The sequence below is a fragment of the Desulfitobacterium dichloroeliminans LMG P-21439 genome, assembly GCF_000243135.2.
GTDB classification, from domain to species: domain Bacteria; phylum Bacillota; class Desulfitobacteriia; order Desulfitobacteriales; family Desulfitobacteriaceae; genus Desulfitobacterium; species Desulfitobacterium dichloroeliminans.
In genome coordinates this window covers 2,173,772-2,289,114 of the sequence record NC_019903.1, presented here as the reverse complement: position 1 = coordinate 2,289,114, position 115,343 = coordinate 2,173,772, and the positions used below count along the sequence as shown (strand labels likewise).

Below are 115,343 nucleotides of genomic sequence, written 5' to 3'. Positions count from 1 at the left end.
AATAATCAAAACCGCAAGATATGTAATCATGAAGTTGTCGGAAAACTATCCGTACAAGGGAGTGTATGAAAAATGTCTGGTATAATAAGAATATCATCAATAAAATTGAGTGTTGCTCTGTGGATAACTTGCAGAGTTTATTAAGTATCATTGCAGCAAAGATGAAATCAATGATTTATCAAAAATGATTGAAAGGTGGTTGTAAATAATGTTACAATGTGTGAGAAGCAGTCTAAATTCTTCGTGAAATAGTGATTTTTGAAGCTAATAAAAAACACACGTGGAATTTAGGTTTTCTTTATAAACATAGGGGGAATTGCATGAAACGTTGCCTCATCTGCCTAGAAGAATTGGATCTGTTTCGGGGTCTGGAAAAAGAACAGATTACAAACTTGTGTCAATGTACAAATAAAAAACGGCTGTCCAAAGGACACTATCTTTTTTATCAAGGGGATATTACAAGTACTATATTTCTTGTGAAATCAGGAAAACTTAAACTTGTGCAAAGTGCTGAAGATGGACATGAAACAATTCTGGATATCTGTGGTCCCGGTGAGGTACTAGGTGAGTTGTCGCTATATCAAGAACAAAAGGAATGTTCTAGCGCGTTAGCCATGGAAGAGGCTTGCATCTGTTGCTTTAGTAAAATGCAATTTGAAATGTTAATTAAGAAAGATCCTTCTTTTGCCTTAAGGATAATTGATTACCTTGGGCAAAAGCGTTATGCCAATATGAATTCAGATAAGGAAACTAGACGAACTGTAAAAGAAAGATTATTAGGTCTATTTTATAACCTTGCCAACCAATATGGGAAAAAGCTGCCAAACGCGACAATGATCGATTTAATAATTACGCAGCAGGAATTAGCTGATATGATTGGTTCTTCACGGGTAATGGTCATTCAGGCCCTTAATGAGTTAAAAGAAGCCAAAATAGTCGACCGCACTAACAGATATTACATATTAAAAGATGACCCTTGTCTTAGTACGCACATATTTAAATAATAGGGTCAAGCAGCTACTTCTCTGATTTTTAGGTATGGAAATTCAACTTTTCAAATTTTTTTATTAATTGTTAAATACTTAACAGTATTAGAAACATAAATCACCTTATAATAAATCATAATTATATTCTAGGAGGGATTTTCTTTGATAGCTTTAGGTCCTATAGAAATAATGAATCATACTCCCTGGCATTTTCTGGCTGCATGTGTGCTCCTGGTCTTATTTTTTATCGCTACTTTTAGTGATGACCAAAACCTAAAAACAAAACTCCGTAAAATCATGTATGTTGTCTTTGGCTTCGCAGTATTAACAGGATGCTATGTTTGGACACTTGTTGATTTTAGCCTTCCATTGTTAATCAAGAGCATTGGAGGTTTCGCACTCTTTTGGGTGATGATCCAACTCACAAAGAACCGATTCAATAAACTTTATTGGGGGTTATTTATTTTAATTGCCGCTGTAGGTTTGACATTGGCTTTCGTCTACATTTAATTGAATTAATTAACCTGTTATAAGACTAATTATCCGAAACAATATCAGGCCGCTTCTAACGGAGTAAAGGGTTGAACAAAGGGAAATACAAACGCTGTCAAGTAGTAAAATATACTATAGAAATTGATTAAAATGGGGGGCTGTAACGAAACTTAGCCCCAAGCGAAAGACGTCAATTATGGCGTCTATTCTTTTTGGGGTGTTGCAGGGTTGCATAGATTTTCCGTTATAGGAAAATTCGGAGGAAGTTTTGATTCATCTTACGGTTCTATTCTTCTTCCCCTGCTGCTAGCAAAGCAGCGCTTTCTTCAATAGGCAGGGTTTGGACATCCTTTAGCTTGCGACCGATGGACCGCGACTTACGAGTCGCGGTTTCTATTGTATTGCTGGCTTCTTGGAGTTTTTTCTGAGTTTTTTCAAGGATCTCGGTAAACTTACCGAACTCAGTTTTTACGGCACTGAGGAGGTTCCAGACTTCGCTGGAGCGTTTTTCGATGGCCAGAGTTCTAAAGCCCATTTGGAGACTGTTGAGTAGGGCGGCTAAAGTCGTCGGACCGGCAATCACGACTTTATAGTCTCTCTGCAGCATTTCACAGAGGCCGGGACGACGAAGAACTTCTGCATAGAGCCCCTCAATGGGGAGGAAGAGAATACCGAAATCCGTGGTGTTCGGCGGGTCGATATATTTCTCGTGTATGGATTTGGCTTCGGTTTTAATACGGTATTCTAAGGCCTTTTCAGCTTCGGCAATACGAGGAAGATCACATTGCTCTTGGGCATCAAGTAAACGGTCATAGTCTTCGATAGGGAATTTCGCATCGATAGGAAGATAGATAAGACGATTCTCACCATCCTTAGCCGGGATATTGATGGCAAACTCTACACGATCCTTGCTCCCGACCTTGGTAGCCACATTTGTGGAATATTGGTCGGCGGTGAGGATTTGTTCGAGTAATGTACCTAATTGAACTTCACCCCAGGTTCCCCGAGTTTTCACATTGGTTAAGACCTTTTTTAAATCCCCGACACCTGAAGCCAGTGTTTGCATTTCGCCGAGCCCTCTATGAACTTGTTCCAGACGATCGCTTACCATCTTAAAGGATTCGCCAAGCCGTTGTTCCAGAGTAGAGGTAAGCTTTTCGTCGACGGTGATCCGCATGAGCTCAAGCTTCTGGGCATTATCTTGCTGAATAAGGAGGAGTCGTTCTTCAAGGGTTTTACGCATCAGCTCAAGCTTCTGCTCAGTGGTCTGGGAGAGGGTATTCATTTGTTTGGCGAAGATATCCAGTTGGCTACGTTGAAGGGTAGCAATCTCTGACATCTGAGTCAACTGGGAGTCGTTGAAGCGTTTCAAGGATTGGCTCATTTCCTCTCTGCCTTGTCGGGAGAGGGAGCGGCTTTCCTCCCGGTTCCGCGCTAATTCTTCTTGGGAGAGACGCTCCTGACGTTCCAGGCCTTTTTCCAAGTGAGTCATTTGATTTTCTAAGTGCGTCAGCTTTGCTTCAATGCTTTGCGAAAACTGCTGAAAATTATTTTTTTGCAGTTTTGCTGTCTGAATTAAGAGTAGGATAAGTAAAAGGATGGCAAGTGCGGACAGAGCGCCATTCACGATAGGCAAAAAATCCATTGACTGATTCCCTCCAGATAATTAGGCCAGTAGGCCCTTCTTCGCTAAGACTATTTAATTTTACCATAATTAGCTGACGTTTTTATGAACGGCTTGCACCTCTGACCAAATTTGATTAAAATAGAGGTTGAATACTATTTAATTACGTGTTTTGGAGGGTTTGTGAGCAATGAGTCAGATTGAAACAAAAGAATTTCAAACAGAAATTAGGCAGCTACTTGATATTGTAATTAACTCCCTTTATACAGATCGTGAGATATTTCTGCGCGAGTTAGTATCCAATGCTGCCGATGCTTCCGAAAAGCTGAGGTATATTCAACTTACTGGGCAGGAGATTCAGGACAAGGATCTACCTTTGGAAATTCGGATTACTCCCGATGAGAATGCCTTTACCCTAACCATTGCTGATTCCGGCATGGGTATGACGAAAGACGATTTAATCGAAAACTTAGGGACGATTGCCCATTCGGGATCGAAAGCCTTCGTGCAGCGTTTAGCTGAAGCGGGGGATAACAAGGATGTAAACTTAATTGGTCAGTTCGGGGTCGGCTTTTATTCGGCCTTTATGGTTGCGGATAAAGTAGCTTTGACGACTCGATCCTATCAACCGGAGGCTCTGGGTTACCGCTGGGAATCGGATGGAAGAGGGGATTACAGCATTTCTGAGGAAGAGGACCTCCCTCGGGGAACTCATATTACCCTTTATCTCAAGGAAGATGCCCATGATTTTGCTAAGGCTGACACAGTGAAGCGCATCATTAAGCAGTATTCTAGCTTTGTGCCCTATCCCGTCTTTGTGAACGATGAAAAGATTAATACGGTCCAAGCTTTGTGGACCAAGAATAAAAATGAAGTCTCCGAAGAGGAGTATACGGAATTCTATAAATACGTTGCTAACGCCTTTGATGAGCCTTTGCTGAAAATGCATTTTTCCTCAGATGCTCCCATTAATATCAATACCTTGCTTTTCGTGCCCAGTTCAAATATGGAGAAATTCGGCTTTGGACGGATGGATACTGGTATTAATTTGTATTGCAAGAAGGTTCTCATTCAAGAAAAGGCTAAAGATATTCTCCCGGAATGGTTGCGTTTTGTGCGTGGGGTCATTGATAGCGAGGAGCTTCCCTTGAACATCTCCCGCGAAACGATGCAAGACAGCGCTTTAGTAGCCAAGCTAAATAAAGTAGTGACCAGCCGTTTTCTGAAATTCTTAGATGAACAGGCTAAGAACGAACCGGAGAAATTCAAGACATTCTGGAGTGAGTTCAGCATTTTCCTTAAGGAGGGTGCTGCCAATGATTTCACCCATCGCCAAGAGATTATGAAGCTCCTGCGTTATGAATCCTCAAAGACGGGGGAAGGCGAATTGATTTCTTTAGGGGATTACGTGAGTCGGATGAAGGAAGGTCAAGAGTTGATCTACTTTATCAATGGACCAACGCGCGAGATTATTGAGAAGGGTCCCTATTTGGAAGTATTTAAAGACAAGGATTATGAAGTCATTTATACCTATGAAGGCATTGATGACTATGTCTTTGATATGATTCGTGAATATGAAGGGAAACGCTTAATTTCTGCAGACCAAGAGGATTTGAAGCTGGTAGATACGGACAACGCGGAGGGAGATAAACTCATATCCGAAGAGGAACTGAACGAATTCAGTGTCTGGCTTAAAGAAGTACTCGGGGCCAAGGTCACAGAAGTTCGTGAGTCCAAACGGTTGGTGGATAGTCCGGCGATTATCCTCAGTCATTATGGAACCCATAGCATGCAGCGGATGATGCAGATGATGAATCGCGATCTTCACGACGTACCGGCTGGAATATTGGAGATTAACCCTAAACATGGCTTGATTCAACGTTTGAACGAATTGAGAAAGCAGGAAGATTCTTTTGCTCCACTAGCCGCGGAACAGCTTTTTGCTAATGCTCAGATTGCAGCGGGAATCATTGTCGATCCTAGGAGTATGGTTAATCGGCTGAATGAAATTTTGGAGAAAGCTTTGAATTAAGAGTAGTAAAGTACCATGGAAACCCTATACAGTACCATATAAACGAAAAATAGCCAGGGGGCAGATACTGAACTGCACCCTGGCTATTGTTATAGAATTTTATCTTCCTAAATCAATGATATTCTGAATCAAGCCCTTACACTTGCCACATTCCTCACCAGTGACCTCGTCTACTCCTGTACCCGCTCCAGTAACCTCGCTAACTTTTTCCACAGTATCGGCACCTGCTTTAACTGCCTCAATTACAGTTGCCAAGGAAACTTTTTTACATCCGCAAACAGAGCTAAGTATAGTTTCTAATTCGGATTGACAGCCCTCACATTCAGTACAAACACCTGCACTGGCCGCGATTTCTTCTTTTGTTCTTGCACCTGCCGTCATTGCCTTTCTGATTGACACGTAGTCCACATTATTCTTAGTGCAAATTATTCTATTAGCTGCCATTTTAATGTCCCCTTTTTGATTATTTCTGTTTTTTTTAATCATAGCATATCATGTTTTTATCAGCTTTAAAAGTTAGCCAACATCTATCCTTTTTAGATTATACTATTTAGATTATACATCTGCGAAAAATGGATTTTTTAAAGGATATTAAGGATAAAAAATAGAATGAGGTATGAAGCTAATACTTAAAAGGAATCTTCGCTCGAAAATTGGCTAAAACTAACCTATCAGATAAAGGAAGGACGTGAAGTAATGACTCATTGGAAAAGCGGGACCCAGCCTATAAATTACGATTTGAACCCCAACGACCCCCGTAACCTAAAGCAGAAAGAAGAAGATCTGAAAGGGCTTCCTCAAGAATACCAGAATTTTTATCGTGAGGTTTCCCAATTCATACCCTATCAACGGATTTTTATTGATCCCTTTTATACCTTGGGTTATGGTATTGATGCCAGCTTTTACCGACTCATCCCGAAAATCGTCATTCGTGTGCAGAATGATGCCGAGATGGGAGAAATCCTTCGTCTTTCCCAGAGAACAAAGATTCCCGTGACTTTTCGTACGGCTGGAACTAGTCTATCCGGTCAGGCTTTGACAGATTCTGTTCTCCTGGTGCTCCAAGGCTCTTGGCGGCATTATCAAGTCCACGAGGGAGGGAAGAAGATTAGCTTAGAGCCGGGTATACTTGGGGTAGAAGCAAATCGTTATCTTCGCTCCTTTAAACGTAAAATTGGCCCCGACCCCGCTTCCATCGATCACTGTATGATTGGGGGGATTGCGGCCAATAATGCCAGCGGTATGTGCTGTGGAACTGCAGATAACAGCTATAAGACTGTGGACGAAATGCGGATTATTTTTGATGATGGAACGATTTTGGATACTGCGGACAATGCTTCACGTCAACATTTCATGGAGCGTAAAGCTGATCTCATCCGCCAGATCGAAGGAATACGCGATGAGATTAATGCTGACCCAGACCTCGTAGCTATGATTCAGAAAAAATATAAAATCAAAAATACAACAGGATATAGCATCAATGCTTTCGTTGATTTCCATGATCCGATTGAGATTATTAAGCATATCATTATCGGCTCAGAGGGGACCTTAGGCTTTATATCCCAAATTACATATAAAACAGTCATTGACTTTGACCATAAAGCCTCTGCCTTAATCATATACCCTGATATGGACCATGCTTGTCATGCAGTGATGAGACTCACTCGAGATTTAGTAGCAGCTGCGGAAATGATGGACCGTGCTTCCTTGAGGTCTGTTGAAGATGCACCGGGAATGCCTGATTATTTAAAGACCCTTTCCGATACTGCAACCGCCCTCTTAGTTGAAGTGCGTTCAGCGAACCCGGAGGAGCTCAATCAATACATAGCAAAGGCGACCTCTGTCTTAGAAGATATACCCACGGTATTCCCCATTCAATTTACTGCAGTCAAATCAGAATATGAAACATTCTGGAAAATACGTAAGGATATTTTTCCTGCAGTCGGTGGTGTTCGTCCTCAAGGGACAGCAGTGCTGATCGAAGATGTGGCTTTTCCTTTGGATCGTTTAGCCGAGGCCACAGCGGACCTGCGCAATAGTCTTAACAAATTTGGCTACACCGATGCCATTATTTACGGACATGCCTTAGATGGCAATTGGCACTTTATCTTTACCCCAAAGTTTGATACAGATGAAGAAATTGCTCGTTATGAGGGCTTGATGAACGAAGTCAATGAGTTCGTGGTCAAGAAATATAATGGTTCTCTGAAGGCAGAGCATGGGACAGGCCGGAATATGGCGCCCTTCGTAGAATTAGAGTGGGGAAGCAAAGCTTATCAGCTTATGCAGAAGCTTAAAGCTGCTTTTGATCCTTACAATCTTTTGAACCCCGGGGTCATCATCAATGATAATAAAAACGTTCATCTTGAGAATTTAAAAGTCATGCCACAGTCTCATGAAACCATTGATAGCTGTACTAACTGTGGTTTCTGCCAGGATATATGCCCATCCAAGCACTTAACAACCACACCGCGGATGCGAATTATTCTCCAACGAGAGATTTCTCACCTGAAACGAACAGGAAAAGACCCTGAGCGGTTGATGCGTTTGCTTATGGATTATGACTATGCGGGTAATGCTACCTGCGCTACCGATGGCCTTTGTGCCACCTCCTGTCCTCTCAACATCAATACCGGGGACAACTCTAAATATCTACGGTCACGGGCCATAACACCGGCCACACGCAAGATTGCTACAGCTCTAGCGAAGAATATGAATGGTGTCACAGGTGTCATGCGTGTCGGACTAGGTGTTGTTGATGGGACCCACTCCTTGCTAGGAAGTCGCGTTATGGGTACTTTAGCTAAGACCGCCCGTGGGGTCTCTCAAAGCAAGATACCTTTGTGGAATGCTTGGATGCCTAGCAAAGGCAAGGGCAAAGTGAAGCCTCTGCAACCAATTTACACTGCCAAGAATGGGGAAGTGTTAAAGGTCGTGTATTTCCCGAGCTGTATCAGTCGTTCCATGGGTCCAGCTCGTAAAGATAAGGATCAAAGGCCTTTGAACGAAGTGATGTGTTCCATCCTGGCCAAGGCGGGCTATGAAGTTATAATTCCGGCGGGTCTGGATAAACTCTGCTGTGGGATGCCTTGGGAGAGCAAGGGTTTCTTTGATATTGCCGATGAGAAAAGTGCAGAATTAGAAAAAGTTCTGCTTAAAGCCAGTGAAAATGGCAAATATCCAATTGTATGCGATACCAGCCCTTGCCTGTATCGGATGAAGCGAGCTTTCAAATCGGGTATTGAGCTCCATGAGTCCGTAGAATTTACCCATGATTTTTTGCTGCACCGCTTGAAATTCAAACCGGTTTCGGAGACTATCGCTATCCATGTCACCTGTAGCTCCATCAAAATGCGCTTAAGTGAAAAATTCAAGGCAGTCGCCGAGAAGTGTGCCGAAAAGGTAATTATTCCGGATGATGTGCATTGTTGCGGCTTTGCCGGTGATAAGGGCTTCACTTATCCTGAATTAAATCAAGCAGCTTTAGCTGGGTTGAGTCAAGCCATTACCGATGATTGTACCGGTGGATACTCCAACAGCCGGACCTGTGAAATTGGTCTTTCTGCTCACAGTGGCATAAGCTATCAATCCTTGATCTACCTAGTGGATCGGTGCTCGAGTCCGCTACGCTAAAATGACGGGAGTGTATCATGAAAAAAGAGTTCATTCGTCCCATGATCATCTTGATTCTCGTCCAGTTTTTAGTGATGGTGGGATTCGGGATTGTCATACCTATTCTTCCCTTTTTGATTGAAGAGCTGGGAGGAGGAGCATTCTCTCTAGGGTTATTCATGTCCGCGTATTCCATCATGCAGTTTTTCTTTGCTCCTTTCTGGGGACGTTTATCGGATCGAATCGGCAGACGACCCGTCCTCCTCATTGGTCTCAGTGGCTATGGAATAACGTTCTTTCTATTCGGTCTCGCCGGGAATCTTCCGCTTCTCATCGCCTTTCGAGCTCTATCCGGGATGGTCTCCTCGGCAACGCTGCCTACAGCGATGGCCTATATGGCCGATATAACTGAGGGAGCTGATCGGTCAAAGAGCATGGGAATGCTCGGTGCAGCGATGGGATTAGGAATGGTCTTTGGCCCTGCCCTGGGTGGATGGCTAGGAGATTATAGCTTCACCTTGCCCTTCTATTTTGCGGGAACCTTAGCGCTCCTTGTTCTGCCCTTTGCCTGGAAGTTCCTCCCTGAGACCCTGAAAGAACCCAATAAAGAGCCTAAGAAAAAGGTGCGGTTAAATTTCAGTGTGATTCGCGATCCGTTATTCCCATTATTTGTCTTTAGCTTCGTGCTCAGTTTTACCATGGCCATGTTTGAAACCACCTTTACCTTGTTTGCTGCCGAGCGGGTGGGCTTCGGCCCCAAAGAAATGGGTATGGTATTCATGATTATCGGAATTGTTGGCGTGATTGTTCAGGGAATGCTGATCGGGAAGGTGGTCAAGCGGTTTGGTGATGCCAAACCCGCCAAGTTCGGAGCACTTCTCTGTGCCTTCGCTTTTCTTTGGATGCTCTGGGCTCCCAATGCAGTGCTTCTGGTTTTAGGAACGATGGTGTTCATGACAGGCAATTCTTTAATGACACCAACCAGTTCCAGCTTAGTAACAAAGAATAACCATAATCACCAGGGTGCATCACTGGGAGTTTTTCAATCCTTCGGCAGCTTAGGACGAATCATTGGTCCACTGATCGGAGGGGGTATCTATGAATTATCCATGAATACACCTTATATTATTGGTATAGTAACCTTGGTCCTGTGTGTAATCATCTTTGGCGCAAGAATTCAAGATAAAAAAGCAGAGGAGTCAGGTTTTTCAGTATAAAAATTGCATCAGATATACATAGTAAAAGCACCCTCAGGGGTGCTTTTACTATATCAAAAAGGAGGTGATGCCATGGTAACGGTCTGCTCAGGTATTAATACTAATTCTAATCAGTTTCAATAGGTATACTTTGAGGTGCTCTGGATAGCAAAAGACAAACCGCTAAATCCGCCGTTTCCAAGCTCAGGTGCTAAAAAAGGATAACAAGTCATATGAATTTATGGAGACAAGCTTGTTTTCTTAACCTGTTGGGAATGAGGTGGAGCAGTGGGGGAGCATATCAGTGAAGAAGTGTATCCAATCATGCAGGGTCAGGATTTATATCTGGTGAAGGGCAAAGCAATTTCCTATAATTCAAAAGCCTTTAATAGACTGAAATTAGATTTGAGAGAGTATGAGCGCCATTTTAACGAAAAACGCTGTGAAAATTTAGATATAGTGGGGACCTATCGACCTTGTCATTATAATAGAGACAATTTTGGTTTATATATTTATGCCGAGATGTTCGGAATGTATCTCTTCAGTATCCTCAGGCAGACCCAGATGACATTGCGGGAGGCTCATACCCTGGCGCTGGATTCACTCTTGACCCATGGATCCTTTCATTATCTCGTGGAACGTTACTGCATATTAATCGATGATGTGGGAAATGAAAACAATGGTCTCTACCCAACCTATAAAAAGAAGGTGTATAGTCAAACCTGGGGGACCCAGGATTGTCTTGAAGAAACACTGGCCAATGCTTTTGTTTTTAAGGCTTATCCACAGTGGGACGAGGCCAAGAAGAATTATATTCAATCACTGTATGCACGGCAAAGGGATGGGTATTGTCAAGCTCACGACTTGAAATCAGAGCATTATCAAGAACTCTTTGAGACCTTAGAGGGACAGATCAAAGCACAAGGGAAGGGGAGGGGCTACGATACTGAGGGTAACCTAAAAGTGAGTGATAAACCAACTCTCTACGATTTTGTCCATAGAAATAGGCCTTTTCGCTTTATCGGGCTGCCGGTGTATTTGGTCAATGATTGCTGCAATCTTGAAGATTTCATCCATATTGTTGAACTTTTATTTCCTCAGATATGAGTTTCTAACATGCTAAACCAACCAACTAAAGATGGTTCCCTAGTTTTCAACAAATCAATGAAACTATCTTCAATTTTTAGCCATGGAATTTGTTCAGACTTAGACGAAAAAACAGATACTCTCCATGTGATATAAAGGCCTGTCCCAAATACGAATGCGCAGTCGTATTTGGGACAGGCCTACTTTGGCAGGACATTTCACACGGTTTTACTATCTTAGTGGAGATCCTCTTTAGCATACAGCTCAATAATCTTCAGGATGACCTCAACAGACTTTTCCATGGCGAAGGTGGGGATGAATTCATAGCGACCATGATAATTATGACCACCGGTGAAGAGATTGGGGGTGGGAAGCCCCATAAACGATAGACGCGCTCCGTCTGTTCCTCCACGTATAGGCTGGATTAGGGGTTTGACGCCTACGGCCTCCATGGCAGCTTGGGCTTTTTCCACGATATGCATGAAGGGGATGATTTTTTCCTTCATATTTTGGTATTGATCTGTGATCTCAAGGGAGAAAGCATCAGATCCATAGATTTGGTTCAACTCTTCTGCTAAGTTCAACATCGTCGCTTTGCGCTTGGTGAAAGAATCTTGATCAAAATCCCGGATAATATAGTAAAGGGTAGTTTCTTCCACATCCCCCTTGATATCATTGATATGATAAAAACCTTCATAGCCTTCCGTAGTTGCCGGTGTTTCTTGAGCAGGAAGCTTGGCGATGTACTCATTGGCTAAGAGGATCGAATTAATCATTTTGTTCTTGGCACTACCGGGATGAACATTTCTCCCTTTGATCTTCACAATCGCCTTGGCCGCGTTAAAATTCTCATACTCTAATTCGCCGAGGGGGCCGCCATCCAAAGTGTAGGCGAAATCTGCACCAAAGCCTGCCACATCAAAATGATCGGCTCCACGACCTATTTCTTCATCAGGGGTGAAGGCGACACAGATTTTCCCATGCTCCACTTCGGGGTGTGTTGCTAGGTAGTCCAGTGCAGTCATAATCTCGGCAATACCTGCTTTATCATCTGCCCCTAAAAGAGTTGTTCCATCGGTCGTGATGAGTGATTTGCCTATGTAATCCAGCAATTCCGGAAAATCTCGAGGAGAAAGAATAAGATTGTGCTCCGAATTTAAGACGATCTCCTGACCATCATAGCTCTCAATGACTTTGGGCTTGACATTTTCGCCGGAAAAGTCAGGGCTAGTATCCATATGGGCGATTAAACCTAGGGCTGGGATAGCCTTTGCCGAATTAGCTGGCAAGGTTCCATAAACATAGCCTTCTTTTATTCTAGCATCCGACAATCCAAGATCCGTTAATTCTTTTTGCAGAAGCTGTGCTAAGTCGAGCTGCTTGCCCGTGCTGGGTGTGTTTTGAGAGTCTTCGCTGGATTGGGTATCCATTTGAACATACTTTAGGAAACGGTTGATAACTTGTGACATGGTCAACCTCCTTATTCTGCTTAGAATTTGATACTAACACTATAAGCTATTTTTAATCTTCATTCAAATGGAGTAAGAAGCGCATAAGACCATGAACATCATGAAGCCCAATGAACAACAAAAACCTTATGAATTTGCGGTTCACGAAATCTCTCAGAAGTGATATACTCAAGAGATGACGCATTCAAGTTCGGATAGTTAAGGGGAATCGAAATGAATCTGTTAACAGCTGAATCGCTTACTAAAAGCTATGGTATAAAGTTTTTATTTAGAGATATTTCACTAGGGGTAGAAGAAGGCCAAAAAATCGGTATTATCGGGGTGAATGGAACAGGGAAGTCTACCTTGCTGAGGATACTTGCGGGTATGGAGCAACCGGATCAAGGGCGGATTGTCACCAACAATGCCCTGCAGTTAGAATATCTTCCCCAAGAGCCGGATTTTGATGACGAGGCTACCGTATTGCAACAGGTTTTTAAAGGGAATTCCCCACTGATGCAGCTACTTAGGGACTATGAAACCGCGTTAGAACGAATGAATCAAGATTCTAGTAAGGTTGATTATCAAAATACCCTCCTCCAACTGGGGCAGAAGATGGACAGCCTTAACGGGTGGCAAATCGAAAGCGAAGCAAAAGCTATTCTGACCAAGTTAGGGATAACTCAATTTGATATTGCCGTGGGGACCTTGTCCGGTGGGCAGCGGAAGCGAGTAGCACTGGCGAGTGCCCTGATTCAGCCTTCGAATCTCTTGATTCTTGATGAACCAACCAACCATATCGATAATGAAATGGTGGATTGGCTTGAACATTATTTAAATAAACGCAAAGGTGCCCTTTTAATGGTGACTCATGATCGTTATTTTCTTGACCGAGTAGTGAATCGAATGTTTGAACTAGATCGGGGAAAACTCTATTCATACCCTGGAAATTATAGTCGCTACCTAGAATTAAAAGCGGAACGGGATGAGCAAGAAGAAGCTTCCGAAAGAAAACGTCAAAATACCTTGCGCAATGAGCTAGCCTGGATTCGTCGGGGAGCTAAAGCTCGCACCACGAAGCAAAAAGCGAGAATTGATCGTTTCGATCAGCTTCAAGGGGATAAGCCAGAGGAAAAGACAGGGAAGGTAGACATCTCAGCAGGAGCAGCTCGCTTAGGAAAGAAAGTCATCGAATGTTCCCATCTTCATAAGACCTACCCTAATCGGGGGACGGTTATTGATGATTTTAGCATTATTCTTTCTAAATTTGATCGGATTGGGATTATTGGTCCCAACGGTAGCGGTAAGTCCACGTTGTTAAATATTTTAGCCGGACGGATTCAAGCTGATCAAGGGAAAATTGAGTGGGGATCCACAGTTAAGATAGGGTACTTCGCTCAAGAATGCCGAGAGTTTGAGCCGCAGATCAAGGTAATCGATGTGATTAAGCAGGTGGCGGAAGTGATTACCACTGCAGATGGTGGGGTAATAACAGCCTCGCAAATGCTGGAGAGGTTTCTTTTTAGCCCAGCTCAACAGTGGACTCCGGTAGAAAAGCTTTCTGGAGGCGAAAAACGGAGGCTTTACCTCTTACAGATCTTGATGGATTCACCCAATGTATTGCTTTTGGACGAACCAACCAATGATTTGGATATTCAAACACTTGGTATTCTTGAAGAGTATCTTGAGGATTTTCCGGGGGTTGTCATTACAGTATCCCATGATCGCTTTTTTTTGGATCGCGTCGTCGAGCAGATTCTGGCTTTCGAAGGACAGGGAAGAATTCGTTCGGCCATCGGCAATTACACAGAGTATCGGGAGCAGATGGAAACGCGAGCGCAGGAGGAACTGTCATTAGAAGAAAGCCTGATTCAAGGCCGAAAAAACTCTGGTCAAGTCTCTAATCAGGAGGGGGCAGCGGATACGGCTCAATTGAGTAAGCCTAAAGAACGCCCTTTAAAAATGAGTTACAAAGAGCAACGGGAATATGAACAGATAGAAGATGTCATTGCAGAAATCGAGAGTCAATTGGAGCGAGTGGAGCAAGACATGATGGAAGCTGGGGACAATTACGGCAAACTTAACGACCTCGTGAAGGTCAAGGACGAATCGGAGAAAAAGCTGGAAGAAGCGATGGAGCGATGGACCTATCTAAGTGAGCTGGCTGAAGAGATTGCACGGAACAAGACATAAATGTGTCTGTGATTTTCAATAGTCCAAGCTTGAGATGTTATGTGTATTAAAAAATGGAGGTAATTATGGATAAGAATATTGAATTAATGAAAAAGCTCATCGAGGAAAAAAAGAAGAAAAGTGCCCAACAAGGTGGGCCCAATAAAGCAACTGCAAAAATTGGGCAAGCTCGCAGTGGGATAAAGAGTTATAAAAAAGGCGGATTATTTGATAAGTAGATCTATCCTGCCATAGAAATGGAGGAGTATTCATGTGGATTGTTTTGGCCTATTTAGCTGCCAATGTGGCGGCCAATTTATCGGTCGCGCATTTCGGCCCGATTTCAACGCCGATTAATGCATTTTTGCTTATTGCCTTTGACTTAGTTGCCCGGGATAAACTTCATGAGCAATGGAGTCGCAAGCATCTCTGGCCGAAGATGTTAATGTTAGTTGGGGCAGGGGCCTTATTGTCATGGTTTATTAACCGCAATGCAGGGTCCATCGCTACGGCTTCCTTTATCGCCTTCTTGCTGACGGGAATAACGGATACTGCGGTCTATCAAGGGTTGAAAAAACACCCGCGCTTTGTGAAAATTAACAGCTCCAACATTGTATCGGCAGCTGTGGATTCAATCGCTTTTCCTACTTTAGCCTTTGGCGCCTTTATACCCTACGCTGTATTTGGTCAATTCTTTGCTAAAGTCTTCGGCGGTTATATTTGGTCCCTGATCCTTTTCAGGAAGGATCGATCGAAATTCCATGATGGCTTAAAGACTACCTAGTTAAGGAGCTTGTTATGAAGAAATCTGTTGTTTTACTCTCTGGCGGCTTGGACAGTACTACGTGCATGAGTGTTGCTGCCAAGGCGGGCTACGAAATATACCCGCTATCCTTTGATTATGGTCAGAGGCATCAGCGGGAATTAGAGGCGGCTAAAGCGGTTGCCCAATTCTATCAGGTCAAGGAACATCGAATCATCACACTTGATAATGTGGGGGGAAGTGCCTTAACGGATCCCTCAATCCAAGTTCCGGATTATGCAGAGGATGATCAGATACCCGTGACTTATGTTCCGGCACGCAATCTTCTCTTCCTGAGCTATGCTTTGGGTTATGGTGAGGTCATCGGTGCAGAGGCGATCTTTATCGGGATTAGCTCTGTGGATTACAGCGGCTATCCGGATTGCCGACCTGAGTTTTTGGAGGCTTTTCAAAAGGTTGCTGAAGTGGGTACTAAGGCAGGTGCGAATGGTCAAAGGATAGAGATTAAAGCGCCGTTACTTCACCTTTCCAAAGCGGATACGATCCGCCTGGCAGGGTCGAACGGGGCCCCTTTGCATTTAACCACGAGCTGTTACCGTGGTGGGGAAAGGGCCTGTGGAACTTGCGATAGTTGCATTCTGCGTCTGAAAGGATTTGCCGAAGCTGGGGTAGCTGACCCTGTACCCTATATTGAAAACTAACCTCTGTAAGGAGGTTTTTTCATATAATTTCTTCTGGTAGAGTACCTAAGGTCAATATTTCGGTACATATTATGGGAAAGATTTCAACTAGTTTCAGAAGGAGATGGAGTCAAAATGATTAGCGAAAGAATGGAAAAACAAATCCAATTTATTGTGACGATTGATGAACTCAAGAATATTACCCGCCAAAGTGTAACTATTAGAGATAGACGCCATGAAAATGATGCCGAGCACTCTTGGCATTTAGCTATGATGGCGATGATTCTCTCGGAATATGCTGAGGATAAGAATGTTGATATATTTAGAGTAATCAAAATGGTGCTGATTCACGACTTAGTGGAGATCTATGCTGGGGATACCTACTGCTATGATGAAAAAGGCTATGAAGATAAAGATGAGAGAGAACAAGAAGCAGCGAATCGTTTATTCAATATGCTCCCAGAGGATCAAGCACAAAAGATGATGGCCCTTTGGCGTGAATTCGAAGAGATGGAAACCGAGGAAGCGGCCTATGCTGCAACACTGGATCGTTTTCAGCCTCTTCTATTGAATTACAATACGGATGGACACACCTGGCAAAGACCTGGAATCACCAGTGCCAAGGTCTTGAAGCGCACTGCTGTGGCGAAGGCAAGAGTTCCCCAACTCTATGAGTATATCGAAAGATTAATCCAAAGTTCGATTGAGAGAGGGTTTCTTAAACCATGAAGATTCTCATCGATGCGGATGCCTGCCCCAAAGTCGTTCTCCAAATCTGCTTGAACACGGGTCGTCAAAAGGATATACCTGTCTGGACGGTAGCTAGCTTTAATCACGAGATTAACTCGGACCACCACATCATTGTGGGAAATTCCTCTCAAGAGACCGATTTAAAAGTGATGAATCTTTGCGAAGCAGGAGATATTATTGTGACGCAGGATATTGGCTTAGCCGCCATGGTCGTTGGCAAGGGAGCGAAAGCTCTAGGTCCTTCTGGAAAAGAATACCGTCCCGAGACCATGAGTATCATGCTTGAGGAAAGAGAACTCAAGGCCAAATACCGCAGAGCAGGGGGAAGAACAAAGGGCCCTAGTAAACGCACCCCAATGGAAGATCGACTCTTTGAGCAGACCTTGATGAGCTTGTTGAGTGAAGGGTAGGGCTGGCAGTCGGATAATCAGGTAGTAGCAGCATTTATATTTTTAAGAATACTTGTCTTTATCCGGGTGATAATGATAAGATTAAAGATAAAAGTTTTAGAAAGTAGGAGTGATTGAAATGGCCTTTTATTTTGACGAACCTTCACGGACTTTTGGGGAATACCTTCTGGTCCCGGGATATTCTTCTACAGAATGTATGTCGGCTAATGTGAGTTTAAGAACACCGGTAGTGAAGTTTAAAAAAGGGGAACAATCCTCCTTGACCATGAATATACCCTTGGTGTCAGCCATCATGCAATCCGTTTCGGATGACCGCATGGGTATCGCCTTAGCGAAAGAGGGGGGTATTGCTTTTATCTATGGCTCCCAGACCATAGAAAATCAGGCTCAAATGGTATCCCGAGTGAAGAATCACAAGGCAGGCTTTGTCGTCAGTGATTCAAACATTAAGCCTGAAGATACCTTAGCCGATATTTTAGCTTTGAAAGAAATTACCGGGCACTCGACCATGGCTGTCACCGAGGATGGCACAGCTAACGGGAAATTGTTGGGGATTGTTACGAGCCGGGATTATCGTGTCAGCCGTATGTCAACCGATACTAAAGTGACGGAGTTTATGACGAAATTCCAAGACCTTATCTGTGCGGATGATAAAACAACCCTCAAGGAAGCCAATGATATTATTTGGGAGCATAAGCTCAATGCCTTGCCCTTAATTGATAAAGACCAACGCTTAAAAGCGATGGTTTTCCGCAAGGATTATGATTCGAATAAGGAAAATGAAAATGAGCTTTTAGATAACTCAAAGCGTTACGTTGTAGGAGCCGGAATCAATACCCGAGATTATGCGAAACGAATTCCTGCTTTAGTCAATGCCGAGGCGGATGTCCTATGCATTGATTCGTCAGAAGGCTTCACCGAATGGCAGAAAATAACGATCGACTGGGTTCGGGAACATTACGGCGATGATGTCAAGGTGGGTGCTGGTAATGTGGTCGATCGCGAGGGCTTCTTATACCTAGCTAAAGCCGGAGCTGACTTTGTTAAAGTAGGAATTGGCGGAGGCTCCATCTGTATTACCCGGGAACAAAAGGGTATTGGGCGCGGGCAAGCTACGGCTGTCGCTGAAGTAGCCAAGGCACGCGATGAATATTTTGAAGAAACGGGAGTCTATGTGCCAATCTGTTCTGATGGTGGAATCGTCTATGACTATCATATGACCTTGGCTCTCGCTATGGGTGCAGACTTTATCATGTTAGGGCGGTATTTTGCACGCTTTGATGAAAGCCCTACCAATAAAGTCAATATCAACGGTAGCTATATGAAAGAGTACTGGGGTGAAGGCTCCAACCGAGCAAGGAACTGGGAGCGCTATGACATGGGCGGAGATAAGAAGCTTTCCTTTGAGGAGGGTGTGGATTCTTATGTTCCCTATGCTGGTAGCTTAAAGGATAACGTAACCCTTTCCTTAAACAAGGTCCGCTCAACTATGTGCAACTGTGGTGTCTTAACCATCCCTGACTTGCAGGATAATGCAAGGATTACCCTGGTTTCGGCAACGAGCATTGTTGAGGGCGGTTCCCATGATGTGGTTCTCAAAGATAGTAATATGGTGGAATTTATGAAATAAAGATGGTATAATTAATGATATATAAGGTGTAATAATTTTTAACAATCCATGCACTAGATTTAGGAAATAGGGTAGGTAGCATAAAGTCCTACGAGTACCTAGATTAAAAGAAGGAGATGTGAAGTATGATTAATATATCAGAACTCGCGGCAGAGAAAATCAAGGAAGTTCAAAAGTCCCAAAATAAAGAAGGGTCATATCTTCGCCTCTATCTGGCTGGATTTGGTTGCGGTGGTCCAAGCTTTGGGATGACTTTAGAGGACGCTAAAACCGATGTCGATGTTCTGGATGAAGAATTCGGTGTGTCCGTCATTACCGCCAGCACCCTCTCTGAGTATTTAGAAGGCGCCTTTATCGACTTCTTGGAAAATGAAGAAGCTAGTGGCTTTGAAATACGCTTGGCTAAAGATTTTGGCGGTGAAGGTTGCGGTAGCAGCTGTGGGAGCTGTGGTGGAAGTTGTTAATTAGTTCTTAAATTGCCTAAGAAGAGAGCTCATATGAGCTCTCTTTTGTATTATGGAGGAAAAGTAAGCATGAGTTGTTCTATAGGCAAGAGGGAAGGATACAGTCAGCATTTTATCTTATAGTGAGATATAAAGGGTTGCGTTAATATGTTATAATAGTAGCTGCTCAAGGAGCAAGTAATCAACAGTTAAGGTGATTGAATGTCTGTCCTTCAATATCAAACGATAAAAAGAAATCTACGTTTCATTGGTGAAATCTTACCTGATCCTTATTGGCTGGGATCTTTTCTCTTGGGCTATATCAAAGTTAAAGTCTTCATGGGATTAACGACTTCCTGGAATAGCGCTTGGGATTTTTATTTCGAGCACGACTATGAATTGTCTAGCAGTATAGCCTTTTGCTTTACCCTGCTATTTTTCTCGGTGGCACTCTTATTTAAAGGGCGAAGACGTCTATGGGCAACTTGGCTGCTTGGTGCAGCGCTTTCCTTCATATTGATTGCTGATCTGGTGTACTTTCGTGGCTTCGGTGACTACATTAATTTGTATCTTGTTAAACAAGTAGGGAATTTAGAGGACCTAGGGAGTACAATTTTTTCTTTGTTTTTCATCCAAGATATCTTTTTTGTTCTCGATTGCGTCTTAGGCCTGTTCTTGCTGCTTATGAAGAAGGGGATGGGGAAAGGAATTTCTCGCCAGATCCCTTGGTTTATGATGTTTTGTGCCCTAGCTGTAGGATTTATTTATTCTGCTCATTATCGTTATGATCTTACCGAAAATGGGGAGAATCAGATGGTTTTCCGAATCTGTTGGGCTCCTACGGATACCATGAGAAATTTATCTCCTCTAGGCTACCATTTTTATGATAATTATGTCTATTTCAAAGAAAATCAGACCATAGAATTAACCCTAGAGCAAAAGGAGGACATTCAAACATGGTTTGCGCAAAACCACGAGGATGCGCCTTCTAATGAGTTGAAGGGAATCTTTGCAGGGCAAAATCTAATACTTCTCCAGGTTGAATCTCTGGAGAACTTCGTCGTACAGCAAAGCCTTGAGAACCAAGAAATAACCCCTACCCTAAATAGGTTATTGAAGAACAGCATCTACTTCCCCAATTTTTATGAACAGGTGTGGAATGGTACCACATCTGATGCTGAGCTTTTGGCTAACGCTTCGGTATACCCCGTGCGCAGAGGGAGTACCTTCTTCCGCTATCCTCTTAATGAGTATTATTCCTTACCCGTTCTTCTTACTGAAGAAGGGTATACAACTCGGGCCAGCCACCCAGATAATGCGGGTTATTGGAATTGGGTTGAAGCTTTGACTGGTATGGGCTTTGCCAACACCTTGGATATAACGGATTTCGTTATGGATGAGAAAATTGGTTTGGGTTTAAGTGATGGGAGTTTTCTACGCCAAATGCAACCTATGGTTGGAGGGGAACAACAGCCATTTTATGATTTTATCATTACGATGTCCAGCCACGGTCCCTTTGATCTTCCCACGCAGTACCGAGAGCTGGATATGAATCCGCAGATCGACCAGACAAAGCTGGGTGGATATTTCCAAAGTATCCATTACACAGATCAGCAAATTGGAGCATTTCTCGACAACTTAGATCAACAGGGAGTATTAGATAACACAGTAGTCGTTATTTACGGAGATCATGGCGGAATTCATAAATATTATAATAGCGAACTAGCTGACATCCAACCGCAAGAAGAGTGGTGGAGTATTGATGATCATAAAGTGCCCTTTATTATTTATAAAAAAGGAATGGAGGCACAGGTCATTGATACTACCGGGGGACAAATTGATATTCTGCCGACAGTTGCCTATCTGATGGGAATTGATGAAAAAGCCTATGCTGATAAGGTCCAAGGCCGAAATTTGCTTACTACTGAAAGGGATTATGTGGTTTTGGCGGATGGAACATTTGTTGGAGAAAGCGAAGGATATAAGGACCATGCCCTTCAGGGCTTAACTATTGCTGATTTGCTCATCCAAAGCAATTATTATGCGCAAGGCCCTCATCAGAAATAAGGAACTATGGATTAAAGATTTATATAAACAAGAAGAAACCAGCGCCTCAATGGTGCTGGTTTCTTCTTGTCTATAGCTTTGACGGGCTATCCTAATAATTCTTGCTTTTCATTTTCTTCTTTAGCGCGACTGATAACTTCCTGAAGCATCTCGACAGCTTCTTCCATCTCAATACCTTTGGCTTGAACAATCTCGCTGGTAATAATCTGGCAGGCACTATTCAGCATATTGTTATCTTCCATGCCGAGCTTGTGGAGCTTACTTTTTCGCGTTAAATCTCGAATAATCTCACACTCTTGAAAGATATCCCCGCTTTTCATTTTCTTTTTATTGATATCTCGGTAGAAGCGGTTGTTGCTTTCGAAAATTACAGGGTCAGTATCTCCTTGAAATAAAAAACTCAACACTTGATCAATGATTTCGCAGTTGACCACTTGCCGAATGCCTAAATCCTCAGCTTTTCCGACAGGAATCATAATTTCCATATGGACATGAGGAATGTTCAAGAGGTAATACTGTCCTTTAACACCTAAGACCTCTTTTTCTTCGATGGAATCGATAATTCCCGCCCCATACATGGGATAGAGAACCTTATCACCCACTTGAAACATCGAGTCACCCCCCAAATGATTTGCTCTAACTAGTATAGCATAAAAATGATGGATTGTAAAATTCTATATAATATCATAGGTGCTATAGCTGTGTCAACACATTTTAACACCGGGATAACACGTGTCTGTTCCCGATTCAATAAGGGTTTGGTGGTGCCGGATGGTTTAGTCCAATATGGACTGGACTAACGTTTAGAGGGAATTGACCCACAACTCAATTGCTCGTTCTAAAGTAGAGCGGAGAGTCATAGAATCTAGTAATTACAGACAAGCATTATATTATCCGAGTCGCAAAAGCAAAAGAAGAAAAGAGTATCTTATCAATTCCATACGGCGGATTGGAAATCTAGTATCGGAAGGGGGCAGTGACTATAGAACTTCATAAGAAAGATCCCCTACTCACCTCAAAAGAGATGTATCTTTTTAATCGCGGTGAGTTTTATCATAGCTTCCTTAAATTTGGAGCACATCGTATAAAAAATCAGGAGCGATGGGGCACATTCTTCGCCTTATGGGCTCCCTATGCAACTAAAGTCTCAGTCGTAGGGGATTTTAATGGTTGGTGCGGAGTAAGTCATCCTATGGAAAAATGTGGGGTCCATGGCATATGGACTTTATTTATCCCGGGCTTAGAAGAAGGAGAGATTTACAAATATGAGATTTTGACTGACGCTGAAGAAAGAGTGCTGAAAGCGGATCCGTTTGCCTTCTTCTCCGAAGTGAGGCCCGATACAGCTTCAGTTGTATATTCCCTAGAGGGTTATCCTTGGCACGACCAGACTTGGCTTAACAAACGCAAAACTATTGACTATAAAATCATGCCCTTAGCCATTTATGAAATACACCTAGGCTCCTGGAAAAGTAAGGAGGGAGGTGGATTTTATAGTTACCGGGAAATTGCGCCTGAGCTCATCAGTTACTTAAAAAAAATGGGCTATACCCATGTGGAAATTTTGCCCTTGCAGGAGCATCCCTATGACGGGTCATGGGGTTACCAGGGAACAGGATACTATTCCAGTACCAGCCGTTATGGTACTCCCCATGATCTGATGGCGTTGATTGACCAATGTCATCAAGCGGATATCGGGGTGATTATGGATTGGGTTCCGGGGCATTTTTGCAAGGATGCCCATGGCTTGGGGAACTTTGATGGAAGTGCTCTCTTTGAGAAAGAAGTCCATGAGCATTGGGGTACCTATAAATTTGATTATACCCGGTCGGAAATATGGAGCTTCTTAATTTCTAATGCAATCTTCTGGCTGGAGATTTATCATGTGGATGGCCTACGAGTGGATGGGGTAAGTAGTATGCTCTACTTGGATTATGGCAAAGAGGATAAAACCTGGGAGCCTAACATTTTGGGGGGGAGAGAAGATTTGGCGGCCGTCCAATTTATACAGCGGCTTAACCAAGCGGTTGATGCTCTTTTTCCTGATGTTCTGATGATTGCCGAAGAGGCAACGGATTGGCAGGGGGTAACTAGGCCACTGGCAAACCAAGGGTTAGGATTCTCATTTAAATGGAATATGGGCTGGATGAATGATACTCTGCGCTACATTGTCTTGGATTTTGAGCAGAGAAAAAAGTATCATCAGCTCTTAACCTTTCCCATGATGTACGCCTATTCTGAAAGTTATATTCTACCCTTATCCCATGATGAGGTAGTCCATGGCAAAAAGTCCTTATTAAATAAGATGCCTGGCAATTACGAGCAAAAGTTTGCAGGATTAAGATCCTTAATGATCTATTGGATCTGTTACCCCGGGAAGAAGCTGCTCTTTATGGGGGGTGAGCTTGCGCAGTTTATCGAGTGGCGTGAGGATCGGGAGCTGGATTGGTTTCTCCTTAAATTTGATATTCATCGGCAGTATCACCTATTTGTTCAACAGCTTAATGCTATCTATCGGGAAGAAAGGGCTTTATGGGAAAACGACCTGAACTGGTCAGGATTTGAGTGGATCGATGTCCATAACCATGAGCAAGGAATCCTTGTGTTTTGTCGTAAAGGTGAAGAACATCAGGATCGTTTAGTGGTGATTATCAACTTCCAGCCCCATAGTTACTCTGGATTTCGGATCGGAGTGGAGGACGCCAAAGGGTATAGGGAAATCATTAGTACGGATACAGCAGACTACGGTGGTGCGGGTGTAAATAATTCAGGACTCATCATGGTGGAAAGCATTCCCTGGCATGGACGAGAGTATTCATTGGAACTTCAGATTCCTTCGCTGGGAGCAATCCTCTTAAAACCGGTACTTGCATAAATAGTTGGGCAAGGAATAGACATTGTAATACGTCGGTTTTAGAAGGAGAGAAGAATAAAGATGTTTTCAGACAAAAATAGCTTTAAGGATGCTTATCTAGAGAAATATGCCGAGATTAAGGGGAAGTCCATTGAAGAAGGGACCCTATGGGATAAATATCACACCTTGGTGGTACTTCTCAAGGAAGAGATAAGCCTCTGCCGAGCCTTTACTAACTATACAGCAGATCAAAAACAACCTGCCAAGCAGGTCTACTATTTTTCCATGGAGTTTCTAATTGGTAAGCTGCTGAATAATTATCTGATTAACATCGGGATACAAACCATTGTGCACGAGGGCTTAGCAGAGCTCAATATTGATTTGCAAGAGCTGATAGCTCAAGAAAGCGATGCCGGCTTAGGTAATGGAGGCCTGGGCCGCTTAGCAGCCTGTTTCTTAGATTCAATGGCCTTTTTAGGGGTCGTTGGACATGGTAATGGCATTCGTTATAAGTACGGTCTGTTTGAACAGAAAATTGTTAACGGTCATCAAACGGAAATTGCCGATCATTGGCTGAAGAACGGTTATCCTTGGGAAACAAGAAAACCGGATAAGGCTATCGTGGTGAAGTTCAAGGGCAACATTAGGGTTGAAAGAGTGCAGGGAAGACTGATTTTCCATCATGAAAACTATGAACCGGTATTAGCAGTGCCATATGATATCCCAATCTTCAGTTACGAAAATCCCTTTCTCATCAATAATTTAAGGCTGTGGAGTGCAGAGCCTTTGTCATCAGAATTGGATTTAGCTTTATTTAACCAGGGAAATTTTACTCAAGCATTAAGCTATAAGTCAGAAGTAGAAGCTATTTCTTATATCCTTTATCCGGAAGATAGTAACCATGCCGGAAGAGAGCTGCGACTCAAGCAAGAATACTTTTTCGTGGCAGCGGGACTAGGAGCTATTGTGCGTAGCTATAAAAAACGCAATGGGACCTTGAAGGATTTTTCTCAGGGGGTAGCTATTCATATTAACGATACCCATCCTGCTCTCTGTATCCCTGAACTAATGAGAATTTTCATTGATGAAGAGGGAATGGATTGGGAGGAGAGTTGGAATATCACTGTGGATGCTATTTCCTATACGAACCATACGATTATGCCGGAGGCTCTAGAAAAATGGCCGGTGAGCCTACTTAAGAATCTCCTGCCCAGAATTTATATGATTATTGAAGAGATCGATCGGCGGTTCAAGGAGAAGCTTCTCAGGCGGTTCTTCAATTGTGAGGAATTGTTAAGAAGTACCCCCGTCATGAGAGAGGGTCAGATTTGCATGGCAAATCTGGCTATTATCGGCAGTCATTCTATCAATGGCGTCGCTAGACTGCACACGGAGATTTTAAAGCAGCATGTTTTTAAGGATTTTCACCGCATTTTCGGTTACAAATTCACCAACTTAACCAATGGCGTTAATCATCGGCGCTTCCTCTTAACGGCTAATCCTGCTCTCTCTGAGCTCGTCACTGAAGCTATTGGTCCGGGGTGGAAGACCAATGCGAATGAGCTAAAAAAGCTTCACAACTATCAAGAGGATGCTAGTTTTTTAGAGCAATTAGGCAAAGTGAAATACCAAAACAAACAAAGATTAGCGTTAATGATTCAAGAAAAGCAGGGAATATACCTAGATCCCCATTCTCTTTATGATGTTCATGTCAAGCGGATTCATGCCTACAAGCGACAGCTTCTCAATGTCTTTAAGGTCATGGACCTCTATAATCGTCTGCAAAGGGACCCCGAGGCCGTTCAAGGCTCGTATTCCTTTATTTTCGGTGGAAAGGCTGCGCCTGGTTATCACTATGCTAAAAGCATAATAAAGCTGATCCATGACCTTGCTCAAAAAATTAACAAGGACCAACGTATGAAGGAAAAATTAAGAGTTGTTTTTCTGGAAAATTTCAATGTCTCGCTAGCAGAGAGAATCTACCCGGCGGCGGATCTCAGTGAGCAGATCTCTACTGCCAGCAAAGAAGCATCTGGCACGGGGAATATGAAGTTCATGATGAACGGGGCTCTTACCTTGGGAACCCTAGATGGGGCTAATGTCGAGATTAAAGAAGCCGTAGGAGATGAGCACATCTTCATCTTTGGCCTTACGGCAGGTGAAGTGATAGAGTACAACAGAAACCGCAGCTATAAGTCTTGGGATGAGTACCATACTAACCCGCGTCTAAAGAAGATCCTTGAGCAATTGAATTCAAACTACTTATTAGAAAATGCACAAGAATTTCGAGCGATCTATGATAGCTTGCTCCTCTATAATGATGAATTCTACGTTCTCAAGGATTTTGAATCCTACATGAGGACCTTCGAGGAAGCGTCAAAAATTTATCTTAATCAAGATATGTGGCTTAAATCCTCTCTACACAATATTGCGGAGTCGGGAGTATTCTCCAGTGATCGAACCATACGGGAATATGCCCATCAGGTTTGGCGAGCGCGTTGTCGGAGAATTGAGGAGAAAGAGGAGTAGCTATGCGAAAAAAAGAGTGTATAGCCATGTTATTGGCGGGGGGACAAGGAAGCAGGTTAGGCTGTTTAACCCGTAATATTGCCAAGCCTGCTGTATCCTTTGCGGGTAAATATCGAATTATCGATTTCAGTCTTAGTAATTGTACACACTCAAATATTGATACGGTGGGTGTCTTGACCCAGTATAAGCCCTTTGTGCTTAATTCCTATATCGGAATGGGCTCAGCTTGGGACTTGAATTGCTTGAATGGTGGGGTTCATATCTTACCGCCATTTTTGGGCGAGGATCAAGGGAGCTGGTATAAAGGGACAGCTAATGCTATATATCAAAATATGGACTTCATCAATTTCTATAATCCGGAGTACATCTTGATTCTCTCCGGAGACCATATTTATCAGATGAATTATTACGATATGTTAAGCTTCCATAAACAGGCTAAAGCTGAAGTCACCTTATCGACCATTGCAGTTCCCTGGGAAGAAGCCTCCCGTTTCGGGGTCATGACTGCGGATGAGAGTGGGAGAATCAGCGAATTTGCCGAGAAACCAGTTCATCCTCAGAGCAACCTAGCTTCGATGGGCGTATATATCTTTAATTGGGAGGTCCTTAAAGAAGCTCTCTGGGAGGATGAAGCCGATGAAGAGTCTGTAAAGGATTTTGGCAAGAATGTAATTCCTCGTCTTTTGCGACAAGGAAAAAGAATCTATTCCTATTTATTTCATGGCTATTGGCGTGATGTGGGCACCATCGAGAGCTATTATAATGCCAATATGGAGGTTTTGCGCGAAGAAAAGATTGATAAATTCTTTGAACTCAAGAAGAGGATATTTTCCAATGAGGAAATTCTGGCCCCTCATTATATTGGCGCTGAGGCAAAGATCCACGACAGTCTGATTGGTAATGGCTGTACCATCCTTGGGGATGTTCATCATTCCATTATCTCTGCAGGAGTTTATGTGGGAAAAGGGAGCCTTATTGAGGATTCTATAGTGCTACCCAATGCTGAAGTGCGTGAGAATGTTAGGCTGTGGAAAACCATCCTGGGGGAGAATGCTGTCGTACAGGATGATTGCTACATTGGAGCAAAGAGTGAAGATACGCCCGCTCAGGAAGGAATTACGGTGATCGGGGACCATCTAAAAATACCGAGGGGGTCGGTCATCGGTGAAGGAAAGAATGTCACTAAGGATGATGTATAGAGGGGAGTGGGCACTGTGAGTAGTGCTATCGGTATTATATCGGCAAATATGAACTCAAGTGTCTTACAGGGTTTGGCGCAAGAACGTCCTATTGCAGCTGTTCCCTTTGGCGGACGCTATCGTCTTCTGGATTTTGCCCTTTCCAGTATGGTGAACTCGGGAATCCGCACAGTCGGATTAGTCACTCCTCAGCAATATCGTCCCATGTTAGACCATTTAGGCGCCGGAAAGGATTGGTCCTTAGACCGCAAATCGGGAGGACTTTTTATTCTGCCCGGTGCTATCCATAGCTTGGGGCAATATGACATTCGGTTTAGCTTGAAAGATATCGCCTTAAACATTGAGTTTCTGGAAAAGGATTGTGCCAGAAATGTTATTATCAGTAGTTCGGATCAGGTTTTCAATATGGATTTTCGTCCGATCATCGATCATCATGATCAGGTAGAGGCTGATGTTACCTTAGTCTATAATCAATCCAATCGTCCTGTAAAAGGGCAGGATATTATCTATATTAGGGAAAACGAGAAGGGGAGGATAAACGGACTAAGTAAAAATAACGAAATGTCCGGACTAGATACTCCTCGGAAGTATTTTATTGATCTCTTCATTATTCGCCGTGAACTTCTGCTGAAGATGATTGAAGGTTATCGTAGCGTCGAAAATATTGAGTTGATTGAAGTCATTGCCCAACATCTTGGCGAGCTTAAGATTCAGGGGCATTACTTTGGTGGATATGTGGGTCGAATCCATTCCGTTGGTGATTATTTTCAAAGCAATCTTGCTTTGTTGAGGGAAGAAATTCGTAAGGATCTTTTTATCAGCACCCAACCCATCCGCACAAAGATAAGAGACAATCCCCCCGCGAAATTTGGGAAGAAGGCACAAGTGAAGAATTCCTTAATATCTAGTGGCTGCACCATAGAGGGTGCGGTAGAAAATACCATCCTCTCCCGAGGGGTAGTGATTGAAGAAGGGTGCGAGATTCAAAATTGCATTATCATGTCCAAATGCGTGATCGGTAAAGGTTCGAAATTACAAAATGTTATTCTCGATAAATTCGTGGCAGTGAATGAAGGCAATGTCCTGCAAGGAAAGGAAGATCAGCCTTTGGTGATCTCCAAGAAAGCAATTGTCTAAGGAGGTGTGCCAATGAAAGTGCTTTTTGCCTTAACCGAAGCGGATCCCTTTATCAAGACGGGCGGTCTCGGCGAAGTAGGTGGTTCTCTTCCACTAGCGCTGCGAGAGCAGGGGGTTGAGATTCGGGTTATTCTTCCCAAATACAGCAGCATAGCCAGTAGCTATCGCCAAGCTATGAACCCCCTTGGTAGTTTTACAGTGCCCTTGGCCTGGAGAAACCAGTATTGCGGCTTAGAGGAGTTAGAGTACCAAGGCATTCATTATTACTTTTTAGATAACGAATACTATTTTCGGCGTTCAAAATGCTATGGCGATGAAGATGAAGGTGAGCAATATGCCTTCTTCAGCCGAGCTGTTTTAGAAAGCATTCGTTATCTTTCGGGATTCAAACCGGATATCATTCATTGTCATGATTGGCATACGGCATTGATTCCCCTCTTCCTCAAGGTCTTTTATGCCCAAGATACCCTTTATTATAAAATAAGAACCCTATTCACTATTCATAATCTAAAGTATCAAGGAAGCTTCTCCAAAGAGACATTGGCCGATGTGCTTGGATTGAGTTGGGACTATTTCACCCCGGATGGACTTGAATTTAACGGGGGTATCAACTTTATGAAGGCTGGCATTCGGTATAGTGATCGTGTGACGACTGTGAGTCCAACCTATGCTGAGGAAATCCAGCATCCTCACTGGGGTGAAGGGCTCCATGAGGTGATCCGTACGCGCCAGGATTCCCTTAAGGGCATTCTTAATGGTGTTCCGGAGGCGAAGGGTGCGCAGGATCTGGCTGCAAAAAGAGCAAATAGAAAGAAGTTGCAGACTCAACTGGGTTTGTTGGAATCGGAAGATATGCCGATTCTTTGTATGGTCTCACGGCTAGTTGAACAGAAGGGGGTGGACTTGCTTCTTCATGTCATGGAGGAGATTCTTGCCTTAGATATCCAATTCATCATTCTAGGCAGTGGCGACCCACACTATGAAGAGAGAATAAAAGAATTTGGGCATCGTTTCCCGGATAAATTCAGGCCTTTGCTTTGCTATCAAGACGATCTTGCCCAGTGCATCTATGCTGGGGCGGATATTTTCCTCATGCCTTCGCGTTATGAACCTTGCGGTATTGCCCAGATGATTGCCATGAGCTATGGGAATATCCCTGTAGTTAGAGAGACAGGAGGTTTAAAGGATACGGTCATACCCTATTCTATTACTACAGGAGAAGGGAATGGTTTTACTTTCACCCACTACAACGCCCATGAGTTTCTCTACGCTATTCAAGGAGCGGTAAAGATGTTTCGAGAGAATAAGGAGGCTTGGCTGAGGCTATGGGAAAACGCTCTGAACTCAGAATTTAGCTGGAGCCGATCGGCGGCAAAATATTATGAAGTCTATGAAGACCTGTATTATTTAAAATAACAACGGGAGAGATGCCTGTGGAAGTTCAAGCTTACCATCATTCGCACTCTGAATTTTTTCGCAACCCCTTTGGGGCCGCTCCACGTGGAAGCAGAATTCAGCTGAGAATTCATCTTAAGGGGACAGAGTGGATTGAAGAATGCCTTTTGCGCCTTTGGGAGGGAGGCAAGGAGGTTTTGCTTCCTATGGTCCCTTCTGTGGAAACCCCAAGCAGTTTCCCAGAGGAAGGAGTAACTTTCCAAGTTGATTATCGGGTACCGGATGAACCTGGGCTTGTCTGGTACTTTTTTATGTTTAAGGTAAGAGAAGAAGTCTATTACTACGGGAACAACGAGAACCAACTGGGTGGTGAGGGTCAAATCTATGATCAAGAGCCCCCAGGATATCAAATTACCGTCTATAACCCTATGTGCATGCCCGACTGGTATACCCGTGGCATCATGTATCAGATTTATGTGGATCGCTTTTTCGATGGAATCGAAGGTGGCAAACTTAATAATCTTCCCCCGAAGGCTCTGTTGCATGGGGACTGGCACGATACCCCTTTCTATATCAAAAATGAAAAGGGTGAGGTTCTGCGCTGGGATTTCTTTGGTGGAAACTTGCTAGGAGTCCTAAAAAGACTTCCCTACCTTAAGGAACTGGGGATAAGCATCATCTACCTGAATCCGATTTTCGCTGCCTCAAGCAATCATAAGTATGATACCGGGGATTATCTCACCATCGATCCCATGTATGGGGATATATCCATCTTTGACTCATTGGTGAAAGAGGCTCGTCGTTTAGGAATTTCAATTCTTCTTGATGGAGTCTTTAGCCATACCGGAGATGATAGCATTTATTTTAATCGTTATGGAAATTATCCCAGCTTGGGAGCCTATCAATCCCCTGATTCACCCTATTACTCTTGGTATAAGTGGCAAGAAGAGGGGGTATATTCCTGTTGGTGGGGAGTTAAAACCCTACCGGAAGTGAATGAACTAGACGCTTCTTACCGAAATTATATTATCCATTCCCCACAAGGAGTATTGCAAACGTGGATGAACCGTGGAATTAAGGGCTGGCGCTTGGATGTGGCCGATGAGCTTCCAGATGAATTTATCAAGGAATTCCGTCAGGTGATGAAAGCTTTAGACCCCGAGGCGGTTCTGATTGGTGAGGTCTGGGAGGACCCCACCAATAAATCCAGCTACGGAAAATTACGCCAATACTTTTGGGGCTCAGAATTAGATGGCACCATGAATTATCCGTTTCGGGAGATTTTTCTGCAGTTTTTGCTAGGAGATCAGAATGCCTACCAGCTTCACCAGCGAATCATGAATTTGTATGAGAACTACCCCCGGGAGAATTTCTTCGGACAAATGAATTTAATCGGTAGCCATGACCGTGCTCGCATTTTAACCTTGCTGGGAGAAGCGCCGGCGCCGGAAGATCTTACAGTGTATGAACAGGAAGACTATCGCTTACCCCCTCACCACCGTTGGTTGGCCACTCAACGTTTAAAACTCTTTACCTTGATTCAAATGAGCTTTCCTGGTGTGCCTTGTGTGTATTACGGGGACGAAGCAGGATTGGAGGGTTATCCTGATCCCTATAACCGAGGGACCTACCCTTGGGGGAGAGAAGATCAGGAAATTCTGCACTGGGTTAAACGAGTTCTACGTTATCGGCAAGAGTATGATGTGCTACAACAGGGTGATTTTGTATCGTGGCCCTTAGAGGGGGATGTTTATTCCTTCAAACGGAGGGGAGAGAAGGAAGAAATTATTACATTGGTTAACCGTAGTTCACAGTGGCCAAGAGTAATAAAGATTGAGCTGGAGAAGGATATACAACAGGTTATTGATTTGTTCGAGGGAGTAGTTATCTATGCAAAGGCTGATCTTGATATACAAACCGAGGAAAGAATCGAAATTGAAATTACCCTGCCTCCCTTGACGGGCAAGTCTCTATACTGTCAGAAGAATTTTAGAGACCCGTTTTTCAAGAAGGAGATAATGACTCGTTCTTGCGGGGTTCTTCTGTCCATTTCCTCCCTTCCGTCAGCTTGGGGAATTGGCGATTTTGGGAATGAGGCCTATGATTTTGTTAATTTCTTGGCTGAAGGCGGACAAAGAATATGGCAGGTCCTTCCCTTAAACCCTCTGGATCAGGGAGACTCGCCCTATCAGAGTGAATCGGCTTTTGCCGGTAATCCACTTTATATAAGTATTGATTCACTGATTCAATCAGAGTTGCTGAAGGAGGAAGAAGCGCGAAGAGAATATGAAGACTCTGTTGAACAGTATCTTGAAGCTGACGAGGGGGACGGCTTTACTCGGGTTAAGGCTTATAAAGATAACCTATTAAGGTTAGCTTACCGGCGCTTTAAGCATGTGATGTCTCAAGGGGAGTCTGATGATAAGGAATACCTTAATCCTAGTAACTTTGAAGCGTTTATCCAAACGAACCAGGTCTGGCTTCAAGATTATGCCTACTTTAAATGTTTAAAGCTAAAACATCAGGGTTTAGCCTGGAATAAGTGGGAAGAAAAGTTTTGTTTAAGAGATTCAGAGGCTATTGAAGTCTTAACCAAAGAAATGGCTGAGGAAATAAACGTCACTTATTTCATTCAATACACCTTTGCTTATCAATGGGAAAAGTTAAAGCGCTATGCCAACACTAAAGGGCTCACAATTATGGGGGATATGCCGATCTTTGTAGGGTATGACAGTAGCGATGTTTGGGCGAATCAGGAGTTCTTTAATCTTGATGAAGAAAACATCCCTAGAGGAACGGCTGGAGTTCCTCCGGATTATTTTAGTCCTACGGGGCAAAATTGGGGTAATCCCTTGTATGATTGGGATACTTTGGCTAAGATGGATTATGTATGGTGGAAGGAACGTCTTAGGCAAGGGTTGCAGCGCTTTGATGTATTGCGCTTGGATCATTTCCGTGGATTTGAAGCTTACTGGGAAATCCCAAGGGGAGCAAACTCTGCGGAACAAGGTCGTTGGCTGAAAGGACCGGGGAAACGGTTTTTTGAATGCCTGAGTCGAGAATTTGGCTCCTTGCCACTGATAGCCGAAGATTTGGGGACGATCACATCGGAAGTGAAGGTGCTCAAAGGCATTTTCGGTTTTCCGGGGATGAAGGTCATGCAGTTTTCGCCGATGGGGGAAGAAGTTACAGTACAAAAGTGTTCGCAAGGCCATAATGATCATAAATGTATCTATTATTCCGGAACCCATGATAATGACACCCTTTTAGGCTGGTTTCTATCCCAAGGGTATAATACGGCACAGGCTCTCAAGAGTGTCGAGGTGAGTATTGAAGAGCTGTATAAAAGCCAGGGAACTTGGGTTATTCTTCCTCTGCAAGATATTCTAAAATTGGATTCTCGCGCCAGAATGAATAAACCGGGTACAATTGCAGGGAATTGGAACTGGCGTGTGGAAAAAATGTCTTTAACCCAAGATGTCAGTGCGAAGTTAAGGAGCTTAGCTATAAGATATAACCGTTTGGCCGGAGAACCAATAACAGAGACAGGAGTTGGTAGTTATTAAATCGTGGGAACGCTATAAACACCATTTATATAATGATGACGAACTGGGATTGCTTTTGGATATTAGTCGGATGAATTTTTCTGATCAATTTTTCAGCGAGATGACGAAGGATATGGAAAAAGTATATGGTGAGATGGAACTTCTGGAGAAAGGTGGATTAGCCAATCCTGATGAAGGGCGGATGGTGGGACATTATTGGTTGCGCTATCCAGATCTTGCCCCCTCAGTGGAGATTTCTAAAGGAATCCAAGATAACATTGCTGATATCCTTCGCTTTGCGGAGCAAATACATAAGGGAGAGATTACCGGGGAAAAGAAGCAAGCTTTTCGCAATATCCTCATCATCGGAATAGGTGGTTCAAGCTTGGGTCCCCGCTTTGTGAGGTCAGCCTTAGCTTCTCCTCGGGATAAAATGAAATCCTTTTTTATCGATAATACCGATCCCGATGGGATTGATTATGTGTTAGGTGAGATTGGGGCTACACTGGATTCCACCCTCTGTATTGTCATTTCTAAGAGTGGTGGTACGATTGAACCGCGTAATGGGATGCTGGAAGTTAAAGCTTGTTATCAGGAGTTAGGGCTATCCTTTGCTAAGCATGCCGTTGCGGTTACCCAAGTCGGTAGTCGATTGGCTGAGACCTCTCACAACGAGAATTGGCTCAAAGCGTTCCCTATGTGGGATTGGGTGGGTGGAAGGACTTCGGTTCTGAGCTCTGTAGGATTACTGCCCCTTGCTTTGCAAGGGATGGATATCATCAATCTGTTACAGGGTGCCAAGGATTGTGATGAACGAACTCGAGGTACGGACACTCCGCGTAATCCGGGAGCCCTTCTGGCTTTAATGTGGTATTATGCCACCCAAGATCAGAGAGGCAAACAAATGGTTGTTCTTCCCTACAAAGATCGTCTTGAGTTATTCGCTAAATACCTTCAACAATTAATCATGGAATCGCTCGGGAAAGAAAAGAACCTGAAAGGCGAAACGGTCCACCAAGGTATTGCGGTATATGGCAATAAAGGATCTACAGATCAGCATTCCTACTTACAGCAGCTTCTTGAAGGTCCTGATAATTTCTTTGTAACCTTCATAGAGGTCTTGAAGGATCGTGAAGGGACCTCACCCATCATGGCGGAAAATAGCACCAGTGGGGAGTATTTGCAGGCCTTTCTTTTAGGAACTCGAGAAGCACTGACAGAAAAAAGGCGCGAATCCATTACCATTACAGTAAAGGAAATCAACGCCTACACGATCGGAGTATTGATTGCCCTGTTTGAGCGGGCTGTAAGTATTTATGCCCTTTTGGTGGGGATTAACGCCTATCACCAACCGGCAGTAGAAATGGGCAAAAAAGTTGCGGGTGACGCAATCAATCTGAAGAATAAGATCCTGGATTTTCTAAAAGTCCATCCGGGTAAGACATTTTCTATCCCTGAAATCGCTCAGGCTATTCAGGAAGAGGAACACCAGGAGATGGTGTTTAAGATTTTGCTGCACTTGACGATTAATCCCGAACATGGGGTGAACCTGGAACAGGGGCATCCTTTACCGGAGACTAGGTTTTTTGTTGACGGTTAAGCTATAGGATATTCGGCTGCTGCCGCCAGGCGGGCTGCTCCCAGCAAAGGCGTCTTTTCATTAAGAATCACATAAATGGGAATGGAGGAAAGAAGATCCCTAAAACGCCCTTTGGCGAGAAAGGCCTCCATGAAGTCATCCTCTTGTAGCTTGGGAAGAATTTTGGGGGGGATGCCCCCGCCCAGATATATTCCCCCATAGGCCAGGGTCATTAAAGCGAGATTGCCTGCTTCTGCACCCAGGATTTTAACAAAGAGTTCTAGTGTTTCTGTACAGAGTGGACAGATTCCGGCTAGGGCTCTTTTTGTAATCTGTTCAGAAGCAGGGACGGGGTCATGGAGAGAATGGGGATGGGCTTCCCAGCGTAGAAAATGATAGATGGTTGCCAGTCCGGGACCGGATAGAATTCTTTCGTAGCTGACATGATCATATTTTTGCGCTAAAAAACGCCACAACCGTATTTCCTGTTCTGTGCGGGGAGCATAATCTCTATGCGCCCCTTCTGTGGCATAGATCTGGTGATTGCCTAGGATCATGGCCTGACCCAGGCCGGTGCCAGGGGCAAGCAGTGCCCGATTTGGAGAAGGTATAGCGGGGGCGGAGATGGAGTTTTGTGCCCTAGAGTTAAGACATAACAAATCCTCTTTTTGTGAAACTAATAGGCCCTGTCCCATAGCCTCAAGGTCGTTGACAAAAAGCAGTGGCCTTTGAAAATGAAGAGTGGAATGCAAGGATTGGAAATGAATAACCTTGTTCAAATTGGTGAGCAGACACCTTTCCTGAGTAAGGGGTCCGGCGAGACTGAGGCAGGCCCCGGTTATGTCTTCGGGTGTGAGTGCCATCTCTTCTAAAAATCCTTGAATGAATGGTGTTAACCTTTGCCAGTCCCTGCTGGAGGATTTTCTTTCTCTAACTAAGGTGAGCTCGGTGCCCTTGAGGGAATAAAGCCCTAAGAGAGTTTTTGTTCCGCCAATGTCGCCGGCCAGATATAAGGGATTACCTTTATCTGTTTTATCATAAGGCATAGAAATGCACCTCCCATGTATCATGTATTCTTATTTCTTGTGAATTTTAAATCGTTGGCAGAGGTATTTCTTATAGAGTATAGTAGATTTAAATTAAGCGCATTGGTTTAGGGGAGGTGAGCCCATGAATGAAAAACTTATGCTTCTCTCTGAAGTACCATTTCTAACAGATTTATCACAATGGGATCGGATGGAGTGTGCCAATGAGTTTCACTGGGAGACTTACCCAGAAGGCTCACTGCTTATTGAGGAAGGCAAGAAACCCACTTCTGTGTATATTTTGCATGAGGGGGCACTGGATGCTGAGGGTAAGGTTTTTGGGGTAGTTTCCTTAGTTACAGGAAAACCTTCAGCTGTAACCGTCCGCAGTCTGGAGCAGGTTCGCCTATTGACTATAAGCGCCGAAGACTTTGCCCGTATTCTTCTCCGTTGGCCACAAATCTATGGCACAATCATCGGACAATTAAATGACACGCTTGTTGAAGCGAATCAGGTGCTTTCCATCAGCCGATATAAGGAAGTGCTTCGTTCAGCTATCCAGCTTACCCAATATAAAGATAAATTTTATGGAATATGGGGAAGTGTGAAAACGACCCACGAGGTAGAACGTTTATTTGAAATGATTGAAGAACAAGAGGGACATCTGTTAATTCGAGGTGAAAGAGGAACGGGGAGACAGATGGTTGCTTGGTATGCTCACCAAAGACTTTTTGGAGAGAAGGCTCCCTTTGTGGTCCTTGATGGTCAGCGTTTTGAGTAGCAATGGGGATATTTATTAAACGATGAACAGCATGAAGAAGGTGGATCCTATCCGACCTACAGTCTGATGGATATTGCAGCCGGGGGAACCCTCTTTATCCAGGAAATAGAGCGAATTACCCCGCAACAACAGGTAAGGCTTGCGGAGGTATTTGCTAAGTCTCAAACTAAATGTTTAATCATTGGCAGCATACAAGAGGATGCGAATCACGCGGGATTCCAGCTTATGCCGGAATTAGCCGCTTGCTTCGCGCATAGCTATTTCATATCACCTATACGCGACCGTAAAAGAGATATTCCGATTATTGCCCAAGGAATTGTTGAGAGTCTGGCTCAGAAAAATGGTCGCAAGGTACCGGTTTTGACACCTGAGGCAACTCAACTTTTGTTATCTCATAATTATCGCCAAGGGAATGTAACTGAACTTATTCAGGTCATGGAGCGAGCCTTTTTTCTCGCTGATCAGAACATTATTGGGTTGGAACAAATCTTTTTTGGACCTACAGCTAAAAAACTGGGGAGCAAAATCAATCTCTTACAGTGGGGCGCTTTTAAGAGTTTATTCAAGAAGAGGAAGTTTCTCAACGTTCTGCAATGGATTTCGGCAGGGTCATTGCTCTTGCTGATTGTCGGTCTGCTTTTTCTCCCTCAACTACCGATTACAATGAAAGCCTTCATCCTTGTCTGGGGTTTTTGGTGGCCAGCGCTGGCCATTTTATCACCTTTTTTAGGCAGGCTCTGGTGCACGTTTTGCCCCTTTTCTAAGATTATGGAATTTATTCAGGACCGCTACCACCCGAAAAGACCCTTGCCGGCCCTATTTGTTAAATATGATTATTTCATTGTGAGTGCCTTGTTTGCCTTGATTTTCTGGGCAGAAGTCTTTTCTGACATGCGCTCCCATATGCTGTATACGGCTTTGCTCCTTATCGTCATTCAAGGATTGGCCATCGTTGTGAGTGTGCTCTATCCCCGCCATGCCTGGTGTCGACACTTTTGTCCATTGGGAGGATTTATTGGTACAGCCTCGATTGGCTCAATTTTGGAAGTACGAGCGGATGCTGCAGTCTGTCTCAACAAATGCACAACCTTTGAGTGTTATGTGGGGAGGGATGGGGTCAAAGGCTGCCCGATGAGTCAGCATCTTCCTTACCTGGACAATAATTTAGATTGTAAGCTGTGTTTTAACTGCGTTCGCAACTGCCCGCATGAGAATGTTCAAGTCAATCTCCGAGTACCCTCACGGGAAGTTTGGCATTTAACCCGTGTTAACCAGGGTTATGCCGTCTTTATCGGCGTTATTGTTGCTATTATTTTCCCGATCATATACTTTGAGCCTCTTCATGATGTTTTGCCAAGGAATCAATGGAATCTTTGGTTTACCTTGATATACTTTTCGGCAGCGATCTGCGGAGGATTGGCTGGTTGGTGGCTGGGCAGACCTTTTAAGACTAAAGCAGCCTCGCAACGGATTAAACTGGTCTTTGCCTTTATTCCTTTAATTATTGCAGGGCATATTATTTACCAGATTGATTTTATTCCAGGACTTAAAACTTTATCCCTTGGGCTTGCCTATAAGGGCGAGAGTGGGTTAAATACAGTGTTTATCCCCGCAGATATTGTAGCCTATGGACTGGCAGCGATAACGGGATTGGTGTTAACAACTATTACGGTTGGAGTCATTCTCTTTCAAAGAAGATCAACTAAAAACACGACCAAATAACCCTAAAGCCTATGGAATTAGGAATTTGGGGTATCCATATCAACCTTTTTGCCTCGTGCTAAGGAGGCAAAAACTCCGAAGATACACAGTGCAGCAAATACTGTAAACGAGACCTTAAAGCTCGTCATGAAAACTTGAGGATATTCACTGGAATTTAAACTAATATTTCCAATAAAGGCTGAGGTAATGAGTGATACAGTAGCCATACTTAAGGTCTGGCCTAATAACCTCATGGTTCCCAGCGTAGAAGAAGCAATAGAATAGTAACGTTTATCCACTGAACTCATGATCGCATTGGTATTAGGTGAAGAGAAGATACCAAAGCCAATACCGATGAAAATCAAGTTTACTATAAGAATTGCAATTGGAGTTGTTGGTTTAAGAAAGATGATAAAAAAGAGTCCTACAGTAGTGATAGCCATGCCAAGGGAGGATAAGATGCGTGGTTCCATTTTATCTGACAGTCGTCCGGCAAAAGGAGAAATGAAGGCCATCAGGACGGGTTGAGAGAGCAGAATCAATCCCGAGAAAGAACTGTCCAAGCCTAATACGAGCTGTAGATAGAGAGATAAGAGGTAGCTTAAGGCGAACGTAGCACTGTAATTGATGACGGTAGCTAAGTTTGAAAAGATAAAGGGAGTATTTTTGGCGAAGACCCGGATGGCAAAGATCGGGGAGTTTGATTTGAGTTCAAAGCGAACAAAGAAAACTAAAAGACTGATACCGATGATTAGGATAATAATATAGAGGGGATCTAAGCTTAGATTCGACAAGGCCAATAATACAAGAGCTAAACCCGATGCCCAAAGAATACTTCCGGTATAATCAAAAGCCTCACCGTCAGCAACCTTCCATTCGCCATTGAGTTTGGTGAAGATGAGAATCAGAATGATCATATCCACAATAAAGCCAAAAACGAATATCCCTCTCCAGTTAATCACTTGAATAATCAACCCTCCCAGGACCGGACCGAGAGAAAGACCAATATACACAGCAGCCGAAGTAATCCCTAAAGCTTTGCCACGCTCTTGGGGAGGTACTACAGAGGTTAGAATCGCCATGGAAGTACCTGTGACCATGGCGTTGGCAATTCCTTGAAGAAATCGGAAGAAAATCAAAGAATTTAAAGAGAAGGCCAAGCTGCAGCCTAGAGAGCTAAGACCAAATAAACCGATGCCCAAAAGAAAGAGTTTTCTGCGGCCAAGAATATCGGCTAGTCGACCAAAAGGTAAAGATAAAGCAGCGCTGGTTAAAAGATAAATGGTCACTACCCAGTTCAAGTGAAGTTGGGTTCCAGCATAATCAAGAGATATTGCGGGAATGGCAATGTTTACGGAATTAACCATGAATGGCGCGATAAAGGATGTCATGAGACAAATAATCATGGTATTGCGGATGAAATCTTTACTGTAGCTCATAAATATGCTCCTTTTATTCAATTAACACCCAGACAATTAATACTCGGATTGACTAATATTAGACGGTTCGCTGAAATGTATGTATCTATTGAATTAGCGGCACTCTTTTTGTATACTTCAGTAATGTTATGTATGTTATTTAGATTATCCTATTGCGTTTGCTATGTATAGTATTTCCGCGGCTATATAAGGAGAAATTAAATGAGACTTAGACGAAAAGCTTGGGCAAGGCCCGAATTGGAAAACGATGATTTGGTTATTATCAACCCATCTGATTATAAAGGTAAGTGGCAGGAAATATTCAAGAATGATCAGCCAATCTATCTGGAATTAGGATGTGGTCGAGGACAATTTATTAGTCAATGTGCAGAACTTAACAGCCAATTCAATTATATAGCTATAGATCTCTATGATGAAGTATTAGTTAAAGCCTTAAGAAAGATCAATGAAAAGAAATTAATTAATGTTCGGATCATTCCCATGAACATTGCCAAGCTGGAGGAAATATTTAGTGCGGAGGAAATAGATAAGATCTATATCAATTTCTGTAATCCCTGGCCTAGCCGAAGACATCACCACAAACGACTAACTTATCCTAACTTCCTAAGAGTCTATAAAAAGATCTTGAAAAAGCGATCTGAAATTTGGTTTAAGACAGATGATGATGATCTGTTTAAGGACAGCTTAAGATATTTTGGAAGTGTGGGTTTTCAAGAAAAGCTAGTCCACTTTGATTTGCACCAAAGCGATTTTCAGGAAAATGTCATGACCGAATACGAAGAAAAGTTCAGCGGGCAAGGAATAAAAATCAAGTTCGGTATATTTGAGGTTGATAAATAGCCTCTATTCATAATGAAATATGAGTGCGAAATTGTGTTTGACTTTGAGCGTATTTATCGGTTATAATAAGTAACTGTTGACGCAGTAATACTGCGGATGATTTGCGCTCGTAGCTCAGCTGGATAGAGCGTCTGACTACGAATCAGAAGGCCAGGGGTTCGAATCCCTTCGAGCGCACCATACCTTCTGCGGGTGTAGCTCAATGGTAGAGCGCTAGCCTTCCAAGCTAGTTACGTGAGTTCGATTCTCATCACCCGCTCCAGTAAATTGCACAACAGAAAATTAGCGGTTGACGAAATTCGTCAAAAGTGCTAAGATAAATCTCGCCGCTGAAAAGCGGTACAGAATCAAAATGGTCTTTGAAAACTAAACAACAAGGAACAGCCAATGACTCGTCAATGAGTAAAGACAATTTGAGCAATCAAATTTTCTTCATAAATTTTATGGAGAGTTTGATCCTGGCTCAGGACGAACGCTGGCGGCGTGCCTAACACATGCAAGTCGAACGGACTAGCGTTTAGCACTGAGTGTTCAGTGATGTTGGATAAAGCGAGAGCTCTAAACAAAACTCTGATTGTGCAAAGCAGAATCAGTAGTTGCGTTATCCCTGGCAAGGGGGAACGTAGCGAAGCGAAGAGAGAGCTCCACGCAATATAGAGTACCAACACAGTGGATTAGAAAAGAACACTGAGTGCTAGACGTTAGTTAGTGGCGGACGGGTGAGTAACGCGTGGATAACCTACCCATTAGACCGGGACAACCCTTGGAAACGAGGGCTAATACCGGATAAGAATATTTCGCGGCATCGCGAGATAAGGAAAGATGGCCTCTGAGTATGCTATCGTTAATGGATGGATCCGCGTCTGATTAGCTAGTTGGTGGGGTAAAGGCCTACCAAGGCGACGATCAGTAGCCGGCCTGAGAGGGTGAACGGCCACACTGGGACTGAGACACGGCCCAGACTCCTACGGGAGGCAGCAGTGGGGAATCTTCCGCAATGGACGAAAGTCTGACGGAGCAACGCCGCGTGTACGACGAAGGCCTTCGGGTTGTAAAGTACTGTCTTCAGGGACGAACGGTATTTATGTAAATAATGTAGATACATGACGGTACCTGAGGAGGAAGCCCCGGCTAACTACGTGCCAGCAGCCGCGGTAATACGTAGGGGGCAAGCGTTGTCCGGAATCATTGGGCGTAAAGGGCGCGTAGGCGGATAATTAAGTCTGGTGTGAAAACCTAGGGCTCAACCCTGGGACTGCATCGGAAACTGGTTATCTTGAGGACAGGAGAGGAAAGTGGAATTCCACGTGTAGCGGTGAAATGCGTAGATATGTGGAGGAACACCAGTGGCGAAGGCGACTTTCTGGACTGTAACTGACGCTGAGGCGCGAAAGCGTGGGGAGCAAACAGGATTAGATACCCTGGTAGTCCACGCCGTAAACGATGAGTGCTAGGTGTAGAGGGTATCGACCCCTTCTGTGCCGCAGTTAACACAATAAGCACTCCGCCTGGGGAGTACGGCCGCAAGGTTGAAACTCAAAGGAATTGACGGGGGCCCGCACAAGCGGTGGATTATGTGGTTTAATTCGACGCAACGCGAAGAACCTTACCAAGGCTTGACATCCTACGAATCCTGAGGAAACTTAGGAGTGCCCTTCGGGGAGCGTAGAGACAGGTGGTGCATGGTTGTCGTCAGCTCGTGTCGTGAGATGTTGGGTTAAGTCCCGCAACGAGCGCAACCCCTATGTTTAGTTGCTAACGAGTAAGGTCGAGCACTCTAGACAGACTGCCGGTGACAAACCGGAGGAAGGTGGGGATGACGTCAAATCATCATGCCCCTTATGTCTTGGGCTACACACGTAATACAATGGCCGGTACAGACGGAAGCGAAGCCGTGAGGTGAAGCGAATCCGAGAAAGCCGGTCTCAGTTCGGATTGTTCTCTGCAACTCGAGAACATGAAGTCGGAATCGCTAGTAATCGCAGGTCAGCATACTGCGGTGAATACGTTCCCGGGCCTTGTACACACCGCCCGTCACACCACGAAAGTCTGCAACACCCGAAGCCGGTGAGGTAACCCGAAAGGGAGCTAGCCGTCGAAGGTGGGGCCGATGATTGGGGTGAAGTCGTAACAAGGTAGCCGTATCGGAAGGTGCGGCTGGATCACCTCCTTTCTAAGGAAACTTGTTCACTCTAGGGTGAGCATATCCTAAGGTCGAGCTCTGGACGACGTCACGCAAGTGAAACGAGATCAGAGTGGTGGAAGTCCTAGAGACTTTCAAAAATGCCGAAGAGGCGAAAAGCAGGGCAACCTGCAAAACGAGAAATGAAACTGTTTTAAGCGAAAGCTACTTGTTGTTTAGTTTTGAGAGACCATATAGTTTTATATGGGGGTATAGCTCAGCTGGGAGAGCACCTGCCTTGCAAGCAGGGGGTCAGCGGTTCGATCCCGCTTACCTCCACCATTAACTCAAGTTAAAAATTTGGGTTAATAATAGTCTCTCAATAGTAAAAATTGCAGATTGAAAGTGAAGCTGTAAGATGCTAAACTAACAATCCGGCCGATGAGAAGAGATTTTCTGAGGCACATGTTCTTTGAAAACTGCACAGAGAAGAAATAACTGTAAATTAGGATAACATCTAAAAACCTAGAAGTGGCGGCGCAAAAATGTTTGGTCAAGCTACTAAGGGCGTACGGTGGATGCCTAGGCGCTAAGAGTCGAAGAAGGACGCGGCGAGCGGCGAAACGCCACGGGGAGCAGTAAGCATGCATTGATCCGTGGATATCCGAATGGGGCAACCCATCCAGAGTCATATCTGGATATCTTAAGCTGAATACATAGGTTTAAGAAGACAACCCGGGGAACTGAAACATCTAAGTACCCGGAGGAAGAGAAAGAATAATCGATTCCCTGAGTAGCGGCGAGCGAAACGGGAAGAGCCCAAACCGAACCCTTCGGGGATCGGGGTTGTAGGACCCTCTTTTAGGGATGAATTTCTAGCTGAAGTGATCTGGAAAGGTCGAGCAAAGAAGGTAACACTCCTGTAAGCGAAAGAAAGACATTCTGTGAGGGTATCCTGAGTACCGCGGGACACGTGAAACCCCGTGGGAAACTGGGAGGACCACCTCCCAAGGCTAAATACTCCTTAGCGACCGATAGCGAACCAGTACCGTGAGGGAAAGGTGAAAAGCACCCCGGGAGGGGAGTGAAAGAGAACCTGAAACCGTACGCTTACAAGCAGTCAAAGCACCCTTGAGGTGTGATGGCGTGCCTTTTGTAGAATGAACCGGCGAGTTACGGTATGTAGCGAGGTTAAGACGAGAAGTCGGAGCCGGAGCGAAAGCGAGTCTGAATAGGGCGATTAGTTACATGCTGTAGACCCGAAACCGTGTGATCTACCCATGGACAGGGTGAAGGTGAGGTAAAACTCACTGGAGGCCCGAACTCACTGTCGTTGAAAAGGCAGGGGATGAGCTGTGGGTAGCGGAGAAATTCCAATCGAACACGGAGATAGCTGGTTCTCCCCGAAATAGCTTTAGGGCTAGCCTCAATTGATGATTCTTGGCGGTAAAGCACTGAATAGGCTAGGGGCCTTACCGGGTTACCGAACCTTATCAAACTCAGAATGCCAAGAATTTAGATTGGGAGTCAGACTGTGGGGGATAAGCTTCATAGTCAAAAGGGAAACAGCCCAGACCATCAGCTAAGGTCCCAAAGTATACGCTAAGTGGAAAAGGATGTGGAATTGCATAGACAACCAGGATGTTGGCTCAGAAGCAGCCACCATTTAAAGAGTGCGTAATAGCTCACTGGTCGAGTGGTTCTGCGCCGAAAATGTAACGGGGCTCAAGCGTATCACCGAAGCTATGGCTTGGAACGGAATTATTAAGTCTTTAGATTAAAGCACAAGAAGAGAGTAGCATCAGGAATTTTGCTTCCGAAGAGGAAGACAAAAGCTTAAATAAGAGCAAAATTCCCAAATGTCCTCGGGGGCTCAAGGAGAGTAAACACTCCAAAGAAGGCTAAGGGTTTAATAATTCCGTTCCAGGGGTAGGGGAGCGTTCCATCAGCAGAGAAGCTCAACTGTAAGGTTGTGTGGAGTGGATGGAAGTGAGAATGCCGGTATGAGTATGCGAAAAGGTGAGTGAGAATCTCACCCGCCGAAAACCTAAGGATTCCTGGGGAAGGCTCGTCCGCCCAGGGTAAGTCGGGACCTAAGCTGAGGCCGAAAGGCGTAGGCGATGGACAACTGGTTGAGATTCCAGTACCACTCTTAAGCGTTTGAGCAATGGGGTGACACAGAAGGATAGGTTAAGCGTGCCGTTGGTTGAGCACGCCCAAGCCCGTAGGGTGTGAGGCAGGAAAATCCGCCTCGCGAGAAGCCTAAAAGGTGATGGGGAGCGAAAACAAGTAGCGAAGTAACCGACTCCAAGCTGTCAAGAAAAGCCTCTAGTGAGCAAGAGAGTGCCCGTACCGTAAACCGACACAGGTAGGTAAGGAGAGAATCCTAAGGCGCGCGAGAAAACCCTCGTTAAGGAACTCGGCAAAATGACCCCGTAACTTCGGGAGAAGGGGTGCTCTAGCAATAGAGCCGCAGAGAAGAGGTCCAGGCGACTGTTTATCAAAAACACAGGTTCCTGCCAATCTGAAAAGAGAAGTATAGGAGCTGACGCCTGCCCGGTGCTGGAAGGTTAAGAGGAGAGGTTAGCCGTAAGGCGAAGCTTTGAATTGAAGCCCCAGTAAACGGCGGCCGTAACTATAACGGTCCTAAGGTAGCGAAATTCCTTGTCAGGTAAGTTCTGACCCGCACGAAAGGCGTAACGATCTGGACACTGTCTCAACGAGGGACTCGGCGAAATTGTAATACCCGTGAAGATGCGGGTTACCTGCGACAGGACAGAAAGACCCCATGGAGCTTTACTGTAGCTTGACATTGGACTTTGGTATGAAATGTACAGGATAGGTGGGAGACAGAGAAGCTAGGGCGCCAGCCTTGGTGGAGTCAATGGTGGGATACCACTCTTTTTGTACTGAAGTTCTAACTTAGACCCCTGAATCGGGGTTGAGGACCGTGTCAGGTGGGCAGTTTGACTGGGGCGGTCGCCTCCTAAAGAGTAACGGAGGCGCCCAAAGGTTCCCTCAGCGCGGATGGAAATCGCGCGAAGAGTGTAAAGGCAGAAGGGAGCTTGACTGCGAGACCAACAAGTCGAGCAGGGACGAAAGTCGGGCTTAGTGATCCGGTGGTACCGAGTGGAAGGGCCATCGCTCAACGGATAAAAGCTACCCTGGGGATAACAGGCTTATCTCCCCCAAGAGTCCATATCGACGGGGAGGTTTGGCACCTCGATGTCGGCTCATCGCATCCTGGGGCTGTAGTAGGTCCCAAGGGTTGGGCTGTTCGCCCATTAAAGCGGTACGTGAGCTGGGTTCAGAACGTCGTGAGACAGTTCGGTCCCTATCCGTCGCAGGCGCAGGAAATTTGAGAGGAACTGACCCTAGTACGAGAGGACCGGGTTGGACGGATCACTGGTGTACCAGTTGTCTCGCCAGAGGCACAGCTGGGTAGCTATATCCGGATCGGATAAGCGCTGAAAGCATCTAAGCGCGAAACCGGCCTCAAGATGAGATTTCCCACAGCATAAGCTGGTAAGACCCCTGAAAGATGATCAGGTAGATAGGCCCGAAGTGGAAGTGCCGCGAGGTATGGAGCTGACGGGTACTAATAGGTCGAGGGCTTGACCTAACAAGACGCCATGGAAGGTGACTCACTGAAGGGCTCAATATCTGCAGTGAGGAAGATGGAATCTAAAGTTTACAGTTATATAAGATCTGTGTAGTTTTGAGGGAACAGGGTCCCGAGAGGGACGCTATAACTTCAACGATCTGGTGATTATTCCGGAGGGGTTCCACCCGTTCCCATCTCGAACACGGAAGTTAAGACCTCCAGGGCTGATGATACTTGGACCGCAGACGTAACAGTCCGGTGGACTGTTACGCGGCGTGCGGGCTGTGGGAAAATGATACTGAACCCGCCGCCTACCTGGGAAAGTAATATCCACACTGCAGGAGTATGCGTATTGGGACGCAGTGTGGCGAAATGCTCGCCCGCATTTCGTGTTGCCAGGTAAGTAGTAAAGAGACCATCGTTTAGATGGTCTCTTTACTTTTCACTAAAGTGAAAACGAAGATGACGAAGTGCATGATGCTCTGGGGTACCTGGGAAAGTAATATCCACACTGCAGGAGTATGCGTCAGGGGACGCAGTGTGGCGAAATGCTCACCCGCATTTCGTGTTGCCAGGTAATGCAGGAGGCCATCGTTTAGATGGTCTCTTTGCTCTTTAGTCCAAATGTAATTTTATCAGTCAAATTGGTGATTTTTCTGTCAAATTGAAGGATTATCTGTCTAATTTAGAGATATTGTAGAAAATTTAGGGAAAAAATAGATTTATTTGAATGGAGTTTAATAGAGGGTTATAGTATACTATAAGTGAAAGTGACCATAATCACAAGGACAACTTCAGCAGAAAGCCTCAACAATTGAAGACAAAGAGAGGAGGATTATTTATGAGTGAGAATCCGAGTTTATCCCCCAAATCGATTGCCTTCCTAGTTGGACTTTGCGCAATTTCGGTGGCTGTTAGCCTAGGTTGTGTCCTTTTCTTGTAACCAGACCACTCAATTCCTAGCGTAAGTATTCATTAGGCTACTTCTTTTAGGATTGAGGTGTTTTGGGTAATCTTTCGTCATCCGCTTTTCGTGTTGCCAGGTAAGGCAAGCGAAAGAGACCATCTATGATAGATGGTCTCTTTCGCTTTTTTACTGCGCAAAATCCTGTTTGTGCATGATGCTCTGGGGCCGGTTCTACACGTAGGCTTCATATATTCAATGATCCCATTATATAAGCTAGCCGTTTATGGAACATAATAGTATGAAAGACAAAACCTTGCTTAAATTGTTAGAGGAGTTGATATACATCATGACATTCGAAGTAACGCGAGAGGATGTGTCGAAAGAACAATCCACCCTCAAGGATCGTAAAAAGATTAAAGAAGAGGTAAATCGTCGTTTAGTCCATGGGATTAAGGAAGAAAATTTAGAATATGATTCGCTTTATAGTATTGAAAAATCAAGTATAAACAGGGATTCAGAGATTTTGAGCTTGCTTTTTCATCGCATGTTCTTCTACCGATTAAATGAAAAACTATCGGCTTTACACTGTGACCACACCTACCGCTTTAGCCGCCAGATTCTAACGCAGATGCAATTCAATCGGGGTAAAATCAATGATATTCTTGAAATCTTCAAAAAGAATGGCGGGAAGTGTGACTGTGGGGTCCTTTATAACGTGGAGAGTCTCTTAATCGGAAAAGATAATAGTCATATTGACTAATTAATTACACTACAATTATTTCTCTAAAATGAGTAATGAAGTAACTAAGATTAACTGTAATTTTGTGCAAATGAAAGGGCTAGGAGCCAAAACGAATTTCCGAGTTCGCTTGGCCCTAGCCCTTTATTAACTAGTCCGTTTTCAAGGAGTATAAGGTAAATAAGGCTTAAGACTACATAAAGGCATGGCATAAGCCAGTTTAAGCATTTTTTAAAACTTCAAGGAGCTATTGGTATCATAGCGGTTGTTATCGATATTGAGATAGATGTCGAAATTGCCGGAAAGACCTTCATTGCTTAGATAGAATTGGAACTGGTTTTCTTGCTCTGCTTCAATAGAGATGCAGGCTGCATTGACATCATGGACGTTCGTTGGTATGGAGTAGAACTTAGATTTGTCTTGGCCTTTGAGCTCAAGAAAGACTTCAGAGCCTTCGATAAAGGTACCCCGGAGAGCCAAGCGGTCCTCTTCAAGTACTAAAGAGAGGTTGTGTTTTTCAGGGATGGTTCCTGCATCCTTAAATTTGGGTTTAAGGGGCGCCACGGGAGTGATACCGAACTCACCAAGCAATTTTCCTTTGCCTAACGCAAAGTTAGTCTTTTCATCGTAGAGTGCAACTCTTCTCGCCCTATAGTAGTTACCGCCCTGAACTTTTAACTCATATTTGACTTCATCATGAAGAACTTCAACGGTGATGGATTCAAGATTCAAATGAATATGCTCATCTTTATATTTGTTTAAGAGCATAGCACCCAGTCCGTCGGTATGTTGTCCTCGATAGCTTGCAATACCGCCGGAGTGAATCATATAATGTCCATCAGCATAGTAGTCGGTATTACAGATATAAGGGGAATAGAACTCGCATCCTCTTTCTTTACCATACTGCCAAACTTGCTCGATTTCCATCTTCTCTGTGTCGATTTTGTATATAACCCCTCTGGAGAAGTTTTTTGCGGGAGGAACGCGATTTTCCACTGTTTTAGAGCGCCAGGTGCCATTGTCAAATACGAAGACATCCCCATTAGGTAGAATGCTTGCCGCATGCTGCTCGTATTGCCAATCAAAGTCACCTTTAGTAATATTCTTGAAGAAATACTTTTGCATTTCTTTGCCCCAGCCTTCTGGATCACCGATAATCCAGTTTAACTCCCCAGTTTCATAATCGTAGTTAATGACAGCATCTTGATGTCTTCCAGACAGAGTAATGGAATTTGTTTTTTTGTCATACCAAACCGAGTTATTATGGAACCAATCGTGATGATCCCAGTCTCCTGCTTTTCCTTCCTCTCTAGGCAACATTTTCTGGACATCCCATGATTTTACGACTTTACCGGTTTCTCTATCAATTTCAACTATAAAGTCTTCGGCAGAGTCATTAAAGTCATTATCCGAGCAGGCTAAAATGTTTCCGTTTTCTAGTTCCACATTATCATGGTGATGACCACCGGGTAATCTAAATTCTGTATAGATTTTTCCACTAAAATCGATTTCGATCAGGCCAATGGTATAGTAGGGCTTTTGAAGGGCACGGGGAGAAGAAAGGATAAGGCGACCATTGGCTAATTTCTTAATATCCCAGCTTGCTTTAGTGGTAAGTACCCATCTTAAATCACCGGCATAATCAAATCCGGAAGTTTTTACAGACTCGATCGGATACGTCGCCCCGGAAATAATCATAAGGTCTTTGCCGAAATATTCCGGAGTGGTCTTGCAATATTGAGCTTTGTTTACATTCACTTCGGCAACTTTAATTTTAACTTCTGAGGTTCTGCCATTTCCAAGAGTAATGACAACGGTGTTTTCAAAGTCGTCATACAAACCGTAAATCGGTAACACATGCTCGGTAGCAGCGGCAAAGGTATGGCTAATATCCGCTTCAACGGCTTTGCCTTTAACTGTAATTTGAGCTGTTGTTGCTTCCTTAGTATTAAAACCAATTAATGCAGCCAGGGGATTGATTAAATAAGGGTTCTCTAGAACGAACGGATTTTCTATAGTGTAGTTTCCAGACCGGAGTTCAGCTAAGAAATTTTCTTCGGATTCTGCTTGAGAGGTAATTAGATGTTTTTCCGTTTCTAAATAGTTTCTCAAAACCTGTCACTCCTCACATAAAAATTTTGGAACTCTGGATAAAGCAATAGCTTGCACTTATCCGTTTAATCACATAATATCATCTACTAAATCTTTTCAAAAACAATAATTTGATGGGATGAACTACAACAAATTGTTTTAATAACTTTAACTTTAGATCAATCGCAAGGGCCGTGGAGACGTTTGGGTTGTCTTACTACTGCCTGCTATTCAAGAATACGATAGTTGCTGGTATTGTAAATCAAAATATACTGTTGGAGTGTACTGAATACGCCTTAAGAAATACTAAAGGCCAGCGTATGCTGGCCTTTGTTGGCAATTATTTATCTTTTACCGAAGCTCTCAAATGTACGACCAACCATTTCGCCACCAACGGAACCATTTTGACGGGAAGTTGCATCCGGGCCCAGAGTAACATTGAATAATTTCTGGGCTGTGAAAAGGAATGAAATGAGATAGAGGGGTAGGTCCTTATACGATTTTTGTTGTCCATTGTTCTAAATTCCAAATATCTGAGACCCAATTCTCGTAGAAATCTGGATCGTGGGATACTAGTAGGACGGTGCCTTTAAAGTCTTGAATGGCTTTTTTCAATTCTTCCTTGGCATCCACATCGAGATGGTTAGTGGGCTCATCCAAAACAAGGAAATTGATTTCTCTCAGCATGAGCTTGCAGAGCCTTACTTTGGCACTTTCACCGCCGCTTAAGACCATCATCTTGTTAGAAATATGCTCGTTGGTAAGACCACATTTAGCGAGAGCCTGGCGTGCTTCATAGTTAGTAAGACCAGGAAATTCCTGCCATATTTCTTCAAGGGGCGTGTTGTTATTGCCACGGTTGGATTCTTGTTCAAAATATCCGGGGACAAGATAATCTCCGAGAATACTCTCTCCACTGATACAAGGAATAATGCCCAGTAAAGTTTTGAGCAGGGTAGTTTTACCTAAGCCATTTACCCCGCGGATGGCCACCTTTTGACCTCGTTCCAACTTTAGATTAACAGGGCGGGTTAAGGGCTCATCATAGCCGAGCACTAAATCCTTGGTCTCAAAAATTATTCTACCAGGTGTTCGAGCCTCTTTGAAGCGGAATTGGGGTCTGATTTTCTCCTTGGGTTTCTCCAGAATATCCATCTTCTCAAGCTGTTTTTGGCGACTCTTTGCTCGTCCGGTGGTCGAGATGCGTGCTTTATTGCGAGCTATAAAGTCTTCGAGGCGATCTACTTCTTTCTGCTGTTTCTCATAGGCCTTTAACTCTTGTTCTTTCTTGATGGAATGGAGCTGCATAAATTGTTCGTAGTTGCCGGTGTAGCGGGTTAATTCTGCATTTTCCACATGGTAAATTACATTAACCACATCATTTAAGAAGGGGGAGTCATGGGAAACAAGAATAAAGGCGTTTTCGTAGTTCTTAAGATAATTACTAAGCCAGACGATATGGTCGGCATCTAAGTAGTTGGTGGGCTCATCTAGTATTAATATGGTAGGCTTTTGTAGTAATAGCTTGGTTAGCAGTACCTTCGTCCGCTGGCCACCACTTAAATCCGCAACATCTCGATCTAAACCAATTTCTCCTAAACCTAGGCCGTTGGCCACTTCTTCGATTTTAGCATCAATTATATAGAAGCCGTTATGCTCTAGGATCGTTTGGATTTCTCCGACATCTTCCATCATTTTGACCATTTGCTCTTCTGTAGCTTCAGCCATGAGATTGTAGAGTTCCAGCATTTCATTTTCGAGCTCGAACATCTTTTGAAAAGCTTCTTTGAGAACATCACGAATCGTTTTTCCTTTGGTTAATACACTGTGCTGATCTAAGTACCCTACAGTGACTCGATTAGACCATTCAACTTTACCCTCATCAGGAATTAGTTTGCCTGTAATGATATCCAAGAAAGTAGATTTGCCTTCACCATTGGCTCCTACTAAGCCAACATGCTCTCCTTTAAGGAGGCGGAAGGTTGTATTTTCAAGAATCTGACGTCCCCCGAAGCCATGATTCACATTCTCAACATTTAATATACTCATGCTAAACTCCTATGCTATCCACCTTATTCACACAGTGGATTGATTTTATACTCTGCTAGTATAAAAAAAGTATGGGAAGAAGTCAAAGGAATATTTCTATTGTGTTCTGTTGGATAATCGATGTTATAGTTCCTAAAGTATTAACATATGGATAGATGGGGAGGTGCTTAGATGTTCATCTTCATTTTCTTCTTGATGGTCATTGTCTTATTCAATGTTCCATTTGGTTATTGGCGGGCTAATGTAAGAAAACTCTCAGTGCAGTGGTTTTTGGCGATTCACCTCCCAGTGCCTTTTGTAGCCTATCTGCGTCAACATATCGAATTACCTTGGATGGGCTTGGTTATAACCTCTTTTTTGGCGGCCTATTTTGCAGGGCAATATCTTGGGAGTGGACTATATAAGAGATTAAGGGATAATGGGCCTGTGAGTTCGTCAATATTTCGCGATGTAGTGTGTCGCTCCTGGATCATAATAATAGGTAGGTAAAAAATGCAGGCATTATGAGCCTGCATTTTTTAATAAGAAAACCTCCATAATAAGATAGAGCTATATTTGTGCGAGTGCCAAAGTGAGGCTAAGTTCAATGGACTCGTTAACGGATAAATGAACATGATCTTGGAAGGAGAGTGCTTTGTGAGTCAAACCAATGAAAATGAGAAACCATTAAAGCCTGAAGTTGAGAACTTAAAAGAATTAGGACAAATCCGTATACCGGAGCCAGCCGAGAATATTTATTGTCTGACTGTGGTTGGGCAGATTGAAGGCCATCAAGTCCTTCCCGCCCAGTCAAAAGCCACGAAGTATGAGCATGTCATTCCTCAATTAGTCGCAGTAGAACAGAATCCTATGATCGAAGGGATATTACTTATTCTTAATACTGCCGGAGGGGATGTAGAGGCGGGTCTGGCTATCTCCGAGCTGGTTAGTAGTTTAAGTAAACCAAGCGTTTCGATCGTCCTTGGAGGGGGACACAGTATTGGAATTCCAATTGCCGTGAGCTGTAATCGAAGCTTCATCGCTCCTACGGGAACGATGACGTTACATCCTATCCGTTATACAGGGTTAGTTATTAATGGTCATCAGCAATTTGAATACTTGCAGAAGATGCAGGAGCGCATTAATCGTTTTATTCTTCAGCACTCCGGAATTACCGAAGAACAGCTTAAGCAGCTCATGTTTGCAACCGGTGAGCTTGCGCAAGATATCGGTACGATTTTAATTGGTCAAGATGCGGTAGATATTGGATTGATTGACGCTGTTGGAGGGTTAAAGGAAGCGCATCGAGAGCTGAAGAGGCTGATCTCGGAAAAACGCGAAAGTTTAAATTAAGAATAAATCGGCTTTAGGGCCGATTTTTTGTTATAATTTAATGATGACAAGCTATGACGCGATTGAAGAAGGAAGTATAACACCTGTGAAGGAAATATATCCTGTTTGTAGAAATAACGAGATAGGTTCATCACCGATGTTGGTATTCTTTGATCATACAATTCTAGAGTGAAGCTTCTCAAGTATAACAATTGATTTGAGGGATGTTTTTTGGCAAAGAGAAAAACTCGTACAGTAAAGAAGAAGGGCTTTCTTAAAGATAGTGTTCGACATGAAGTCATAGGGATCGCCGCACTTGGCTTGGCCGTATTAGGCATAGTCACTATTTATTCCGGGAGTAATGGCCTGATCGGGGGAAAGATAGAAGAAGGCTTAACCATTCTGGCAGGAAGCGGCCGTGTTTGGCTAATGCTTATGCTAGGGGCGTGGGGAATCGCCTATATGAACCGTAAACATATCGATAATCAATGGAGGACTTTAGGAGTTGTCCTCTTATGGTTAACCCTTGAGGGAATATTGCATTTTCAATTGCCTGGAGTTGAAGCCTATAAGAAAGAACATTTCATTGCTGAAGGAATGATGGGACACGGTGGTGGCTTAATCGGTGCTGGGATTGCCATCGTTCTGAAGGCATCAGTAGGAATTTCCGGTGGATACGTGGTGCTTATAGTGACAGCACTGATAGGGGCGCTACTGATAACGAATCGCTCTTTAATCCACGGACTCCAACTGGTCCAAAAGGCAAGCAAGGATTCTGGGCATTGGGTTAAAGGACATGTTGAAGATTTCATCTATGTGATGCAGGATACAGAAGAGTCTCCTGTCGATGCTACATATGAAGAGCCAGAAAAAAAGGAACTTCGTAAGAATCTCAAAAAGAAAGAAACCAAGACCTCTGTAAATCACCTGAAGGTATTAGAGCCTGAATTAGTCGAACGGCCGGTGATTATCAGAACCCTTCAAGACTTAACAGATCACGGTGCGGAAGGCGAAAAATCTCTGTCTGATCGTCCAGTGACGCAAATGACTTCACCCTTGGAAGGGAAGAAATTGTCACAAGCGCGGGAGGGCGAGGGAGGAACGGGGATTATTCCGCCGGGCAAGGTTACAGGTACTCCTGTCTCAAGAATGGCGCAAAGAGAGGGCAGTGATTTTCAACTGCCTAATCTTACTCTGCTGAATAAAAGCATGAAGGTAAAGAACCCTCGAATTAATAAGGATTTAGCTGATAATGTAAAGATTCTCGAGGATACCTTGGAGAGCTTTGGGGTAAAGATTAAGGTAACTCATGTTACGCAAGGCCCAGCCATTACCCGCTATGAAGCACAACCTGCTCCTGGTGTCAAAGTGAGTAAGATTACTAATCTGTCCGATGATATTGCTCTGAGCTTAGCGGCTACTGACGTACGGATCGAGGCTCCGGTACCTGGAAAATCTGTGGTGGGAATTGAGGTTCCCAATAAAGAAATTGCGACTGTACATTTCCGAGAAGTGCTGGAAACCCCAGAATTTCAGAATGCCCCAAGCAAGCTTACCGTGGTTCTGGGCAAAGATATTACAGGTAGTCCCATTGTAGCTGATTTGACGAAAATGCCCCATTTGCTGATTGCGGGTGCTACGGGATCTGGAAAATCTGTCTGTGTGAATACCTTGATCAATAGTATCTTATATAAAGCTCGGCCGGATGAAGTAAAATTCCTACTGGTGGATCCTAAGATGGTAGAGTTAACTAACTATAATGGAATTCCCCATCTCATTGCACCGGTAGTTACCGATCCTAAGAAGGCTGCAGGGGCTTTGAAATGGATTGTCACGGAAATGGAGACCCGTTATGAGCTTTTTGCTGCAGCTGGGGTAAGAGATATCGTTCGATATAATTTTTTGCGAACTCAAGAAAAGAAAGAGGATGCACTTCCTCTTCCTTATGTTGTTGTCATTATTGACGAGTTAGCTGATTTAATGATGGTTGCCCCCGGTGATGTAGAAGATTCCATCTGCCGGTTAGCTCAGATGGCACGGGCGGCGGGAATCCATCTCTTGATTGCTACTCAGCGACCATCGGTGGATGTTATTACAGGCTTAATTAAAGCCAATATCCCTTCGCGGATTGCCTTCGCCGTTTCCTCTCAGATCGATTCTCGAACTATTCTCGATATGAATGGAGCTGAAAAGCTTTTAGGTCGCGGAGATATGCTGTACTATCCTATGGGAGCGAGCAAGCCAGTGAGGGTCCAAGGGTGCTACTTAGCCGATAAGGAAGTGGAAAACGTTGTCCGCTTTCTCCAAAATCAGGCTAAACCAGAGTATCAAGAGATACCCCATATGGAACTAGGAACCAGTAAACCCGCTGAAGAGGCGGGTGATGAGTTGTTCCGCCAAGCAGCCATTCTTTTCATTGAAGCTGGGAACGCTTCTGTTTCTTTATTGCAACGAAGACTACGTATTGGCTATACTCGAGCAGCTCGGCTGATGGATTTACTGGAAGAGAAGGGTGTCGTCGGTGGCTACGAAGGGTCTAAACCTCGTGAGGTTTTGTTGACTAAGGGACAATTTGAGCAGAAGTTTGGTTTGGAAGAAGAAGAAATTGGATAAAAGTTGCACATTTAGTAGAGAGGATTTATTATATTAAAGGAGAATAGTATAAATAAAGGAAATTGACGATGATTCATGAAATAACAGTTGAAGAGTTAAGTGAAGTCAAGAATTTGCTACTAGTTGATGTGCGCTCTGAAGGTGAGTATCAAGAGGCAACTATTCCTGGGGCTTTGAATTTGCCTTTGTTTAATAATGAAGAAAGAGCAAGGATCGGCACGACATATGTGCAGATTTCGCCTGCTTTGGCGAAGGAGCAGGGCTTGGAGATTGTAGGCCCGAAGTTGAAGGGGCTCTATGAGCAAGCCTCGCAGTGGGCGAAAGGACATTCTCTAGTCCTATTTTGTTGGCGTGGAGGTATGAGAAGCAAATCCCTAGCTAATGTTTTTGACTTGATGGGCTTGTCTGTTTACCGATTGCACGGGGGATATAAGGCCTATCGTCATTGGATTACTGAATACTTTAGGGGTGAGTTTCCTCTTAAAGTAGTTGTATTACGAGGCAATACCGGTGTTGGTAAAACCGAGATTTTAGCTAGACTAAAACAGGATGGCTATCCAGCCGTCGACCTGGAAGCCTTAGCCAATAATAGGGGTTCTGTATTTGGTTCTGTGGGTTTGGGTTCTGCTCCCTCTCAGAAGGACTTTGAAGCCGCATTATATGTACGACTTAGCGAAGTGAGCCATTTTCCATATATTATTGTGGAATGTGAAAGCAAGAGAATTGGTAGAATTAACTTGCCACCTTCCTTTTTTGATGCGATGAAGATCGGACCCCAAATCTTGCTCTATGACTCCATCCCGAATCGCGTCGACCGCTTAGTGAAGGAATACGCTCAATTCCCTAACGCCATACCTGAGATTAAGTCTGCCTTAGGCCGACTTACTAAAATACTCGGACATAAGAAGATTACATTATATAATACCTTATTAGATCAAGGAAATCTGGAAGAATTCACTGAAGAGATGCTTAAATATTACGATGCTATTTATGCCTATCCTAATGGCCCGCAAGGGGATTACGATTATGCCATAAGCCATCTTGATCCTGAAATGGGATTAAGAGAATTGGAGGAATACCTTGATCAGTGGTCGGGCATACCCAGAACAGCAACTCTATCTGGAATACGTGATACAGCAAAATAAACCGGGTTTATTGGGTGCCGTCACGACCTTGATGGGGATGTTAGAAATCAATATTTTAACGGTCAATGGCATTGGTGATCGTCATCGGGGCTTTCTGTTAGAGTTCCCATGCGCAGACAAGGTTCAAGCGCTGAAAGGAGCTTTAGATAGTGTAGCTACTATTCGAGTCACGGCCTTTCGGGAACCGACCCTTTTTGATCGACTAGCTTTACGTCATGGTCAACGTCTAGACATGATAGCTAGTAACCCCCCGACATATCGTTTTATACGTGAAGAATTAGGAGTGCTCGTCGACTTTTTAGGGGATACTTTAATGGGAGGCGGCCATCGTTTAATCGGGATACGAGGCGCACCCCGAGTAGGTAAGACGGAAGCGGCTATAAGCGCGTGCGTTTATGCTAACAAAAAGTGGATACTATTATCATCCACAATCATACGCCAAACTCTTCGCACTACGCTGATGCTGGATGAGGCGGAGGATTCCATCTTTTTGATCGATGGAATTACGAGTACCTCCCGAGGGGATGATGTCCACTGGGAATTACTCAAACGTGTGATGGAAATGCCTACCCCCAAAATCATTGAACACCCGGAGGTTTTTCTCCGCGATGGTCGAATTGATCTTGACTTTGATTTTATTATTGAGATTCGTAATCAACCAGAAGATGAGATTCGAACAGAAGATGTAGCGATTAGTTTTTCTTCTTTTGATATAAGTTAAAGAATCTGATGAGGGAGGGGTTATCATGGCAGGAGAGGGACAAATCCTTCGTAACGCCCGTGTAGATAAAGGATGGAGTTTAACCCAAGCAGAAGAAGTGACAAAAATCAGAATCCGCTATTTGGAGGCCCTGGAAGAAGAAGAGTATCGTATTTTACCGGGTTCTACCTATACTAAAGGATTCATAAGAACCTATGCCAAGCATCTCGGATTAAACTCGGATGAGGTACTAGCTCTTTACAAAGCATCAGAACAGCCCATTGAAGAGCCTATAGCTATCGAGAAAACGCTTAGCGGGCCTAAGAAAATGCCCCCATGGGTAAAACCTGCTCTTGTGGCTTTAACCGGGGTTGTGGCTTTATGTGTGGTAATCGTGATTGCGAACCTGAGTAATCAGCAAGGTGCCAATGTCACACCCCAAGACATAACTACCCCATTACCTACTATTCCTCAGGAAGAAATTGTTCAACAGCAACAAACTCCCCCTTCCACACAAACTCCTCCTAACACACCTGACCCAATAGAGACCCCTACCCAAGACCCCCAAAATGTGATTGCTCAGGAGACAGAAGGTTTGGTTGTTCAGCTCATATTTAGTCAGCCTTGTTGGATTCGAGTTAATGTGGATGGTCAGCTTGCTTTGGAGGGAACCTTTACTAAAGGGGTGACTAAGGAGTTAAAAGCTAAGGAGCAAATTGAATTGGTCTCCGTAGGGAATGCAGGAGGACTTTCCGTCATCCTCAATGGTCAGACTTGGCCAAGCTTAGGCGCTGAGGGACAGGTCGTTAATAATATCATTCTCAAAAAATGACTGTGAGAATTAGGAAAAGGGGAGAGATTCGTGGCGAAGGATTCATCATTTGATATTGTTTCGAAAGTAGAGTTGCAGGAAGTAACCAATGCGGTTCATCAAGCGCAAAAGGAAATTGAGCAGCGCTTTGACTTTAAAAACAGTAAATCTTCTATTGAACTCCAAGAGGACAAAATCACATTAATTTCCGATGATGATTTTAAGTTACGCAATGTCATCGACATTCTGGAGGGGAAATTAGTGAAACGGCAGATTTCCCTTAGAGCCTTAGAGTATGGAAAAATCCAAGCGGCAGCGGGAGATACAGTTCGTCAGGAAGTCAAGCTGATCCAAGGAATCTCTCAGGAAAAAGCCAAAGAAATCAATAAGCTAATTAAGGATAGTAAAATAAAAGTGACCAGCTCTATCCAAGGTGATCAGGTTCGTGTGACAGGTAAGGATAAGGATGATTTGCAGGCCGTTATTAGTTTACTGCGAAAGCAGGATCTAGGCGTCGATCTTCAGTTCATTAATTATCGTTGAGAAAGATCTCCCACCTTCGTGGGAGTTTTTTCACACTTTAACTACTTTTACGAATAAGCTATCTCGAATTTTTTCAATAGAGTTAGGAGTGAGTTCAATTAAAATCCCCCAATTTTTACCGATCAGTAGGGAGGATATGAAAAAGCGCGGCTGGGCAGAACTAGATTTTTTGCTCATTACAGGTGATGCCTATGTTGATCATCCTAGCTTTGGAATTGCCATTATTTCCCGAATCCTTGAGAAGCAAGGATATAAAGTAGGCATTATAGCTCAGCCCGACTGGCGAGAAGTGGATGCTTTTCAAGTGTTAGGCCGACCTCGGTTGGCTTGCCTTTTAACTGGTGGAAATCTCGATTCCATGGTGGACCATTATACAGCTGCTAAGAAACGGCGTCATCGGGATGTCTATTCGCCGGGTGGAAAAGCGGGGTTACGCCCGGATCATGCCACGATTGTCTATGCTAATAAGGTTCGTGAGGCATTTCCTGGTTTGCCAGTGATCATAGGTGGTATCGAAGCTTCATTGAGGCGTTTTGCCCATTATGATTTCTGGAGTAATAAGGTAAGACGATCCATCCTTCTCGACAGTCAAGCAGATTTACTGGTATTTGGCATGGGAGAGAAGGCCATTGTCCAGGTAGCAAATGCTTTAGAAGAAGGGACTCCCATACATGAAATTCATGGCATACGTGGAACTGTGGTTCCTTGGAAGCAGGATGTTCAGGAAGATACTTTAGACCTTCCCTCCTATACGGATGTGCTTAAAGATAAGCGAAAATACGCAGAAGGCTTTTGGGTACAGTACAATCAACAGGATCCTTATTACGGTAAGGCGATGTTCCAAGACCACGGGCGAGGAGGGGTGTTGCAGTATCCTCCCAATTTCCCCTTAACCCAATCCGAGATGGATGCGGTCTACGCCCTTCCTTATGTGGGAACCTATCACCCTATTTATGAGAAAGAGGGTGGGGTGCCCGCCATCGAAGAAGTAGAGTTCAGCTTAGTCAGCTCCAGGGGATGCTACGGGGCCTGTTCCTTCTGTGCTCTGACCTTTCATCAGGGACGAATTATTCAAGGGAGAAGTGCAGAATCCATCGTTCGTGAAGCAGAGCAATTGACCTGGAACCCCCGCTTTAAAGGGTATATTCATGATGTAGGGGGACCTACGGCTAATTTTCGCCGCCCAGCCTGCAAGGCCCAGCTCAAGCGTGGTGCCTGCCCTAATAAACAATGCCTTTTTCCATCTCCCTGCGTTAAGGCGGATGTAGATCATACGGAGTATATTGAACTTCTGCGGCGGTTACGCAGTATTCCTAAGATTAAGAAGGTTTTTGTCCGTTCGGGAATTCGCTACGATGTGGTCCTAGCCGATAAAAACACCTCCTTTTTAAGGGAGTTGTGCGAACACCATGTGAGCGGACAATTGAAAGTAGCTCCCGAACATGTGAGTGATAAGGTATTAAAGCGCATGGGGAAACCCGGGAAAAAGGTCTTTGAGCGTTTCGCAGAAGATTTCAAGGCGATGAACGAGGAAGTAGGGAAAAAACAGTATTTGGTTCCCTATCTAATGTCCTCTCATCCCGGTAGCGGGCTGACAGAGGCCATTGAACTGGCGGAGTATGTCCGGGATATGGGTGTGAACCCAGAGCAGGTTCAGGACTTCATTCCTACCCCAGGGACCCTCTCGACTTGTATGTATTACACGGGCTTGGATCCGCGTACCATGGAAAAAATCTATGTTCCACGGACCATGGAAGAAAAAGCCATGCAAAGGGCTCTGATCCAGTACCGGAATCCTAAAAATCATGACCTAGTGGAAAAGGCACTGAAGCTAGCCCGCCGGGAGGACCTGATTGGGTTTGGCCCGAAATGTCTGATTCGTCCGCGTTCACTATATAAGAAACGGGACGAGAAGGAAAGGGGTATCCAGATAACTAAGCCTGTAAGAAATAAGAAAGTGGAGCAAGGCACACCCACAAGGGCTAAAAAAGGTCATAAGTCCAAAAGAACATAGGAAACTTGTTTGCCTGGATTCTAATAGTGCTACAACCCTAATAGAAAATCTAAGGCCAGTCCCAGATTGGACAACGTTGTCTAATCTGGGACTGGCCTTAGTAATTAGATTTGAGATTTGATAAGTGGGTGCTAATCAATGGTCTCCCCGAACTCCTCGAGCAGCATATCCTCGAGCTCTTCCATCTTTATGGTCCCTATTTCCTTCTGAAACGAGGGTTCTAGCTCAATAAACTTTTCATAGGTTAAGTCTTGGTCCTCTTCGAAGAATTTGGAGAAGGAAAACTGGATCCCTTCCTTGCTGTCTTCAAGGCGTTTGAGGGTATAGTACTCCGTAGGATCAATTTTGCTTTGGAGGAGGATGGTGTCCCCGTTGATAACTAACAAAACTTGGGCATCTTCATAAGAGCGGCGGTGGAATCTCCATATAAATCCTTGGGCAAGAGAATCCTGGTAATCGGATGCCTCATCTTCTAAGGTAGGCTTCCAAGAAAATTGTATGGAAAGCAGTTCTTTAGCCTCCATCTCTTCGGCTATCTCATCAAGGCGTGGGGCGACAGCTGAAGGGATAGTATATTCGTCACACATCGAGCTAGAGCAGGTGTATACGGGAACATTGATGACTTTACCGGCACCAAGGTTGAGGGCGATAGGTAGAGTACGGGAAGTAAGATATCCGGTATCACCACACCCGCATTGATCAACTGGAGAAAGAGCTTCGCTTAACAATACTAGCACCTCGCCATTAATTATTCTCGATAAGACCATAGGTCGTACTCTCATTATTTTACTCGAATCTCCTGGAAAGCGAAAGGAAGTATTAGCCAATCGCCTTAAAACTAGTCTTGCCAAATAATTCATCTCAAGTCATGGGCAAGCAGTTTACCCCTGATACTTAGAGTAAAATTATCGTAGGCAAAAGAGCAAAAAAATAGGGGAAGAGCTAAAAAAACTCTTCCCAAAATCACGAACTTCTTGTAGTTTGTAGTTACCACACAAACAAAATACAGGGGTGCGTGACATGAATAGTTTAACCAAAGAAAAGATAACATTCAAGGATATTGAGAAAGATTTTTATAAAATAGGTTGTGAGGTTGCCAAACTGCTCCTCCAAAATTTTCTGGAAGAAATGGATGCCGAGCTTGCAGAGAGCAGGGATAAAGCAGTTCTAAGGCATAGAGGTAAAAAGTCAACCTCAATAAAGACCCTGATGGGAGAAGTGCCAGTCGATCGAGCAATATATAGGAAAGCCAAAGACGATGGCAGTCAGGAGTATGTTTATCTTTTGGATGAAGCTTTGGGAATGGAAACAATAGGATTTATGTCTCCCAATCTCGTAGAGAAAATCCTGGAATACAGTTGTGAAATGTCCTACCGAGAGGTAGCACAAGCAGTTTCAACCTTAACGAATCAAACCATAAGTCACCAGGGAGTTTGGAACATCGTTCAAGCCGTGGGAGAAAAACAAATTGAAGCAGAAAAGGTACGGGTGGACTCCTTTAAGAAAAACGAATTAAGCGGGAGCAAAGAAGTTCCCATTCTCTTTGAGGAAGCAGATGGCTTGTGGTTATCCATGCAAGGAAAGAGCAGAGAAAAGGGAAGTTCCAGAGGGAGAAAAGAGCTTAAGATCAGCGTCACATATGAAGGCTGGAAGCCAAGATATCCATCATCCAAAGAGTATGAAACCGTGGGTAAAATGGCTTTTGCAGGTTACATGAAAGCTGAAGAGATGAAAGAACTAAGAGATGCGACACTATCTCAGAATTACAATGTCGATGAAATTGTTTATCGGGTCCTAAATGGAGATGGAGCATCTTGGATAAGACGAGATCATGACCAAGAAACGGATAAATTTCAACTCGACCCCTTTCATCTTGCCCAAGCAGTCACCCGAAATGTATCGGACAAAAAGGCCAGAAGAACCCTCCTTAAATGGCTTAAGAAAGGAGAATTTGAAAAGGTATTCGAGAAGCTTGAAGAGCTCAAATATGAAAGCGGCGGAGTAGCTAAAGAGGTAGAAAAACTGAGTAGACTAGAAAGCTACATAAGAAATAATATTGACGGGATAGTACCCTATAAGGACAGAGAAGATATTACGTTACCCAAAGCCCCTGAGGGCTTAGAATACAGGAATTTAGGCACGATGGAAAGGCAAGTGAGGGTCTTCGCTTCCCGCATGAAAGGAGCAAAAAGCTGGAGCGAACAAGGAGCAACCCATCTCTCCAAAATAATCGCTTTAAAAATGGGAGAAGGCTTCAAGGAAAAGATAGCAGCCCTAGTGTCAGGAAAGCTCCCGGACCGGTTCGCTGAGCGCTTTGTAGAAACAATAACGAATAGCAAAAGCGGACTGAAGAAGGCTGTTAAGAAGTCAATATACACGCTACATAGAGGAGAACTGCCCTACACAAACTGTTCAGTAACAAACGGAAGAAAAGTCATTCGCAATATGTTCAATCTCAAAACATTTAGCGAGATGATCTACCGGTAAGGTTTAACCAAAAGACCCCAGATCAAGACTTGACATGGGGGCGGTTGATGCTACCCTAAATCAGGGGGATGGGGCCTACCCCAAAGGAATACATCTTGTGAGCCCCATGCCTTGACCCATGGAAGCATCCGCCGTGGGGTCCCATGTCAAGTCTACCCCAGAGTTGGACTGCATTCTGAAAATAAAGGGATTTTATTACGTATCTACACAACTACGAGGAATAGAATTTTTGCCCACGTCTACTTGACACCAACCCCCTGATAATTAGTTTTGACACTTAGGGAAATAGTAGTTTATACTAGATGAGTAATTAGATACAATATACGAGATTGTTTTGGTGATTTTGAATCTCGCAGAAATAATCTTAATTCAGAGGTGCAAAATTTGAATAAGAAAGTTGCTATCGTGACTTTAGGATGTCCCAAGAATCAAGTGGATAGTGAGATTATGACCGGACATATCGGCGAAAAATATCAAGTTGTCGGCGAGCCGGAGCAAGCCGACATCATCATAATTAATACCTGTACATTTATTGAGAGTGCTAAGGCTGAATCCATTGATACCATTTTAGAGATGGCTCAGTATAAGGAGCAAGGTCAATGCAAGACTCTTATGGCTACGGGGTGCTTAGCTCAACGCTATGGGGATGAGTTGCTTGCAGAGATACCTGAACTTGATGGTGTGATGGGGACAGGAAATATTTCGGAAATTCTCGAAACCATCGAGGAAGCGGAAAAGACCAAAGTACGGAAAATCAGTGCCGACGCGCCGGCATTTATTTATGATGAAGCTATGCCCAGAGTTCGTTTATCCCCCAAACAATATGCCTATGTTAAGGTAGCTGAAGGGTGTGATAACTTCTGTACTTATTGCATCATTCCTCAGGTTCGTGGGCATTTTCGCAGTCGGAAGCAAGAATCCATCATCAATGAAGTGAAGGCAATGGCTCAAGAAGGGGTCAAGGAAGTCTTACTCATTGCTCAAGATACTACTCGCTATGGGAAGGATATCTACGGTGAGTATCGACTGCCTTCCTTAATTAAAGAGATTGCCAAGATTGAGGGTATTGAATGGATACGCTTAATGTACTGTTATCCGGAGCTATTTACGGATGATTTAATTGAAGTTATGAAAGAAACTCCGAAGGTCTGCCGGTACCTCGATCTTCCTCTTCAACATGCCCACAATAAAGTCTTGCATGAAATGAATCGGAGGGGTACGGTAGAAGAAGCTGAGGAGTTGATTCTTAAATTGCGGCGAGAGTTGCCTGATATTCGGCTGCGGACAACCATGATAACGGGTTTTCCCGGAGAAACGGATGAAGAATTTAAGGCAGTCTTGGATTTTGCCCAAAGAATACGGTTTGATCGCTTAGGAGCCTTTGCGTACTCTCAAGAAGAATCCACACCGGCGGCCAAGCGGGAAGACCAAATTCCTGAGGATATTCGGGCACAACGACGTGATGAGCTTATGAAACTACAGCTTGACATTGCCTACCAACAGCAACAGCGTTGGGTTGGCCAAACTTTGAAAGTTTTAATTGAAGAAGAACTCTCCGATGGGCGCTGGGCTGGCCGTAGTGAAGGCGATGCACCGGAAATCGATGGATTAGTTTATATTCACTCCCCAATACCCCTCGAGATTGGCGTGTTTGTTCAGGTGAAAGTAACGGAAGCGGATAGCTACGATTTAATGGGAGAGGTTGTTCAGTGAATTTACCGAATCAACTCACATTAGCACGGATTATTTTAATACCGATTTTTATGGCTTTTTTGCTCTTGCAATTTCCTAAAGGCCAACCAATTTTTCCCTATCAGGATTTAGTCGCTGCTGTAATATTCATTTTGGCGGCAACTACGGATGGCTTAGATGGGTATATTGCACGTAAAAGAGGGCAGGTCACGGTGCTCGGTAAATTCTTAGACCCCTTAGCTGATAAGCTTCTGGTTTCCGCGGCATTAATTGCCTTGGTGGAATTAGGAGATGTACCGGCGTGGGTTTGCTGGATTATCCTCGCACGTGAGTTTGCAGTCACTGGGTTAAGAGCAATCGCTTCTGCCGATGGAACTGTGATCGCTGCCAGCAAGCTTGGTAAGATTAAAACTGTTTCTCAGGTTCTGGCTATTTCCTTGCTTCTCCTCCATGATTGGCCCTTATCCCTCTTAAATATTTATCTGGGACAACCCCTACTCTATCTCGCCCTTTTCTTTACGATTATTTCTGGTGTTGATTATTTGGTAAAATCCAAAAAGTTTTTAAAGAAATAGATGGTGGTATAAACAAGCATGCATAGTAAATAGGTAAACAGAGTAATTATTTTGACCAACAGAGGATTCCGCAAAATGGATAAACCTGTTGGTTTTTGCATTAATGGTGTGATTTGTCAAGAAGAATCGTATATAGCTCATGATATAATATACAAGTAAATTCATCTATACTCCTGAATATACTGAAGGGTACAAACTATAGAGTGATTATTTACTTTTTAGGCTTTTGTAAAACTGTATCGAATAGTTATACCATTATTTAAAGAAGTTGATTGGAGGAGCGTTATGACTAGACAACGGATTACTGTGATCAGCTTAGTGAGTCTGCTTATTTTTGGACTATTGCTCGGCGGTAAGCTTGTATATGAGAATAAATGGCTCTATGGTTCGTTAATTCAGAAGAGCCAGCAGATTCCTGGTGTGCTCTCAGCCGAGGTCGTAGAGCAGCAAGGATTACCGGAAATGATGATCAATACAGATCAGATTACGAATTTACAAAGCAGTTCTCAACAGTTACGCAACATCTCAGGGAAGCATCCGATTCGCTTAGTTGATCATCGCACCCCTGAGCTGGAAAGGATATTCCAAGAGATGCAGTTTGCCATTCAAGAAGGGATGGTTATGGGGAACTTCACACAGATGAAGGAAACACTATCGTCTCAAGCGGATCAGGCGGGGGTCGTCTTGGATCTTACGATGGATAATGAAGCTATCTATTTGACGTTGAATAAAGGGGAAGACCAACTCCTTTCGATTATCGAGCGTCATGGGCAAGGAGTATTTCTTCCAAGTATAGGAAGTTCTTCGTTGAATAGCTATCAGTAATTTGGGGAGGAGGAGTAGTTTATGGGCTTAGCAAAAGATGCTCTTATCGGTGTTGGAATCGGTTTATTAGTTTATCTTTGGGTTGCTGGATATAATGTACTTCCCGTCGGGCTTTTAATTTTATTGGGAGTTCTATTCTGGAAGTTTGTGCCTCGCCCGATGATGGGAGGTTCAGATAAAGGCATCCAAATCTCCGGTAGTTCCATTGATTTCAATGACATCGGGGGGCAGAATACGGCAAAAAAGGAGCTTAAGGAAGCTCTGGATTTCTTACTCTATAGTAAGCGCATGAAAGAATTAGGAATTAGGCCGCTCAAAGGCGTTCTTTTATCCGGTCCACCTGGAACCGGAAAAACTTTATTAGCTAAAGCAGCTGCGCGGTATACAGATTCAATTTTTTTAGCCATATCCGGTAGTGAGTTTGTCGAGATGTATGCGGGAGTGGGGGCGGAGCGGGTAAGACGTCTGTTTCGAAAAGCTAGGGATTTAGCAAAAAAAGAGAAGAAGGATCGAGCCATCATCTTCATCGATGAGATGGACATCCTCGGGGCGAAGCGGGGGAGCAATGTCTCCCATCATGAATATGATCAAACCCTTAATCAACTTCTAGTCGAAATGGACGGATTGGGTAGTGAAGAACAAGGTCCACAAATCCTCATTGTCGCAGCTACTAATCGAGCAGAGGCTTTGGATCCGGCCCTTTTGCGTCCGGGTCGTTTCGACAGGCAAGTCAAAGTGGATTTGCCGGATAGAGAAGGCCGCCTAGCAATTCTCAAGATTCATGCGAAGAATAAGCCTTTAGCGACGGATGTGGATCTGGAGCAAATCGCTCAAGAGACCTATAACTTTTCTGGAGCTCATCTAGAAAGCGTAACGAATGAAGCGGCAGTTTTTGCTTTAAGGGATGATGTTCTGGAAATTAACATGACTCATTTCCAAGAAGCAGTAGAAAAGGTTCTCTTAGGGGAGAAGCTGGATAGAAAACCTACGGACGAAGAATTGCAGCGTGTGGCGGTTCACGAAGGCGGGCATGCTTTATTAGCCGAATATGTGCGACCTCATTCGGTAGCTCAGATTTCTATTCGATCCCGGGGTAATGCTTTAGGGTATGTTCGTCATTATCCCAAAGATGATCTCTATCTTTACACGCAAGTCATGATTGAAGAACAAATTATGGTTGCCTTAGCAGGTGCAATAGCTGAGGAAACGGTTCTCGGTGCACGGAGTACCGGAGCCGCAGGCGATTATCAACAAGCTTTGCAGATGGTAGGAAAAATGATGGCATCGGGGATGTCCTCCCTAGGTGTAGTTGATGTAGAGAAATTAGGTGCAGATCAGCGCCAAAAAGTAACCTGTGAGATTCTAAGCCAATTGGAAAATCGAACTCGCGAGATTATTCTCGGTAGCAGGGAAACGTTGGAGAGATTAGTTGCTGTATTAAAAAGGGACGAAGTACTCGATGGTGAAAAACTTCGCGTACTTATTGAGGAAGAAGCTGCCTAATGAAGTGAGAAAACGCATATTTACTTGGATTTGAATTTTTAGGAGGAGCTCTCGATTGTAAGGGCTTCTTTTTCTTGTTGGCGATTAATGATTGACAGGAATAAAGAGGATAAGTTCAGAAAAGAAGAGAAATAATTTAGAAAGAGTTGCTTATAACTAAAACTAAGCATTATCGTTTGCGTTTAAAGGAGGAGAGTGATAAAATATCATGAAAGCTGAAATTGTCGCAACAGGAACGGAAATACTATTAGGACAGACCTTAAATACGAGTGCACACTATCTAACAGGAAAGTTATCTGAATTAGGAATTGAAGTAGATTATCATACCACCGTAGGAGATAATAAGGAACGGTTGGGGAAGGTAATCATACAAGGTATAGAAAGATCGGATCTGCTTCTTATTACCGGGGGGACGGGACCAACGGAGGATGACCTCTCTAAGGAGCTCATTGCTCAAGTATTTAGCTTAAAAATGTTACTTGACCCGACCAGCCTAGAAAGGATTCAGGAATTTTTCGTCCTAAGGGGCACAGAAATGCCTGAGACGGAAAGGAAGCAAGCATACTTTCCTGAAGGATCCCAAGTTCTTCCCAATCACCAGGGAACAGCGCCGGGGGTTATTCTTCAAAAAAGCAATAAAACTGTCATACTTTTACCGGGCCCACCGACAGAGATGGAGCCTATGTTTAAGGAATATGTGTGGCCTTTTTTGGAGCAAAAAGCTCAAGGAGATATGGCGAGAATGTATGTTCGAACAATCAAGGTTGTAGGCTTAGGGGAGTCTGATTTAGAGGAAAGTCTTCAAGATTTTGTTGGTAGAAAAAACCCCAGTATAACCTTGTTATGTAAACCTACGGAGATGCATATCCGCATTGTGGTGAGAGGAAATGCTACCGAGTCCTTGGAAGTTCTCGATCAAGCTGAGTTTGCTATTCGTGAACGACTTGGGGGCCGGGTGTTTGGGACGGATGAGGATACGATGCTGAGGCTCGTGAGTGAGAGCTTAAAGAAAAAGCAATTAACGCTTTCCACAGCCGAATCCTGCACGGGTGGAACGCTGGGAGCGTTGCTTACAGAGCAACCGGGTAGCTCGGACTTTTATTTAGGTGGGGTCATAAGCTATTCCAATGCTATGAAAGAGAATTTTTTAGGAGTAAGCGCCCAGACCTTAGCTCAATTTGGGGCTGTCAGTGCTGAGACAGCACGAGAGATGGCCGCAGGCGTCCGCGAGCGTACCAAAACAGATCTAGGTATTAGTATTACGGGAATTGCCGGACCCGGAGGAGGTAGCCAGGAAAAGCCTGTTGGCTTAGTGTATATTGGCTTAGCTACCTCGGAAGGGATTAAAGCGAATAAGTTTCAGTTTCATGGAGGAAGAAATTCAATTCGTCAGCTCTCTGTTCAAGCTGCCTTGGATTGGATTCGCTGTTATTTGTTGAAAAGTGAAAGGGGTTAATATTCGATTGAGTGCAGAACGTTTACAAGCCTTTGGTGAAATTAATTTAAGCAAACAAGTTTTACAGGCATTATCAGAAATGGGGTTCGAGGAACCCTCGCCAATTCAGAAGGAAGCTATTCCTGTAGCTATGGATGGGGTGGATTTGATTGGGCAGGCGCAAACCGGCACAGGAAAAACCGCAGCCTTTGGCATTCCCATTTGTGAAAAGGTCAATCCAAAGTTTCAGGCAGTCCAAGCCCTGATTTTGACCCCAACCCGCGAACTTGCGGTTCAGGTATCAGAGGAAATCAGTAAGATTGGTAAATACCGCCATATCAAACCACTACCGATTTATGGAGGTCAGTCCATCGACCGACAAATTCGGGCCCTTCGCTTTGGCAGTCAAGTCGTGGTCGGAACACCAGGTCGGGTGCTTGATCACCTTAATCGAGGAACTTTAAAACTTCAATATGTCAAGATGGTCGTCTTGGATGAAGCTGATGAAATGTTGGATATGGGCTTTGTGGAAGATATCGAAACCATCCTTAGGCAAGTCCCTCCCGAAGAACGTCAAATGATGCTGTTTTCAGCAACCATGCCGATAGAAATCAAGAAGCTGGCTCAAAACTATATGCATCAGCCTAAGTCGGTTGCGGTAAGTCGTGATGAGCTTACAGTGCCTTTGATTGAACAGGTGTTTTATGAAACTAGAGAAAAAATCAAGGTTGATGCTCTTTGTCGGATTATCGATATGGAAGATATCGGTCAAGCCATCATTTTTTGCCGAACCAAGCGCGGTGTCGATGAGCTTGTAGCTGCCTTAGAGGCCAGAGGGTATTTTGCGGATGCTTTACATGGAGATTTAAGCCAACAACAAAGAGATCGCGTGATGAAAAAATTCCGTGATGGAAAAGTGGAACTCCTTGTAGCTACTGACGTAGCAGCCAGAGGACTCGACATCGATAATGTGACCCATGTCATTAACTTCGATATCCCTCAAGATCCGGAATCTTATGTGCATCGTATCGGCCGTACAGGAAGAGCAGGGAGAAAGGGTCAGGCGATTACGCTGGTTTCCTCAAGGGAATATCGACAACTCCGCTTGATTGAACGTTTAATCAAGACGCGGATTGTGCGTAAAGAATTACCGACCTTAGCCGATGTCAGTGAACGACAAGCAGAAAACCTCAAGAATCAATTGGTTAAGATTATACAACGGAGCCATCTCGGAACCTATCGATCTATTGTGGGTTCCTTGCTGGAAGAATATGATTCTGTAGATGTGGCTGCTGCAGCCTTGAAATATGCTGTAGAAGGTGCTAATGAACGAAGCGAAGAGGAAGAAGCGGATATTGCATTTGGCAATACGGGAGCAGCTCCTGGCATGGTTCGCCTCTTTATGAACATCGGCCGCCTCCAACAAGTTCGCCCTCAGGACATTGTGCGCTGGATAGCCGATGAAAGCGGAATTCCCGGCAATATTATCGGGATGATCAACATCTATGATAAATTTACTTTTGTGGAAGTACCGGAACAGCATGCCAGCCGCGTCCTTAGTTGCATGCATCAAAACATGATCAAAGGCCGTAAGGTAAACGTCGAGCCAGCAAAAGCCAGATAAGGAAATAAGAAGCCGCTGTCAAACGGACTGTAAAGTTTGTTGAACAGCGGCCTTTTTGCATGCTTGCCGGGGCACTTAGTGTAAAGACAGAGAATATGCAATGACTCGAAAGTGACGAAACTTATGCTGAATTACACAAATACATTGACAAAGAGTCTGCATGAATGCAAAATTATACTAAATGAGTTAAAGTATGGGATTATGTTGCATTCATACTGACTGCGTTCTGGTATCCAGCTTAAAGGATAAAGGTTGCAATTGAGCTTGTACAAGGAGACGATAACTGGAAGGCCGATGTCGTCACACTCGGCTAAAAAGGATTGACAGGTTTAGCGCACAAAAGTATAATTGAATCGAACAAGTGTTTGTTTTCGTGCTAAAAATTATGGTGATATTCGAATAGGAGGAAAAAAGATGGCCGCAACCGACAATAAGTTAAAAGCCTTAGATATGGCGTTAAGTCAAATCGAAAAGCAATTTGGTAAGGGTTCGATCATGAGATTGGGGGAGGCTTCTGCTAAAATGGCGGTAGAGGTCATTCCAACAGGTTGCTTGGCTATCGATATAGCCCTTGGAGTCGGTGGAGTACCACGGGGACGCGTTATTGAAATTTATGGACCTGAGTCTTCAGGGAAGACCACCGTTGCTTTACATATTGCTGCCGAAGCTCAGAAACTTGGCGGTGTGGCTGCTTTTATCGATGCAGAGCACGCTCTTGACCCTGTTTATGCAAAGGCTTTAGGGGTCAATATTGACAATCTGCTAATATCTCAGCCTGATACAGGAGAACAAGCCTTAGAGATTTGTGAGGCTTTGGTGCGCAGTGGGGCCATCGATGTGATTATTATTGACTCAGTGGCAGCTTTGGTACCCCGAGCAGAAATTGAAGGAGAAATGGGAGATTCCCATGTGGGCTTACATGCTCGCTTGATGTCTCAAGCTCTGCGGAAATTGACTGGGGCAATCAGCAAGAGTAATACCTGCGTGATTTTCATCAATCAGATTCGTGAAAAAGTGGGGATCATGTTTGGCAATCCGGAAACCACAACAGGTGGTCGAGCCTTAAAATTCTATTCATCGGTGCGCATGGAGGTGCGTCGTCAGGACACCCTAAAGCAAGGCCAAGAGATGATTGGTAACCGTACCAAAGTCAAAGTCGTTAAAAATAAGGTGGCACCTCCCTTTAAACAAGCTGAATTTGATATTATGTATGGACTCGGGATTTCTCGAGAAGGTAGCATTGTCGATGTAGGAGCAGAACTCGATATTGTTGATAAGTCCGGAGCTTGGTATGCTTATAAGGGTGAGCGTTTGGGCCAAGGTAGAGAGAATGCCAAGGAATTCCTCAAACAGCACCCTGAGATATCCGCCGAAATAGAGCAACAAATCCGTGCTAGCTTTAGTTCGGTGAGTGTCCCAGATTCAGAGGATATTGATGGGGATCCGGAAGAGTTTTAAGATGAAAGGGGCACTGGATACTGCTTTAACCTACTTGTCCCGGCGAATCCTGTCCCGCTATGAATTAGTTCAACGGCTTACGAAGAAAGGATTCTCTGAACAGGAGATTAACTCTGCTTTGGAGCGTCTCCTCGAGTGGGGATATATCAATGACCAGGAATATGCTCGAGCCTATTGCCTAAGCAAGCAAGCCAATCATTCTAAGAAAAGAATAAGTTATGACCTTAAAGGTCGAGGAATCCAAGAGCATATTGTTGAACATGTCTTTGAAGAGAATTATCAGCCTGAGCAGGAAATAGAGCTATGCTTCAAACATGCTCAGAAAATTTGGACAGAAGAATCGCGACGCTGGGAAAGCTCCTATCAACATAAGAAAAGTTACGAGAAAATACCTCGAGAGGTTTTCTTAAAATTGAAGGTGGGCCAAAAGCTCATGCAAAAGGGATATCCCCAAGACATGGTTCAACTGATCATCGAAAGAGTTTTAAAAATGTAGCAGGAAGGAGAGAAATTCCTTCCTGCTTTTGATTTGCTTACCGGCTCGCTTAGGGCCGCGAAGACGGAGAACTCAACAGTCTTGACAAATTTTTCAAAAGATATTACACTACTAAAAGTAGCCTGTTTCTTTAAATGAGACCTTTAAGGTTTTCTTATAGATTGCAACGTAGTTAGTAAATTATATGGAGGCATCGAGCTAGCGCGTGTGTTTGTAGGAATGAAGACAAATTTCTTTTGTCTACAATTGAAGGTTTTAATTTTGAGAACTGGCATGACCCCAGTTTTTTTGTTTTATATGGAGAACTAGGTGAATGATATCTAATATGTGTAGTACTAAGGAGGTGAATATTACTTGGAATTGTCCGGATTGATTTTTGGAATTATAGCCGCGACCGTAGCACTTGCTATAGGTACCTTTTTGGGAGGGGTTATTCGAAAGAATACCGCCGAGAAGCTTATTGGATCAGCTGAAGAAGAGGCTAAACGTGTCATTGAAAGTGCACATAGTACTTCAGAGGCAAAGCGTCGTGAGGAAGTCATCGCTGCCAAAGAAGAAGTTATGCATATTCGTAACGAAGTGGAAAAAGAAACCCGGGAACGCCGCAACGAGATACAGCGAATGGAAAGACGGGTTATTCAAAAAGAAGAGTCTTTGGATCGAAAAATGGAGTCTTTGGAGCGTAAGGAAGAAAATCTTCATCGTAAAGACGAAGAGGTCGATCAGCTCAAAGACGTCTTAAACCAAACGGTAGCCAAGGAAAAACAAGAATTGGAGCGTGTCTCCGGTTTATCCACTGAAGAAGCTAAGCAAATTCTTCTGCATAGCGTAGAAGAAGAGGTTCGCTATGAATCCGCTATTATGATTAAAGATATCGAAAGCAAAGCCAAGGAAGAAGCTGAGAAACGTGCGAAAAACATCATTTCTTTAGCTATTCAACGTTGTGCTGCGGATCATGTTGCTGAAACCACTGTGTCTGTAGTCGCTTTGCCCAGTGATGAAATGAAGGGACGGATTATCGGACGTGAAGGACGAAATATCCGTACGCTGGAGACTTTGACCGGAATCGATTTAATTATCGATGATACCCCGGAAGCAGTCATTCTATCCGGTTTTGACCCGATTCGTAGAGAAGTTGCTCGGGTTGCATTGGAAAAACTTATTGCTGATGGACGGATTCATCCGGCTCGGATCGAAGAGATGGTCGAAAAATCTCAAAAAGAGGTGGACCAACGGATTCGTGAAGAGGGAGAGCAAGCAACCTTCGAAACCGGAGTTCATGGCTTGCATCCTGAAATCGTTCGTCTCTTAGGGCGATTGAAATTCAGAACTAGTTATGGACAAAATGTGCTTAAGCATTCTATAGAAGTATCCCATTTGGCAGGGCTTATGGCTGCTGAACTGGGGGTTGATGTTCAGCTGGCTAAGCGAGCCGGTTTACTTCATGACTTAGGAAAAGCTGTCGATCACGATACGGAAGGTACTCATGTTGAGATCGGTGTTGATCTAGCCAAGAAGTATAAGGAATCGTGGGAAGTCATTCATGCAATTGAAGCCCATCATGGAGATACTGAGGCAAAAACTATCGAAGCCGTTTTGGTGGCTGCTGCTGATGCTGTTTCAGCCGCTCGCCCAGGTGCTCGTCGTGAGACACTTGAATCTTATATTAAACGCTTGCAAAAGCTTGAAGAGATTGCTGATACTTATGAAGGTGTTGAGAAATCTTATGCAATTCAAGCGGGCCGTGAGATTCGCATCATTGTGAAACCAGAAAAGATTGATGACATCTTGGCTCCTAAAGTGGCTCGCGAAATCAGTAAGCGCATTGAAGATGAATTAGAATATCCAGGTCAAATCAAAGTTGTTGTTATTCGCGAAACTCGCGCAGTGGACTTTGCAAAATAGCCACTGAATTTAATAATGAACTTTCGGACAGGTGAGATAATCGCCTGTCCTTTATTATAATATTAAAGGAAATATTTGAGCGCATTCTCTGGGCAGGACTTTATCTGATGTTGACGAACTATAAAGAAGTGGTAATTAAGGAGTAGTAATTGAGTCAATATCTGCGCAGTAATTGAGAAAGAGGATGACACTATGGGAAGGTTAAACCTTCATTATAAAGATGGGGGAAGTGTGCCCGATGGAGTTGGATTATTAATATCAATTCTAGTTCGCTACCCTGAGGTATGTTCAGTACGCTACCTACAAACGGAGCATGGGCTAACTTTTCGCTTCATGATATATGGAACCGATCAAGGTGAGAAATTTGTACATAGCCTTCGCGAGGCTTTAGTTGTATATCACGGACTCGAGGGCAAAGAGATGAGTATTTGCGAAATTCAATTGAAACAAGAAGAAGCTTTGGCTCTGATTACGGTGACTCGCGATGTAGAGAGTATGGACCAAAGAGAAGTCGGACTCATTGTCGATCTGGTTAAAGATTTAAGCCAAAAACTTATCTATGATGATACAGAAATTCCTGAGGAGGAACAGATATTTCAGGAAGAGGTAATCGGTCAAACTCTCCAGGCCTTTCGCGATCGCCGATTAGATAAAGGCTTCATCGCCATTCGCGAGGAAGGTCGGGTTTTGGTCTATAATAGTTAGACATGAGGTTAGTCGGATAAAAAAGCCTAGGTTTTAAGGTAGGGCTTTTTGGGCATATCTGTAGTAATGAATAGACCCTCTACCACTGTGGTATAATTTCAACAAATTGTGGTCTGTCGGTGTATGATTTTAGAGAATTAGCCTCAGGTTTAGTCTCAAATAAAGGAGATCGTTGCGTGAACATATTATTTATTGGTGACATCGTAGGAAATCCTGGGCGGGAAGCAGTCAAAGTTTTTCTTAAGCCTCTTATACAAGAATATGGAATTGACTGTGCCCTAGCCAATGGGGAAAATGCAGCAGGTGGTAAGGGCATAACTAAGGAAATAGCTGAGGAGCTATATGATTATGGCATTCAGTTTATAACTATGGGGAATCATGTCTGGGATCAACGCAGCATCATGAAGTTTATTGATCAGGAAGCGCGTTTGGTAAGACCGGCCAACTACCCAATCGGTGCACCGGGAAGGGGGTACGGCTACGTTCGTATTAAAGGTAAGAAAGTCGGAGTGCTCAATCTTTCGGGACGAGTTTACCTCAATGATTTAGAGGACCCCTTCAGTGGGGCCGCTCGTTGGGTTAATGAAATGCGCCAAGAGACTCCTTTGATTATTGTGGATTTTCATGCGGAGGCCACTTCGGAAAAAGTAGCATTAGGTTGGTTTCTTGACGGTAAGGTGTCAGCTGTCTTAGGTACACATACGCACATTCAAACGGCTGATGCTCGTCTGTTGCACCAAGGAACGGCTTATATAACTGATGTGGGAATGACTGGGCCGAGGGATTCTGTTTTAGGAGTGAAAAAGGAGACCATTATCAATCGCTTCCTAACCCAATTACCGGCGAAGTTTGAATTGGCCTCAGGTCCAATACAACTCAATGGTGTAGTTATAGATGTTGACGAGAATACCGGTGAAGCCCGGTCGATTACAGCTATTCAACGGGTTAAGGAGTAAGATGAAAATTAGGGGTTCTAGCTTCGTGAAAATATTTAAAAAAATCTGAATCATTAAAGAAAAAAAGAGGATTATTTCCACCTTCTGGAGAATTAAACTAACGTATTAGGAATATATGTAAGTGAATCGAACAGGAGGTTGTCGTTCATGGATGTGTTAAAAGTCTCAGCAAAATCAAGTCCAAATTCCGTTGCAGGTGCTTTAGCTGGTGTACTCCGTGAGAGGGGAGGTGCGGAGTTACAAGCCATTGGCGCGGGTGCTCTTAATCAAGCAGTAAAAGCAGTAGCTATTGCTAGAGGGTTTGTTGCCCCGAGCGGAGTAGATCTTATATGTATTCCAGCTTTCACCGACATACAAATTGACGGAGAAGAGCGAACGGCAATAAAGCTTATCGTAGAACCTCGGTAAGCAAGGTTAAGTTAACTCTTACACTTAAGTGTTTAATGTTCTAGACAGGACACCTGTTTGCTTAGGCGACAGGTGTTTCTGATTTTATAGGAGGGGTATGAGTTGGATAACTACTGGGTAATAGATGGCCATTGTGATAGTATTCTTGACTACCTAGATGGTAAGCGGAGCTTAACTTCACCTCAAGAGGGAGGACATTGGGATCTACAAAGAGCAAAAGAAGGAAAAGTCATTCTACAGTTTCTAGCAGCATACATTGAGAGCCAATATAAGCCCGAACGAGGGACGTTGAGAGGCTTAGAGCTCATCCATGCGGCACATAGGTTTATTCAAACCAACTCGGAAAGCGTATTCTTAATCAGGCAAAGAGAAGATTTGGATCGACTTCCCTCAAGCTCAAAGATGGGTTGCTTATTGAGCGTAGAGGGTGGGGAAGTCATCGGGAGTAGCTTGTTTCTCCTTGATATAATTTATGAATTAGGAGTGCGCGCACTTGGCCTTACTTGGAATCAGAGAAATGCTATCGCCGATGGAGCAGGGGAAAAAACCAATAGCTCCTTGACCAAATTTGGAGAAGATGTTATCTTGCGAATGAATGAATTAGGGATGATTATCGATGTTTCCCATATTAATGAGGCAGGATTTTGGCATGTACTTGAGCTCAGCTCCCAGCCTATTCTAGCCTCTCATTCCTGTGCGTATGCCCTATGCCCTCATCCGCGGAATTTAACCGATGAACAGCTCAGGGCTTTGTCTCGTAAGGGTGGGATTGTCGGAGTGAATTTCTATCCAGAATTCTTAACTAAAGAAGCAGAAGCCAACCTTCTAGATGTTGTCTGCCATATCCGACATATTGCAGAAGTGGCAGGAGTGGATGCGGTTGGACTTGGTTCGGATTTTGATGGTATGGATAGCACACCCAAGGGACTTGAAGGGGCTAATAATTACGAGGCCTTAGTGCAGGCCTTGTCTCACGCAGGATTCTCCAAGGCTGAAATTGAGAAAATAACCTATAAAAATTTTATGCGATTTCTGGCAACCGTGTTAAAATGATGTGGTGAGGTTTTTGGAAAGAGGTAAAGGTCATGCTCGAAGTAAAACTTAGATATCCAGAAGCGGATTTGCATTGCCACACTACTGCATCAGATGGTTTATTAACCCCATGGGATTTGGTTAAAAGTGCTGCGGAAAAAGGGGTAAAAGCATTAGGAATAACAGATCATGACACCTTAAGCGGTTGGGAAGAAGCGATTAAGGCTGGTCTGTTATTCGATGTGGATATTGTTAAAGGGGTTGAGCTCAACACGGATTGGAATGGGGTTGAAGTTCATATCCTAGGGTACGAGATGAACCCTAATTCAACTATTCTACAGGATAAACTTTCTGAATTACGGGAGGCTCGTTCTAAACGTGTAACTACTATCATAGGGAAATTGCGTGAGTTGGGACTCCCTATTCAAAAAAGCGAAGTTGAAAAAGTATCCAGAGGTGAATCCATCGGGAGACCCCATATTGCTCAAGTTCTTGTCAGCAAAGGGGTGGTCGGAAGCGTTAAGGAGGCCTTTGAACTTTATATTGGGGCTGGAGCTCCGGCTTATGTCCCTCGTTATAAAATTACCCCCGAAGAAGGAATCGCCTTAGTGCGCCAAGCCGGAGGGGCTTCCGTGTTAGCTCATCCGGGTATATTTGGCTTGGAGCGAGGGGTTGCGGATTGGGTTGAGGCAGGCTTGCAAGGAATAGAGGTATGTCATTCTGAGCACACCCGTGAGGATGAAAAAAAATATCGAGAGTTAGCAAAGAACTATGGATTGCTTATGACGGGCGGTTCAGATTTTCACGGTGAAGAGCGCAAGCCGGGTATTCAGATAGGTGACTGGGGAACCTGTTTAGGGGTAGTTGAGGATTTGCGTAGAATTGCTTATTCTCATCATCACTAATGCGAACAAGAGCCATTTTGCAGCTACTTTCATTCTTTATATAATGAGGAGGTTGGGTTTTGAAAGCGCGCCGTTTAAGCAGTTTAGGAGCTTCGGTTTTTTCGGAGTTAGATGATTTGAAAAAAGAATTAGAGAAAGACGGAAAACAACTGATCAATCTCAGCATCGGCAGCCCTGACCGGGCACCTTCACAAGATATTCAGAAGGTCTTAGCAGAAGGGGTATTGGATGGCAGTAACTATGGCTATACCCTTACTCGAGGGACGGCAAGTTTCCGAGCAGAGTGTGCTCATTGGTATAAAAAGCGCTTTGACGTGGATTTAGATCCGCAGAAAGAAGTGCTTCCTCTGATGGGTTCGCAAGATGGGCTGGCCCATATCTTTTTAGCATTGTGTGACCCTGGCGATGTAGCATTGATTCCCGATCCCGGATATCCTATCTACACAGCAGGTTGTATTTTGGCGGGAGGAGAAAAGGTTGCTCTGCCCCTCCGGGAGGAAAATGGTTTTTTACCGGATCTTTCGGCTATTGCGCCTGAAATGGCTCGTAAAGCTAAAATAATGTTTCTCAATTATCCAAATAACCCCACTGCTGCCGTAGCGCCTTTGTCGTTCTTTGAGGAAGTCGTACACTTTGCGAAGAAGAATGAGATTGTCGTTTGCCATGATGCGGCATACTCTGAGCTGGCTTTTGACGGTTATCGTCCAGCCAGCTTTCTTCAGGTGCCGGGTGCTAAAGAGGTCGGGATTGAATTTCATTCTGTTTCGAAGACCTATAATTTAGCGGGAGTGAGGCTGGGATTTGTGGTGGGGAATACCCAGGTCGTTGATGCCTTGGCCGAATTAAAATCCAATATTGATTATGGGGTATTTGAACCTATTTTGCAGGCGGGAGCATATGCCCTCAGCGCCTCACAGGACAATGTTATCAGCAACCGTCAAGCCTATCAGGAACGAAGAGATATTTGGGTCGAAGGGTGTGTGCAAGCTGGGTGGTCCATGCCTTCTCCTCAAGGTTCGATGTTTATCTGGGCTCCCGTACCTACAAACCAGGACTCCCGAACTTTTGCCTTCGATTTAGCAAGAAAAGCAGGAGTTATTGTGGTACCGGGAGTTGCCTTTGGGGAATATGGTGAAGGATATGTTCGTATTGGCTTGGTTCAGGAGCCAGTAGTATTAGTGGAAGCGGTTCGACGGGTTCAAGAATTTTTGGCTCACCCTTAGAAAGAATGAGCTTCCTTTACTTGCAAAGGGTTAAAAAGTCCGACCTCGGCATAGAATACATATGTAGACTATGGCTAGGGGGGTCAGAGGCTTGGAGATTCATGAAGAGACGACAAATCTTCGCGAAGAGCTCAAGGCAGTCAAGGGAAGAATAGGTGAATTGGAACAGCGTGTAGAGCATTTGAGAGTCAGCCGCAGAGTTCTTATGAATCTATTGGAAAAGGTAGAGCGAGAAAAAGTGGCTCTTATTCATAGCTTGGAAAAGGAAAACGTTCGTTTGCAAAGGGATAATACACGCTTTGCAAAATGGATTTTTTCTAAAAATCGGGAGATTGTCAAGCTTCAAGAAAAAATTGATGAATATAAAGAGAAGGCTTAACCGCGAGGTAGCCTTCTCTTTTCTTATGCCTATTTATTTAGTTCAATGGCGATTATCGGCTTCGTAGAGTAAGCGCCCTTCTTTGCTCCGAGGATCATGATGCTCGCGAATGAGTTCTATGATGTGAAGGTCTAAACCGAATTCTTGGGCCATCTCTGCTCCCCAAGAGGGATGCTCCTGAGCTGTGCGCAGGGAGAGAGAAAGAGGAGAATGGCAAGACAATAAGTGATCCCAAATCTGGCGCGGTAATTTTTGCAGGAGGACGATGGCCACCCTTTCCCAAACCTTCAAAGGATGTTTGGCTTTTCCGCAATCGTGAAGTAGGGCAGCCGCCAGAAGATGAGAGTTATGAATTCCAGAGGCGCACAAATCTAAAGCCACATCTAAGGCATGCCTTTGTTCGGGTAGCGGTTGGCTTTTAAACAATGGAACGGAGCAAGGGGGGAGAAGTTTTAAGGCCCATTCCAGTTCCTCGGTATTAATCTTTGGATAGATAGTATTATAAAACTGGCGGACACGGTAAAGCATTTTAGCCCCCTAGAAGTACTCTCATCCAGTGCGAATATGGTTCTATGCCACACTATTGTATAACGAACGACAAAGATTTGGCAATCCGTTCGACCATGGATAAAAATAATCAGTAATGTCCTTGGTTAGAGAAGGAAAAATATGGAACATAACGAATTAGCAATAATAAGCCATAAATTGGATTGTTGATGGGAGGGCAGATTATGTCCGAATTGTCTCGTCGTGAGCGTAAAAAACAAGAGACCTACGATCGACTTTATAGTTGTGCTATTGAGCTGTTTCATAAGCAGGGATATGTACAGACCTCGGTGGAAGAAATTACCCAGTTGGCCGATGTGGGAAAAGGCACCTTTTATAATTATTTTCAATCGAAAGAAGCTGTTGTTTTGGAGTATTCCCGAAGAAAGTATCGGGATTTGATTGGCACTGGACGCGAAGCAGGATATTCCCTCATGGAAAGATTAAACCATGTCCTAAAGAATTGGGCTGAATTTATGGTGAAGGAACGGGAGATGGCTTGGGTTGCAGTGAAAAGTAGAGAAGAAGCAGAGCTAGACAAAGGATTGCACTATGGAATTATCGGGATTTTAAGCCATGGACAACGTATTGGTGAAATAAGCAAGAAGTATGATCCTGTCTTTTTGGCGGAAAGTTTGGAAGGAATGGTGCTTCAACATTTTTTACATTGGTATGTGAATGGCGAAGGAGATTTAGAAAGAGAGATAGAGGATATAATCGATCTTTTCTTTGAGGGGCTTAATGAAAGAAAAAATAGGGCGTAGAAGGTAATAGTTTTCAGCTGACGACTCATCTTCTGCTAAATCCCTTGATATACATAAAGTGTCAAGGGGGGATAAAATGCAGAGAAAAAGCGCGCGTTCTTATGGGTTGTGGATGGGCGAGTTAACTCCAGGTCCCAAAAACGATATCACAGATGTCCCTGGGGTTTTAGTCGGTCACGTGTCACTAATCAAAGGCTCGGGTCCATTGATTCCCGGAAAGGGCCCTGTTCGCACCGGAGTTACAGCTATCCGCCCTCATCCAGGCAATCTATATCGTCAACCCTGTTGGGCGGGTATACACGTTATCAATGGCTTTGGCAAGTCGCTTGGCGTACCTTTTATTCAAGAAACAGGAGTACTCAATTCACCGATACTCTTGACAAATACTTTAAGCGTCAATGATGCTGCACAAGGAATGTTGAGCTATTTATTAAAGGAAAATCCAGAAATCGGCAATGATGCTCGTACTCCAAATTTGGTCGTTTTTGAATGTGACGATTCTTACCTTAATGATATTCGCGGACGCCATGTGAAGCCTTGGGATGCAATTCTTGCCCTTAATCGAGCGACGGATAGTCTAATGGTTCAAGGAAATGTCGGGGCTGGGGTTGGGATGTCCTTATATCAACTCAAGGGAGGAATTGGGAGTGCTTCGCGTAGTGTCTCCATACAAGGAAGACCATTCTTAATAGGGATGTTGGCCTTAACCAATTATGGGAGATTAGAGGACTTTCTGCTTAACGGTGTACCGGTAGGTTTAAAACTAAAGATCAACTCTGGTGGTGAGGTTCCGGGTTCCCTTATACTCGTGGGTTTGACCAATGCGCCTCTCAGTCGCTGGCAACTAAATATGTTGGCAACTAGGTCGGCGATGGGGGTGGGTAGAACCGGTGGAGTATCACGAATGGGGAGTGGAGAATTTTGCCTCATGGTCAATACCAATGGTTTGTCTCAGGATAAGCTCCTCGATGATTGGGAGATGGATCCTCTGTTTAAAGCTGTTGTCGAACTCACAGCTGAGAGTATCTGGAATTCTATGTTTTTTGCTACCTCCATGGAAGGTCGAGATGAACATGTCCGGAAGGCTCTTCCAGTTTCTGAGATATTGAATAGGGCAGAGCTCTTTTTTCTCTAAGATGTCATGATGTCCCTACTCTGTGCGTAAATATGTAATGTGACAAAAATTAAGGGAGGATCATTGTGAGTAATTGGCTAGAAATCTGGGAGCAGCATCCGGATATTTTTATTACCCAAAATTGGCAAGAATGTTCCAGAGAAAAAAAGAAGGATTTGCGTCTTCCTCCGCATTTTCATTATTTCTTCGGGGGAGAGACCGCTCTGCGGGTAGGAATCGTTGCAAGCGAGACTCTGCCTAAAGAAGAGGATTTTTTACTAGCAGGTATGCTTTGGGCTAACCGTTTGAGCAATGGTGCGCGAACGGTCATATATTTTGTGGCTCCGGATTACTCTCCCTTCTTCCTGCATGCGCTATCAAAGATTGGAGGCCTAATTAATGCCAAGGCGGTATACTGGAGGGAACGCATATCGCCTAGTCTCTATTTAATTCCTGACTCAACTCTAGGGAATCAGAAAAAAGTTGCTATCGGGGAAAAGAGGCCCAATTGGCTTAAGTGGAGACAAGAATTAAACCCTGTTGCTCAGCAACAGCTCACTGTTATAAAAGGCTTTTTTGAAAAGTTAATGGACAGAGGAGTCAGAGCAGAGTTGAAGCATCAAACCATTTCTTTTATATGGGGTAATCTTGAGATCGCAGAAATTAAGAAGAAAGGTAGGAAATTTGACTTAGTGACCAAGGTAAAGTGGGAGAAGAATGGAGACTTAGCTCAGAGCCTTCAATGCCAAGGATGGGTAGATGCTTCGGGCGAATTAAACGGAGAGTTTTGTGCTGCCATTCTACGGATACTAGAAATCTTGGAGGAAAAGGGAAAAACAAAGCAACTTAAACCAAAAGACAGCCTATCCTTATGGCTTTCTCAAGGAGGAGGAATTTCGTCTGCTTTGTGGGGAGTACCGAAGGAATGGCCATGGTTACCTAGTGGCCGGAGTGAAAATTGGGTGGTAGATCTTGGTCAGTGGTTCTATTTTGAGGAGGGTTATCAGATCAGTGTTGTCTGCCCTATCCTAGATAAGCCCTTGTCTCATGCCAGCCAAACCATTCTCTTATCCAGTGTTCTAGAGATAAGCAACTTATTATGCGGTGATAAAAGCAAATCCTACAACGGCTGGGATTTAAAGATTCATTGGCTTACCTGCAAAGAAATGGAGGAGGAGCTTAGGCTCTGGTTGTCTTGGTTAAAGCAACCTGAACGCTATCATATTTGGACACTTCCGAGCAATTGGCAAGCTGAAGGGCTTAATGAATTGGTTTGCCGAAGCAATCCCTGCCGCAAAGATGCTTTTGGTGATTATCCAGGGAATGCATAGCTTTCGAATAAGGTAAAGTACAGAAACAAGATGCGCAATAAAGTTGCCGAAAATAAAAAAGGGTGATTCTTAACGAAGTGTTCGTTTGGAATCTACCCTTTTTTATTTATTGTATGAAAAATAGTTATACCAAAAGCAAATAATTTAGCCCTAAGCATTTGATAAGAATATTTTTATATTAATATCATTATAAAAATTAAATAAACTAATGGATTTCTATTCTATAAATATAAAATTTATTGTATAATTATACGATGAAATGGGGGGTAACCAATGAATTTACGAAGAGCAATATTAAGCGATGTTGAAGAGATGATGGCTCTAATCAATCACTTTGCTGATCAAGGACTCATGCTTCCGCGCTCGCGAAATTCACTCTATGAATGTCTCAGAGAATTTTTAGTGGTAGAAGACGAAGGTAGAGTAGTAGCTACTGGTGCATTGCACATCATATGGGATGATTTATCCGAAATCCGAGCCTTAGCGGTCATGGAAGAATACCAAGGGAAAGGACTCGGCAGAAGTCTCGTAAAAGCGTTGATCGATGATGCCCAAACCATCGGATGCCCCAAGGTATTTACTTTGACCTATCAACCTGTGTTTTTCGAACGGTGTGGATTTGCCATGATTGACAAAGAAGATATGCCGCATAAAGTATGGAAAGAATGTATTCATTGTGTTAAATTCCCCAATTGTGATGAAAATGCCATGATGTTGAATCTGACTAAGCAATAGAATGGGATTTACTACGCATAGGGCTTCTGTTGTAACAAAGTGCTAAAGTTCCCTTTTCAGCGAGGAGCATGTGAAGGAATTTCCATTGCAGATCGAGATAGGCATTGTCTAAATCTTGTTGACAGATACCTTGGGTAACCAGAACCTCGCGACAAGAATTCTCGAATTCGCGAATTAATTCTAATGCATCTTCATGAGTTGACAACATAACCATTCACCATCCTCTAAGTTATTATTTATGATACAGCTGGTTCTTTAGTGAGAAAACTGTATTATTTCAGGGTTGCCCTTATTATAAAAAATTTGTGTTGTGAAACGTGTTGTAAAAGGGAGAGAGTAACCGGATAATTTAGATAAAGAATGATGAAATAAGGGTGTTTTATGTAATATTATGCAGTATATGTGACGTGTGATTTGAGTTTTCTCCAGAGTGAAATATCAAAGAAGCGGATATTCCCTAATATGTAGTGTTTATTCGCCTTTGTATAGTCCCTTGTTACCACATAGCAATCACCAAGAGAATGGTGGATTGTGGCGGTATAGCTTAGAGTTAAAAGAAATTGAGTAAATTTATCAGTGCCATTATGCGGAAAACCTGATTTTTGCGCTAAAGCAAGGCTGTGTTCATAGATTTTTATGGCATCGGGCCATTTATTCATGTGCTGCAGGATATTGCCAAGAATAATGAGTAAAAGAGGCTCTGAATAAAAAGTAGGGTTTTTCATAATTGTGCTTAGGGCGTGCTTAGGTCGATCTTCTCTAAGGAGGATGTCGGCTAGGGTTGCGCACAGAAGGGGATCATTTGTATTTTGATACTTTTCTAAGAGTGCTATGGCTTGTCTGGTTTCACTAAAATAAAAATAGAGTTGACTAGCAAAACGGGAAATTGCAAGGGGTGTTGAATCCTGAGTGATTTCCTTTGCCATTTTTTGAGCGGTACTTTTTTTGTCAGGAGGAGGAAAGTTTTGTTTGCGCATCATTAATAGATAAGCTGTGCAAAATCCGATTACAAAAGAAAAGACTCCAAGCAAAGGACCGAATCTCCAACATAAAAACAAGCTGGTCAGAATAAAGAAGATGAATATGGAGAAAAAATAATAAAGTTTATAAACATAAAGTACTTGTAAGTCATATTTTACTTGGCCCATAATAACCTCCGGTATAAGAATAAATTCTGGCTAATTATATGAAGATGATTGCCAAATTATGATTCTATTTAGGTTGACTGTTGCATAAACCATGGTAGATAAGGGGAATCTAATGTGAACCCAAAAGGCTAAACATCTTTACATTGGTCTGACCTTCAGACTATATAATTAATTTTTGATTTTAGCAGGAGTTTGGTTCTGGATAGAGAATATAATAATTAGTGTTTTAAAAGATAAAACCATGTTTTAGTATTTGTAAGAATAGACAGGAATCGTATTGATTATTTGTATAGATAAAACTCAAGGGGAAACCCGAATGCTATATAAATATACATATTATTCGGAATATTCATAATATATCTTCTTATCAAATTTGTTCATTTATAGGTTGACTAAATCCTAAATTCCAGAGATAATAACAGTGTGCAAAGGAAAATGAAACTACGTTTCGCATTGCGAAACAAATTTCCTTGTAACACTACCTATCCATGTAGCTCACACTAAATCTCAGATTTAAGTTAGAGTCAAGGGAGGGTGAGAGTCTTACCAAGTGTTTTATCGGTGTATCTAGGTAAAGAAAATAACATTATGGAAGGGATTTATGCATGGCAAGATTTCTAGAGTATCAAGGTAAAGATTGGCTTGCAAAAGCAGGAATGCCGGTACCTAAGGGTCGTCCGGCATCGACCCCCGAAGAAGCAAAGGAAATCGCCGAGTGGATTGGCGGACCTGTAGCTGTCAAAGGTCAGGTACAAGCGGGTGGTCGTGGTAAAGCAGGGATTGTTAAACTTGTTAACACTCCTGAAGAAGCAGCAGCTGTTGCTGCAGAGATTCTCTCTAAGACGGTAAATGGCCTACCGGTGCGTAAAGTTCTTGTGGAAGAAAAGCTCGATATCAAAAAAGAATTCTATTGCTCCTTTGTCGTTAATGGTGCAAGAGAAGCTCGTTCCCCAATGCTCATGTTCAGTCTTGAGGGCGGAATGGATATCGAAAGTGTTCCTGAAGAAAAGCTGCTTAAGATCAATGTTGATCCTCTCACTGGATTGCAATCTTATGATGCAGTGGATTTAGCTGCAAAAGCCGGCGTTGCTCCTGAAGACTTAAGCAAGTTCGCAAAATTTTTGACGAAACTTTCCCAAACGTACAAGAAATATGATTGCATGACCCTAGAAATTAATCCTTTTATTATGACAGGTAAGGGTGATCTTATCTGTGCTGACTGTAAGATGGAAATCGACAACAGTTCAGTTGGTCGTCACCCAGAGTTCGGTTTTGATATTGCTCGTGACCTGCCGGGAGAGCCTACAGAGCTCGACTATATTGGTTGGAGTATCGAAGAGACCGATGCTCGTGGAACAGGGTTCCTAATGAACATGGGCTATGACGAAGTCAGCCCAGGCCATATCGGCTATCACCCCATTGGTGGTGGTTCAGCTATGATGGGACTTGACGCGCTGAATCAAGTTGGTTTAAAACCTGCTAACTATGCTGATACAAGCGGAAACCCAGTAGCATCAAAGATCTACCGAGTGGCAAAATCAGTGCTTTCTCAGCCGAATATTGATGGTTATCTCCTCGGTGGCTTCATGATGGCCAATCAGGAGCAATGGCATCATGCTCATGCTATCGTAAAAGTTCTTCGTGAAATTCTTCCAACCCAGAAACATGGACTACCCTGTGTTCTCCTCCTCTGCGGGAACAGGGAAGATGAATCTCTGGAAATTCTTCGCACTGGACTTGCTGATTTAATGACTGCTGATGGTCCTGGTAAGAGAATCGAGATTTATGGTAAACAATATGTTACCGATACGAAGTTCATTGGTGAAAGACTCTTAGCTCTGAGCAAGGAATATAGAGCTGAGAAAGAAGCTCAAGGAAAGTAGGGAAATAACGTGCTGGAATTCGCCGAAAAAAGTTGCAAAATCACAATCGATACCAGCAAGTGTGATACATGCAAAACAAAAGCATGTGCAGACGCGTGCAAAAAATATGCCAGAGGTTTGCTTGGAATAGATGATAAAGGTAGAGCATCGGTTGCACATCGTACAGAGGAAGAAGTTCTACGCCTTGGTACTGAGTGCCTTTCCTGTGAGTTTGCTTGCAAATTCCATGGTAACGATGCTATCACCATCGAAGTTCCAGTAACTGGACTCGATGATTACCTCGCCAAACGCGCTTAATTTCGATTGAGATAAAAATTAGCAATTTGTTAAATGAGGGATAAGAATGGGCATTTTGATCAATAAAGAGACCAGAGTAATTGTCCAAGGAATCACCGGTCGGGAAGGTTCTATGCGGACAAAGTATATGAAAGAATATGGTACGAAGCTGATTGGCGGTACAAGTCCTGGTAAATCCGGGCAAGAGATTCATGGCGTTCCTGTTTTCAATACTGTAAAGGAAATTGTTCGGGAACAAGGTGAAATAGATTTCAGCGTTATTTTCGTACCGGGCAGTGGTTTAAAAACCGCTGTTATGGAGGCAGCTGATGCAGGAGTTAAGAATATTATTCCTTGCGTAGAAGGCACGCCTATCCATGATATTATGGATATGATTGCTTATGCCAATCTTAAAGGTTCGAGACTGATTGGACCTGGATCCATTGGCATTCTCACCCCCGGGGAAGCTGTAGTCGGTTGGCTCGGCGGAAACGTGGAGTGGGCTAATAAATTTTTCCAAAAAGGGAATATTGGTGTATTCTCCCGTAGCGGTGGACAATCAGGGACCATCCCTTGGGTACTACGTGAGGGTGGCTTTGGTGTCAGTACGGTTGTTCATACTGGAACTGAGCCTGTCTTGGGTACTTCGATGGCTGATCTTTTACCGTTCTTTGAAGAGGATCCCGATACTGCAGGCGTTGCAGTTTATGCAGAAATCGGCGGTTCACAGGAAGAAGAATGCGCAGAAGTTATTGCTGCAGGTAAATTCACCAAGCCTTTCGTAATCTACGTAGCTGGTGCTTGGGCACCTGAAGGACAACGATTCTCCCATGCTTCCAATATTGTTGAGCGCGGACGTGGTTCAGCCAAGAGTAAAATGGAAGCTATCACACAAGCAGGTGGTTTCGTTGCTGAAAGGCCAACAGATATTCCTATAATTCTTAAGGAAAAGTTAGGTAAATAAATTAATTGATTATTCTAATGAAATGACAATTTCCCGCTCAGATGGGGAGCATCCTTATCTGGGCGGGAAAAGTTACTCACTCATGGCTGGTTATTCGGTGACTTAGCGCTACTAGATTGCTAATCAATTAGTATCGGTCAGGCGTCGAATAGCTTACATAGTAAGAAGCCATATTAACATTGCAACTAGGGACATTTATGTCCTTAGAAATATTATTAAATTTTTAGGGGGTATATACCATGGCTGTTATGAGATCTATTATGTACATTCCTGGAAACAATCCAAAATTCATTGACAAGATTGCCTCGATTCCTGCTGACATCATTACCTTTGACCTCGAAGATGCTATACCACCTTCCGAGAAAGAAGTTACCCGTGTTATGATCAAGGAAAATCTTCACAGAGGTCGCGATGGCGGAGCTCAAGTTTATGTTCGTATCAACAACTGGGAAACCGGCATGACCAATGATGACTTAGAGGCTATTGTGTGGCCAGGTTTAGACGGAGTAACCTTAGCGAAAACCGGTTGTGCAGCTGACGTACAACGTCTCGACTGGAAACTAGAAGAATTAGAAATGCGTCGTGGCATTCCTGTTGGAACTGTTAAAATTTCTATGCTTCTTGAAACCGCTAAAGGTGTCCAAAACGCTGGAGAATGCTGCTTAGCTAGCAAACGTAATGTTAATGCTATCTTTGGTGCAGTTGACTATTGCCGTGATATGCGTGTTAAACTTACCTCTGCAGCTGTTGAGCAACAATACGCTCGCGCTAAAGTTGCGGTAGCTTGCCGCACAGCTGGTATCGTTGCTATCGACGCTCCTTTCGTTGATTACAAAGATATCCCTGGCTTCGAAAAGAACGTTGCTGATGGTAAGCAAATGGGTTATGAAGGTCGTATGATCATTCATCCAGGACAAGTTGAGCCTTCCAACACCCTTTATGCTCCAGATCCTGCTGATGTTCAATGGGCAAAAGATGTTGTTAAAGTCTTCGAAGAAGAAGGTCTTGCCAAAGGTAAAGCTGCCGTTTCCTTGAACGGAAAAATGGTAGACACCCCTGTATATCTCAATGCACAAGATATCTTAGCTGCTCAAGCTGAAATCGATGCTAAGAACGCTGGTAAATAATTAGCAATAGTGCTAATTTCTACTTAGAATTATCATTTGCGGGTCGCTTCTTCATGAAGCGACCGCATTATTAAAAAATTGCGAAACAACGTTTCATTATATTAGGCATTGTGAAATGCTTATAGCTTGTGTGATGTTTTTAGCTTACGTAATGATCATAAATTATCTGGCTAAATCACATACTATCCATTAGTTTTAATAATGAGAGGGGATGTCTAAATGACCCGTATTAAAAATCTTCGTGAAGAGGCTTTAGAATTTCATAAAGTTAAACCTGGTAAACTCGAAGTTAGAGTCACCGTACCGACTAAAGATCGTGATGATCTTACTCTTGCTTATTCTCCTGGTGTAGCTGAGCCTGTTAAAGAAATTGGTGCTGATATTGAAAATCTTGATATTTACACCAATCATGCCAACTACGTTAGTATCGTTTCCGATGGTACTGCTATCCTAGGTCTTGGTAACCTTGGTCCTGCAGCAGCTATGCCGGTAATGGAAGGTAAGTCACTTCTCTTCAAAGCTTTTGGTGATGTAGACGCTTTCCCGCTTTGCGTTAACACCAACGATGTCGATAAAATCGTTGAAATTGTTGAGTTAACTTCCCCTACTTTTGGTGGCGTTAACTTAGAAGATATCAAAGCACCTGAGTGTTTTGAAATAGAAGAAAAGCTTAAAGCTCGCGGAATCTTCAAGGGACCTATTTTCCATGACGACCAACACGGCACCGCAGTTGTAACCTTAGCCGGTTTGGTAAATGCATTAAAAGTTGTCGACAAAAAGATCGAAGATGTTAAAGTCGTTGCTAACGGTGCCGGAGCAGCCGGTATCGCTATCATCAAACTTCTCATGAGCATGGGCCTGAAGAATGTTATTATGTGCGATACCAAGGGTGCCATTTATGATGGCCGCGCAGCAGGTATGAATCCTTGGAAAGAAGAAATCGCTAAAGCAACTAACCCAGAAAAGTTTAGTGGAGATCTGGCTGGTGCTTTAGTAGGTGCTGATGTATTCATCGGAATTTCTGCTCCTGATGTGCTTAATGAAGATATGATCCGTTCCATGGCGAAGGATCCTATTGTCTTCTGCCAAGCTAACCCAATTCCTGAAATCTGGCCAATTCAAAGAGCTATCGATGCAGGCGCTAAAGTCATCTCCACAGGCCGTTCTGACGTCCATAACCAAATCAACAACGTTCTGGCCTTCCCTGGAATGTTCCGTGGTGCTATCGATGTTCGCGCAACTGACATCAACGATGCTATGAAAGTAGCAGCAGCTTATGCCATTGCTAATATTGTTACTGATGAAGAGCTCACTGCTGAGTACATCATTCCGAGCACTTTCAACCCTGAAGTTGCTCCTGCGGTTGCAGCAGCAGTCGCTAAGGCAGCAATGGATTCTGGTATTGCAAGACGTCCAATGGATCCTCAAGAAATTGCTGATAATCTGAAGAAGAGATTAGCTAACCAATACAAATAAGCCTTAGTTCTATCAATAAATACTAAATTATAACAAAGAAAACAAAGAGATGGATAACGTCCATCTCTTTGTTTTCTTTGTTATGCAATTTGAAGGGATCCATAAATGACAAAATATATTATAATTTTTAGAAAGCCATTGTAAAATTGCCAATTTTGAAGTAACATATTGGCATGGTGGCCTGACCAAAATTATATATATAGATAAGGCCACTATGCAAAGAGAGAGAAATGAAGAAGGGGTGTGTCAAATGGAAGAATTGAATCATTTATATGAGCGTTTTGAGGCAAAGCTTCAAGCCGTGTCTGGCGAGTGTTATCGAACCCAAACGCTAGAGGAAGCAGAAGCTCTTATTGCTAAAATCCTTAAGGATAAAGGAATTGGGAATGTAGCGATGGTTCATTCCCCAATGGTCGCAGCTATGAATTTGGATAAAAAGCTAACTGACCATGGTATAACTGTATTTACTGATCGTTATCATGAAGTGACTCCGACAGTGGGTGCCGGAATTACGGAGATGAAATGGGCTATTTCTGAATTGGGGACTTTAGTCCAATATGCAGAGGATGTCAATGAGCGGCTTTGCTCATCTTTCACACCGTTACATATCGCTCTTGTTCAGACTTCAACCTTATTGCCGGATATTATGACGGCGTTAGCGACAGTTCATAGGGAGCCTAGAATTCCTGGCTTTGTTGGTTTTATCACAGGTCCAAGCCGTACTTCAGATATCGAACGGGTTTTAACAATCGGCGTTCATGGCCCTGAACAATTGGTGGTAGTATTTGTAGATGAACAAGCAGGGGAGGGTGTAGTCAATGGCTGATGCAAATTTTAAAAAGAGAGTTGAGGATGCTTTGGAGAATCCTATTCTCCGTGGAGCATTAGGTCGTTTTGGTGACGTTTATGGTAAGAACCGCGAGCAAGCCTACCAAGGCTACGATTTTGAAAATCTTCGTGAAAAGGTCGTTGAAGTAAAATCCTACGCTGCCGAGCATCTCGATGAGATGATGGACCAATTTGAGAAGGCAGCAATGGCTAGAGGTGCGAAAGTTTTCCGTGCTGAAACCGGAGATGATGCCAAGAAGTATATCATCGAACTGGCGAGACAACAGCAAGTGAAGAACATTGTTAAATCCAAGTCAATGGCCTCTGAGGAGATTCATCTTAATGATGCATTAATCAACGAGGGCTTTGACGTTCAAGAAACAGACTTAGGAGAATGGATTATTCAATTAGCGGGACAAAAGCCCTCCCATATGGTTATGCCCGCTATCCATATGACCAAAGAGCAAGTGGCTGATACATTTAATGATAACCTTAGCTATCATAATGACCCTGTTATCACCAAGCTTGTCAAAACCGCACGGGCAGAAATGCGCAAGAAATTCATGGAAGCTGATATGGGAATTTCCGGAGCTAATATTGCCGTCGCTGAGACTGGAACTCTAATGATGGTAACTAATGAGGGAAACGCCCGTTTGACTTCGACAATGCCTCGGGTTCATGTTTTCCTAGTGGGACTTGAGAAATTTGTTCCTAAATTCGAAGATGCCGGCTATATTTTGCAGACTTTGCCGCGTAATGGCACAGCTCAACAGCTGACTAGCTATGTGACCATGATTACAGGTCCTAATCCAACTTATTATCCAGACGGGTCCGTTCAAGATAAGGAATTTCATATCATCTTAATGGACAATGGACGCCGCAAAATGTACGCAGATGAGCAATTTAAGCAAACCTTCCAATGTATTCGCTGCGCGGCCTGTTTAAATGTATGTCCTGCTTTCCAACTGGTTGGCGGACATGTTTACGGGCATATTTATACCGGAGGCATTGGAACTATCTTAACCGCTTTTCTTAACTCAGAAAAGGATGCGGAAAATCCACAGAATCTCTGTCTCCAATGCGGAAAATGTACGGAAGTCTGTGCCGGTAAGCTGGATATTCCCGGCATGATTCTTGAGATTCGGAATCGGATTGGTGATCAAAAGGGCTTGGCCGTAACACCGAAATTTATTTTGGATGTTGTATCCAACCGTCGCTTATTCCATTCCCTTTTACGAGTTGCTTCGAAAGCCCAACTGCCCATTTCTAAGGGTCAGCCGATGATTCGCCACTTACCTTTCTTCTTGTCAGGCTTAACCGATAAGCGGAGCTTGCCTACCGTCGCTGATGTACCTTTTCGTGATGTAATTAAGAAGATTGATCAAGATATCAAGAATCCCCAAGGTACGGTAGCATTCTTTGGTGGTTGCCTTGTCGACTTCGTGTATCCTAAAATTGGCGAAGGTGTTGTTAAGGTTTTAAATGAAAAAGGGTATAAAGTAATTTTCCCCGAAGGACAATCTTGCTGTGGCGCACCGGCAACCTATATGGGCGATCGCAAGAATGCTCGAAAATTGGCAGTCATGAATATTGAAGCGATGAATGCTGAAAGTGTAGATTACGTGGTCTCAGCCTGCCCGACCTGTACCCATGCCCTTATTGATAGCTTTAAAGAGCTGCTTGCTGACGATCCGGCCATGTTTAAGCGCGCCGAAGAGCTCAGCAAGAAATCAATGGACTTCTCAAAGCTTCTATCGATTTTAGGTGGTTTGGAAGAGGATGGAGACGGGGTACCTTTGAAAGTCACCTATCATGACTCCTGTCACTTAAGGCGTAAGATGAATGTTATTCAAGAACCACGTAATATCCTCTCCAATATAAAAGGTGTTGATCTTGTAGAGATGAACGAGTCAGATCGTTGCTGTGGATTCGCAGGATCATATTCCATTAAGTTCCCCGAAATGTCTGGGCCGATTTTGGAGAGAAAACTCCGCAATATTGAAGCCACAGGGGCTGAAGTCGTAGCTGTAGATTGCCCGGGATGTCTCATGCAAATTTCTGGTGGATTGGATCAAACCGATCTGAACGTGAAAGTTAAGCATACGGCACAATTACTATTGGAAAAGCGGCAAAAGAACAGATGATCCAAAGCGAAGTTGCCAATTTTAAGAAAAGTGTTGACGATAAAATAGGTTGATAGATCAAAAGCACTGCTCAAAAGCAGTGCTTTTTGATCATTTGACTAGAAATATTTCCTTGTTTCTTTGTTTTTGTGGTAAAATATATATACAAAATATGGGGAGAAGTTGTGTCAGTGCAACTGCTCCCTCTTGACCTAAGGTGATCTAGGAGGAACTATGATTAAAGCAATTTTTTTTGACTTAGACGGAACCTTGACTTTGATGAACCAAGAGGAATTCATGAAGAACTATGTGGGGCTTTTAGCTCCTCGATTTAAGAGTCTTCTTTCACCTGAGAAATTCGCTAAGCAACTCAGCCGTTCTACTGAGGTTATGATTAAACAACCTCAAGAGGGAAAGACTAACTTGCAAGTGTTCATTGCCGATTTTACAAAAGGGACAGGTCTAACCTATAACACTTTATGGCCCATATTCGAGGCTTTTTATGCAACTGATTTTCCGGCGTTAAGTTACTTAGTTAAGATTAATCAGCATGGGAAAGAAGCCGTGACGAGTGCTCTAGAAGGAGGATATAAGGTTGCTATTGCTGCTAATCCAGTGATGCCACTGTTAGCCATCGAAGAGCGGATTCGTTGGGCGGGTTTAACACCGCAAATGTTTCAAGTGATTCCTTCTATTGAGTCTTTTCATTTTTGTAAACCCCACATTGGATTCTATAGGGAGTTAGCTCAGAATCTTGAACTGGACCCAAGTGAATGCTTAATGGTAGGTAACCATCCAGTAGAAGATTTAGTGGCCCAAGAAATCGGCATGAAAACCTTCTATGTTGGGGATACCATGGAAGGGATCAAAACAACATACACGGGGGATCTTGCTGACTTAGCACAGCGTATCATTGCGAGAGATCTTTAATCATGAAATGAGATCTTCCGGTATTTAGAAAAGGAGAGGGAATAGGTCGTGGGAGTTTTTGTGCAACAAGTATCCAGTAATAGCTGGAATCCTGTTGAATCACATAGTGTGCCGAGCCATTTGAGAGGATTGCTTTTGGAGTTTTTAAGTCGATATCGGGAACTCCAGAGCGCTAGACATCGGGAAGTGGCTTGGGTAATGGCTGTAATTTCCTTAGGCTTTTTATGTCTAGGGAGTGTGATGTTTCCTCCAACTATCGAACTCTCTTCTTTGTTGAGTATTCTCTCGTTTGTAGGATTTTTTCTTGCTCTGAAGCAATATCTAAAGGTGCGCAAGTTATCTGAGCATGTTTATATCAATGTTCATATACTCTATCACCATCTCTTAGGTAAACTGGAAGTAGGTTTTTGTGAGCACGAATCTCCTTGCCAATGTACGGAAAATTTCCGCAAGTACATGTGGAATCACTACAGGATTTCGTTTTATGGAAACTCAATCTAGGCAACCTATATATGAGATGATAATATAGAGTATGGACATAATATAAAGGTAACTTCTAAAGATTTATGTCACGAATTAAATGAGAAGGGATGAATAATATGAAAAAGTATGTATGCACTATTTGTCAGTATGTATATGATCCAGCAGTAGGAGACCCGGATTCCGGTGTTGCACCTGGTACAGCTTTCGAGGATATTCCTGAGGATTGGGTTTGCCCAACTTGCGGAGTAAGCAAAGACCAGTTTGAAGTCGTTGAAGAATAATACATAAACCAAAGATGAACTCATGTAAGTGAGTTCATCTTTGGTTTTTAACTTATGGTGTCTGAAGGAAGTTCATCAGTTGATTCTAGCTCACCGGTGTTTCTAAACAAGGACATATCCATGCCGGTTTGTACAGGTTCATACCCAGCACTATCTGTTGCCATAGTCATGGTTGCATTCTGGTCGACTTGTGTTTCATAGCTGTGCATAGACATGGGGTATCCGGGCGTAGTAGTGTTTTGGAATCCATTGTCCACCCCAGAGTACATGGCCGGATTAGCTTGGGTCCCAGTGTTTTTTCCCATATTGAGATGAATTTGCACGGGGACGGGCGCGGCTAGAAGAATATCTTTCTCTTTGTACCCCATGGCAACAAGCTCAAGGTACCTCTGCTGTGCCTCTTGCTCACTAAAAAGCTCCATTTCCTTTTTTAAACAAACCACATATTCCAAGTACATCACCTCAAGACAATTATGAGCATTTCTTGGAATAGTTATGCATGTTAAAGGGCTAATACTGACGCTTCATCACGATCAAGTTTATCCATACAAACTTTCAAACGCTGAAGCAATGCCGGTTCCTTGACGGCATCCCGCATTTGACGGAGTAAGTCAATAGTGCGACGAATAACGGAGATGATATCCCCTTCATCCAGATTGGATAGTCGCTGTACCTCCGGAAAAGAAAGACCTTGACTCCATGAGTAGACAATGACCGATACCCTTGGATCATAGCGTACTGAATCTGTGCCACAGACGCTTTGAATATAACTGGATAGTTCTTGGACGGGTGTCCAATCTAAGACGGGTAACCTTTGGAAATAATCATTTTTACGAGCCTCAAAATCAATAGCTGAAAGCAAAGCATTTAATTGGTCGTCGTTCAAGGTATCGAATACATCAGAAAAAATTAACTCCGTGACTAATAATTCCTGGACGTAGATATGGCACGCGCATTCTCCGCGGGGGAGTAACTCGTCATCACGGATATATCCCAGCTGAATCAATTGATTCTTTTTATATTGGAATTCATTAAAGAAATAGTCTTGGCCGGGTAAGGCCTTCAGCTCTTTACGGATATCGACCATGCTTTGCTGCAATTTTCGGCGCTGTTTATTTTCTTTCTCGCAAAGATCTAATTTTGAGTTAGGACATTTTTGCGGGACATGGGATAATAGCTTTTCCCAATTTTTTATTTTGCGGGCCATCTCTCGTCCGTAGACTCGATTTTGGCGCCGTGGTCCTAAAGCGTGATAGGATCGCTTAAGACGGTCTAATTCTGTCTTTTTCGGGAGGTATTTGACGGGACAGGTATAGCTGTCAGCATGTTTACAGACATGTTCGCCTTTCTTGCCAAACTCCTCCTCCAGTTGAGCTAGCTCAGCAACCAGATAGCCGTGGGTCTGTAGATTACTGTGAGCGGCAAAGCTTTTCTGAAAATAGATTTGGATTTGCTCAAGTGTAAGGGTAAGTTGAAGATTCAAGACCGTGTTAAAGCTTAATTTAAACTGACTGGTAAGCGGTTCTAAACGGTCCATATTGAAGCGGGGAGGGGGGCTTTTTTCCATATAATTTAGATCTACTAAAGCAAAGGAATAACCGCGCTCATCTAATCCCCGACGGCCCGCCCGCCCGGACATTTGAAAAAATTCGTGATTAGCCAAGGAGCGAAAGTTACGACCATCGAATTTATTAAGGCTATCGAAACAAACAGAACGAACCGGGTAATTGATTCCCACACTGAAAGTTTCAGTACAATAAAGGACATGAATAAGACGTTTAAGGAAAAGCTCCTCAACCAGGACTTTTTGCGAGGGTATAAGCCCCGCATGGTGAAAGGCAATACCTTTGACGGCAAGCCGTCGTAGCAATCGAGTGGAGGCTGACCATTCTTCTTCCGGGCCAAAATGATCTAGAAAAGCATCCTCTACTTGATTTCTTTCTTCAGGCTTTAAATAATTGGTTAAAATGGCCAATTCCGAGGCCTTATCAGCACACTGTTTGCGACTGAAAACAAAGTAGAGAGCGGGCAGATAGTGTTTTTGAATGACTTTTATTAAATCAATATGACTGGTTGGGGCAAACAAACTACCTTCTTGAGGCTCGGCGGATTTAATTCTTTGGCGATAATACTTCCAGAGTTTATCATAGGTGATTAGACCGGTATCCTTAGAAAAATAATAGTACTCTAAAGGAACAATGCGACGATGTTCCTCAATCAAAGCGACATCCTCTTGGCGAATGGTTCCTATCCACTCTACCAGTTGATGAGCATTGGCAATGGTAGCACTCAAGCCCAATAGCTTCATGTGAGACGGAGCTAAAATAATGGACTCTTCCCAGACAGTACCTCGCTCCTCATCGTTAAGCCAATGAATCTCATCGAAAATGATGTAGGACACGGATTGTAAGGTAGGGTCGTTCGTAATCACTTGATTTCTAAAAATCTCAGTTGTCATAATAAGTAAAGGAGCTTCCGAATTGAGTACTACATCACCGGTAAGAATACCGACATTTTCAACCCCAAATAGTGCTTTATAATCCTTAAACTTTTGGTTGCTTAGTGCTTTAATAGGTGCGGTGTAAATAATTCGTCGTCCTTCGGACATGACTTTTTCGACTAAATAATCGGCAACTAGAGTTTTTCCTGTTCCTGTGGGAGCAGCGACGATCACGGATTTTCCGGCATCAATGGCATCTAAGGCTTCTTCTTGAAACAAATCTAAGGTTAAGCCGTGATATTTGCGTTCAGTCATGAAAATCATCTCATTTCTTCCGGAGTTTTACTTATTTTAACAAACCCAACTCCAAGGGTCAAATTATGCAAGGTTCTACAAAAATTATGGCATGAGGAAGCCACAAAGGCCATATGATGAAACAAGAACTGGCCAAGGGGGAGTCTAAATGTCATTGCGCCTAGAGGCCGAAGAAGCTATGGGGCTTCGCTTTCCGGAAAGAAATGGAGAAGCGGTGATACGCTTTGATGAAACTATGGAGGTACCCCATGGTGCCGAAACGCTCATGCGGGGACTTTACCGCAATCCAGAGGAAATCAAAAAAGGATTTAAAACCCTCCATCAGGAAACGGCTACTCTGCTGGAGATCATTTTGCCTCGGCGAGCTCGTATAAGAGAATGGCTGGAGGAGCTGCCCGAGCAGCCGAAAGAAGCAGAATCCTTCCTCCGCGAAACTTCCCAAAAAATTCAACAACAGGACCGAAAAGTATCTCACATGGAAAATGAATTGATATCCAAATTAGCGGAGTCAGGCATGGACGACCTTTTTCCTCTACCCTTATCCGTGTTTGCTCAGATTTCATATTCTGAACCCTGTGCTAAGATTTTTCTGCGTCCCTTAGGAAGGCTCGCCGAGATTTTAAAATTGAATCCAGAGATTGTGCGACAAGTCGTGCGTATTCATCTACTCTATAGTTTGTTGATTATTGGCGGTCAGGATTTAGATGGTCAACCCTTTAGTCGAGGAAATGAAGATTCGACTTTAATAGGTATTGCCTCCTTTTTTGCTCTGAAACATATGAAGAAAGCAAACCCGGAGTACCAGCTCTGTTATACGGAATGGGTGAAGGCCTGGGGCGGAAAAAGTTATCTTCGCCTGTTACCACAAGAAAGCAGTATAGAAAAAGTAAGAGCCGCCATGGTTTTTTGGCGGCGTAATCCCGAATTGTCTTGGGAAGATGCTTGGAACGGTCTTCGTTCCTTAGATATGGAGATATCAACAGGCCCTCGCCCACTTGCCTCATGGCCAATCCGCTAATTCATGAGGGCGCAGAATTTCAATACGATCCTCATTTTGGCGGATAATATCGGATTTCTTCCATTGATTAAGAGTGCGATTAACCAATTCCCTTGAAGTACCAATCATACTGGCTAAGTCCTTGTTAGTAAGTGTGGCATCGTAGTAAATGGGTTGTCCGAGGGCAGTAGCTGGCTTGGCTAGGCGGAGTAAGAGCATTGCCAAAATCCCTGCCGTAGAACGGCTCGTCAAAACGCGGATGAACTCTTGATTCATTCGTAAACGCATATTGAGCTTGCGAATGAGTGCTACTGCTAAATGAGGATGACTTTCTAAAATCCCAACCACCCCTTGATTGGGCAACACCAGAAGTGTACTATCTTTCAGTGCCTCTGCAGTCGCTGGATAGGAACCGGGTTCAACCAAGAGTATATCTGCGAGGCTGTCGCTGGGACCGCACCAATCAAGAATTTGTTCATCACCATTAGGCAAGGTCTTGCTGAGCTTTACTTGACCTTCGAGGATAAAATAAACCTCTGAGCCGATTTCTCCTTCAATAAAGAGAACTTGCCCTTTGCGATATTTCCGGGTTTTGAAAAGAGGCAAAATAGGTGCTAAATCTTCATCAGGTAGGGCTGTGAATAGACTAAAACGTCTAAGTGTTTTTGGATCGAGCAAAACAATACCTCACTTTACACGAGTTGAGAAGATGATATCTCACATGCAGATAGGAAAAGGAATATAAATAGTAGAGACCATTTCATGGCGAGTAAGTGCAATTTTTTAATTTGGTGCAATTAGAGTAGAAATTAAGTAATGAGAGACTAAAAGGAGAGCAGGATGGAAAAAGTAGAGAGCGTTCCAATTAAAGTACAGTTTACAGTGAACTCACCTTTTAAAGTCGCGGCATTAATCATTCAATTTTTGGTTATAATCTTAATCATCATTAGCAGTTAGTCTAGATGTACAGCTTCGGATTAGGAGTGTGAGGGTGTTTCTGCCACGCGCTGGGCAGCATTAACAATAGCGGAAATAACTCGAGCTTTATCTGGCAGGGAATCTGCCTCCCATTGGGTCAATATTTCTCCACGGAGAGAAACATAGTATCTGCTGGGTAACTGGTTTAAGGAAAGAGCTTTAATATCGGCTTGACAAAGCTCACAAGCGCAGGGTAATTGATATTTTTCCATATACTCTTTGAGAACATGTTGTACCACACTTTCGGTGTGGTTTTTTAATTCATACATCGCTCTGCCTCCTCTAGAGTTACTATCCTACCTTCATAATAGTGGGAATTCGTTGGTTGTACAAGAGAATTTATTATAATCATATAAGCTATCTTGAAATTTGCTTTTTCTGAGGAGGAAATAATATTAAAATGAATGTATACTTATTTTTGGTGGAAAAACATCACTGGGCGTAGAGAAAAGTGAGGGAAAGAAATGAAAAAGGTTAAACTGATAGCCACCGGTGGTACGATAGCCATGCTCAAGGATCCAGGTGGCAAAACAGTACCAGCCGTTACTGGACACGATTTATTAGAAAGCATACCCGAGCTACAAAAAGACGCCTCATGGGATGTGGTTGAATTTAGTAATGTAGCCAGCTGTAATTTTGATCCGGAGCGGATGCTCCAATTGGCAAAGGTAGTCAATGAATCCTTTGCTGATCCGGATTGCAAAGGGATCATTATTACTCATGGAACCGATACCTTAGAGGAGACAGCTTATTTCTTGGATCTTACAGTTAAAGATACACGACCGGTTATCCTCACGGCGTCTCAGAGAGATGCTTCAGAGCGGGACTCAGATGGACCTCGAAATTTACATAATTCCCTGAGGATTGCCTTAGATTCCCGTGCCAAAGAACGAGGAGTATTGATTGCTTTAAATGAAGAAATCCATGCGGCAAGGGATGTCAGAAAACTACATACCAGCCATGTGGACGCCTTTAGTTCGGGAGAATTAGGTTCTCTCGGTAGCATTGACAACGAAGATGTACTGTGGCACCGTAAACCCGAGCCCTCTGTAAAATTCGACCTTCCTCCATCCTTGGCGAAGGTGATTATTTGTAAGGCATTCACTGGTATGAACGATAGGCTGTTAGATTGTATGGTGGATTCTCAAGTCGAGGGAGTAGTAATCGAGGCCTTCGGCAGAGGAAATCTTCCTCCGGAAGTGGTTCCGGCACTCAAAAGAATCACCGCCCGCAATATACCCACAGTCGTGACCTCCCGTTGTTTGTTTGGACGTACTGCCCCCATCTATGGTTATCCTGGTGGTGGAGCCAATCTTCAAGAGCATGGTGCCTTATTTGCCGGAGACCTTTCTACGGAGAAAGTGCGTTTGCTTCTCAGCATCGCCCTGAGGTCCGGAATCACTTTGGATCACCTGCGTGAAATTCTAAGTAGCGGTGGGGTAAAGTAGACAAGCAAAGAATAATCCATTACAATCCTAATTGAGGAATGTTATGGAGGTCTAGAAAGTGAGGATTTTGATCGATGGATTTTTCCGGTAAAGATAAAGCAACCTATGTTCAAGAAACATTTAACTCGATTGCCAAGCGTTATGATCTGATGAATAGCTTGATGAGTTTTGGTTTAGATAAAGGATGGCGAAGAAAAGCAGTTCAAACTGTTGAAGCAAAACCTGGCATGAAGATGGTTGATATCTGTTGTGGGACAGCACAGCTCTCTTTAGAATTAGCCATGACGGTTGGAGAGCAGGGACATGTAACAGGATTAGATTTCTCAGAAAATATGCTAGGTAAAGCCAAGGAGAATTTGGCGACCTCTCCTTATCGGGCAATCATTGAGCTTAGGCAAGGAGATGCCATGAACCTGCCCTTTGCGGATAACTCCTTTGACGGAGCGACCGTGGGCTGGGGGCTTAGAAATCTACCCGATTTGGAAAGAGGAGTTCGGGAGATGGTCCGTGTCGTTAAGCCGGGCTGTATGGTTGTCTCTTTAGACATGGCTAAGCCGACAATGCCAGGTTTTAAGCAGGGCTATTGGCTCTATTTTAATAAACTAGTCCCTTTGATGGGGAAAATCTGGGCCGGGAAAGGAAAGGCTTACCAGTATCTTCATGACTCAGCAGTAGAATTTCCCGCTCAACAAGAACTAGCAAGAATTTTTGCCCGTTGCGGTTTAACGGATAGTCGTTATATTGATCTTGCCGGTGGGGTTGTGGCGATCGTCTGTGGTCGCAAGCCTAAGAATAATTGATGAAAGACATGGGGTGATTAGATGGGAGAATTAACTCTTGGAGCAAAAGGAAGGGCAGAAAAACTGGTTGATCAGACCAACACTGCAAAAACAATGGGAAGTGGATCCTTAGATGTATTTGCTACACCCTCTTTAGTCGCTATGATGGAGGAAGCAGCTGTAGGTGCGTTAGCGTTAGAGGACGGACAAAGCAGTGTAGGTGTCTCAATCGAAATTAAGCATACAGCGGCAACACCTCTCGGCATGAAAGTCTGGGCTGTAGCTGAGCTGCTTGAGATTGACCGTCGCCGTTTAGTCTTTAAACTTGAAGCCTTCGATGAAAAAGAACTTATTGGAACAGGCGTTCATGAACGATTTTTAATCGATGCTGAAAAATTTATGAAGAAGACACTGTCAAAACGTAGTGAATAGGAGTAATGACTGTGGAAAGCTATGTTACCGTGTTAAACGCTTCAACATGGGAGCAAGTCATCGATAAATCGCGTTTTATTGGCATTGTTTTTTCTGTCACCGACACGGAGGAAGTTGAGCAAAGACTTCGGGAAGTTCGGAAGGATTACCCGAATGCTCGACATTATGTCTATGCTTATCGACTCTACCAAGGCCAATTGGAGAAGTCCACAGATGATGGAGAGCCACAAGGAACAGGCGGAAGACCTGTCCTCGATGTTCTTCAATATCGTCAGTTATGGGATGTCCTTTTGGTGGTTATTCGTTATTTTGGGGGGATTCTTCTCGGTACGGGTGGGCTAAGCCGCGCCTATGGTGGCACTGCACGTCAGTTGATGGATCAAGCACCCTTAGGGAGGTTGGTTCCTCATCAGATTTATGAAATCGAAGCTGGTTATGAGTGGTATGAGCCGTTAAAATATTGGTTAAAGCAGTATTCTTGGGCAACCCGTAATGAGGAATTCCTAGCGACTGTGAAATTTCAAGTATATATTCCTTCGGCAGTAAAACAGCAGTTCTTAGACTGGTTAGCCGATTTTACTGAACGAAAAGTGGTTCCACGGGAGATAGAAATGACTTTGTGTGCTGAACAAGTAGAATAGGATGAAAGACCTTGCTCTTGCAGGGTCTTTTTCAGTTAAAAGGGAAATAATAGTTGGCAAAAAAGTCAGAGTATTTTTAATTTAAGAAAATAAGAACTTTCACTTGCATTTGCCTTTGTTTTCACATATAATATGATTAAGATTAGTGAAAGATATTACTTGAATTGATATATAGCATCATGTCACTACTTATATACTAGGACGAAGGAGGTAGATGTTATGTTAGCTTGGATCGCAATGATTATTCTGGGGACTTTTTTAGTAAGTTGCGGAATCGCTGTGTGCGCTTCATGTCGCCAAATCTTCTCGGTTAGCTTCAATTCTTTTAACACTCCTAAAGGAACAAGAAGTAATGCCACAAGACCTTCCCACGCGTAGGTATTTGGTAAATTAGAGATTCAGGGGCTGCTCATTATGGGCAGTCTTTTTTTATGCTTTCATTCTCTTTTATCACAACTGTGCTGCCGGGGGTTAAGGTTATTCTTATGTATACTTCCATGATTGAAGTGGCAGATTAAGGGGAATGAGGGGGATAATCATGTTTAGTATAGCGCATTGGGTGTTTCTTTTCTTTATCCTGATTATTGTAATTGCTTTGTTCTTCCGTAAGCTACCCTTATTGCCTGCCACAATCGGCTTATTTGGAGTGGGAATAGCCCAAAGTGGCAATGGTATTGAAGCGGTGCAGATTTCGTTCAGAGCAATAATCCTTGCTACGGATAATCTACTCGGAGTTATCGTACTGATTGGTCTCATCGTCGCGCTAACAAAGTTGCTCCGAGAGTCGGGAGCGGATCAAATCTTAGTTCGTCCCTTGATGAGAATTAGAACCATCAGTGCAGCTTATTGGTCAATAGGGTTAGCCATGTGGGTATTAACTCTATTGATTTGGCCTACTCCCGCCTTGACCCTTCTAGGAGCAGCAGTTATACCTGCTTTAGGGCGGGCGGGAATCCATCCCATCCCTCTTGCGGTAAGTTTGGCGGTTTTTGGGAAGGGCATAGGATTATCGGGGGATTTCGTAATCCAAGGTGCCCCTTCATTAATGAGCAAGGCTACAGGGATTCCTATTTCGGTGATTCTCTCGGCCTCTTTCCCAGTGGTTATCTTGAGCGGTAGTTGTGGTTCTTTCATTGGTTATATGGCCCTGAAGCTTTTTCTAAATAAGGAAGAATTGCCAGAGAAACTAATGAATTCCGGGCAGAGAGGCAATCAAGGAATAGAAAGAACGGAAAAAAAGGTCGCCCAGCAGGGCTCATCCCCCGAGAGAAATCAGTGGATAGCAGGAATCATAGGTTTAAGCTATTTAGGCACTGTAACTATCATTCTGATGTATAAAATCCGTGGCGATGAAGCTAGTGGATTAATTGGTGGAGTGACCTTGTTGATCCTTTGTATTTGTACAGTTCTTACTGAAAGGAAAAGAGCTCTTGCTCAATTTATTGTTTACGTCAAGGATGGAATGCGTTATGCTATGGGAGTATTTACACCCATAGTCATGATGTCCAGCTTCTTTTTTATGGGAACGATGGCCGGTTATGAGCAGATTTTTCTGTTGGATGGACCTGGCTATTTTTATGATTACTCAATCCTTCTTTCTGAAATAATTCCGCTTACGAAATGGACGGTATCAGGGCTCATTGTATTCATTGCCATTCTCGGTTCCTTGGATGGCTCTGGATTCTCGTGCTTACCTTTAGTGGGGGGGATTGCGATTGCCCTGAGCCAAGTTTCTCAATTACCGGCGGTCCCTTTAGCGGTTTTGGGCCAGGTGGTCGGAATTTGGACCGGAGCAGCTTTAATTCCATGGGGATTTGTAGCTGTAACCTCTGCTGTGGCAGGGATTGAGGTCCACCAGTTAATGAAATACACCATACCTGCTTACTTAGCAGCGGTATGTTGTGCTTTTGGGTGGACATTACTACAGCTATGATACGGTAATTAATAGAAAGAGAAGGAGAAACTTGGTTTGTGTCGAATATACGAGATAGTCGAAGATAATAAGGGGGGGAGCGAAAGATTTCGTTATATTGGATAACTGTAATGATAGTCAGTGCTCCTTTTATATTTATAGTACTTCGGATAGCTGATCGATTGAATTTGAAGAAGATCGAGGTTTTATCGGCGTCCTTGTTAATTGTTTTATTTGCCCAAATTTTCCCTTATGCACTACGCCATGGAAGAATTTTGCTTTGGATTTTAGGCGTTGGTGGGTTCCTGCTTTTAGCCATAGTAATCATGGTTGCTAGGAATCGGGAAAGGGTCATCAATGAAGAGGATACCTATTCGGATCAACCAGAAGTCATTGATTTAAAGGGATCGGAAGAAGCACAAATCGTGACAGATTCTACGGTAGTACTCATAGAGGTTCAGCAACAGATGGATTTAGAGGCAGAGGTTGCAGAGGATGATGATTCCAAAGCGGAGCTTATTGTAGAAGATCTTGCCGATGCTGCGAATTATAAAGAATTTAAGGATTCTAAGGAACCAACTGAGTCAATTGAAGCAACTGAAGCGCCTGAACTACCCGTAGAACCTGAATTAATTGAGGTAATTGAGCTTGAGCAGGATAATGAGCCTCTAGAACCGATTGATGCAGGATTCTACGAGGAACCTAATGGTTTTGAGACAGTGTTATTGAGCGAGGAGACTGAAAGCAACGCGTCCTCATCGTCATTGATTACTTCGTTCAGGCAGACTGAAGAATTCGGTTTAGAGTACCTTATTGATCGTGGGTTCCAGGCGAAGGAACAGGGACGCTTTCACCTTGCTGCTGAATGGTTTATTTTGGCCTTAGAACAAAAGCCATCTTATGACATTGCTTATTACTTAATTATGGAAATTTGTGAACACTGGAAAAATGGTTCCTCAATTTATGATGCGTTGGATAAGGTCACTCCTTATCTCAATGAATATATTCAAAATGCACCTCCGGAGTGGGGTATTAAACTCGTGGAATGGCTAGAAGTGGAAAACCTACCTGTTCCAAGGGAGATTTTAGGAAGGAATGATTAATGAGATGAAGGCAAGTGCAGAAATCAAAGGTTTGCGTATTATTAGCATATCAGAAGGAACACAAGTGGGAGTGGTAAAAGACTATATTCTTAATCCTCAAAAGGGAAGCTTAGATTTTTTTGTGGTGGATCAACCCACAGATTATTTTGGAGCTAAAGTGATTTCCTTCGCTGATATTATTGGATTAGGAGAGTTTGCTTTGACCGTTCCTAACCCGGATGTGATTCAAAGTGTGGCTAATAGCAATGAAGCGCAAGAATTGATTCAACAAGGTGTTCAGGTTATAGGAACGAAAGTATTGACAAAAAAAGGTGCATTGATTGGGGAAGTTAAAGAGATTCTCATCGACGAACAGACCGGAAAGATTGCTCAGTGCGTAATTACGGACAATAATGGCGATGGGCATCAAGTTAATGGGGAACAAATCATTACTTATGGTAAAGAGCTCCTGATTATTGAAGTGGATCCTCGGGAATCTGTAACTGAAGTTGTTAGTCAAGCTGTAAGCGGTAGAATTGAAGTGGTAGAACCAAAGGTTAGCGAAGCTCCTCTAGTAGCTGCCGAAGAAGGTTCAGCAAGTCAACAAAATGAAGCTCCAGAGTTCAATCTCTTTGAGCAACGTCAACTGCAATATTTTGTTGGTAAGACTGTAGTTCAAGATGTTGAATTGGATAATGGCGAAATATTACATGCAGGTGAGCCGATGACAGAAACTACAATTCGTCAGATTACTACACGAAGCAAGCTAATGGAAATCACTTCTTTACTTCATAAGAACTAAGTTGGCTGAACTATGTTAAGAAGGAAAACATGGGGGCTTCTTTTTGCTATCCTACTTGGTCAGCTCCTCATTTCCATTCTGGCTGGAGCTTCTGTTACCTATGGGGCTGGTTATGCCAAGGCACCTGATGGACTGGTTATCTGGGGTAAAGATATTAGTGGAATGGTTCAAGAAGAAGCGTATGAAGTGCTTATTGAGGAGATTCCTAAGGCCGTGATCCACGATCAAACTATTTACCCATTAGTGCTTACCCAAACCTATCAAAATCTGCACGATTATCTGACAAGTCAATTCACAATTTCAACGGGTAACTTCATCACGGATTCCTTAGAATATTTGCGCAGAATGTCTTTTTCATCTCCATCACCCCAAAAACTTTATGATGAAGAGATTGTTTCCCAATTGAAAACAATTGCCCAAAGCATAGATCAAGAGGGAAAGGCTTCTCGAGTTTATTATGGAGATGGTTCAGTAGTATTAGATAGGGGTAGCGCCGGAGTGCTCGTTAATGTTGAAAGATCATGGGAACAATTACTACAAAGCGACGGTTTAGAGGCGGTACCGTTAATCACCGAGGTTATAGAGATTCATCCTACAACTGCGGAGTTGGCGAAAGTAAAGAGCCCTTTAGGTGATTATACGACTTATTTTGACCCTTATTTTTATGAGCGTGTAAATAATGTCCAGCTTGCGGCTGAGGCAATCAATGGGCTCCTCCTTCCCCCTGGTGAAGAGTTCTCTTTTAATGATGTAGTGGGAAAACGGGATCCCGAGCGCGGATATTTACCAGCTTATGTTTTTTTGGGCAATCAAGTCGGTATCGATGATGGTGGGGGGATCTGTCAGGATTCTACAACCCTATATCAGGCGGTCAAACAGGCTAATCTACAGATTTTAGAAAGACATACTCATTCATTACCAGTTTCCTATGTCCCTCTACAAGAGGATGCTACTGTTGCTTATGGAGTACTAGATTTTCGTTTCCGTAATTCGACGCAAAGTTATTTGCTGATAAGTGCTACTACAGGTAAGAACTGGATTAGAGTGAGGGTCTTTGGTCAATCTGATTCAAGACATCCTTTACTTCAAGAACCCGATGGCTATCCAGTAAAACCGGAAGATTGGTTAAGTGATCCTAAATAGTTAAAAGCCGCCCATTGAGCGGCTTTTAGTTTTCGTATGCCCTTTTCCGGCACCACTGATGAATGGGAAAACTTGTTGATAATAAATTTTGTTGTAGATAGGACTAAAGAGGGATTTTAAAAGAAACTTTAATAGTGTAGGATAAATAATAATAAGTTTTTTCAAAAGGGGGGGGCTTGGTGCGTCAAGTCAGTGTGAATACCCTAAAAATCGGTGATGTATTGGGGAAAACTATATATTCGAGCAACGGGCGGGTTTTACTTGGAAAAGGGGTTAAACTCACACCTCTCTATATTAGTAAAATGAGAGACATGGGAATCACCATAGTTTATATTGAGGATGATCGTTTTGAAGACGTTGTCCCGGAAGATATAATCGATGAAGATAATCGCCGGCAAGCTATTGAAATTATCGAGCAGGCATCTCAAGCTATCCGAGTGGGAAAGGATATCGATGATTTTCATTTGCGCAACATGGTGAGTAAAATCGTGGAAGAAATCATGTTTAAAAAAGACATCCTAGTCAATATGATGGATATTCGTAGTAAGGATAATCATACCTTTGCGCACTCCGTGAATGTTTGTGTCCTTGCTACTGTTTTGGGCAAGGTTATGCTTTTGGATAAAGAAAAATTGGAAACCCTCGCGATTGGTGCCCTTCTTCATGACATCGGTATGGTACACCTTCCACAAAGTCTCCTTGAGAAGCATGATTCTCTGACAGAAGAAGAAGAGGAGCTGGTGAAGACCCATACGAAACTCGGCTTTGAAGAGCTTCGCAAGCGTAAGGACCTCAATCTTGTTGTTGCCCATATTGCCTTTCAGCACCATGAATATATTGATGGAACCGGTTATCCCCGCCAGCTTAGAGGAGATGAAATCCATCCTCTTGCTCAAATCGTAGCTATTGCCAACCTCTATGATAAATTGACCTCCGATCATAGCGGCATGGAGAGAATTATGCCTCACGAAGGGTGTGAAGTTCTCATGGGCCTTGTGGGTAAAGCCTTCCCCTTAGAGCCTGTGCGCTTGTTTCTTCGCAATATTGCAGCTTATCCCTCGGGGAGTACAGTTCGTTTGAACACCGGGGAGATTGGGGTAGTGGTTAACCAAAATCCCAGTATTCCAGCACGACCGGTGGTTCGCGTGTTTGATGATATGAAGTTTGAGGTAGGACAGGCCAAAGAATATAATATGGTTGAGAAGAGAACCATCTTTATTACCGAGGTGTTAAGCTAATTTGGTATTGGGACCGGGATGGATGAGCTTGGACACAAAGTAGTCAAGGGACAATCTTGGCATTTGGGATTTCGGGCGGCACAGATTCTGCGGCCATGCCAAATAAGCCAATGATGAGCTTGAATCCACTGAGAACGGGGAATCAGGCTCTTCAGCTGTTTCTCAATGAGATCGGGATTTGTGCCAGAGGCTAATCCCAAGCGATTAGAGACGCGGAGAACATGGGTGTCCACAGCCAAAGCGGGTATATTAAAGGCATTACTTAATACCACATTGGCTGTTTTTCTGCCCACTCCGGGCAATTGAGTCAGAGCGTCCATCTGATCGGGAACCCTACTTCCATAGTCCTCTACTAAAATACGGCAGGTAGAGAGGATGTTTTTGGCTTTATTATGGTAGAGTCCTAGTTCTTTGATGGCGTTTTCCATCTCGTACAGAGTCAAGGTCAAAAAGTCTTCAGGAGTTTTGTGTTTCAGGAAGAGCTTTTCAGTCACTTGGTTCACTTTTTTATCCGTAGCCTGAGCACTGAGCATGGTGGCGATAAGCAGCTCAAATGGGCTGGAAAAGTTAAGTTCACAATGGGCATCAGGGTAAGTCTTTCCCAAAAGGATCAGAATAGACTCCACTCTTTGCGGGGCGGTTAATAGTTCGGAATCGTCTTTGCTCATAATAACCTCCAGAAGTTATAATATTAGTAGTTATCGAAAGTAATTTTGGGGAAGGGAGAGATTTAATGAGATACTTAAGGTTTTCTTATGAGGGGAAAATACTATTCGGCCAAGTCGAGGGTGAAAGTATCAATGTTCTTGACCGATCATATTTAGAAGATGGTTGCCAGAAAACCGGACAAATCATTTCCTTGGCAGGGGTGCGTCTCTTAGCACCGGTACAGCCGAGTAAAATTGTTTGCATCGGCTTAAACTATGCCAAGCACATCGTGGAGTTAGGACATACTCGCCATGATGACCCCGTGATTTTCCTTAAACCCTCGACAGCATTGATCGGCCCAGAAGATGTGATTGATTATCCGGATATGAGCCAACAAGTTGAATATGAGGCTGAGCTTGTGGTAGTCATGGGGAAAACCGCCAAGAATATCTCGGTAGACCAGGCGCCGGATTATATCTTTGGTTATACCTGTGGAAATGATGTCACGGCAAGAGATTTACAAAAGAAGGATGGTCAATGGACCCGCTGTAAAGGTTTCGATACCTTTTGTCCCATCGGTCCGTGGATTGTTCCAGAACTTGATTATAATAACTTGAACATCCGTTCTTTACTGAATGGTGAAGTGAGGCAGTCTTCCAATACTCGAAATTTACTTAGTTCTGTTCCCGAGTTAATCAGCTATATTTCACAGATCATGACACTGAACCCCGGAGACCTTATTATGACCGGTACTCCGGAAGGAGTTGGCCCCATGAAAGCTGGCGATGTCATCACCGTTGAGATCGAAGGCATCGGCAAGCTAGAGAATAAGGTCAGTTAGAATATGTACTGGGTTTATATCCTTCTTTGTGCAGGAAAGACTCTCTATACAGGTATAACACCGCACTTGGAGAGAAGAATTAAGGAGCACAATGAGGGGAAAGGTGCTAAGTATACCCGAGGACGGAGGCCTGTAATTCTCAAGCAAGCTTGGGTAGTGGAGAACCGCAGTCAGGCACTTCGCTTAGAAGCTTTCATCAAACGCTTTTCACGACAGGAAAAGGAAGCCATGATTGCTTCTCCGGAACTGCTACTTCAGCTAGCTAAAGAGAAGGATTACGAGTTTGGCATTGGGGTGCTAAATAGTTGAGTGTAATTCAAATGGTGCATCGAGACACCTTGGATACTAGGGTGCTAATAAGAGCGGCATAATAATACTATAATATAGTTTTATAGACATTGGAAAGGATGATTTGTGATGCCATTCGTTCAGATTGATTTACTAGAAGGGCGGACACATGAGCAAAAAAGGCAAATGGTAGAAAAAGTGACCCAGGCCATTGTCGAATCCACAGGTGCGAAACCTGAGAGTGTAAGTATTATTATTCGGGAGATGGCCAGGGGAGATTTTGCGACGGGCGGAATCCTCGCTACCGATAAGTAATAAGAACGATACGAATATGAATGGAGCTGATCATAATAAATGGTCAGCTCCATTTTTGCAGATAAATACTAATATATTCCGCCACCAATAAACTCTCTTAAGATAGAGTTGAAAGGAACTTTACCCACATCCATAGTTTGAAAATGATGTAGAAGTCTTAAGAGATGGGCCGCGGTGGCATGATAGGGATGGTCAGTTGTAATGGTAATGAGCAGAGGTTCCGCATAGGCTTTAAGAGCGTTCAATTCATATAATAGGCTGGAATTGAACATAACATCTGCTTCCTCTTGATAGGGGAAAATGTTGTTGATCTCTCCTCGTCGTACACTGGGCCATTGATTAAGGGTTTTTTCGGAGTTAATCCCCCGGTACTTATCATCGCGGACGATACGCCGAATTTGACGTACATCCGTTGTCGAGATTCGGTTATGAGCATCAATATTGGGCTGGAAGAGGGCACTTATATAGATCTTGAAGAGATGAGAACGCACCAAAGAGGGTAATAGCCGTGGATTTAGCGCATGGATCCCTTCCATAATCAATATTTCATCGTTTGCTAATTTCATACGTTTACCTTCGTTCTTGCGTCGCCCCTCCACAAAATCGAAGATAGGACACTCAATTTCTTCACCACGAATTAATGCACTTACATGTTGATTTAATAGAGGTAAGTCGAGAGCTTCAAGAGCCTCGAAATCATATTGACCGTCTTGATCGCGAGGGGTGTGCTCTCGGTCTAAGAAATAATCATCCAGAGACAGGGCGTTGGGACGAATACCATTAACACAAAGTTGAGTAGATAGGCGTTGAGCGAAAGTGGTTTTTCCAGAAGATGAAGGGCCTGAGATAAGAATAATACGTAGATTTTTAATTTGGCTGAGGATTCGGTCTGCAATTAATGAGATTTTCTTTTCATGTAATGCTTCTGCTAAAGAGATTAACTCCATGGTTTTACCATCAAGGATATTTTGATTAATATCTTCTACCTGATCCAAGTGGAGGTTTTCTACCCAACGTTGAGATTCCAGAAAGGTGGCGGCTAATTTTTCTGGCGGGACAAAGTTGGGTAGCTCGCAGGGATATTCAGAGTTGGAGAAGTGTAAGATAAAGCCAGGATGATAATAGATTAAGGTATAGGGGTAAAGGGCTCCTGTGGGGCGTAAAGCAGGGTAAAGAGACTTTACAAATGTCTGGTTGACCTTTGTGTGGAAGAACCCATCCTCCTCCTCGCAGGACAGGATTTGGGGCTTGGTGTCTACCCACTCATGCAACCTTTCATCGATTTGGGATACTTCTCGAGAAGAGAGAGGGGAATTTTCTAATTCGCAGTATACACCATCCAAAATGGAATACTGAATCTTGA

94 protein-coding genes, 3 tRNA genes, 3 rRNA genes and 2 pseudogenes (2 of these 102 running past the window's edge) are annotated in these 115,343 nt (G+C 43.5%); 83 read left to right on the top strand and 19 right to left on the bottom strand.

Going from position 1 to position 115,343, the window contains the following annotated elements; genetic code table 11:
* From DESDI_RS10780 to DESDI_RS10770, 3 genes and pseudogenes are all read left to right on the top strand, one after another.
* Nucleotides 1-85: pseudogene (locus DESDI_RS10780) on the top strand (IS1380-like element ISEcp1 family transposase); it begins 1,177 nt to the left of the window's first position.
* Nucleotides 86-320: 235 nt separating this feature from the next.
* Nucleotides 321-1,004 (top strand): Crp/Fnr family transcriptional regulator, encoded by a 684-nt coding sequence (locus tag DESDI_RS10775; protein WP_015262316.1) that lies wholly within the window; start codon nucleotides 321-323, stop codon nucleotides 1,002-1,004.
* 144 nt (nucleotides 1,005-1,148) lie between these two features.
* Nucleotides 1,149-1,496, top strand: a complete 348-nt coding sequence (locus tag DESDI_RS10770; protein WP_015262315.1) for a hypothetical protein — start codon at nucleotides 1,149-1,151, stop codon at nucleotides 1,494-1,496.
* A 268-nt stretch (nucleotides 1,497-1,764) separates the two neighbouring features.
* On the opposite strand, the gene DESDI_RS10765 is transcribed toward DESDI_RS10770, so the two are convergent.
* A complete protein-coding gene (locus DESDI_RS10765) occupies nucleotides 1,765-3,123 on the bottom strand; it encodes a DNA recombination protein RmuC (RefSeq protein ID WP_015262642.1) in 1,359 nt (452 codons plus the stop codon).
* 169 nt (nucleotides 3,124-3,292) lie between these two features.
* On the opposite strand from DESDI_RS10765, the gene htpG reads away from it, so the two are divergent.
* Complete coding sequence (gene htpG, locus DESDI_RS10760) at nucleotides 3,293-5,134, top strand: molecular chaperone HtpG (protein ID WP_015262641.1); 1,842 nt, start codon at nucleotides 3,293-3,295, stop codon at nucleotides 5,132-5,134.
* A gap of 99 nt (nucleotides 5,135-5,233) precedes the next feature.
* Here the strand turns inward: htpG and DESDI_RS10755 are convergent, their stop codons facing one another.
* Entirely contained in the window at nucleotides 5,234-5,578 is a 345-nt protein-coding gene (locus DESDI_RS10755) for a (2Fe-2S)-binding protein (RefSeq protein WP_015262640.1), read from the bottom strand.
* Between the two features lie 252 nt (nucleotides 5,579-5,830).
* Here DESDI_RS10755 and DESDI_RS10750 point away from each other — a divergent pair, with 252 nt between their 5' ends.
* From DESDI_RS10750 to DESDI_RS10740, 3 genes are all read left to right on the top strand, one after another.
* Complete coding sequence (locus tag DESDI_RS10750; RefSeq protein ID WP_015262639.1) at nucleotides 5,831-8,767, top strand: FAD-binding and (Fe-S)-binding domain-containing protein; 2,937 nt, start codon at nucleotides 5,831-5,833, stop codon at nucleotides 8,765-8,767.
* A 17-nt stretch (nucleotides 8,768-8,784) separates the two neighbouring features.
* Nucleotides 8,785-9,963, top strand: a complete 1,179-nt coding sequence (locus DESDI_RS10745; RefSeq protein ID WP_015262638.1) for a tetracycline resistance MFS efflux pump — start codon at nucleotides 8,785-8,787, stop codon at nucleotides 9,961-9,963.
* Between the two features lie 267 nt (nucleotides 9,964-10,230).
* The gene (locus DESDI_RS10740) at nucleotides 10,231-11,049 is read left to right on the top strand and encodes a hypothetical protein (protein ID WP_015262637.1); all 819 of its coding nucleotides are present in this window, start codon (nucleotides 10,231-10,233) and stop codon (nucleotides 11,047-11,049) included.
* 215 nt (nucleotides 11,050-11,264) lie between these two features.
* On the opposite strand, the gene pepT is transcribed toward DESDI_RS10740, so the two are convergent.
* A complete protein-coding gene (pepT, locus tag DESDI_RS10735; protein ID WP_015262636.1) occupies nucleotides 11,265-12,497 on the bottom strand; it encodes a peptidase T in 1,233 nt (410 codons plus the stop codon).
* 213 nt (nucleotides 12,498-12,710) lie between these two features.
* Between pepT and DESDI_RS10730 the strand changes: the two genes are divergently transcribed.
* From DESDI_RS10730 to DESDI_RS10695, 9 genes are all read left to right on the top strand, one after another.
* The gene (locus DESDI_RS10730) at nucleotides 12,711-14,669 is read left to right on the top strand and encodes an ABC-F family ATP-binding cassette domain-containing protein (RefSeq protein WP_015262635.1); all 1,959 of its coding nucleotides are present in this window, start codon (nucleotides 12,711-12,713) and stop codon (nucleotides 14,667-14,669) included.
* Nucleotides 14,670-14,734: 65 nt separating this feature from the next.
* Nucleotides 14,735-14,887, top strand: coding sequence for a hypothetical protein (locus tag DESDI_RS18095; protein WP_015262634.1), 153 nt, complete (start codon nucleotides 14,735-14,737; stop codon nucleotides 14,885-14,887).
* Between the two features lie 32 nt (nucleotides 14,888-14,919).
* Nucleotides 14,920-15,432 carry a VUT family protein gene (locus DESDI_RS10725; protein WP_015262633.1) on the top strand — a complete coding sequence of 171 codons (513 nt, stop codon included), beginning with the start codon at nucleotides 14,920-14,922 and terminating at the stop codon, nucleotides 15,430-15,432.
* A 14-nt stretch (nucleotides 15,433-15,446) separates the two neighbouring features.
* Nucleotides 15,447-16,112, top strand: a complete 666-nt coding sequence (gene queC / locus DESDI_RS10720) for a 7-cyano-7-deazaguanine synthase QueC (RefSeq protein WP_015262632.1) — start codon at nucleotides 15,447-15,449, stop codon at nucleotides 16,110-16,112.
* Between the two features lie 114 nt (nucleotides 16,113-16,226).
* Nucleotides 16,227-16,820: an HD domain-containing protein gene (locus tag DESDI_RS10715; protein WP_015262631.1), complete on the top strand. Its 594-nt coding sequence runs from the start codon at nucleotides 16,227-16,229 to the stop codon at nucleotides 16,818-16,820.
* A complete protein-coding gene (locus DESDI_RS10710; RefSeq protein ID WP_015262630.1) occupies nucleotides 16,817-17,251 on the top strand; it encodes a YaiI/YqxD family protein in 435 nt (144 codons plus the stop codon). Before DESDI_RS10715 ends, DESDI_RS10710 begins: the two co-directional genes overlap by 4 nt.
* A gap of 118 nt (nucleotides 17,252-17,369) precedes the next feature.
* Entirely contained in the window at nucleotides 17,370-18,881 is a 1,512-nt protein-coding gene (locus DESDI_RS10705) for an IMP dehydrogenase (protein WP_015262629.1), read from the top strand.
* Between the two features lie 125 nt (nucleotides 18,882-19,006).
* Nucleotides 19,007-19,345 (top strand): HesB/IscA family protein, encoded by a 339-nt coding sequence (locus DESDI_RS10700; RefSeq protein ID WP_015262628.1) that lies wholly within the window; start codon nucleotides 19,007-19,009, stop codon nucleotides 19,343-19,345.
* Between the two features lie 201 nt (nucleotides 19,346-19,546).
* The gene (locus DESDI_RS10695) at nucleotides 19,547-21,391 is read left to right on the top strand and encodes an LTA synthase family protein (RefSeq protein WP_015262627.1); all 1,845 of its coding nucleotides are present in this window, start codon (nucleotides 19,547-19,549) and stop codon (nucleotides 21,389-21,391) included.
* An 86-nt stretch (nucleotides 21,392-21,477) separates the two neighbouring features.
* Here DESDI_RS10695 and DESDI_RS10690 read toward each other — a convergent pair whose 3' ends face one another.
* A complete protein-coding gene (locus DESDI_RS10690) occupies nucleotides 21,478-22,002 on the bottom strand; it encodes a CarD family transcriptional regulator (protein ID WP_015262626.1) in 525 nt (174 codons plus the stop codon).
* A 365-nt stretch (nucleotides 22,003-22,367) separates the two neighbouring features.
* Here DESDI_RS10690 and glgB point away from each other — a divergent pair, with 365 nt between their 5' ends.
* The 7 genes from glgB to DESDI_RS10655 are packed head-to-tail and all read left to right on the top strand — an operon-like array spanning nucleotide 22,368 to nucleotide 35,650.
* The gene (glgB, locus tag DESDI_RS10685) at nucleotides 22,368-24,266 is read left to right on the top strand and encodes a 1,4-alpha-glucan branching protein GlgB (RefSeq protein WP_015262625.1); all 1,899 of its coding nucleotides are present in this window, start codon (nucleotides 22,368-22,370) and stop codon (nucleotides 24,264-24,266) included.
* A gap of 60 nt (nucleotides 24,267-24,326) precedes the next feature.
* Nucleotides 24,327-26,774, top strand: coding sequence for a glycogen/starch/alpha-glucan phosphorylase (locus DESDI_RS10680; RefSeq protein ID WP_015262624.1), 2,448 nt, complete (start codon nucleotides 24,327-24,329; stop codon nucleotides 26,772-26,774).
* 2 nt (nucleotides 26,775-26,776) lie between these two features.
* Complete coding sequence (locus DESDI_RS10675; RefSeq protein WP_015262623.1) at nucleotides 26,777-27,973, top strand: glucose-1-phosphate adenylyltransferase; 1,197 nt, start codon at nucleotides 26,777-26,779, stop codon at nucleotides 27,971-27,973.
* Between the two features lie 15 nt (nucleotides 27,974-27,988).
* The gene (gene glgD / locus DESDI_RS10670) at nucleotides 27,989-29,110 is read left to right on the top strand and encodes a glucose-1-phosphate adenylyltransferase subunit GlgD (protein WP_015262622.1); all 1,122 of its coding nucleotides are present in this window, start codon (nucleotides 27,989-27,991) and stop codon (nucleotides 29,108-29,110) included.
* Between the two features lie 12 nt (nucleotides 29,111-29,122).
* On the top strand, nucleotides 29,123-30,526 hold the full coding sequence (glgA, locus tag DESDI_RS10665; protein WP_015262621.1) for a glycogen synthase GlgA: 1,404 nt from the start codon (nucleotides 29,123-29,125) through the stop codon (nucleotides 30,524-30,526).
* Nucleotides 30,527-30,537: 11 nt separating this feature from the next.
* Entirely contained in the window at nucleotides 30,538-34,071 is a 3,534-nt protein-coding gene (locus DESDI_RS10660; protein WP_051015678.1) for a bifunctional glycogen debranching protein GlgX/4-alpha-glucanotransferase, read from the top strand.
* Nucleotides 34,058-35,650: a glucose-6-phosphate isomerase gene (locus DESDI_RS10655; protein ID WP_015262619.1), complete on the top strand. Its 1,593-nt coding sequence runs from the start codon at nucleotides 34,058-34,060 to the stop codon at nucleotides 35,648-35,650. Before DESDI_RS10660 ends, DESDI_RS10655 begins: the two co-directional genes overlap by 14 nt.
* Here the strand turns inward: DESDI_RS10655 and glk are convergent.
* On the bottom strand, nucleotides 35,647-36,675 hold the full coding sequence (gene glk, locus DESDI_RS10650) for a glucokinase (protein WP_015262618.1): 1,029 nt from the start codon (nucleotides 36,673-36,675) through the stop codon (nucleotides 35,647-35,649). The two genes, DESDI_RS10655 and glk, sit on opposite strands and share 4 nt — an antisense overlap.
* Before the next feature lie 124 nt (nucleotides 36,676-36,799).
* Here glk and DESDI_RS10645 point away from each other — a divergent pair.
* Nucleotides 36,800-39,157, top strand: a pseudogene (locus tag DESDI_RS10645) (AAA-type ATPase lid domain-containing protein).
* 17 nt (nucleotides 39,158-39,174) lie between these two features.
* Here the strand turns inward: DESDI_RS10645 and DESDI_RS10640 are convergent.
* Nucleotides 39,175-40,575, bottom strand: coding sequence for an MFS transporter (locus tag DESDI_RS10640; RefSeq protein ID WP_015262617.1), 1,401 nt, complete (start codon nucleotides 40,573-40,575; stop codon nucleotides 39,175-39,177).
* 201 nt (nucleotides 40,576-40,776) lie between these two features.
* Between DESDI_RS10640 and trmB the strand changes: the two genes are divergently transcribed.
* From trmB to DESDI_RS10600, 8 genes are all read left to right on the top strand, one after another.
* Nucleotides 40,777-41,415 (top strand): tRNA (guanosine(46)-N7)-methyltransferase TrmB, encoded by a 639-nt coding sequence (trmB, locus tag DESDI_RS10635; protein WP_015262616.1) that lies wholly within the window; start codon nucleotides 40,777-40,779, stop codon nucleotides 41,413-41,415.
* 103 nt (nucleotides 41,416-41,518) lie between these two features.
* A tRNA-Arg gene (locus DESDI_RS10630) sits at nucleotides 41,519-41,595 on the top strand.
* Nucleotides 41,596-41,603: 8 nt separating this feature from the next.
* A tRNA-Gly gene (locus DESDI_RS10625) sits at nucleotides 41,604-41,677 on the top strand.
* 178 nt (nucleotides 41,678-41,855) lie between these two features.
* Nucleotides 41,856-43,588, top strand: a 16S ribosomal RNA gene (locus DESDI_RS10620).
* A gap of 215 nt (nucleotides 43,589-43,803) precedes the next feature.
* Nucleotides 43,804-43,879 (top strand) — tRNA-Ala (locus DESDI_RS10615).
* Between the two features lie 209 nt (nucleotides 43,880-44,088).
* Nucleotides 44,089-47,159 (top strand): 23S ribosomal RNA (locus tag DESDI_RS10610).
* 139 nt (nucleotides 47,160-47,298) lie between these two features.
* A 5S ribosomal RNA gene (gene rrf, locus DESDI_RS10605) occupies nucleotides 47,299-47,416 on the top strand.
* The 16S, 23S and 5S rRNA genes sit together here with 3 tRNA genes alongside, the layout of an rRNA operon.
* Before the next feature lie 978 nt (nucleotides 47,417-48,394).
* Nucleotides 48,395-48,808 (top strand): DUF2695 domain-containing protein, encoded by a 414-nt coding sequence (locus DESDI_RS10600; protein WP_015262614.1) that lies wholly within the window; start codon nucleotides 48,395-48,397, stop codon nucleotides 48,806-48,808.
* A gap of 210 nt (nucleotides 48,809-49,018) precedes the next feature.
* On the opposite strand, the gene DESDI_RS10595 is transcribed toward DESDI_RS10600, so the two are convergent.
* The 3 genes from DESDI_RS10595 to abc-f all read right to left on the bottom strand — a co-directional run bounded on the left by DESDI_RS10595 (nucleotide 49,019) and on the right by abc-f (nucleotide 52,927).
* Complete coding sequence (locus tag DESDI_RS10595) at nucleotides 49,019-50,899, bottom strand: aryl-sulfate sulfotransferase (protein WP_015262613.1); 1,881 nt, start codon at nucleotides 50,897-50,899, stop codon at nucleotides 49,019-49,021.
* Nucleotides 50,900-51,222: 323 nt separating this feature from the next.
* Nucleotides 51,223-51,309 (bottom strand): small, acid-soluble spore protein, alpha/beta type, encoded by an 87-nt coding sequence (locus tag DESDI_RS18550; RefSeq protein WP_427846170.1) that lies wholly within the window; start codon nucleotides 51,307-51,309, stop codon nucleotides 51,223-51,225.
* A gap of 61 nt (nucleotides 51,310-51,370) precedes the next feature.
* A complete protein-coding gene (gene abc-f / locus DESDI_RS10585; RefSeq protein WP_015262612.1) occupies nucleotides 51,371-52,927 on the bottom strand; it encodes a ribosomal protection-like ABC-F family protein in 1,557 nt (518 codons plus the stop codon).
* A gap of 171 nt (nucleotides 52,928-53,098) precedes the next feature.
* On the opposite strand from abc-f, the gene DESDI_RS10580 reads away from it, so the two are divergent.
* The 8 genes from DESDI_RS10580 (at nucleotide 53,099) to DESDI_RS10545 (ending at nucleotide 62,064) form a co-directional block, all read left to right on the top strand.
* On the top strand, nucleotides 53,099-53,416 hold the full coding sequence (locus DESDI_RS10580; protein WP_015262611.1) for a hypothetical protein: 318 nt from the start codon (nucleotides 53,099-53,101) through the stop codon (nucleotides 53,414-53,416).
* A gap of 147 nt (nucleotides 53,417-53,563) precedes the next feature.
* Nucleotides 53,564-54,259 carry a ClpP family protease gene (locus DESDI_RS10575; protein ID WP_015262610.1) on the top strand — a complete coding sequence of 232 codons (696 nt, stop codon included), beginning with the start codon at nucleotides 53,564-53,566 and terminating at the stop codon, nucleotides 54,257-54,259.
* A gap of 210 nt (nucleotides 54,260-54,469) precedes the next feature.
* Nucleotides 54,470-56,851, top strand: a complete 2,382-nt coding sequence (locus DESDI_RS10570; RefSeq protein WP_015262609.1) for an FtsK/SpoIIIE family DNA translocase — start codon at nucleotides 54,470-54,472, stop codon at nucleotides 56,849-56,851.
* Nucleotides 56,852-56,919: 68 nt separating this feature from the next.
* Nucleotides 56,920-57,996 (top strand): tRNA 2-selenouridine(34) synthase MnmH, encoded by a 1,077-nt coding sequence (gene mnmH, locus DESDI_RS10565; protein WP_015262608.1) that lies wholly within the window; start codon nucleotides 56,920-56,922, stop codon nucleotides 57,994-57,996.
* Complete coding sequence (locus DESDI_RS10560; protein ID WP_015262607.1) at nucleotides 57,980-58,717, top strand: DUF3388 domain-containing protein; 738 nt, start codon at nucleotides 57,980-57,982, stop codon at nucleotides 58,715-58,717. Before mnmH ends, DESDI_RS10560 begins: the two co-directional genes overlap by 17 nt.
* Nucleotides 58,718-58,742: 25 nt before the next feature.
* Entirely contained in the window at nucleotides 58,743-59,528 is a 786-nt protein-coding gene (locus DESDI_RS10555; protein WP_015262606.1) for a helix-turn-helix domain-containing protein, read from the top strand.
* Nucleotides 59,529-59,558: 30 nt separating this feature from the next.
* On the top strand, nucleotides 59,559-60,050 hold the full coding sequence (locus DESDI_RS10550; RefSeq protein WP_015262605.1) for a YajQ family cyclic di-GMP-binding protein: 492 nt from the start codon (nucleotides 59,559-59,561) through the stop codon (nucleotides 60,048-60,050).
* An 88-nt stretch (nucleotides 60,051-60,138) separates the two neighbouring features.
* Nucleotides 60,139-62,064, top strand: coding sequence for a YgiQ family radical SAM protein (locus DESDI_RS10545; protein ID WP_015262604.1), 1,926 nt, complete (start codon nucleotides 60,139-60,141; stop codon nucleotides 62,062-62,064).
* Nucleotides 62,065-62,195: 131 nt separating this feature from the next.
* Here the strand turns inward: DESDI_RS10545 and DESDI_RS10540 are convergent, their stop codons facing one another.
* A complete protein-coding gene (locus tag DESDI_RS10540; RefSeq protein ID WP_242825391.1) occupies nucleotides 62,196-62,846 on the bottom strand; it encodes a hypothetical protein in 651 nt (216 codons plus the stop codon).
* Between the two features lie 238 nt (nucleotides 62,847-63,084).
* Here DESDI_RS10540 and DESDI_RS10535 point away from each other — a divergent pair, with 238 nt between their 5' ends.
* The 17 genes from DESDI_RS10535 to DESDI_RS10455 all read left to right on the top strand — a co-directional run bounded on the left by DESDI_RS10535 (nucleotide 63,085) and on the right by DESDI_RS10455 (nucleotide 81,672).
* Nucleotides 63,085-64,551 carry an ISLre2 family transposase gene (locus tag DESDI_RS10535; RefSeq protein WP_015262486.1) on the top strand — a complete coding sequence of 489 codons (1,467 nt, stop codon included), beginning with the start codon at nucleotides 63,085-63,087 and terminating at the stop codon, nucleotides 64,549-64,551.
* A 384-nt stretch (nucleotides 64,552-64,935) separates the two neighbouring features.
* Nucleotides 64,936-66,264, top strand: a complete 1,329-nt coding sequence (rimO, locus tag DESDI_RS10530; RefSeq protein ID WP_015262602.1) for a 30S ribosomal protein S12 methylthiotransferase RimO — start codon at nucleotides 64,936-64,938, stop codon at nucleotides 66,262-66,264.
* The gene (gene pgsA, locus DESDI_RS10525; protein ID WP_015262601.1) at nucleotides 66,261-66,818 is read left to right on the top strand and encodes a CDP-diacylglycerol--glycerol-3-phosphate 3-phosphatidyltransferase; all 558 of its coding nucleotides are present in this window, start codon (nucleotides 66,261-66,263) and stop codon (nucleotides 66,816-66,818) included. The genes rimO and pgsA overlap by 4 nt, the downstream gene beginning before the upstream one ends.
* A gap of 285 nt (nucleotides 66,819-67,103) precedes the next feature.
* Nucleotides 67,104-67,643 (top strand): hypothetical protein, encoded by a 540-nt coding sequence (locus tag DESDI_RS10520; protein ID WP_015262599.1) that lies wholly within the window; start codon nucleotides 67,104-67,106, stop codon nucleotides 67,641-67,643.
* 21 nt (nucleotides 67,644-67,664) lie between these two features.
* Nucleotides 67,665-69,146, top strand: coding sequence for an AAA family ATPase (locus DESDI_RS10515; protein ID WP_015262598.1), 1,482 nt, complete (start codon nucleotides 67,665-67,667; stop codon nucleotides 69,144-69,146).
* 208 nt (nucleotides 69,147-69,354) lie between these two features.
* Entirely contained in the window at nucleotides 69,355-70,602 is a 1,248-nt protein-coding gene (locus tag DESDI_RS10510) for a competence/damage-inducible protein A (protein ID WP_015262597.1), read from the top strand.
* A gap of 7 nt (nucleotides 70,603-70,609) precedes the next feature.
* Nucleotides 70,610-72,205 (top strand): DEAD/DEAH box helicase, encoded by a 1,596-nt coding sequence (locus DESDI_RS10505; RefSeq protein ID WP_015262596.1) that lies wholly within the window; start codon nucleotides 70,610-70,612, stop codon nucleotides 72,203-72,205.
* Between the two features lie 414 nt (nucleotides 72,206-72,619).
* On the top strand, nucleotides 72,620-73,663 hold the full coding sequence (gene recA, locus DESDI_RS10500; protein ID WP_015262595.1) for a recombinase RecA: 1,044 nt from the start codon (nucleotides 72,620-72,622) through the stop codon (nucleotides 73,661-73,663).
* A 1-nt stretch (nucleotide 73,664) separates the two neighbouring features.
* The gene (locus DESDI_RS10495) at nucleotides 73,665-74,159 is read left to right on the top strand and encodes a regulatory protein RecX (RefSeq protein WP_041219413.1); all 495 of its coding nucleotides are present in this window, start codon (nucleotides 73,665-73,667) and stop codon (nucleotides 74,157-74,159) included.
* Between the two features lie 354 nt (nucleotides 74,160-74,513).
* Nucleotides 74,514-76,064: a ribonuclease Y gene (rny, locus tag DESDI_RS10490; protein ID WP_015262593.1), complete on the top strand. Its 1,551-nt coding sequence runs from the start codon at nucleotides 74,514-74,516 to the stop codon at nucleotides 76,062-76,064.
* 192 nt (nucleotides 76,065-76,256) lie between these two features.
* Nucleotides 76,257-76,769, top strand: a complete 513-nt coding sequence (locus DESDI_RS10485; protein ID WP_015262592.1) for a hypothetical protein — start codon at nucleotides 76,257-76,259, stop codon at nucleotides 76,767-76,769.
* Nucleotides 76,770-76,945: 176 nt separating this feature from the next.
* The gene (locus DESDI_RS10480) at nucleotides 76,946-77,725 is read left to right on the top strand and encodes a TIGR00282 family metallophosphoesterase (protein ID WP_015262591.1); all 780 of its coding nucleotides are present in this window, start codon (nucleotides 76,946-76,948) and stop codon (nucleotides 77,723-77,725) included.
* A gap of 147 nt (nucleotides 77,726-77,872) precedes the next feature.
* Entirely contained in the window at nucleotides 77,873-78,133 is a 261-nt protein-coding gene (spoVS, locus tag DESDI_RS10475; protein WP_006715678.1) for a stage V sporulation protein SpoVS, read from the top strand.
* Nucleotides 78,134-78,235: 102 nt separating this feature from the next.
* The gene (locus DESDI_RS10470; RefSeq protein ID WP_015262590.1) at nucleotides 78,236-79,186 is read left to right on the top strand and encodes a dipeptidase; all 951 of its coding nucleotides are present in this window, start codon (nucleotides 78,236-78,238) and stop codon (nucleotides 79,184-79,186) included.
* 32 nt (nucleotides 79,187-79,218) lie between these two features.
* Entirely contained in the window at nucleotides 79,219-80,070 is an 852-nt protein-coding gene (locus DESDI_RS10465; RefSeq protein ID WP_015262589.1) for a PHP domain-containing protein, read from the top strand.
* A 59-nt stretch (nucleotides 80,071-80,129) separates the two neighbouring features.
* The gene (locus DESDI_RS10460; RefSeq protein ID WP_015262588.1) at nucleotides 80,130-81,293 is read left to right on the top strand and encodes an aminotransferase class I/II-fold pyridoxal phosphate-dependent enzyme; all 1,164 of its coding nucleotides are present in this window, start codon (nucleotides 80,130-80,132) and stop codon (nucleotides 81,291-81,293) included.
* Between the two features lie 70 nt (nucleotides 81,294-81,363).
* On the top strand, nucleotides 81,364-81,672 hold the full coding sequence (locus DESDI_RS10455) for a translation initiation factor 2 (RefSeq protein ID WP_172635898.1): 309 nt from the start codon (nucleotides 81,364-81,366) through the stop codon (nucleotides 81,670-81,672).
* A gap of 42 nt (nucleotides 81,673-81,714) precedes the next feature.
* Here the strand turns inward: DESDI_RS10455 and DESDI_RS10450 are convergent, their stop codons facing one another.
* A complete protein-coding gene (locus DESDI_RS10450; RefSeq protein WP_015262586.1) occupies nucleotides 81,715-82,200 on the bottom strand; it encodes an HDIG domain-containing metalloprotein in 486 nt (161 codons plus the stop codon).
* A gap of 203 nt (nucleotides 82,201-82,403) precedes the next feature.
* Here DESDI_RS10450 and DESDI_RS10445 point away from each other — a divergent pair, with 203 nt between their 5' ends.
* From DESDI_RS10445 to DESDI_RS10430, 4 genes are all read left to right on the top strand, one after another.
* Nucleotides 82,404-82,982, top strand: a complete 579-nt coding sequence (locus DESDI_RS10445; protein WP_015262585.1) for a TetR/AcrR family transcriptional regulator — start codon at nucleotides 82,404-82,406, stop codon at nucleotides 82,980-82,982.
* 76 nt (nucleotides 82,983-83,058) lie between these two features.
* Complete coding sequence (locus tag DESDI_RS10440) at nucleotides 83,059-84,117, top strand: DmpA family aminopeptidase (protein WP_015262584.1); 1,059 nt, start codon at nucleotides 83,059-83,061, stop codon at nucleotides 84,115-84,117.
* Nucleotides 84,118-84,182: 65 nt separating this feature from the next.
* Nucleotides 84,183-85,427 carry a hypothetical protein gene (locus DESDI_RS10435; RefSeq protein ID WP_015262583.1) on the top strand — a complete coding sequence of 415 codons (1,245 nt, stop codon included), beginning with the start codon at nucleotides 84,183-84,185 and terminating at the stop codon, nucleotides 85,425-85,427.
* 273 nt (nucleotides 85,428-85,700) lie between these two features.
* Entirely contained in the window at nucleotides 85,701-86,162 is a 462-nt protein-coding gene (locus tag DESDI_RS10430) for an N-acetyltransferase (protein WP_015262582.1), read from the top strand.
* Here the strand turns inward: DESDI_RS10430 and DESDI_RS10425 are convergent.
* Together DESDI_RS10425 and DESDI_RS10420 are read right to left on the bottom strand one after the other, a co-directional pair.
* Nucleotides 86,152-86,376, bottom strand: coding sequence for a hypothetical protein (locus DESDI_RS10425; RefSeq protein ID WP_015262581.1), 225 nt, complete (start codon nucleotides 86,374-86,376; stop codon nucleotides 86,152-86,154). The genes DESDI_RS10430 and DESDI_RS10425 overlap by 11 nt on opposite strands.
* A gap of 175 nt (nucleotides 86,377-86,551) precedes the next feature.
* On the bottom strand, nucleotides 86,552-87,088 hold the full coding sequence (locus tag DESDI_RS10420; RefSeq protein WP_242825390.1) for a tetratricopeptide repeat protein: 537 nt from the start codon (nucleotides 87,086-87,088) through the stop codon (nucleotides 86,552-86,554).
* Nucleotides 87,089-87,915: 827 nt separating this feature from the next.
* Here DESDI_RS10420 and DESDI_RS10415 point away from each other — a divergent pair.
* The 9 genes from DESDI_RS10415 (at nucleotide 87,916) to rd (ending at nucleotide 97,681) form a co-directional block, all read left to right on the top strand.
* Nucleotides 87,916-89,193 carry an ATP-grasp domain-containing protein gene (locus DESDI_RS10415; protein ID WP_015262579.1) on the top strand — a complete coding sequence of 426 codons (1,278 nt, stop codon included), beginning with the start codon at nucleotides 87,916-87,918 and terminating at the stop codon, nucleotides 89,191-89,193.
* 9 nt (nucleotides 89,194-89,202) lie between these two features.
* Nucleotides 89,203-89,490: a hypothetical protein gene (locus DESDI_RS10410; protein WP_015262578.1), complete on the top strand. Its 288-nt coding sequence runs from the start codon at nucleotides 89,203-89,205 to the stop codon at nucleotides 89,488-89,490.
* 46 nt (nucleotides 89,491-89,536) lie between these two features.
* Entirely contained in the window at nucleotides 89,537-90,433 is an 897-nt protein-coding gene (locus DESDI_RS10405) for a succinate--CoA ligase subunit alpha (RefSeq protein WP_015262577.1), read from the top strand.
* 239 nt (nucleotides 90,434-90,672) lie between these two features.
* The gene (locus DESDI_RS10400) at nucleotides 90,673-91,560 is read left to right on the top strand and encodes an HpcH/HpaI aldolase/citrate lyase family protein (RefSeq protein WP_015262576.1); all 888 of its coding nucleotides are present in this window, start codon (nucleotides 90,673-90,675) and stop codon (nucleotides 91,558-91,560) included.
* A 219-nt stretch (nucleotides 91,561-91,779) separates the two neighbouring features.
* The gene (locus DESDI_RS10395) at nucleotides 91,780-93,036 is read left to right on the top strand and encodes an NAD(P)-dependent malic enzyme (protein WP_015262575.1); all 1,257 of its coding nucleotides are present in this window, start codon (nucleotides 91,780-91,782) and stop codon (nucleotides 93,034-93,036) included.
* 250 nt (nucleotides 93,037-93,286) lie between these two features.
* Nucleotides 93,287-93,862, top strand: a complete 576-nt coding sequence (locus tag DESDI_RS10390) for a LutC/YkgG family protein (RefSeq protein ID WP_015262574.1) — start codon at nucleotides 93,287-93,289, stop codon at nucleotides 93,860-93,862.
* Entirely contained in the window at nucleotides 93,855-96,008 is a 2,154-nt protein-coding gene (gene ldhH, locus DESDI_RS10385) for an L-lactate dehydrogenase (quinone) large subunit LdhH (RefSeq protein ID WP_015262573.1), read from the top strand. The genes DESDI_RS10390 and ldhH overlap by 8 nt, the downstream gene beginning before the upstream one ends.
* Before the next feature lie 213 nt (nucleotides 96,009-96,221).
* The gene (locus tag DESDI_RS10380; RefSeq protein ID WP_015262572.1) at nucleotides 96,222-96,917 is read left to right on the top strand and encodes an HAD family hydrolase; all 696 of its coding nucleotides are present in this window, start codon (nucleotides 96,222-96,224) and stop codon (nucleotides 96,915-96,917) included.
* 599 nt (nucleotides 96,918-97,516) lie between these two features.
* On the top strand, nucleotides 97,517-97,681 hold the full coding sequence (gene rd / locus DESDI_RS10370) for a rubredoxin (RefSeq protein WP_015262570.1): 165 nt from the start codon (nucleotides 97,517-97,519) through the stop codon (nucleotides 97,679-97,681).
* A gap of 47 nt (nucleotides 97,682-97,728) precedes the next feature.
* Here rd and DESDI_RS17325 read toward each other — a convergent pair whose 3' ends face one another.
* Nucleotides 97,729-98,103, bottom strand: coding sequence for a hypothetical protein (locus DESDI_RS17325; protein ID WP_156801130.1), 375 nt, complete (start codon nucleotides 98,101-98,103; stop codon nucleotides 97,729-97,731).
* An 80-nt stretch (nucleotides 98,104-98,183) separates the two neighbouring features.
* Nucleotides 98,184-100,436, bottom strand: a complete 2,253-nt coding sequence (locus tag DESDI_RS10360) for a DEAD/DEAH box helicase (protein WP_172635897.1) — start codon at nucleotides 100,434-100,436, stop codon at nucleotides 98,184-98,186.
* Nucleotides 100,437-100,584: 148 nt separating this feature from the next.
* Between DESDI_RS10360 and DESDI_RS10355 the strand changes: the two genes are divergently transcribed.
* Nucleotides 100,585-101,454, top strand: coding sequence for a hypothetical protein (locus DESDI_RS10355; protein ID WP_015262567.1), 870 nt, complete (start codon nucleotides 100,585-100,587; stop codon nucleotides 101,452-101,454).
* Here the strand turns inward: DESDI_RS10355 and DESDI_RS10350 are convergent.
* Both DESDI_RS10350 and DESDI_RS10345 read right to left on the bottom strand, forming a co-directional pair.
* Nucleotides 101,437-102,111 (bottom strand): Crp/Fnr family transcriptional regulator, encoded by a 675-nt coding sequence (locus tag DESDI_RS10350; RefSeq protein ID WP_015262566.1) that lies wholly within the window; start codon nucleotides 102,109-102,111, stop codon nucleotides 101,437-101,439. The genes DESDI_RS10355 and DESDI_RS10350 overlap by 18 nt on opposite strands.
* Nucleotides 102,112-102,410: 299 nt before the next feature.
* Nucleotides 102,411-102,680 carry a late competence development ComFB family protein gene (locus tag DESDI_RS10345; protein WP_015262564.1) on the bottom strand — a complete coding sequence of 90 codons (270 nt, stop codon included), beginning with the start codon at nucleotides 102,678-102,680 and terminating at the stop codon, nucleotides 102,411-102,413.
* Between the two features lie 195 nt (nucleotides 102,681-102,875).
* On the opposite strand from DESDI_RS10345, the gene DESDI_RS10340 reads away from it, so the two are divergent.
* The 9 genes from DESDI_RS10340 (at nucleotide 102,876) to DESDI_RS10300 (ending at nucleotide 111,888) form a co-directional block, all read left to right on the top strand.
* A complete protein-coding gene (locus tag DESDI_RS10340; protein ID WP_015262563.1) occupies nucleotides 102,876-103,859 on the top strand; it encodes an asparaginase in 984 nt (327 codons plus the stop codon).
* A 74-nt stretch (nucleotides 103,860-103,933) separates the two neighbouring features.
* Complete coding sequence (locus DESDI_RS10335) at nucleotides 103,934-104,659, top strand: demethylmenaquinone methyltransferase (protein WP_015262562.1); 726 nt, start codon at nucleotides 103,934-103,936, stop codon at nucleotides 104,657-104,659.
* 21 nt (nucleotides 104,660-104,680) lie between these two features.
* Nucleotides 104,681-105,070 carry a thioesterase family protein gene (locus tag DESDI_RS10330; protein ID WP_015262561.1) on the top strand — a complete coding sequence of 130 codons (390 nt, stop codon included), beginning with the start codon at nucleotides 104,681-104,683 and terminating at the stop codon, nucleotides 105,068-105,070.
* 11 nt (nucleotides 105,071-105,081) lie between these two features.
* Nucleotides 105,082-105,711, top strand: a complete 630-nt coding sequence (locus DESDI_RS10325) for a YigZ family protein (protein ID WP_015262560.1) — start codon at nucleotides 105,082-105,084, stop codon at nucleotides 105,709-105,711.
* 538 nt (nucleotides 105,712-106,249) lie between these two features.
* The gene (locus tag DESDI_RS10320; protein ID WP_015262559.1) at nucleotides 106,250-107,644 is read left to right on the top strand and encodes a transporter permease; all 1,395 of its coding nucleotides are present in this window, start codon (nucleotides 106,250-106,252) and stop codon (nucleotides 107,642-107,644) included.
* Between the two features lie 161 nt (nucleotides 107,645-107,805).
* A complete protein-coding gene (locus tag DESDI_RS10315; RefSeq protein WP_242825389.1) occupies nucleotides 107,806-108,726 on the top strand; it encodes an MFS transporter in 921 nt (306 codons plus the stop codon).
* A gap of 4 nt (nucleotides 108,727-108,730) precedes the next feature.
* Entirely contained in the window at nucleotides 108,731-109,507 is a 777-nt protein-coding gene (locus DESDI_RS10310; protein WP_015262557.1) for a PRC-barrel domain-containing protein, read from the top strand.
* Between the two features lie 12 nt (nucleotides 109,508-109,519).
* Nucleotides 109,520-110,650, top strand: coding sequence for a VanW family protein (locus DESDI_RS10305; protein ID WP_015262556.1), 1,131 nt, complete (start codon nucleotides 109,520-109,522; stop codon nucleotides 110,648-110,650).
* A gap of 179 nt (nucleotides 110,651-110,829) precedes the next feature.
* Nucleotides 110,830-111,888, top strand: coding sequence for an HD-GYP domain-containing protein (locus DESDI_RS10300; RefSeq protein WP_015262555.1), 1,059 nt, complete (start codon nucleotides 110,830-110,832; stop codon nucleotides 111,886-111,888).
* Here DESDI_RS10300 and nth read toward each other — a convergent pair.
* On the bottom strand, nucleotides 111,885-112,556 hold the full coding sequence (gene nth / locus DESDI_RS10295; RefSeq protein WP_015262554.1) for an endonuclease III: 672 nt from the start codon (nucleotides 112,554-112,556) through the stop codon (nucleotides 111,885-111,887). The two genes, DESDI_RS10300 and nth, sit on opposite strands and share 4 nt — an antisense overlap.
* Before the next feature lie 65 nt (nucleotides 112,557-112,621).
* Between nth and DESDI_RS10290 the strand changes: the two genes are divergently transcribed.
* The 3 genes from DESDI_RS10290 (at nucleotide 112,622) to DESDI_RS10280 (ending at nucleotide 113,980) form a co-directional block, all read left to right on the top strand.
* Complete coding sequence (locus DESDI_RS10290) at nucleotides 112,622-113,377, top strand: fumarylacetoacetate hydrolase family protein (protein ID WP_015262553.1); 756 nt, start codon at nucleotides 112,622-112,624, stop codon at nucleotides 113,375-113,377.
* A gap of 3 nt (nucleotides 113,378-113,380) precedes the next feature.
* Nucleotides 113,381-113,686, top strand: coding sequence for a GIY-YIG nuclease family protein (locus tag DESDI_RS10285; RefSeq protein ID WP_015262552.1), 306 nt, complete (start codon nucleotides 113,381-113,383; stop codon nucleotides 113,684-113,686).
* A 108-nt stretch (nucleotides 113,687-113,794) separates the two neighbouring features.
* Nucleotides 113,795-113,980, top strand: coding sequence for a 2-hydroxymuconate tautomerase (locus DESDI_RS10280; RefSeq protein WP_015262551.1), 186 nt, complete (start codon nucleotides 113,795-113,797; stop codon nucleotides 113,978-113,980).
* Between the two features lie 68 nt (nucleotides 113,981-114,048).
* Here DESDI_RS10280 and DESDI_RS10275 read toward each other — a convergent pair whose 3' ends face one another.
* On the bottom strand, nucleotides 114,049-115,343 hold the 3' portion of the coding sequence (locus DESDI_RS10275; protein WP_041219409.1) for a uridine kinase family protein. It continues 94 nt past the right edge of the window; 1,295 of the gene's 1,389 nt are visible here — the last part of the coding sequence; its start codon lies off the right edge, out of view; the stop codon is at nucleotides 114,049-114,051.

What these genes read in the sequence shown, in the direction of transcription:
- DESDI_RS10775 (WP_015262316.1), top strand. Translation starts at nt 321, where the DNA reads ATGAAACGTTGCCTCATCTGCCTAGAAGAATTGGATCTGTTTCGGGGT.
- DESDI_RS10765 (WP_015262642.1), bottom strand. Translation starts at nt 3,123, where the DNA reads ATGGATTTTTTGCCTATCGTGAATGGCGCTCTGTCCGCACTTGCCATC.
- htpG (WP_015262641.1), top strand. Translation starts at nt 3,293, where the DNA reads ATGAGTCAGATTGAAACAAAAGAATTTCAAACAGAAATTAGGCAGCTA.
- DESDI_RS10755 (WP_015262640.1), bottom strand. Translation starts at nt 5,578, where the DNA reads ATGGCAGCTAATAGAATAATTTGCACTAAGAATAATGTGGACTACGTG.
- DESDI_RS10750 (WP_015262639.1), top strand. Translation starts at nt 5,831, where the DNA reads ATGACTCATTGGAAAAGCGGGACCCAGCCTATAAATTACGATTTGAAC.
- DESDI_RS10745 (WP_015262638.1), top strand. Translation starts at nt 8,785, where the DNA reads ATGAAAAAAGAGTTCATTCGTCCCATGATCATCTTGATTCTCGTCCAG.
- pepT (WP_015262636.1), bottom strand. Translation starts at nt 12,497, where the DNA reads ATGTCACAAGTTATCAACCGTTTCCTAAAGTATGTTCAAATGGATACC.
- DESDI_RS10730 (WP_015262635.1), top strand. Translation starts at nt 12,711, where the DNA reads ATGAATCTGTTAACAGCTGAATCGCTTACTAAAAGCTATGGTATAAAG.
- DESDI_RS18095 (WP_015262634.1), top strand. Translation starts at nt 14,735, where the DNA reads ATGGATAAGAATATTGAATTAATGAAAAAGCTCATCGAGGAAAAAAAG.
- DESDI_RS10725 (WP_015262633.1), top strand. Translation starts at nt 14,920, where the DNA reads ATGTGGATTGTTTTGGCCTATTTAGCTGCCAATGTGGCGGCCAATTTA.
- queC (WP_015262632.1), top strand. Translation starts at nt 15,447, where the DNA reads ATGAAGAAATCTGTTGTTTTACTCTCTGGCGGCTTGGACAGTACTACG.
- DESDI_RS10715 (WP_015262631.1), top strand. Translation starts at nt 16,227, where the DNA reads ATGATTAGCGAAAGAATGGAAAAACAAATCCAATTTATTGTGACGATT.
- DESDI_RS10710 (WP_015262630.1), top strand. Translation starts at nt 16,817, where the DNA reads ATGAAGATTCTCATCGATGCGGATGCCTGCCCCAAAGTCGTTCTCCAA.
- DESDI_RS10705 (WP_015262629.1), top strand. Translation starts at nt 17,370, where the DNA reads ATGGCCTTTTATTTTGACGAACCTTCACGGACTTTTGGGGAATACCTT.
- DESDI_RS10700 (WP_015262628.1), top strand. Translation starts at nt 19,007, where the DNA reads ATGATTAATATATCAGAACTCGCGGCAGAGAAAATCAAGGAAGTTCAA.
- DESDI_RS10695 (WP_015262627.1), top strand. Translation starts at nt 19,547, where the DNA reads ATGTCTGTCCTTCAATATCAAACGATAAAAAGAAATCTACGTTTCATT.
- DESDI_RS10690 (WP_015262626.1), bottom strand. Translation starts at nt 22,002, where the DNA reads ATGTTTCAAGTGGGTGATAAGGTTCTCTATCCCATGTATGGGGCGGGA.
- DESDI_RS10680 (WP_015262624.1), top strand. Translation starts at nt 24,327, where the DNA reads ATGTTTTCAGACAAAAATAGCTTTAAGGATGCTTATCTAGAGAAATAT.
- DESDI_RS10675 (WP_015262623.1), top strand. Translation starts at nt 26,777, where the DNA reads ATGCGAAAAAAAGAGTGTATAGCCATGTTATTGGCGGGGGGACAAGGA.
- glgA (WP_015262621.1), top strand. Translation starts at nt 29,123, where the DNA reads ATGAAAGTGCTTTTTGCCTTAACCGAAGCGGATCCCTTTATCAAGACG.
- DESDI_RS10660 (WP_051015678.1), top strand. Translation starts at nt 30,538, where the DNA reads ATGCCTGTGGAAGTTCAAGCTTACCATCATTCGCACTCTGAATTTTTT.
- glk (WP_015262618.1), bottom strand. Translation starts at nt 36,675, where the DNA reads ATGCCTTATGATAAAACAGATAAAGGTAATCCCTTATATCTGGCCGGC.
- DESDI_RS10640 (WP_015262617.1), bottom strand. Translation starts at nt 40,575, where the DNA reads ATGAGCTACAGTAAAGATTTCATCCGCAATACCATGATTATTTGTCTC.
- trmB (WP_015262616.1), top strand. Translation starts at nt 40,777, where the DNA reads ATGAGACTTAGACGAAAAGCTTGGGCAAGGCCCGAATTGGAAAACGAT.
- DESDI_RS10600 (WP_015262614.1), top strand. Translation starts at nt 48,395, where the DNA reads ATGACATTCGAAGTAACGCGAGAGGATGTGTCGAAAGAACAATCCACC.
- abc-f (WP_015262612.1), bottom strand. Translation starts at nt 52,927, where the DNA reads ATGAGTATATTAAATGTTGAGAATGTGAATCATGGCTTCGGGGGACGT.
- DESDI_RS10580 (WP_015262611.1), top strand. Translation starts at nt 53,099, where the DNA reads ATGTTCATCTTCATTTTCTTCTTGATGGTCATTGTCTTATTCAATGTT.
- mnmH (WP_015262608.1), top strand. Translation starts at nt 56,920, where the DNA reads ATGATTCATGAAATAACAGTTGAAGAGTTAAGTGAAGTCAAGAATTTG.
- DESDI_RS10555 (WP_015262606.1), top strand. Translation starts at nt 58,743, where the DNA reads ATGGCAGGAGAGGGACAAATCCTTCGTAACGCCCGTGTAGATAAAGGA.
- DESDI_RS10540 (WP_242825391.1), bottom strand. Translation starts at nt 62,846, where the DNA reads ATGAGAGTACGACCTATGGTCTTATCGAGAATAATTAATGGCGAGGTG.
- DESDI_RS10535 (WP_015262486.1), top strand. Translation starts at nt 63,085, where the DNA reads ATGAATAGTTTAACCAAAGAAAAGATAACATTCAAGGATATTGAGAAA.
- DESDI_RS10520 (WP_015262599.1), top strand. Translation starts at nt 67,104, where the DNA reads ATGACTAGACAACGGATTACTGTGATCAGCTTAGTGAGTCTGCTTATT.
- DESDI_RS10515 (WP_015262598.1), top strand. Translation starts at nt 67,665, where the DNA reads ATGGGCTTAGCAAAAGATGCTCTTATCGGTGTTGGAATCGGTTTATTA.
- DESDI_RS10510 (WP_015262597.1), top strand. Translation starts at nt 69,355, where the DNA reads ATGAAAGCTGAAATTGTCGCAACAGGAACGGAAATACTATTAGGACAG.
- recA (WP_015262595.1), top strand. Translation starts at nt 72,620, where the DNA reads ATGGCCGCAACCGACAATAAGTTAAAAGCCTTAGATATGGCGTTAAGT.
- DESDI_RS10495 (WP_041219413.1), top strand. Translation starts at nt 73,665, where the DNA reads ATGAAAGGGGCACTGGATACTGCTTTAACCTACTTGTCCCGGCGAATC.
- DESDI_RS10485 (WP_015262592.1), top strand. Translation starts at nt 76,257, where the DNA reads ATGGGAAGGTTAAACCTTCATTATAAAGATGGGGGAAGTGTGCCCGAT.
- spoVS (WP_006715678.1), top strand. Translation starts at nt 77,873, where the DNA reads ATGGATGTGTTAAAAGTCTCAGCAAAATCAAGTCCAAATTCCGTTGCA.
- DESDI_RS10465 (WP_015262589.1), top strand. Translation starts at nt 79,219, where the DNA reads ATGCTCGAAGTAAAACTTAGATATCCAGAAGCGGATTTGCATTGCCAC.
- DESDI_RS10455 (WP_172635898.1), top strand. Translation starts at nt 81,364, where the DNA reads ATGGCTAGGGGGGTCAGAGGCTTGGAGATTCATGAAGAGACGACAAAT.
- DESDI_RS10450 (WP_015262586.1), bottom strand. Translation starts at nt 82,200, where the DNA reads ATGCTTTACCGTGTCCGCCAGTTTTATAATACTATCTATCCAAAGATT.
- DESDI_RS10445 (WP_015262585.1), top strand. Translation starts at nt 82,404, where the DNA reads ATGTCCGAATTGTCTCGTCGTGAGCGTAAAAAACAAGAGACCTACGAT.
- DESDI_RS10440 (WP_015262584.1), top strand. Translation starts at nt 83,059, where the DNA reads ATGCAGAGAAAAAGCGCGCGTTCTTATGGGTTGTGGATGGGCGAGTTA.
- DESDI_RS10430 (WP_015262582.1), top strand. Translation starts at nt 85,701, where the DNA reads ATGAATTTACGAAGAGCAATATTAAGCGATGTTGAAGAGATGATGGCT.
- DESDI_RS10425 (WP_015262581.1), bottom strand. Translation starts at nt 86,376, where the DNA reads ATGGTTATGTTGTCAACTCATGAAGATGCATTAGAATTAATTCGCGAA.
- DESDI_RS10420 (WP_242825390.1), bottom strand. Translation starts at nt 87,088, where the DNA reads ATGGCAAAGGAAATCACTCAGGATTCAACACCCCTTGCAATTTCCCGT.
- DESDI_RS10415 (WP_015262579.1), top strand. Translation starts at nt 87,916, where the DNA reads ATGGCAAGATTTCTAGAGTATCAAGGTAAAGATTGGCTTGCAAAAGCA.
- DESDI_RS10405 (WP_015262577.1), top strand. Translation starts at nt 89,537, where the DNA reads ATGGGCATTTTGATCAATAAAGAGACCAGAGTAATTGTCCAAGGAATC.
- DESDI_RS10400 (WP_015262576.1), top strand. Translation starts at nt 90,673, where the DNA reads ATGGCTGTTATGAGATCTATTATGTACATTCCTGGAAACAATCCAAAA.
- DESDI_RS10395 (WP_015262575.1), top strand. Translation starts at nt 91,780, where the DNA reads ATGACCCGTATTAAAAATCTTCGTGAAGAGGCTTTAGAATTTCATAAA.
- DESDI_RS10390 (WP_015262574.1), top strand. Translation starts at nt 93,287, where the DNA reads ATGGAAGAATTGAATCATTTATATGAGCGTTTTGAGGCAAAGCTTCAA.
- ldhH (WP_015262573.1), top strand. Translation starts at nt 93,855, where the DNA reads ATGGCTGATGCAAATTTTAAAAAGAGAGTTGAGGATGCTTTGGAGAAT.
- DESDI_RS10380 (WP_015262572.1), top strand. Translation starts at nt 96,222, where the DNA reads ATGATTAAAGCAATTTTTTTTGACTTAGACGGAACCTTGACTTTGATG.
- rd (WP_015262570.1), top strand. Translation starts at nt 97,517, where the DNA reads ATGAAAAAGTATGTATGCACTATTTGTCAGTATGTATATGATCCAGCA.
- DESDI_RS17325 (WP_156801130.1), bottom strand. Translation starts at nt 98,103, where the DNA reads ATGGAGCTTTTTAGTGAGCAAGAGGCACAGCAGAGGTACCTTGAGCTT.
- DESDI_RS10360 (WP_172635897.1), bottom strand. Translation starts at nt 100,436, where the DNA reads ATGACTGAACGCAAATATCACGGCTTAACCTTAGATTTGTTTCAAGAA.
- DESDI_RS10355 (WP_015262567.1), top strand. Translation starts at nt 100,585, where the DNA reads ATGTCATTGCGCCTAGAGGCCGAAGAAGCTATGGGGCTTCGCTTTCCG.
- DESDI_RS10345 (WP_015262564.1), bottom strand. Translation starts at nt 102,680, where the DNA reads ATGTATGAATTAAAAAACCACACCGAAAGTGTGGTACAACATGTTCTC.
- DESDI_RS10340 (WP_015262563.1), top strand. Translation starts at nt 102,876, where the DNA reads ATGAAAAAGGTTAAACTGATAGCCACCGGTGGTACGATAGCCATGCTC.
- DESDI_RS10335 (WP_015262562.1), top strand. Translation starts at nt 103,934, where the DNA reads ATGGATTTTTCCGGTAAAGATAAAGCAACCTATGTTCAAGAAACATTT.
- DESDI_RS10330 (WP_015262561.1), top strand. Translation starts at nt 104,681, where the DNA reads ATGGGAGAATTAACTCTTGGAGCAAAAGGAAGGGCAGAAAAACTGGTT.
- DESDI_RS10320 (WP_015262559.1), top strand. Translation starts at nt 106,250, where the DNA reads ATGTTTAGTATAGCGCATTGGGTGTTTCTTTTCTTTATCCTGATTATT.
- DESDI_RS10310 (WP_015262557.1), top strand. Translation starts at nt 108,731, where the DNA reads ATGAAGGCAAGTGCAGAAATCAAAGGTTTGCGTATTATTAGCATATCA.
- DESDI_RS10305 (WP_015262556.1), top strand. Translation starts at nt 109,520, where the DNA reads ATGTTAAGAAGGAAAACATGGGGGCTTCTTTTTGCTATCCTACTTGGT.
- nth (WP_015262554.1), bottom strand. Translation starts at nt 112,556, where the DNA reads ATGAGCAAAGACGATTCCGAACTATTAACCGCCCCGCAAAGAGTGGAG.
- DESDI_RS10290 (WP_015262553.1), top strand. Translation starts at nt 112,622, where the DNA reads ATGAGATACTTAAGGTTTTCTTATGAGGGGAAAATACTATTCGGCCAA.
- DESDI_RS10285 (WP_015262552.1), top strand. Translation starts at nt 113,381, where the DNA reads ATGTACTGGGTTTATATCCTTCTTTGTGCAGGAAAGACTCTCTATACA.
- DESDI_RS10280 (WP_015262551.1), top strand. Translation starts at nt 113,795, where the DNA reads ATGCCATTCGTTCAGATTGATTTACTAGAAGGGCGGACACATGAGCAA.